This window comes from Pseudoalteromonas sp. TP27 (assembly GCF_056470645.1).
Window position 1 is genome coordinate 57,672 of sequence record NZ_JARDAK010000003.1, and the last position, 115,343, is coordinate 173,014.

Annotated in this window: 100 protein-coding genes and 3 pseudogenes (2 of these 103 cut by a window edge); 67 read left to right on the forward strand and 36 right to left on the reverse strand. The window is 37.8% G+C overall.

Annotation, left to right across the window (positions count from 1 at the left end):
* On the forward strand, positions 1-176 hold the 3' portion of the coding sequence (locus tag PX700_RS04945) for a hypothetical protein (RefSeq protein WP_007580633.1). It extends 154 nt beyond the left edge of the window; 176 of the gene's 330 nt are visible here — the last part of the coding sequence; the start codon falls outside the window, past its left edge; it ends in the stop codon at positions 174-176.
* 95 nt (positions 177-271) lie between these two features.
* Here PX700_RS04945 and PX700_RS04950 read toward each other — a convergent pair whose 3' ends face one another.
* Complete coding sequence (locus tag PX700_RS04950; RefSeq protein ID WP_415636983.1) at positions 272-1,561, reverse strand: alkaline phosphatase; 1,290 nt, start codon at positions 1,559-1,561, stop codon at positions 272-274.
* A 414-nt stretch (positions 1,562-1,975) separates the two neighbouring features.
* Here PX700_RS04950 and PX700_RS04955 point away from each other — a divergent pair, with 414 nt between their 5' ends.
* The 3 genes from PX700_RS04955 to rnd all read left to right on the forward strand — a co-directional run bounded on the left by PX700_RS04955 (position 1,976) and on the right by rnd (position 5,777).
* A complete protein-coding gene (locus PX700_RS04955; RefSeq protein WP_479520028.1) occupies positions 1,976-2,827 on the forward strand; it encodes an alpha/beta fold hydrolase in 852 nt (283 codons plus the stop codon).
* A 115-nt stretch (positions 2,828-2,942) separates the two neighbouring features.
* A complete protein-coding gene (gene fadD / locus PX700_RS04960) occupies positions 2,943-4,595 on the forward strand; it encodes a long-chain-fatty-acid--CoA ligase FadD (RefSeq protein WP_479520029.1) in 1,653 nt (550 codons plus the stop codon).
* A gap of 51 nt (positions 4,596-4,646) precedes the next feature.
* Positions 4,647-5,777: a ribonuclease D gene (rnd, locus tag PX700_RS04965; protein WP_479520030.1), complete on the forward strand. Its 1,131-nt coding sequence runs from the start codon at positions 4,647-4,649 to the stop codon at positions 5,775-5,777.
* Between the two features lie 162 nt (positions 5,778-5,939).
* Here the strand turns inward: rnd and minE are convergent, their stop codons facing one another.
* From minE to minC, 3 genes are read right to left on the reverse strand one after another with little or no spacing between them, the layout of a single operon-like run.
* Positions 5,940-6,203, reverse strand: a complete 264-nt coding sequence (gene minE / locus PX700_RS04970; RefSeq protein WP_007377619.1) for a cell division topological specificity factor MinE — start codon at positions 6,201-6,203, stop codon at positions 5,940-5,942.
* A gap of 1 nt (position 6,204) precedes the next feature.
* Positions 6,205-7,014 carry a septum site-determining protein MinD gene (gene minD / locus PX700_RS04975; RefSeq protein ID WP_415636980.1) on the reverse strand — a complete coding sequence of 270 codons (810 nt, stop codon included), beginning with the start codon at positions 7,012-7,014 and terminating at the stop codon, positions 6,205-6,207.
* A gap of 5 nt (positions 7,015-7,019) precedes the next feature.
* Positions 7,020-7,724, reverse strand: coding sequence for a septum site-determining protein MinC (gene minC, locus PX700_RS04980; protein WP_415636979.1), 705 nt, complete (start codon positions 7,722-7,724; stop codon positions 7,020-7,022).
* 155 nt (positions 7,725-7,879) lie between these two features.
* On the opposite strand from minC, the gene PX700_RS04985 reads away from it, so the two are divergent.
* Positions 7,880-8,167: a YcgL domain-containing protein gene (locus tag PX700_RS04985; RefSeq protein ID WP_415636978.1), complete on the forward strand. Its 288-nt coding sequence runs from the start codon at positions 7,880-7,882 to the stop codon at positions 8,165-8,167.
* Entirely contained in the window at positions 8,160-9,176 is a 1,017-nt protein-coding gene (locus PX700_RS04990) for a lytic murein transglycosylase (RefSeq protein WP_415636977.1), read from the forward strand. Before PX700_RS04985 ends, PX700_RS04990 begins: the two co-directional genes overlap by 8 nt.
* A 40-nt stretch (positions 9,177-9,216) precedes the next feature.
* On the opposite strand, the gene PX700_RS04995 is transcribed toward PX700_RS04990, so the two are convergent.
* On the reverse strand, positions 9,217-9,762 hold the full coding sequence (locus PX700_RS04995; protein ID WP_010552940.1) for a GbsR/MarR family transcriptional regulator: 546 nt from the start codon (positions 9,760-9,762) through the stop codon (positions 9,217-9,219).
* A 206-nt stretch (positions 9,763-9,968) separates the two neighbouring features.
* Here PX700_RS04995 and adhP point away from each other — a divergent pair, with 206 nt between their 5' ends.
* Positions 9,969-10,979, forward strand: coding sequence for an alcohol dehydrogenase AdhP (gene adhP, locus PX700_RS05000; RefSeq protein ID WP_076924691.1), 1,011 nt, complete (start codon positions 9,969-9,971; stop codon positions 10,977-10,979).
* A 69-nt stretch (positions 10,980-11,048) separates the two neighbouring features.
* On the opposite strand, the gene PX700_RS05005 is transcribed toward adhP, so the two are convergent.
* Complete coding sequence (locus PX700_RS05005) at positions 11,049-13,469, reverse strand: TonB-dependent receptor (protein WP_479520031.1); 2,421 nt, start codon at positions 13,467-13,469, stop codon at positions 11,049-11,051.
* 218 nt (positions 13,470-13,687) lie between these two features.
* Complete coding sequence (locus PX700_RS05010; protein WP_479520032.1) at positions 13,688-14,965, reverse strand: Xaa-Pro dipeptidase; 1,278 nt, start codon at positions 14,963-14,965, stop codon at positions 13,688-13,690.
* Between the two features lie 154 nt (positions 14,966-15,119).
* Here PX700_RS05010 and PX700_RS05015 point away from each other — a divergent pair, with 154 nt between their 5' ends.
* The 16 genes from PX700_RS05015 to PX700_RS05090 all read left to right on the forward strand — a co-directional run bounded on the left by PX700_RS05015 (position 15,120) and on the right by PX700_RS05090 (position 35,734).
* Entirely contained in the window at positions 15,120-16,961 is a 1,842-nt protein-coding gene (locus PX700_RS05015; RefSeq protein ID WP_479520033.1) for a DUF885 domain-containing protein, read from the forward strand.
* A 97-nt stretch (positions 16,962-17,058) separates the two neighbouring features.
* Entirely contained in the window at positions 17,059-17,571 is a 513-nt protein-coding gene (locus PX700_RS05020; RefSeq protein WP_165727974.1) for a YcgN family cysteine cluster protein, read from the forward strand.
* Entirely contained in the window at positions 17,571-18,089 is a 519-nt protein-coding gene (locus tag PX700_RS05025; RefSeq protein WP_165727973.1) for an RNA methyltransferase, read from the forward strand. The genes PX700_RS05020 and PX700_RS05025 overlap by 1 nt, the downstream gene beginning before the upstream one ends.
* Before the next feature lie 70 nt (positions 18,090-18,159).
* Positions 18,160-19,053, forward strand: a complete 894-nt coding sequence (locus tag PX700_RS05030) for a substrate-binding periplasmic protein (RefSeq protein WP_479520034.1) — start codon at positions 18,160-18,162, stop codon at positions 19,051-19,053.
* An 84-nt stretch (positions 19,054-19,137) separates the two neighbouring features.
* Positions 19,138-20,394, forward strand: a complete 1,257-nt coding sequence (locus PX700_RS05035; protein ID WP_415636971.1) for a sugar MFS transporter — start codon at positions 19,138-19,140, stop codon at positions 20,392-20,394.
* 253 nt (positions 20,395-20,647) lie between these two features.
* Positions 20,648-22,537 carry a methyl-accepting chemotaxis protein gene (locus tag PX700_RS05040; RefSeq protein WP_415636970.1) on the forward strand — a complete coding sequence of 630 codons (1,890 nt, stop codon included), beginning with the start codon at positions 20,648-20,650 and terminating at the stop codon, positions 22,535-22,537.
* Positions 22,538-22,542: 5 nt separating this feature from the next.
* Complete coding sequence (locus PX700_RS05045; protein ID WP_479520035.1) at positions 22,543-23,637, forward strand: GGDEF domain-containing protein; 1,095 nt, start codon at positions 22,543-22,545, stop codon at positions 23,635-23,637.
* A 9-nt stretch (positions 23,638-23,646) separates the two neighbouring features.
* The gene (locus tag PX700_RS05050; RefSeq protein ID WP_479520036.1) at positions 23,647-24,261 is read left to right on the forward strand and encodes a DsbA family protein; all 615 of its coding nucleotides are present in this window, start codon (positions 23,647-23,649) and stop codon (positions 24,259-24,261) included.
* A gap of 518 nt (positions 24,262-24,779) precedes the next feature.
* Entirely contained in the window at positions 24,780-25,532 is a 753-nt protein-coding gene (locus tag PX700_RS05055; RefSeq protein WP_479520037.1) for a DUF3450 domain-containing protein, read from the forward strand.
* Between the two features lie 10 nt (positions 25,533-25,542).
* Positions 25,543-26,910 (forward strand): MotA/TolQ/ExbB proton channel family protein, encoded by a 1,368-nt coding sequence (locus PX700_RS05060; RefSeq protein ID WP_479520038.1) that lies wholly within the window; start codon positions 25,543-25,545, stop codon positions 26,908-26,910.
* Positions 26,911-26,913: 3 nt separating this feature from the next.
* Complete coding sequence (locus tag PX700_RS05065) at positions 26,914-27,441, forward strand: MotA/TolQ/ExbB proton channel family protein (RefSeq protein ID WP_197238434.1); 528 nt, start codon at positions 26,914-26,916, stop codon at positions 27,439-27,441.
* A gap of 53 nt (positions 27,442-27,494) precedes the next feature.
* Positions 27,495-27,908, forward strand: coding sequence for an ExbD/TolR family protein (locus PX700_RS05070; RefSeq protein ID WP_004334764.1), 414 nt, complete (start codon positions 27,495-27,497; stop codon positions 27,906-27,908).
* Positions 27,909-27,920: 12 nt separating this feature from the next.
* Positions 27,921-28,526: an energy transducer TonB gene (locus PX700_RS05075; RefSeq protein WP_479520248.1), complete on the forward strand. Its 606-nt coding sequence runs from the start codon at positions 27,921-27,923 to the stop codon at positions 28,524-28,526.
* A gap of 69 nt (positions 28,527-28,595) precedes the next feature.
* A complete protein-coding gene (locus tag PX700_RS05080; protein ID WP_479520249.1) occupies positions 28,596-29,924 on the forward strand; it encodes a tetratricopeptide repeat protein in 1,329 nt (442 codons plus the stop codon).
* Between the two features lie 306 nt (positions 29,925-30,230).
* Positions 30,231-33,026, forward strand: a complete 2,796-nt coding sequence (locus PX700_RS05085) for a hypothetical protein (protein WP_479520039.1) — start codon at positions 30,231-30,233, stop codon at positions 33,024-33,026.
* Between the two features lie 74 nt (positions 33,027-33,100).
* Positions 33,101-35,734 (forward strand): TonB-dependent receptor domain-containing protein, encoded by a 2,634-nt coding sequence (locus PX700_RS05090; protein WP_479520040.1) that lies wholly within the window; start codon positions 33,101-33,103, stop codon positions 35,732-35,734.
* 92 nt (positions 35,735-35,826) lie between these two features.
* On the opposite strand, the gene PX700_RS05095 is transcribed toward PX700_RS05090, so the two are convergent.
* Positions 35,827-36,246: a hypothetical protein gene (locus tag PX700_RS05095; protein WP_479520041.1), complete on the reverse strand. Its 420-nt coding sequence runs from the start codon at positions 36,244-36,246 to the stop codon at positions 35,827-35,829.
* A gap of 268 nt (positions 36,247-36,514) precedes the next feature.
* Here PX700_RS05095 and asd point away from each other — a divergent pair, with 268 nt between their 5' ends.
* The 3 genes from asd (at position 36,515) to PX700_RS05110 (ending at position 41,073) form a co-directional block, all read left to right on the forward strand.
* Positions 36,515-37,654, forward strand: coding sequence for an aspartate-semialdehyde dehydrogenase (gene asd, locus PX700_RS05100; RefSeq protein ID WP_479520042.1), 1,140 nt, complete (start codon positions 36,515-36,517; stop codon positions 37,652-37,654).
* Positions 37,655-37,829: 175 nt separating this feature from the next.
* On the forward strand, positions 37,830-39,719 hold the full coding sequence (locus PX700_RS05105) for a putative bifunctional diguanylate cyclase/phosphodiesterase (protein ID WP_415636961.1): 1,890 nt from the start codon (positions 37,830-37,832) through the stop codon (positions 39,717-39,719).
* A 229-nt stretch (positions 39,720-39,948) separates the two neighbouring features.
* Positions 39,949-41,073: a DUF748 domain-containing protein gene (locus tag PX700_RS05110; RefSeq protein WP_479520043.1), complete on the forward strand. Its 1,125-nt coding sequence runs from the start codon at positions 39,949-39,951 to the stop codon at positions 41,071-41,073.
* A gap of 87 nt (positions 41,074-41,160) precedes the next feature.
* Here PX700_RS05110 and PX700_RS05115 read toward each other — a convergent pair whose 3' ends face one another.
* Positions 41,161-41,970 carry an ion transporter gene (locus tag PX700_RS05115; RefSeq protein ID WP_415636959.1) on the reverse strand — a complete coding sequence of 270 codons (810 nt, stop codon included), beginning with the start codon at positions 41,968-41,970 and terminating at the stop codon, positions 41,161-41,163.
* A 100-nt stretch (positions 41,971-42,070) separates the two neighbouring features.
* On the opposite strand from PX700_RS05115, the gene PX700_RS05120 reads away from it, so the two are divergent.
* The 5 genes from PX700_RS05120 (at position 42,071) to PX700_RS05140 (ending at position 44,087) form a co-directional block, all read left to right on the forward strand.
* Entirely contained in the window at positions 42,071-42,283 is a 213-nt protein-coding gene (locus PX700_RS05120) for a hypothetical protein (protein WP_415636958.1), read from the forward strand.
* 15 nt (positions 42,284-42,298) lie between these two features.
* Entirely contained in the window at positions 42,299-42,580 is a 282-nt protein-coding gene (locus PX700_RS05125; protein WP_479520044.1) for a hypothetical protein, read from the forward strand.
* 68 nt (positions 42,581-42,648) lie between these two features.
* Positions 42,649-42,840: a YwbE family protein gene (locus tag PX700_RS05130; RefSeq protein ID WP_007377588.1), complete on the forward strand. Its 192-nt coding sequence runs from the start codon at positions 42,649-42,651 to the stop codon at positions 42,838-42,840.
* Positions 42,840-43,358, forward strand: coding sequence for a DUF4240 domain-containing protein (locus tag PX700_RS05135; RefSeq protein WP_166420847.1), 519 nt, complete (start codon positions 42,840-42,842; stop codon positions 43,356-43,358). The genes PX700_RS05130 and PX700_RS05135 overlap by 1 nt, the downstream gene beginning before the upstream one ends.
* A gap of 267 nt (positions 43,359-43,625) precedes the next feature.
* Positions 43,626-44,087 (forward strand): hypothetical protein, encoded by a 462-nt coding sequence (locus PX700_RS05140; RefSeq protein ID WP_415636956.1) that lies wholly within the window; start codon positions 43,626-43,628, stop codon positions 44,085-44,087.
* A 19-nt stretch (positions 44,088-44,106) separates the two neighbouring features.
* On the opposite strand, the gene PX700_RS05145 is transcribed toward PX700_RS05140, so the two are convergent.
* From PX700_RS05145 to PX700_RS05155, 3 genes are all read right to left on the reverse strand, one after another.
* On the reverse strand, positions 44,107-45,366 hold the full coding sequence (locus PX700_RS05145) for a Y-family DNA polymerase (protein ID WP_479520045.1): 1,260 nt from the start codon (positions 45,364-45,366) through the stop codon (positions 44,107-44,109).
* Between the two features lie 26 nt (positions 45,367-45,392).
* Entirely contained in the window at positions 45,393-45,797 is a 405-nt protein-coding gene (locus PX700_RS05150) for a S24 family peptidase (protein ID WP_479520046.1), read from the reverse strand.
* Positions 45,798-45,878: 81 nt separating this feature from the next.
* On the reverse strand, positions 45,879-46,298 hold the full coding sequence (locus PX700_RS05155) for a MarR family winged helix-turn-helix transcriptional regulator (protein ID WP_479520047.1): 420 nt from the start codon (positions 46,296-46,298) through the stop codon (positions 45,879-45,881).
* 122 nt (positions 46,299-46,420) lie between these two features.
* Between PX700_RS05155 and PX700_RS05160 the strand changes: the two genes are divergently transcribed.
* The 5 genes from PX700_RS05160 to PX700_RS05180 all read left to right on the forward strand — a co-directional run bounded on the left by PX700_RS05160 (position 46,421) and on the right by PX700_RS05180 (position 52,608).
* Positions 46,421-47,164: a siderophore-interacting protein gene (locus PX700_RS05160; protein WP_479520048.1), complete on the forward strand. Its 744-nt coding sequence runs from the start codon at positions 46,421-46,423 to the stop codon at positions 47,162-47,164.
* A 141-nt stretch (positions 47,165-47,305) separates the two neighbouring features.
* Entirely contained in the window at positions 47,306-48,295 is a 990-nt protein-coding gene (locus PX700_RS05165; protein WP_479520049.1) for an LLM class flavin-dependent oxidoreductase, read from the forward strand.
* 283 nt (positions 48,296-48,578) lie between these two features.
* The gene (locus PX700_RS05170) at positions 48,579-49,592 is read left to right on the forward strand and encodes a patatin-like phospholipase family protein (protein ID WP_479520050.1); all 1,014 of its coding nucleotides are present in this window, start codon (positions 48,579-48,581) and stop codon (positions 49,590-49,592) included.
* 433 nt (positions 49,593-50,025) lie between these two features.
* Positions 50,026-51,432: an alanine/glycine:cation symporter family protein gene (locus tag PX700_RS05175; protein WP_479520051.1), complete on the forward strand. Its 1,407-nt coding sequence runs from the start codon at positions 50,026-50,028 to the stop codon at positions 51,430-51,432.
* A 138-nt stretch (positions 51,433-51,570) separates the two neighbouring features.
* Positions 51,571-52,608 carry a patatin-like phospholipase family protein gene (locus PX700_RS05180; RefSeq protein ID WP_479520052.1) on the forward strand — a complete coding sequence of 346 codons (1,038 nt, stop codon included), beginning with the start codon at positions 51,571-51,573 and terminating at the stop codon, positions 52,606-52,608.
* Positions 52,609-52,755: 147 nt separating this feature from the next.
* Here PX700_RS05180 and PX700_RS05185 read toward each other — a convergent pair whose 3' ends face one another.
* Complete coding sequence (locus PX700_RS05185; RefSeq protein ID WP_479520053.1) at positions 52,756-54,372, reverse strand: glycerol-3-phosphate dehydrogenase/oxidase; 1,617 nt, start codon at positions 54,370-54,372, stop codon at positions 52,756-52,758.
* A gap of 590 nt (positions 54,373-54,962) precedes the next feature.
* Positions 54,963-55,724 carry a DeoR/GlpR family transcriptional regulator gene (locus tag PX700_RS05190; protein ID WP_479520054.1) on the reverse strand — a complete coding sequence of 254 codons (762 nt, stop codon included), beginning with the start codon at positions 55,722-55,724 and terminating at the stop codon, positions 54,963-54,965.
* A 167-nt stretch (positions 55,725-55,891) separates the two neighbouring features.
* Between PX700_RS05190 and glpK the strand changes: the two genes are divergently transcribed.
* The 4 genes and pseudogenes from glpK to PX700_RS05210 all read left to right on the forward strand — a co-directional run bounded on the left by glpK (position 55,892) and on the right by PX700_RS05210 (position 59,652).
* Positions 55,892-57,388, forward strand: coding sequence for a glycerol kinase GlpK (gene glpK / locus PX700_RS05195; protein WP_479520055.1), 1,497 nt, complete (start codon positions 55,892-55,894; stop codon positions 57,386-57,388).
* A gap of 179 nt (positions 57,389-57,567) precedes the next feature.
* On the forward strand, positions 57,568-58,299 hold the full coding sequence (locus PX700_RS05200) for an MIP/aquaporin family protein (protein WP_479520056.1): 732 nt from the start codon (positions 57,568-57,570) through the stop codon (positions 58,297-58,299).
* A gap of 317 nt (positions 58,300-58,616) precedes the next feature.
* Positions 58,617-58,927, forward strand: a pseudogene (locus tag PX700_RS05205) (patatin-like phospholipase family protein); the annotation flags it as partial.
* Between the two features lie 11 nt (positions 58,928-58,938).
* Complete coding sequence (locus PX700_RS05210; RefSeq protein WP_479520057.1) at positions 58,939-59,652, forward strand: hypothetical protein; 714 nt, start codon at positions 58,939-58,941, stop codon at positions 59,650-59,652.
* Between the two features lie 125 nt (positions 59,653-59,777).
* On the opposite strand, the gene PX700_RS05215 is transcribed toward PX700_RS05210, so the two are convergent.
* Positions 59,778-60,341, reverse strand: a complete 564-nt coding sequence (locus tag PX700_RS05215; protein WP_197181433.1) for a lipid-binding SYLF domain-containing protein — start codon at positions 60,339-60,341, stop codon at positions 59,778-59,780.
* A gap of 147 nt (positions 60,342-60,488) precedes the next feature.
* Between PX700_RS05215 and PX700_RS05220 the strand changes: the two genes are divergently transcribed.
* Both PX700_RS05220 and PX700_RS05225 read left to right on the forward strand, forming a co-directional pair.
* Positions 60,489-61,700, forward strand: coding sequence for a tyrosine-type recombinase/integrase (locus tag PX700_RS05220; RefSeq protein ID WP_479520058.1), 1,212 nt, complete (start codon positions 60,489-60,491; stop codon positions 61,698-61,700).
* The gene (locus tag PX700_RS05225; protein WP_479520059.1) at positions 61,700-62,893 is read left to right on the forward strand and encodes a cation:proton antiporter; all 1,194 of its coding nucleotides are present in this window, start codon (positions 61,700-61,702) and stop codon (positions 62,891-62,893) included. Before PX700_RS05220 ends, PX700_RS05225 begins: the two co-directional genes overlap by 1 nt.
* A gap of 196 nt (positions 62,894-63,089) precedes the next feature.
* Here PX700_RS05225 and ydiJ read toward each other — a convergent pair whose 3' ends face one another.
* Together ydiJ and ppsA are read right to left on the reverse strand one after the other, a co-directional pair.
* Complete coding sequence (ydiJ, locus tag PX700_RS05230; RefSeq protein ID WP_479520060.1) at positions 63,090-66,137, reverse strand: D-2-hydroxyglutarate dehydrogenase YdiJ; 3,048 nt, start codon at positions 66,135-66,137, stop codon at positions 63,090-63,092.
* Between the two features lie 691 nt (positions 66,138-66,828).
* On the reverse strand, positions 66,829-69,204 hold the full coding sequence (ppsA, locus tag PX700_RS05235; protein WP_479520061.1) for a phosphoenolpyruvate synthase: 2,376 nt from the start codon (positions 69,202-69,204) through the stop codon (positions 66,829-66,831).
* A 157-nt stretch (positions 69,205-69,361) separates the two neighbouring features.
* Here ppsA and ppsR point away from each other — a divergent pair, with 157 nt between their 5' ends.
* On the forward strand, positions 69,362-70,171 hold the full coding sequence (gene ppsR / locus PX700_RS05240) for a posphoenolpyruvate synthetase regulatory kinase/phosphorylase PpsR (RefSeq protein WP_166420827.1): 810 nt from the start codon (positions 69,362-69,364) through the stop codon (positions 70,169-70,171).
* Positions 70,172-70,233: 62 nt separating this feature from the next.
* Here ppsR and PX700_RS05245 read toward each other — a convergent pair whose 3' ends face one another.
* Positions 70,234-71,583: a class II 3-deoxy-7-phosphoheptulonate synthase gene (locus tag PX700_RS05245; RefSeq protein ID WP_197181427.1), complete on the reverse strand. Its 1,350-nt coding sequence runs from the start codon at positions 71,581-71,583 to the stop codon at positions 70,234-70,236.
* Between the two features lie 981 nt (positions 71,584-72,564).
* On the opposite strand from PX700_RS05245, the gene PX700_RS05250 reads away from it, so the two are divergent.
* The gene (locus PX700_RS05250; RefSeq protein ID WP_197181426.1) at positions 72,565-73,440 is read left to right on the forward strand and encodes a DNA replication terminus site-binding protein; all 876 of its coding nucleotides are present in this window, start codon (positions 72,565-72,567) and stop codon (positions 73,438-73,440) included.
* Positions 73,441-73,509: 69 nt separating this feature from the next.
* On the opposite strand, the gene PX700_RS05255 is transcribed toward PX700_RS05250, so the two are convergent.
* Positions 73,510-74,724, reverse strand: coding sequence for a hypothetical protein (locus PX700_RS05255; RefSeq protein ID WP_024591590.1), 1,215 nt, complete (start codon positions 74,722-74,724; stop codon positions 73,510-73,512).
* Between the two features lie 773 nt (positions 74,725-75,497).
* On the opposite strand from PX700_RS05255, the gene PX700_RS05260 reads away from it, so the two are divergent.
* The 5 genes from PX700_RS05260 (at position 75,498) to PX700_RS05280 (ending at position 84,048) form a co-directional block, all read left to right on the forward strand.
* The gene (locus tag PX700_RS05260; protein ID WP_479520062.1) at positions 75,498-76,736 is read left to right on the forward strand and encodes an AAA family ATPase; all 1,239 of its coding nucleotides are present in this window, start codon (positions 75,498-75,500) and stop codon (positions 76,734-76,736) included.
* Positions 76,737-76,751: 15 nt separating this feature from the next.
* Positions 76,752-77,714, forward strand: coding sequence for a transcriptional regulator (locus PX700_RS05265; RefSeq protein ID WP_479520063.1), 963 nt, complete (start codon positions 76,752-76,754; stop codon positions 77,712-77,714).
* Positions 77,715-78,120: 406 nt separating this feature from the next.
* Positions 78,121-81,267, forward strand: coding sequence for a DEAD/DEAH box helicase (locus PX700_RS05270; protein WP_479520064.1), 3,147 nt, complete (start codon positions 78,121-78,123; stop codon positions 81,265-81,267).
* Between the two features lie 1,061 nt (positions 81,268-82,328).
* On the forward strand, positions 82,329-83,795 hold the full coding sequence (locus PX700_RS05275; RefSeq protein ID WP_479520065.1) for a DNA recombination protein RmuC: 1,467 nt from the start codon (positions 82,329-82,331) through the stop codon (positions 83,793-83,795).
* A 61-nt stretch (positions 83,796-83,856) separates the two neighbouring features.
* Positions 83,857-84,048 (forward strand): DUF3185 family protein, encoded by a 192-nt coding sequence (locus tag PX700_RS05280; RefSeq protein WP_007583678.1) that lies wholly within the window; start codon positions 83,857-83,859, stop codon positions 84,046-84,048.
* A gap of 54 nt (positions 84,049-84,102) precedes the next feature.
* Here PX700_RS05280 and PX700_RS05285 read toward each other — a convergent pair whose 3' ends face one another.
* The gene (locus tag PX700_RS05285) at positions 84,103-84,507 is read right to left on the reverse strand and encodes a MerR family transcriptional regulator (RefSeq protein WP_479520066.1); all 405 of its coding nucleotides are present in this window, start codon (positions 84,505-84,507) and stop codon (positions 84,103-84,105) included.
* A 100-nt stretch (positions 84,508-84,607) separates the two neighbouring features.
* Between PX700_RS05285 and PX700_RS05290 the strand changes: the two genes are divergently transcribed.
* On the forward strand, positions 84,608-85,846 hold the full coding sequence (locus PX700_RS05290) for an NADH:flavin oxidoreductase/NADH oxidase family protein (protein ID WP_479520067.1): 1,239 nt from the start codon (positions 84,608-84,610) through the stop codon (positions 85,844-85,846).
* 350 nt (positions 85,847-86,196) lie between these two features.
* A complete protein-coding gene (locus PX700_RS05295; protein ID WP_479520068.1) occupies positions 86,197-87,363 on the forward strand; it encodes an aldo/keto reductase in 1,167 nt (388 codons plus the stop codon).
* 1,464 nt (positions 87,364-88,827) lie between these two features.
* Here PX700_RS05295 and PX700_RS05300 read toward each other — a convergent pair.
* Positions 88,828-89,256: a PACE efflux transporter gene (locus PX700_RS05300; protein ID WP_479520069.1), complete on the reverse strand. Its 429-nt coding sequence runs from the start codon at positions 89,254-89,256 to the stop codon at positions 88,828-88,830.
* Between the two features lie 90 nt (positions 89,257-89,346).
* On the opposite strand from PX700_RS05300, the gene PX700_RS05305 reads away from it, so the two are divergent.
* Both PX700_RS05305 and PX700_RS05310 read left to right on the forward strand, forming a co-directional pair.
* Positions 89,347-90,222 (forward strand): LysR family transcriptional regulator, encoded by an 876-nt coding sequence (locus PX700_RS05305; RefSeq protein WP_479520070.1) that lies wholly within the window; start codon positions 89,347-89,349, stop codon positions 90,220-90,222.
* A gap of 121 nt (positions 90,223-90,343) precedes the next feature.
* A complete protein-coding gene (locus tag PX700_RS05310) occupies positions 90,344-91,351 on the forward strand; it encodes a zinc-binding alcohol dehydrogenase family protein (RefSeq protein ID WP_479520071.1) in 1,008 nt (335 codons plus the stop codon).
* 67 nt (positions 91,352-91,418) lie between these two features.
* Here the strand turns inward: PX700_RS05310 and PX700_RS05315 are convergent, their stop codons facing one another.
* Both PX700_RS05315 and PX700_RS05320 read right to left on the reverse strand, forming a co-directional pair.
* Positions 91,419-92,366, reverse strand: a complete 948-nt coding sequence (locus PX700_RS05315) for a LysR family transcriptional regulator (protein WP_479520072.1) — start codon at positions 92,364-92,366, stop codon at positions 91,419-91,421.
* A 1-nt stretch (position 92,367) separates the two neighbouring features.
* On the reverse strand, positions 92,368-93,273 hold the full coding sequence (locus tag PX700_RS05320; RefSeq protein ID WP_479520073.1) for a LysR family transcriptional regulator: 906 nt from the start codon (positions 93,271-93,273) through the stop codon (positions 92,368-92,370).
* 104 nt (positions 93,274-93,377) lie between these two features.
* Here PX700_RS05320 and PX700_RS05325 point away from each other — a divergent pair, with 104 nt between their 5' ends.
* Positions 93,378-94,169, forward strand: coding sequence for a DODA-type extradiol aromatic ring-opening family dioxygenase (locus PX700_RS05325; protein WP_479520074.1), 792 nt, complete (start codon positions 93,378-93,380; stop codon positions 94,167-94,169).
* A 168-nt stretch (positions 94,170-94,337) separates the two neighbouring features.
* On the opposite strand, the gene PX700_RS05330 is transcribed toward PX700_RS05325, so the two are convergent.
* The gene (locus PX700_RS05330; protein WP_479520075.1) at positions 94,338-94,874 is read right to left on the reverse strand and encodes a redoxin domain-containing protein; all 537 of its coding nucleotides are present in this window, start codon (positions 94,872-94,874) and stop codon (positions 94,338-94,340) included.
* 222 nt (positions 94,875-95,096) lie between these two features.
* Between PX700_RS05330 and PX700_RS05335 the strand changes: the two genes are divergently transcribed.
* Positions 95,097-95,408: an EthD family reductase gene (locus PX700_RS05335; protein ID WP_479520076.1), complete on the forward strand. Its 312-nt coding sequence runs from the start codon at positions 95,097-95,099 to the stop codon at positions 95,406-95,408.
* 27 nt (positions 95,409-95,435) lie between these two features.
* On the forward strand, positions 95,436-96,113 hold the full coding sequence (locus tag PX700_RS05340; protein WP_479520077.1) for a haloacid dehalogenase type II: 678 nt from the start codon (positions 95,436-95,438) through the stop codon (positions 96,111-96,113).
* Between the two features lie 67 nt (positions 96,114-96,180).
* Here PX700_RS05340 and PX700_RS05345 read toward each other — a convergent pair whose 3' ends face one another.
* Positions 96,181-97,056 carry a LysR family transcriptional regulator gene (locus tag PX700_RS05345; protein ID WP_479520078.1) on the reverse strand — a complete coding sequence of 292 codons (876 nt, stop codon included), beginning with the start codon at positions 97,054-97,056 and terminating at the stop codon, positions 96,181-96,183.
* 119 nt (positions 97,057-97,175) lie between these two features.
* Between PX700_RS05345 and PX700_RS05350 the strand changes: the two genes are divergently transcribed.
* A complete protein-coding gene (locus PX700_RS05350; RefSeq protein WP_479520079.1) occupies positions 97,176-97,676 on the forward strand; it encodes a lactoylglutathione lyase family protein in 501 nt (166 codons plus the stop codon).
* A gap of 82 nt (positions 97,677-97,758) precedes the next feature.
* Here PX700_RS05350 and PX700_RS05355 read toward each other — a convergent pair whose 3' ends face one another.
* From PX700_RS05355 to PX700_RS05370, 4 genes are all read right to left on the reverse strand, one after another.
* A complete protein-coding gene (locus PX700_RS05355; protein WP_479520080.1) occupies positions 97,759-98,778 on the reverse strand; it encodes a DUF6843 domain-containing protein in 1,020 nt (339 codons plus the stop codon).
* 10 nt (positions 98,779-98,788) lie between these two features.
* A complete protein-coding gene (locus PX700_RS05360; RefSeq protein WP_479520081.1) occupies positions 98,789-99,619 on the reverse strand; it encodes a hypothetical protein in 831 nt (276 codons plus the stop codon).
* Between the two features lie 161 nt (positions 99,620-99,780).
* A complete protein-coding gene (locus PX700_RS05365; RefSeq protein ID WP_479520082.1) occupies positions 99,781-101,019 on the reverse strand; it encodes an ABC transporter permease in 1,239 nt (412 codons plus the stop codon).
* Positions 101,013-101,723, reverse strand: coding sequence for an ABC transporter ATP-binding protein (locus PX700_RS05370; protein ID WP_479520083.1), 711 nt, complete (start codon positions 101,721-101,723; stop codon positions 101,013-101,015). Before PX700_RS05370 ends, PX700_RS05365 begins: the two co-directional genes overlap by 7 nt.
* 80 nt (positions 101,724-101,803) lie before the next feature.
* On the opposite strand from PX700_RS05370, the gene PX700_RS05375 reads away from it, so the two are divergent.
* Together PX700_RS05375 and PX700_RS05380 are read left to right on the forward strand one after the other, a co-directional pair.
* On the forward strand, positions 101,804-102,382 hold the full coding sequence (locus PX700_RS05375) for a DUF3299 domain-containing protein (RefSeq protein WP_479520084.1): 579 nt from the start codon (positions 101,804-101,806) through the stop codon (positions 102,380-102,382).
* A 1-nt stretch (position 102,383) separates the two neighbouring features.
* Positions 102,384-102,821, forward strand: a complete 438-nt coding sequence (locus tag PX700_RS05380; RefSeq protein ID WP_479520085.1) for a hypothetical protein — start codon at positions 102,384-102,386, stop codon at positions 102,819-102,821.
* An 80-nt stretch (positions 102,822-102,901) separates the two neighbouring features.
* On the opposite strand, the gene PX700_RS05385 is transcribed toward PX700_RS05380, so the two are convergent.
* From PX700_RS05385 to PX700_RS05400, 4 genes are all read right to left on the reverse strand, one after another.
* Positions 102,902-103,069: an SEC-C metal-binding domain-containing protein gene (locus PX700_RS05385; protein ID WP_479520086.1), complete on the reverse strand. Its 168-nt coding sequence runs from the start codon at positions 103,067-103,069 to the stop codon at positions 102,902-102,904.
* 24 nt (positions 103,070-103,093) lie between these two features.
* Positions 103,094-104,722, reverse strand: coding sequence for an HAD family acid phosphatase (locus tag PX700_RS05390; protein ID WP_479520087.1), 1,629 nt, complete (start codon positions 104,720-104,722; stop codon positions 103,094-103,096).
* Between the two features lie 109 nt (positions 104,723-104,831).
* Complete coding sequence (gene folE2, locus PX700_RS05395) at positions 104,832-105,743, reverse strand: GTP cyclohydrolase FolE2 (RefSeq protein ID WP_479520088.1); 912 nt, start codon at positions 105,741-105,743, stop codon at positions 104,832-104,834.
* A 235-nt stretch (positions 105,744-105,978) separates the two neighbouring features.
* Positions 105,979-106,503 carry a ZrgA family zinc uptake protein gene (locus PX700_RS05400; RefSeq protein ID WP_479520089.1) on the reverse strand — a complete coding sequence of 175 codons (525 nt, stop codon included), beginning with the start codon at positions 106,501-106,503 and terminating at the stop codon, positions 105,979-105,981.
* A 243-nt stretch (positions 106,504-106,746) separates the two neighbouring features.
* On the opposite strand from PX700_RS05400, the pseudogene PX700_RS05405 reads away from it, so the two are divergent.
* From PX700_RS05405 to PX700_RS05425, 5 genes and pseudogenes are all read left to right on the forward strand, one after another.
* A pseudogene (locus tag PX700_RS05405) lies at positions 106,747-106,995 on the forward strand (GNAT family N-acetyltransferase); the annotation flags it as partial.
* A 166-nt stretch (positions 106,996-107,161) separates the two neighbouring features.
* Positions 107,162-107,353 (forward strand): annotated as a pseudogene (locus PX700_RS05410) (N-acetyltransferase); the annotation flags it as partial.
* A gap of 467 nt (positions 107,354-107,820) precedes the next feature.
* Positions 107,821-108,144: a thioredoxin family protein gene (locus tag PX700_RS05415; RefSeq protein WP_415636921.1), complete on the forward strand. Its 324-nt coding sequence runs from the start codon at positions 107,821-107,823 to the stop codon at positions 108,142-108,144.
* Positions 108,145-108,163: 19 nt separating this feature from the next.
* A complete protein-coding gene (gene trxB / locus PX700_RS05420) occupies positions 108,164-109,114 on the forward strand; it encodes a thioredoxin-disulfide reductase (protein WP_415636920.1) in 951 nt (316 codons plus the stop codon).
* A gap of 126 nt (positions 109,115-109,240) precedes the next feature.
* A complete protein-coding gene (locus PX700_RS05425; RefSeq protein WP_054982011.1) occupies positions 109,241-109,831 on the forward strand; it encodes a TetR/AcrR family transcriptional regulator in 591 nt (196 codons plus the stop codon).
* A gap of 97 nt (positions 109,832-109,928) precedes the next feature.
* On the opposite strand, the gene PX700_RS05430 is transcribed toward PX700_RS05425, so the two are convergent.
* Both PX700_RS05430 and PX700_RS05435 read right to left on the reverse strand, forming a co-directional pair.
* The gene (locus PX700_RS05430; protein WP_479520090.1) at positions 109,929-110,339 is read right to left on the reverse strand and encodes a hypothetical protein; all 411 of its coding nucleotides are present in this window, start codon (positions 110,337-110,339) and stop codon (positions 109,929-109,931) included.
* A gap of 21 nt (positions 110,340-110,360) precedes the next feature.
* Positions 110,361-110,843: a DUF2938 domain-containing protein gene (locus PX700_RS05435; RefSeq protein WP_479520091.1), complete on the reverse strand. Its 483-nt coding sequence runs from the start codon at positions 110,841-110,843 to the stop codon at positions 110,361-110,363.
* Positions 110,844-111,010: 167 nt separating this feature from the next.
* On the opposite strand from PX700_RS05435, the gene PX700_RS05440 reads away from it, so the two are divergent.
* Together PX700_RS05440 and PX700_RS05445 are read left to right on the forward strand one after the other, a co-directional pair.
* A complete protein-coding gene (locus PX700_RS05440) occupies positions 111,011-111,895 on the forward strand; it encodes a LysR family transcriptional regulator (RefSeq protein ID WP_479520092.1) in 885 nt (294 codons plus the stop codon).
* A 268-nt stretch (positions 111,896-112,163) separates the two neighbouring features.
* Positions 112,164-113,138, forward strand: coding sequence for a transposase (locus tag PX700_RS05445; protein WP_479520093.1), 975 nt, complete (start codon positions 112,164-112,166; stop codon positions 113,136-113,138).
* A 399-nt stretch (positions 113,139-113,537) separates the two neighbouring features.
* On the opposite strand, the gene PX700_RS05450 is transcribed toward PX700_RS05445, so the two are convergent.
* On the reverse strand, positions 113,538-114,170 hold the full coding sequence (locus PX700_RS05450; RefSeq protein ID WP_479520094.1) for a competence protein CoiA: 633 nt from the start codon (positions 114,168-114,170) through the stop codon (positions 113,538-113,540).
* Between the two features lie 365 nt (positions 114,171-114,535).
* Here PX700_RS05450 and PX700_RS05455 point away from each other — a divergent pair, with 365 nt between their 5' ends.
* Positions 114,536-115,343 carry the 5' portion of a ChaN family lipoprotein gene (locus PX700_RS05455; protein WP_479520095.1) on the forward strand. It continues 125 nt past the right edge of the window, so 808 of the gene's 933 nt are visible here — the first part of the coding sequence; the start codon lies at positions 114,536-114,538; its stop codon lies beyond the right edge, outside the window.

Consider the following 115,343-nt stretch of genomic DNA (forward strand, 5'->3'; position numbering starts at 1 on the left):
TCGAACTGGCTAATCAACTGTTTAAAAGCAGTGCTAAAAGCAATGAATACAGCCAAACAATTTACGACCAACCGACAGCTCAAGTAAGCAAAGCGATTTCTACTTATACTGAATTTGCTAATTTAGAACGCAGAGCCGAAGTACAAAATTTAATAGGCGTTGATATATACGCTTAAAGCTCATTCAAACGTTTTAGATAAATACAGCTATAAAATTTAATAAAAAGCCCGAACATGTGTTCGGGCTTTTTGTGTTCAAAACGAGGTAAAGATTACTGTTCAATAAAGCCGATTAGCTTATCGGCAATATCAGTATTATTTTGTGAGCCAATAAATTGCTCACTGCCTTTGCCATAGGCAAATACTTGAACGTCTACAGCGGTGTGTCCGCCGGTTGTCCAGCCAGTAAAGCTCGCATCACTAATAATACTTTTAACAGCTAAATTAAGCGCTTTTTCGCCCATTTTTTTAGCTTGCTCAAGTTTGATTTGGTTTTCAGTAGTAAATTCAATATTGGTGTTAGCAGTCCATACTGGTTTTAAATCTTTAGATTCCATAAGCTTGTCTGTTAACTTACTAGCCGTTGCCTTAACACCCTTAATTACGTCTGTTTCCCATTTAAATTGGCCGTGCGCACCAATAGTTAAGCCGCCCGTCGAGTGATCGGCTGTAACCACAAGTATCGTGTCTTTGTTTTTATCAACGTATGCTTTTGCTTTTTCGATTGATTTAGCAAAATCGTCCATTTCAGCCATTGCACAGGCTATATCGTTAGAGTGACCACACCAATCAATTTGGCTGCCCTCAATCATTACAAAAAAGCCTTCTTCGTTTTGGTTATCTAGTAAACCAAGTGCTTTAGATGTTAACTGAGTAAGGCGAGTTGGGTTCATATCAAGTGCAAATGGCAGGCCTTTTGGTGCATACAAACCTATGGCAGGTATTTGTGTAATTTGGCCGAGGTTATTAATATCGTCGCCATATTGATAACCTGCAGCTTTAAATTCTTCAACTAAATTACGGTCATCACGAATAAAGTACTTAGTACCGCCACCTAGCATTAAATCAACGGGTAATTTACCAGCAATTTTATTATCAATATAATCATTAGCAATATCATCGTAGTTGTAACGAGATTCATTGTGAGCTGTAAAGCTCGCTGGCGTTGCATGGTTTATTTGTGACGTTACAACAAGCGCTGTTGTCATACCGCGCTCTTTTGCTATTTCGAGCATGGTTTTAACTGGTTTTTTGTCTGTATCTACAGCCACTGCACCATTATAACTTTTATGACCGCTACTAAGCGCTGTAGCACCCGCTGCGCTGTCTGTTACATAAGTATGGTCGTCAGGGTAGGTATGCGCCATGCCTTTTAAAATAGTGTCAAAAACCGTGCTTTCTACTTCTTTTGTTGCAGGGTCATCTTTAAAATAGCGATAAGCCGTGGTGTAAGCCGGACCCATGCCGTCACCAATCATATAAATTACATTTTTAGGTGCTGATTCTGCGTAAGCACCAGAAGCGGTGCATAAAAGTGCCAATAAGCTGATCTGTTTTTTCATGGTTGTACCTTATGAGTGTACCTTATTTAATAGCCGCTGATATTGTATACAGATAGGATGATAAATAAATGAATATCTGAGATATTTATAATTTATACTTTGATTTTATATACATAGAATTGTAGTTAACGCTGTTAGTTCTATTTATTTAAATTATACTAGTTATAAGTTAAGTACATGTAGTGCCGATATGTTTTAATTGTTCAAAAGGTGTACAAAACAAAGTTGTTGAAAACGGTTGGTTTGTTGTTTTAAATTTAAGTGTTTGATAGTGTTAAGTTTGATTTCCATTCTTTGCTTTTTTTTGCATCATGAAGATAATTAAATCGTGAATTTCGCACCATTTTCTAAGTTAGTGGTCTGACAACTTGTATGCTATAAATAATGATGCTCTAAATTAATAAAGGACTTACCGTGCAGCCGTTTAATATTGAAACCAATAATTTAAATATTCATGGCTTAAAAGTAGGTTCAGGGAACGAAGTAGTAATAGCGCTACATGGGTGGTTAGACAACTGCCATAGCTTTATGCCAATGTTAAACAACGTTAACCCAAAGCATACTTGGTACTGCATTGACTTTGTTGGGCACGGTTTATCGTCTTGGCGAAGTGATGACGCACATTACTATTTTGTTGATTATATTGATGATGTGTACCAATTCATAAATGCGCTTGGTGTTAAAAAAGTACATTTAGTGGGTCATTCAATGGGGGCTATGGTTGCAGGTCTTTTTGCTAGTTGTTTTGGCGATTATGTTAAGACAGTTACCTTTATTGAGGGAATTGGTTCTGTTACAACCCCTAGTGAAGGTGTATGTGAACAGCTAAAAAGTGCGGTATTAAATAGAGCGCGTTTAAAAAATAAAAAGTCGAGAATTTATAAATCGAAAGAACTTATTTATCAAGCACGCGCTCAAACAACCGATTTAAATAGTGAGCTTATTACGCTCTTAATGCAGCGAAATATAAAACAGACTTCAGATGGTTTTACGTTAACAATAGATCCAAAGCTTAAAAATCACTCAGGTTTTAGGTTTGATGAAGCGCAATGTATTGGTGCAATAAAAGATTTAGCTGCACCATGTCAATTAATTTTAGGTGACGAAGGTTATTCGTTTGTAAAACAAAATTTGGCAAAGTATATTAGTTATTACAATAACTTGAAGGTAATTGAAGTAGAGGGTGGGCATCATTGCCATATGCAAAGTAGTGAGTTATGTTTTGAGCATATTCAAGACTTTATGCTGCAAAATGGTGCATGTTAATTGTAAGTTTACGTAAAATGTGGGATTATTCCTGCATTAGAGTATTTGCTCAATTGTTAAAGCGCCTTACTTAGATTAAGGTTAATAAAAATATAATTATAAACAGGGGCTAAGAGTGGAAAAAATCTGGCTTAAGCGCTACCCAGAGGGTATGCCTGAAACAATCGATCCTGAGCATTACAACTCGTTACTCGAAGTGTTCGAAAAAAGTTTTTCTGATTACAAAGACCTACCTGCATTTACTAATATGGGTAAAACGTTATCGTATGACGAAATTGACACAGCAACCAAAAAAGTTGCGTCGTATATCCAAAACGATTTAGGGCTAAAAAAAGGCGACAAAGTTGCCGTAATGATGCCTAATTTGTTGCAAACGCCAATCACTATTTTAGGTATCTTGCGCGCAGGCTGTGTGGTTGTAAATGTTAACCCACTTTATACTGTACGCGAATTAGAGCATCAGTTAAAAGACTCCGATACTACCGCTATTTTCATTCTAGCAAACTTTGCTGACACGCTCGAAAAGTCACTTGCTCATACCGATGTTAAACACATTGTATTAACGCAAGTAGGCGATATGGTTGGCGGGCTTAAAAAGCATATAGTTAACTTTGTTGTGAAGCACATTAAAAAAATGGTGCCAAAATTCAACTTACCTAACACAATTAAATTTTCAGACGTTTTAGCTGCGGATGCTAGTAAATATACTCGCCCTGAAATGAACCTATCTGATCTCGCTTTTTTACAGTACACCGGTGGCACAACAGGTGTATCTAAAGGGGCAATGCTGAGCCATGGCAACATGGTTGGTAACCTTGAACAAGTTTCAGGTTGTTTAGACAAAGTGTTAAGCCGTGGTAAAGAAGTGGTTGTTACTGCACTGCCGCTTTATCATATATTTGCCTTAACAGCTAACTGTCTAACATTTATGAAGTACGGTGGTTTAAATATATTAATTACAAACCCGCGAGATATGCCTGGGTTTGTTAAAGAGTTGGGTCAACACAATTTCACAGCTATTACCGGTGTTAATACATTATTTAATGGTTTATTAAACACACCAGGTTTTGCTGAACTTGATTTTAGCCACTTAAAAATGTCTTTAGGCGGCGGTATGGCAGTTCAACGTCCTGTTGCCGAAAAATGGCAAAAAGTGACTGGTTCAAAACTAATGGAAGGCTACGGACTTACTGAATGTTCTCCTTTAGTTACTATTAGTCCTTTTGATTTAGAGGCATACAATGGCTCTATTGGTTTACCTGCGCCTAATACTGATATTAAGTTAATGCTTGATAATGGTGAAGAAGCCGCCAAAGGCGAGCCAGGTGAGCTTTGGGTTAAAGGCCCGCAAGTAATGGTTGGTTATTACAAACGACCAGATGCAACCGCTGAATGTTTAAAAGACGGCTGGTTTGCTACAGGTGATATTGCGACTTATGATGAAGAAGGTTTCTTCTTTATTGTAGATCGTAAAAAAGACATGATCATCGTATCTGGCTTTAATGTTTTCCCTAATGAGATTGAAGAAGTAGTGGTTATGCACGAAGGTGTACTAGAAGTAGCCGCCATTGGTATTCCTCATGATGTAAGTGGTGAACAAGTTAAAGTTTTTGTTGTGAAAAAAGACCCTTCTTTAACTGAAAAAGATATAATAAGTCACTGTCGTGATAATTTAACTAATTACAAGGTCCCCAAGCTGGTAGAGTTTAGGGATGAGTTACCTAAAACTAACGTAGGTAAGATACTCCGAAGAGCCTTGAAAGATTAGCAACCTATAAAAAAGCCGACATATGTCGGCTTTTTTATTGTAGGAGATTAAGTGCAATACCAATTGATTGAAACCCAGAATCAACTTAATACATTTGTTGAGCAAATTAAAAATAAACCCGTTTTAGCTATCGATACTGAGTTTATGCGTCGTCGTACTTTGTATCCGGAAGTTGCACTTATCCAAGTTTTTGATGGTGAACACTTAGCACTTATCGATCCATTGGCTGAGCTTTCATTGTTTGATTTTTGGGAAATTTTAAAAGATCCTGCTGTTTTAAAAGTATTACATTCTCCTTCAGAAGATATTGAAGTTTTTCAAAAGTACGCAGGCTTTGTTCCAGCTCCATTATTTGATACACAATTTGCATTGCAATTACTGGGTGAAGGCAACTGTATGGGTTTTGCCCTTATGGTAAAAGAACTGCAAGGTATTGAAATAGATAAAAGTGAGTCACGTACTAACTGGCTACAACGTCCATTAACTAAAAAGCAATTAGATTACGCTGCCGCTGACACGTTTCATTTATTACCGTGTTTTGAGCTGATTATCGATCGTATCAATGCCGCTGGCTTTTTTGATATTGTATTAAACGAGAGTGAGCTGATTGCAAAAAAACGTGCATTTCAAACACCAGACGAGCTTTTATATAAAGATATTAAAAATGCATGGCAACTTAAACCGCACGAATTAGCGGTGTTAAAAGAGCTTGCTGTATGGCGAAGAAACAAAGCCATCAAGAAAAATTTGGCACTTAATTTTGTGTTAAAAGAACATAACATGACTGAAATTGCTAAACGAGGCCCTTCAAGTTTAAACGCCCTTAGGCAAATTCCAGGAGTTGAAGCTATTGAAGTTAATCGCTCTGGTGTAGATATAATAAAGTGTATTGAAGTTGCTAAAGAAGTCCCAGATGCTGAGCATCCAGATGTACTTAAGCGCTTAATTGATTTTCCTACCTATAAAAAAGTAGCCAAAGATATAAAACAAAAAATCACTAAAGTAGCCAAAGAACACAATATACCAGAAGACGTTATGGCTTCTAAAAAACAAATAAACCAATTAATTAGTTGGAACTGGAAGTTAACGCCTGATCAAAAAAAGAGTCATATAAAGCCTGACTTACTTAGCTCTTGGCGATATACCTACGTTAAAGACGCTTTAAAAGAATGGGATACTTAACGCTAAATATATACCTTTAACTGTGTGATAAGGGTCTATTGGTTCATATTACATGGTTAAAAAGTTTTAGTTGAGTGCAGGCATTAAAGCGTAGATATTCACCGTAATTATTACAAAGTAAATACAAATAAAAAGGGCGCTTATAAAGCGCCCTTTCTTCGATTACTTTTTTTCTTCATCAGGTAAAGTTACGTTTAGCTCAAGTACGGCTAAGTCGTCTTCGTTTTGATCAAACTGAACCTGAACTGCATCGCTACTCACGTTTACGTACTTACGGATCACATCTAAAATATCTTGTTTTAATTGTGGTAAGTAATCTGGCGTTCCTCGCTGAGAACGCTCGTGCGCGACAATGATCTGCAATCGCTCTTTTGCTAATGACGCACTGTTTTTCTTTTCTGAGCGGAAGTAGTCAAGTAAAGACACGTTAACCTCCAAAAATCCGTTTAAATAAGCCTTTTTTCTCAACATCTAAGAAGCGAAAATCGACGGTTTCACCTAGTAAGCGATTAATTGCATCCGCATAAGCTTGGCCTGCATCAGATTCCGTATCTAATATTACAGGCTGGCCTGAGTTTGAAGCGCTTAACACCGCTTGCGATTCAGGGATCACACCTAGCAGTGGAATTGATAGAATATCTTGTACGTCTTCTACCGATAGCATTTCACCCTTTTCTACACGTTCTGGGTTATAACGCGTTAATAGTAGGTGTTCTTTAATGTTTTCTAGGCCTTCTTCAGCACGTTTCGATTTACTGTGTAAAATACCTAAAATACGATCAGAGTCTCGAACTGACGACACTTCTGGGTTTGTTGTCACAATTGCTTCGTCAGCAAAGTACATTGCCATCATAGCGCCAGCTTCAATACCTGCTGGTGAATCACATACTATGTAATCAAAGTCTTCTTTTAATTCATTTAGTACGCGCTCAACACCTTCTCGGGTTAATGCATCTTTATCACGAGTTTGTGAAGCGGGTAGTAAAAATAATTTATCTACACGTTTATCTTTAATTAGCGCCTGGTTAAGTTTTGCCTCACCATTTATTACGTTTACAAAGTCATAAACAACACGGCGTTCACAACCCATAATTAAATCTAAGTTACGTAAACCAATATCAAAGTCGATAATAACTGTTTTATAGCCTTTTAACGCTAAGCCTGTGCCAATTGCAGCACTTGATGTTGTTTTACCAACACCGCCTTTACCAGAGGTAACGACAATTACTTTTGCCATGAGATTTATCCTTTAACCAAAGCTGAAATTTCTAATGATTCGTCTTTTTGTTGTATTTGCACTGCATTTCCCCAATGTTCACCTTGTAGCGAATCACTGATCCAGTAGTTACCATCTATGGAAACAAGTTCGGCTTCAAGTTTTTGGCAAAAAATGTGTGCTTTTTTAAAACCTTTTGCGCCTGCAATAGCGCGACCACGCAACGTGCCATATATATGGACATTACCATCGGCAATGACTTCAGCACCGTGACTTACCGCACCAAGTACGATTAAATCGCGGTCTTTTGCGTAAACTTGTTGGCCAGAACGAACGGTACCGCTAATAATTTGCGCCGGCAAATGCACTGTTTTTTCTACAATAGACGTATTAGCCTCTTGTTTAACAGGTTCGCTCTTAACGTCTTGTGAATAATTTAAAACAGATAAGCCAGCCGCTTTAGCTTGGGCATGTTGCTCATCAGAGCCATTACACACACCAACCGCATTAAAGCTCATGCGCTCAATCAACGATTTTAAGTGTACAAAATCGAGTGAACTGTTTTTAACTTCAAGTAAATTAACAACAATAGGGGCACCTTCAAAAAATCTAGGTGCTTGGGCTATTTTTATATACAACTGTTCTGCTAGAAGGGCTATATCAGTACTATAAAGATGCAAAACTGATAACGTAAAAAGATTCCCTTTTAACTCAAAAATTTGGTCCGACATACACGCTCAATTGAATTGTCTGATTAAAAATCAATATTAGATAAACGTAGGCTGAATAAGGCCTTTATTGAAATTTCTAATCTAAATTTTCTAACTTATTATTACTCTCATGTTATAGTGTGCGGCATTGTTAAGCAAGAATTTATAGGGTCATAATGCTCACTGCTGTATATAAAAGTAAGAAAAAAGCGGATACCTTCTTATTTGTTGAAAAAAGAGATGATTTTAGTAAAGTTCCGGAACCTTTAATGGCCATGTTTGGTCAACCTCATTACGTTATGATCATAAACTTAGCAAAACGTGAACATTTAGGTGGAGCCGATTTAGAAACTGTAAAAGCAGCATTATCAAACCCTGATAAAGGCTACTACTTACAAATTCCACCACCAGAGGAAAACTTGCTAAGTCAATTACGAAAAGAAAATGGAGTTGATAGTGATTAAAAAACTGACCGTTTTATTATGTGGAGTTTGCTTAAGCGGCTCTGTAATGGCTAAAACACAAGCCGAGTTTCAAACATATTTAACTGATTTAAAGCAAGAAGCGATATCTAAAGGTTACGAAGCGAAGCTTATTGATGATGCTTTTGCAACAGCAACCTATAAAGAGAAAGTGGTGTCGGCTGATAAAAACCAGCCAGAAGTGAAAGAAACGCTTGAAACGTATTTACCAAAACGTGTACCACAATGGAAAATTGATCGTGCACGCAAGCTCTACGCAGAAAACAAAGATGTGCTTGAACAAGTTGCTAAAGAGTTTGGCGTACAAGCTCGTTTTATAGTGGCACTTTGGGGGCTTGAAAGTAATTTTGGTACCATTCAAGGTGGCCATAACGTTATTTCATCTTTAGTAACACTTGCTTTTGATGGACGCAGAGAAGCGCTTTATAAACGCCAGCTTTGGGCAGCACTGGATATTTTAAAATCGGGTCATATTACCTTAGATAAATTTAAAGGGTCTTGGGCAGGTGCTATGGGGCAAACACAATTTATGCCTACATCGTTCAACGCTTACGCGGTTGATTACAATAACGATGGCCGTAAAGATATTTGGACCACTAAAGAAGATGCTTTTGCTTCAATTGCTAATTATTTAAAGCAAGAAGGGTGGAACGATTCGCTTACTTGGGGACGCCAAGTTCAGTTACCTGAAAACTTTGATAGTAAATACGTTTTAGTACGCGGTACTAAAACACGTAAGCAGTGGTTAGAGTATTGGAATGACTCAGAGCGTTCATTAGCTGATTGGCAAGCACTGGGTGTTCGTAAAGCCGATGGTTCTGATTTACCTAATGTAGACGTACGTGCTGCACTGGTTATGCCTGATGACATAAATGGACGCATGTACTTAGCGTACGATAACTACAAAGTGTTTATGCACTGGAATCGCTCGTATTACTTTGCCACCAGCGTAGGTTATTTGTCAGATAGAATTGGATATCCAAAAATCTAATTATTAAAATATGTATATAAATAAAGCCGCAATTGCGGCTTTATTCTTTCTTAAAAATCTTATCTTTTAGGTCAATAACTTTACCAATACCAGAGCCTAGCTTCATCAGCTTATTGAGTTGTTCTGGCGTTAAGCGCTGCAGCTCCGATGACCATTTTGTTACGGTTTCAAGCAGGTTGTGAATTTCCCCCATTTGTTTTTGCGCGTACAGTTCATCATCGTTACTGGCTTCGTCTAATAAGTTATCGCGCAGCAATGTTAGGGTGGGTTCAATTTCGCGTTTTTTACGTTCTTCAAATACGCGATTAGCCATATCCCAAATATCGCCAGCAGGGGCGTAGTACTCTTTTCGATCGCCTGGAATATGCTGTACTTTAATTAATTGCCACGATTGCAGTTCTTTAATACCCATACTTACATTACCGCGAGAAATACTAAGCGCATCAGCAATCTCGTTGGCTGTCATCGGGTTTTTAGTAATAATCAGCAAACCACACATTTGCCCGATTGTACGATTAAATCCCCAGCGGCTGCCCATCTCACCACAATGCATTACGAAGGCAAAATTCTTTTCGGATAAACTCATTGCTTAATAACTTTCAGTAATTTCAGAAACTAAATGCTAGCACGCTCATTTTGGATAGCAAGTTCTTAGCCACTTTATAAATCAATTTAAACGACTAAAGTATGATTTAGATTAATATTCATACATTTATATTAGGATATGTTGTACATACAACAGTACGTAAATAAATCCTTTTTTTAATTTTTTTCACATACGATGGAATGACTATGAAAGCTGCAATTAATAATGAATACAAAGGTAAATTACAAATAACAGACTTACCAATCCCTGAGGTTGGAATAAATGATGTTTTAGTTAAAATAGCGGCCTGTGGTGTTTGCCATACTGATTTACATGCTTGCCATGGTGATTGGCCAGTAAAACCAAAAATGCCATTAGTACCAGGGCATGAAGGTGTTGGTGTTATTGATAAAGTTGGCAGCAACATTAAGCATTTAAAAGTGGGCGACAGAGTGGGTGTTCCTTGGCTTTATAGTGCATGCGGGCACTGTGAGTTTTGCCTAGATGGCAAAGAAACACTGTGTTTATCGCAGCATAATACCGGCTATTCTATTGATGGTAGTTATGCAGAATATTGTTTGGCTCACGGTGATTACGTTGTAAAAATACCTGAGGGATTAGGCTTTTCTGAAGCTGCTCCATTATTTTGTGCAGGTGTTACAACCTATAAAGCATTAAAAGTATCCGGTGCTAAACCGGGGCAGTGGGTTGCTATTGTTGGTGTAGGCGGGCTTGGTCATTTAGCAGTACAATACGCTAAAGCAATGGGTTTTAATGTAATAGCTGTTGATACAGGAAAAGAAAAGCTCGCACTTGCTAAAGAGCTTGGCGCAGATATAACCCTCGACTTTAAAGAAGTTGTTCCAAGCGAAGCTATTTTTGAACAAGTAGGTGGCGCGCATGGCGTTGTGTGTACTGCGGTATCTAAAGCTGGGTTTGAACAAGCTTATAAAAGTGTACGCCGTGGCGGTAAATGTGTACTAGTGGGGTTACCTCCAGAGGATATGCCGCTTCCTATTTTTGATACTGTGCTTAATGGCGTGTCAGTAGTGGGCTCTATTGTTGGTACACGTAAAGATTTGCAAGAATGCTTGGAATTTGCAGCGCAAGGTAAAGTAAAAGCAATTATTGAAGAAAAACGTTTAGAGGATATTAACGAAATTTTTGATGATATGCTTAAAGGCGAAATTAACGGCCGAATTGTCGTTACTATTTAATTAAATAGCTACAGTAAAAAAGCACGGTTTGTAAAAATACAAAACCGTGCTTTTTAAATACTAAACCAATTAAAGTGTGTAACTAAAACTTAGTTTTGCATTACGCTCTTCCCCTAGCATACCACCTAAAAACATTGCTTTTGAGTAATATTTTTTATCAAACAAGTTGTTTAGGTTTAACTGCATATGCCATTTATCAGTGGTGTACGATACCGCTGTATCGTAAATCGTGTAACTTGGTACATAACCATCTGGAATCGAGAACGAACTCGAATTAGTACTTCTGTTATCTACAAAGGTAATACCACCACTTATATTCACAGCTTCAGGTAAGTTAAACATATCTGCGTAGTAAGTTACCCATGTGCTTGTTGTTACGTAAGGCACACCTTTTTGGCGTGTATCATAACTGCTGCTATTAGGATTACTCTTGTCACGTGCATCTTGATAAATACCGTTTACGTTTACTTTCCATTTATCATTTAAGTAAGCGTTTAAATCAAGTTCAATACCTGTTGTTTCTTCTTTACCATCATAATAGCTTTCAGGTACATTTGAGCCTGATGTTAAAGCGTCATAAAGCGGGTTTGCGTATTCTAAATTAGTACGAGAGCTTTCGAATATAACAACAGAAGCTAGTAGTTGATCATCAAACGCTTTAAATCTAAAACCTAAATCGTTACTCATTGATTCAGAATCTTCTCTGTCTGCTTCATTACCCGCCACAGAGCCTAATACACTATACGCTGTACGGCCTTTTGAATGATTTACAAATACAGATAAATCTTCAGATGGCTGATACGTCGCACCAAGGTTATACGTTAAGCCAGAATCTGATGTACTCGCTTCAGGTGTTGGCTCTGCGCGGCTTGAGCTATAGCGCTCATCTACACCAAAGTGCTCGTAAGTTTGCTCAATTCGGTTATATGCTACACCAATACGCGTTGTAAGCTCTTCAGTAAGATAACCAACATGTTGAATGCCTAAGCCCCATGCTTGTACTTTTTTATTGTAGTCGCTGGTTTTAAGTGGATCGAAGTCATCAAAGCTGCCAGATGGCCAATTTGGTTCTCTTATATCGTAAATATACGGCAATGAACCTTGGTACGTTACATCACCAGCATCGTTTGTGAGTACGTAATCTTGATCCCATATTGAGAATTGTTTAAAACGAATATCTCTATCTTCGTAGTTTGCGTTAACAAGCAATTCGTTATCTACGTCGCCTAACATAAAGTCATAACGTAAATCTAAAAAGTACTGCCATGATTTTTCATCTGCTTCTACTTGGCGGTATTCTTGGCGGCGTGCTGCATACGGGTAAAGTACACCGTCTTCAACTAACGGAGCACGTGGGTCATTATTTATAATTGAATCACGAGTAGAGTAAACGTAGTTATAAGCACCTGTTTGGCGCGCAAAGCTCGATGTGTAGTTGCGGTACTGTAGCTGCTGGTTTAAAAACAAATCGTCAGTAATGTAATAGTTATGCGTTAATTTAAAACGCAGTTCTTCACCTTCGTTAGCATCAGCCATTGGTGAAATAATTCCATTTGTGCCAAAGCTATAAGGTGTTAAGCCATCAGATGCAGATAGCGAATTAGCAAGTTGGTCGCGCTGCGCATCGCTTAACTGTACGCCGCTTCCTGTCGGGTCGTTAACTAAATCGGCACCGGTTACTTCACCCGCGCTTAAACCGTTTGCAGTTTCTGCGTTGTAAATACGAATAGGGTGACCAATAGAATCAACCGCTATTTCATCTTTTATATATGCTGCAGAAAGCATGATGTTTTGTCTGTCGTTTAGTACGTATTTAAGCGAGGTATAAATTTCGTCGCGATCTTCTTTTAAATCGCGAAAGCCGTCACTTGACGCTGTTTTAGCCATTACACGATAGGCCAAGTCATCTGTTATTGCGTTAGTGCTATCAAACGATAATGAATAGCTATCCCACTGGCCAAGCTCAGCCGATACTTTGTGTTTTTCTTCAAATTCTGGCTTTTTCTCAATTAGGTTAATTACGCCACCCGCACTACCAATGCCATATAAACCTGTTGCTGGGCCTTTTAAAACCTCAACAGATTCAACATTTGTAAGTGAGCGAGTTGGATTAAATGTATTACCCAGGCCTGCACCACCATACATACCATCGTAGGTATAGTTTGCATCTAAGCCGCGAATAACTAAGTTATCACCAATACCGTAGTTATTACCTGCTTGTGTTAAACCACTTACGTTTCTAACTAAATCTTGTAGGCTATCTACACCTTGAGATTCAATAAGTTCACGGTCAATAATCACAACCGGTGCAGGTGTTTCCATTAAAGACATGTCTGATTTAGTAGCAAGACCTGAGCTCATCACCACGCGGTTTTGTTTTTCGTATACGCTGATGCGTTCAATATCAGCATCAACTTGTGTATTTTGGGCAAATGCCATATTTGCATTTAAACAAGCAAGAGTAATAAGAGAGTACTTAAACGTTTTCATAGAGTGATAACTATTCGCGTTATTGAATTTGCGCGAATGATAATGGTTATTGTTTTTAAAGTGAATGAAAAGTTCACTTTTTTTGATTAAATAGAACTGTTCGGGTGATTAATAAACAAAGGTAAGCCTAATAAAGGTACGGCGTACCTTTATTAGGATGTTTTAGATGGGTGAGGGGTTTATTAAGGCTAAGTAAGCTCTGCCTTAATAGCGTGTATTTACAATTGGTTTTTATAAACAACACCGGCTTTCATTACAAAGGGTACTGACTCTAAGGTTTTAATGTTTTTAAGAGGGTTTGCTTTTACAGCAATTATATCAGCTGCAAATCCGGTTTTAATTTGTCCTAACTGAGTATCCATTTTTAATAACTTAGCGCTATTAATAGTGGATGCTTGAATGGCTTGTAGTTCTGTCATGCCAAATTCAACCATGCGGCTAAACTGTTTTGCATTATCGCCGTGCGGGTAAATTGCTGCATCCGTTCCAAAGACCATTTTCACACCCGCTTTTACAGCACGGCTAAAGCTATCACGTTGCCTTTTTGATACTTGGCGCTCTTTATTGAGGTTTTCTTCGTCTACGCCATTTTGCTCGCCATAAGTTAGCGTGTATTCGGTGTTATAAATATCCATTGAAAGCCAAGTTCCATGCTCTTTGGCAAGGGCTATGGCTTCGTCATCTAAAAAGCTGGCGTGCTCTACGCTATCAACACCTGCTTTAATGGCTGTTTTAATTCCGCTTGTACCATGTGCATGGGCTGCAACCGGTAAATCTCGCATATGAGCTTCATCAACAATGGCTTTCATTTCTTCAAAAGAATACTGCTGTGCACCTACTTTAGTCCCTTTTGAAAATACGCCACCGGTGGCGCAAAACTTAATTGCGTTTGCCCCATATTTAATGTTTTCGCGTACTTTTATACGCGCAGCCCATGGACCGTCTGCGACGCCACTTGAAGTATATTTTAGCTCAGGAGGTAATCGGTTGTTATCACAGTGCCCGCCGGTAATTCCGAGTGATGGCCCCGCAGCCCAAATACGAGGGCCAACTATGTCACCTGCGTTAATTCCATCACGCACAGCGATAACGCTATAACCGTCTGCGCCCACATTACGTACTGTAGTAAAACCGGCTTCTAGTGTTTTTTTAGCAAAATAAGCCGCTTTAATTGCCATACGCGGAACTGACTGGCCTAAACGTTCACTGCGTGGAACCGTCGGATCGCTTGTTAAATGCACATGCATATCCATTAAACCAGGCATAAGTGTTAGCTCCGGTAACGCGATATGCTCATCATTTTTAGAAAGCTTAGGTTTTTTGTTTTGTTCAATTGATACGATAACCCCGTTATCAATTGCAATTAACGGCGAACGTATTAACGTGCCGTTTTCTACATCTAACATTGCTTTAGCTGATATGTAAGTAACAGCTTGTGCATTGAAGCTGTTTAGGGACAGCAGGGCAATAGAAGCACTGAGCAATTGTTTTTTCATTTTATTCTTCTTTTAGAGTAGTTTGTGTCTTTCTTGACTCTACCAAGGTAAATTTAAAGTGCAAATGAATAGCGATAAACGCAATCTGTCGTAATTTCTTTATTAAGCGCTGTTAAATGCGCATAATTAAAAAACGATATTAAAAAGGATTATCATGAAATCAATTAAATTAGCATTAGTTGCCAGTGGCGTTATGTTTGCTTTAAGTGGCTGTATGAATACTGGGCTTAATACAAGCACTAACACCAGTGCGCAGCTAAACACAGTTAACGCATCGGCAGGTATTGTTTCAGAGCTTTCGGCAGAGCAACAACTCGATGTACATGTTGCACAGTATTACGATGAATCGCTTACATATAGCCCTATAAGCGCAACGTATAGTGGCCGTAACGAGTTTAACGATCAATTTACGCCAGAAATCTCAAAAGAAAATAGAGCAAAAAAAGCGGCTTTTTATAAAAAATATCAACAGCGATTAAACTTTATAGATAAAGCACAGTTAACAGGGCAGTCGCTTTTAAGCTTTGAAATATTAGAGCGCGACCTTGCACTAAAATTAGAGGGCATGCAGTTTCCTGATTATTTATTACCAATTAACCAAATGGCGGGTGCGCATAACACGTTTGCAGGTTTTGGCTCAGGTCAAAGCGCTCAGCCGTTTAATACAGTTGAAGATTACACTGCTTTTATGTCGCGCAGCGAAGGTTTTGTTAAGTGGCTTACTAGTGTAGAGCGCTCAATGGCACAAGGTATTAAACTAGGTATTACCTTGCCAAAGCCTCTGGCTGAAAAACTGCAACCACAATTTGCGGCTCATGTAGTTAAAAAAGCTGAAGACTCACTATTTTGGGGACCAATTAAAAAATTACCAGAATCGTTTAGCGCACAGCAAAAGCAAGAAATTACAGCGCAGTATCGCGAACTGATTATGCAGCACTTAGTACCAGCTTATAAAAGCATGAGTGACTTTTTAGCTAATCAGTATATTCCTAATAGCCGTGAGAGCGTTGGTTATAGTGACTTACCAAACGGTAAAGCATGGTACGAATACCAAATTAAGAAAAACACGACGCTTAGCTTATCTGCAGACGAAATTCATGAAATTGGTTTAAGTGAAGTGTCGCGCATTTTAAGCGAAATGAAAAAAGTAAAAGAAACCGTAGGTTTTAAAGGCGAATTATCTGAATTTTTTGACCACTTACGTAATTCAGACGAGTTTTACTACAATACGCCACAGGAGCTAATTGCGGCATATGAAAACGTTAAGAAAAAAATAGATGCGCGTTTACCTCTGCTTTTTAATATAGCACCAAAAGCACCTTACGTTGTAAAAGCGGTCGAAACTTACCGAGCGCAGTCGGCTGCAGGTGCGTCGTATGCATCTCCTGCACCTGATGGCTCTCGCCCAGGCATTTTTTATATCAATACGTATAACTTAAAAGCACAGCCGAAATTTTTACTCGAAACCTTATCTATACACGAAGCGGCGCCAGGACATCACTTTCAAATAGCACTTCAACAAGAAATAGAGGGCTTACCTGACTTTCGCAAATTTGGTGGTTACACTGTATTTGCAGAAGGTTGGGCACTTTACGCAGAAAGCTTAGGCAAAGAGCTTGGATTATTTACCGACCCCTACATGTGGTACGGGCGTTTATCAGACGAGCAATTACGTGCAATGCGTTTAGTGCTTGATACTGGTTTTCATGCAAAAGGGTGGACACGCCAGCAGGGTATTGATTACATGCTTGCTAACTCATCTATGGCTAAAAGTGATGTAATAGCTGAAGTTGAGCGTTATATTGCATGGCCGGGGCAGGCGCTTTCTTACAAGTTAGGGCAATTTAAAATCCAAGAACTACGTGATTATTCTAAAAAAGAACTCGGCGATAAATTTGATATTAAAGCGTTCCACACGCAAATATTAATTGATGGCGCATTACCAATGCCAATCCTAGAGGAGAAAATTAAGCGTTGGGTTAAATCTCAAAGCTAATTTTTAGCGCAAAGCCAGTACTTTGAAAGGGTATTGGCTTTGCGCCATTTGCAGCAATACGGTAGAATGCGCGCTCTTTAGGGGGCACGAGTAAACTATGTTTGATCAACAATTAGCAAATACACAATTTTGGCTTAAAAAAAGCTTAAGCGACATGAGTCAAAACGAATGGGAGGCCATTTGTGATGGATGCGGAAAATGTTGTTTAAATACGTTTATTGATAGCGAAGATGAAGACGAATTTACCGCCACCGATCAGTTACGTGAAGGTGAGCAGTTAATATTTACTAATATTGTGTGTCAGTATCTTGATAACAACACCTGTGGTTGTAGCGAGTACGAAAACCGCCAAACGCTTGTTCCTTCTTGTGTAAAACTCACAAAAGAAAACCTCAAAGACATCTTTTTTATGCCGCAAAGTTGCAGTTACCGCCGTTTACACGAAGGGCGTGGCTTGGCTTCTTGGCATCCGTTATTAAACAATGGCGATAAAACAAAAATGCACGAGTTAGGGATTTCTGTAAAAGATAAAACAGTAAAAGATTGCGATGTGAAACTAGACGACTTTGATTTGTATATTGCAGAGTGGCCAACAAAGGACGCTGATTAATGAGTAAACAACAAGCCGTAATTGGTTTAATCAATCCTAAAAGCCCGACTAATGTTGGCGGCGTATTGCGTGCAGCAGGGTGTTACGACGCTAAACAGGTTTTTTTTACTGGTAATCGTTACTTAAATGCCAAAAAATTCCATACCGACACAAAAAATGTACTTGAGCGTATCCCGCTTACCGAAACTGATAGTTTAGAAGTAGTAAAGCCAGAGGGTGCAACCGTTGTGGTCATTGAACTTATTGAAGGGGCAACGCCGCTTCCTGAGTTTAAACACCCTGAAAACGCATTTTATATATTTGGTCCTGAAGACGGCTCAATCCCAAAAGATGTTTTAAAGTGGTGCGATGAGGTTGTTTATATTCCGACTATTGGCTGCATGAACTTAGCGGCTACTTGTAATGTGGTTTTGTACGATCGCTTAGCTAAATTAGGCGGCGTTGAGAGCAGCGATACAACAATTATAAGCTCGCGCGATACAAATAATAAAATGAAATGGGAAAAAGCATCTGATTAAGGTTTATCAGTGCAAAAGGTTTAGTTGTAACTAAACTTAAAAACATGATTAATCATCAATAGATTTTTACATGCGCTGGTTTTATTTTATATTATTACTGACAAGTAGTAATTGTTTTGCAGAAACGTCAGTTGAATATTATCAAAATGGTATTCAATATGTTTTAAATGGGCATTATCACAAATCAGGAGTGCTCTATGAAGCGAAAAACCCCAAACAAACACTCCATTTAGCCACACTCGATTGGCCTCCTTATATTGGTAATAATTTATGTAATAAAGGCTGGGTTTATCAATTTTCAATTGCCTTGTTAAATAGTAAGGGCTACAGCGTATATATTGAATTTTTGCCTTGGGCAAGAGCTGTTAGAAATGTAGAGCTAGGCAAAGCTGATATATTAATGCCTGAATACTTTATAGAAGATACAGCCCCCTCTGATTATGTTACTGGTAAAACACGTCGAGAATTGCTCGGTTTATCTAATTCGTTTAAAGGTGGCGAAATTGCATTTTTAAAAAGGAAAGGCGATACAGACCGTTTCACTGGAAACTTAAAATCGCTTAAAGGGCAAAAGATTGGTGTTGTTCGTGGGTATCAAAATACGCCTGAGTTTGATGCCATGATGGATAATACTGAGTTTGAAGTTATCACCTCTGTTGATGATTTACAGCTTGTTCAGCTTCTGGTTGCTAAACGTGTTGATTTGATTATAGGCGATCCTCAAGTTCTTAAATTCTCTGTTACGTACTCTTCTTTAACGAAACCTGAAAAACAATCTTTGCTTTCTTCCATTGAACAAGAAAGCATTCCTCTGCAATACAACCCTTTATATTTTGCTATTAGTAAGCTTACACCTAAATGGCTTTTAGTCTTAGAGGACATAAATGAAGGGCTTTATCAGTTTCATAATAGTGGCGAAATAGACCGTATTATCAATACGACAAATACTCAATGCAAACCATAAATTGGAACGTTCCTTTGTTGCGCCGACTAATTTATATATAAACATGTAGAATCGTTTTCAACTTGTTAATGGAGTGAAAACGACGTGAGTGAAATAAATACAAATCAATCATTCGCGGTCAACGAACAGCCAAATAAAAATTATCTGTTTCCACTGACTGCAATGACGACCCTATTTTTTTTATGGGGTTTTATTACTGTTTTAAACGATGTACTAATACCACGATTAAAAGGCGTATTTGATTTAAGCTTTTTTGAAGCGATGCTAGTACAGTTTTGCTTTTTTGGTGCTTATTTTATTGTTTCTATCCCTGCGGGGATTTTAGTTAAGCAGTTTGGTTACAAAAAAGGGATTTTAACTGGTTTAATTGTGGCTTCAATTGGGTGCATGTTGTTTTATCCTGCTGTTGTAGTACATGAATATTGGCTATTTTTGAGCGCTTTATTTGTACTTGCCGCTGGTGTAACGGTGCTTCAGGTTTCTGCAAATCCTTATGTTGCAGCTCTTGGGAGCGAAAAAACAGCTTCGTCTCGGTTAAATTTAGCACAAGCTCTTAATGCACTCGGCACTACAGTTGGTCCGTACGTTGGTGGCATACTATTTTTTGGAACCGCAGGTACATTAGCGGCTTCTGCAGCAACTGCTGAGTCTGTAAAAGTGCCTTACTTAATGCTGGCTGGTGCCTTATTACTTATCGCTATTATATTTGCCTTTATAAAGCTTCCAGAAATTGAAGCCCATAAAGAAGAAAATAATACAGCAATCGAGTCTCGTTCGTTAACTCAAGCACCTCACTTAACTATGGGTGTACTTGCTATATTTTGTTATGTAGGCGGGGAGGTAGCCATTGGTAGCTTTTTAGTTAATTACTTTGGTGAGGCACACATAGCAGGACTTGAAGAGCACACTGCAGCAGCGCTTATTAGTTATTACTGGGGCGGGGCAATGGTAGGACGCTTTATTGGTTCTGTGTTATTACAAAAAATAGCACCTTCAAAAGCCATCGCGTTTAATGCATTTAGTATTATCGCACTCTTACTGATCACTATTTTTACTCAAGGTGACGTCGCTTTATATTCTGTATTGGCAATTGGTTTATTTAACTCAATTATGTTTCCGACTATATTCTCGGTTGCTATCGAGCGACTAGGATCGTTGACCAGTAAAGGCTCTGGTTGGTTATGCTTAGCTATTGTAGGTGGTGCACTTGTACCATTACTGCAAGGGTTTATAGCGGATACAGTAAATATACAGCAAAGCTTTTTTGTTCCAATGCTATGTTATGTATTTATTGCATGGTACGGATTAAATGTTGTTCGCTTAGCAAATAAGTGGAAATAACAGACTATAAAATAGTGACTGAATACGTATTCAGTCACTTATAAAGCTACATTTCGCAGGAACGTTCCAAAATAAATCAATACTAGTCATAATCTATTTCACTATTAGTCAGTTACCCCCTAAAGCCTTTTTTTTAATCCTTTATCCTTATTTTATCTAATAATCTAGTCGCAAGCCTTATTTATTAAGACATTTAGCTAAATTTTTGCTAAAACTGTATGGATAATAACGAAAAAATAATAAAAGGGCTTATATGCTTAACTCGTTAAAATTTACTTCCAAAGTGACTATTGCAGCCTCTTTAATTTTGGTTTTGGTACTAGGGTTATTTACTTTTAATAACTATATTGCCATGCGTAAGCAAACCGAGCAGCAGTTAAGCCTAGTATTACAACAAAATTCCGAATCTGTGTCGCAAAATATAGCGAGTTGGTTAAATGCAAAGCTGGCGATTGTTATATCAATTGCTAAAACCCATAAAGCTAATGATTCTAAAGCCCTCACCCTTTCACAATTAAATACTGCAGAGCTTGCCGGAAGCTTTAAAAATACTTACATAGGTAAATCCAGCGGCACGTTTATATTAAACGATCAATCAGTCGTTTTACCTGCTGACTTTGATGCGACTTCTCGTCCTTGGTATAAATTAGTTGAAAACAAATCTAATACTGCTTTTACGACTCCTTACATAGATGTAACAACTAATGAGCTTACAATTTCAGCGGTAGTACCTATGTTACAAAATGGGCAGTTTAGCGGCGTTGCAGGTGCCGATATTGATATGCAAACCGTGACTAAAATTATTAACGATATTGATTTTTTAGGGCTTGGCTATGGCTTTTTACTCGATAACAAAGGTCAAGTGTTAAGCCATCCTAATACTAAGTTAAACTTAAAAAATACATCAGATATTTTTGGTACTAATACACCTTTGCAAAGTGAGTTTACCCAATACGAGATAAACGGAGAGTCTAAGCTTATCTCGTTTACTAAAATTAGCGGTATTGAAAACGTAGATTGGTACTTAGGTGTTGTTATAGATAAAAATAAAGCATATGCCAGTGTATCGACTTTTGGTCAAACTGCGGCTGTTTTTATGGTAATAGGGATCATTACTATCATTATTATGATGCAGCTTTTATTACGCTATTTAATGCAGCCTATGAACCGTTTAAACGATGCCATTAAAGATATAGCACAAGGTGAAGGCGATTTAACAAGGCGCTTAACCGTTGAAAATGATGATGAATTTGGCGACTTGAGTCATTCATTTAATATTTTCATCGAAAAGATTCAACACTCAATAGAGCATGTAAAAAGCACTACAGAGCAATTAGATAGTGCTATTGAGAGCTTGGTATCACAAACACATTCATCATTGTCTATGTATGACGACCAAAGTAAACGTACCGATAGTGTTGCAGCGGCGATTAATCAGTTTTCAGCCACATCCATGGATATTTCAAATAATGCAGAGAGTGCATCGCAGCTTGCTAAAAATGCAGATGAGCACTCAACACAAAATCAAGAAGCATTAAGTCACAGTGTTGCAACCATCCACCAGCTCTCGGCTAATATGGAGAAAGCTCAGCAAACTATAAATAGTTTAAATACACACACAGCCAGTATTGGGCAAGTGCTTGAAGTTATTAAAGGTGTAAGCGAGCAAACTAATTTATTGGCACTCAATGCTGCAATAGAAGCTGCTAGAGCAGGAGAAGCTGGACGCGGTTTTGCCGTTGTAGCAGATGAAGTACGCCAGTTAGCACACCGCACTCAACAATCAACGCAAGAAATTGAAGACACCGTGAGCCAACTACAAAAAGGCTCAAATCTTGCTGTAGAGCTTATGAAAACAAGCCTACAAGACAGTGAAAAAAGCGTGCAGCAAGCAGATGCAGTCGGCAATTTAATGAGCCATGTTATACAGGCTATTAAACAAATTAATGATGCTAATCATTCTGTGGCCAGTGCAACCGACGAGCAAAATCAAGTAGTTAAGTTATTAGATACCGATATTCAAACAATTAATGCACTTTCTATACAAGGCAAGGCTAACTTAAATGACACGCTTAACGAATGTACCAAACTAAAACAACAGTTTAGTGCCTTGGAAAATATGGTTCAAAAGTTTAAAGTATAAAATTAATGACTAAAAAAAATGTGAATAAACCAAATTGGCTCAGTCTAATAAATATCGACAGTGTTTATAGCTCAGACAAACAGCGCAAAGCGTTTTCTTTATTTACCATGATTGGGATATCAATTGTGGTGATCGCACTATTAGTGTTTTTGAATTATAAGGTTTACTCACCGATACTCACCACTTCATTAATTATCGTTAACATTACAAATATAAGCTGTTCTATCTACTTTATAAAAACGGGTAACCTGCAAGTTGTGGCATTAATAAGTATGAGCATTGTGTGCATGATGTTTGTTGCACTTGTTTATACCGGTGGTAAAGACAACACCGCGCTATATTGGCTAATGTTTTATCCTGTAGTGACGTTTGCATCTTTAGGGGTCAGATTAGGTGCTTGGTTAGGTTTTACTTTACTGTTTTCTTGTATTGTTATTTTATACGGCCCTAATTTTGGTCAAGTTAGCTATGGCGATATAGAAAAAACACGATTTATAGCGTCCTTTTCTATGGTGTTTTTATTCTCATTTATTGGTGAATACTTTAGATATAAAAGCCATCAGGCTATTGCTGATATTACGCTAGAGCAAAAACAAGATGCTTATACCGACCCCCTCACAGGCATAGCAAATAGACGTTTCATTACCTCTCATTTTTTAAAGCTTGCCCAAACACGTCCAGAGCAGTACTTACCTTTTTCAATTTTATTAATAGATTTAGATAACTTCAAATTTTTAAACGATACGCATGGTCACGACTTTGGTGATACGGTATTGATTGAGTTTACCAAGCTTTTGGAATCTCAGTTTTTGGCAACTGCGTTAAAGGCCCGTTATGGCGGTGAGGAGTTTGTTGTTATTTTACCGCAGGTTACTGTTCCTACAGCCACTGTAATAGCAAACAAATTTCGAGAGGCTGTTGCAGGGCACGTTATATTTACTGATGACAAGCAGCGTATTTCAATCACCTGTAGTATTGGTATTTCACAAGTAAATAAAGTAACTGATTATGATGATTCGTTAAAACAAGCTGATGAAGCTCTTTATAGTGCAAAGGCAGCGGGGCGTAATAGAGTAGTCTCAAGCCCAATTTCTAACTGAAGGATTAATATGTCTCAAAGTAAATTAATATATGTTCATGATCCAATGTGTAGTTGGTGTTGGGGCTTCTCACCAACCTGGCTTAAGCTAAAATCAGAGCTTGCTGGTAAAGTAGCAATTGAATATAAAGTAGGTGGATTAGCACCTGATAGCCAAGAACCAATGCCACAAAATATGAAAGAGATGCTTGAAGGTACTTGGCATAAAATTTCAGCGCAGTTGGGTACGCAGTTTAATTATGACTTTTGGCGTAACTGCCAGCCAAGGCGCTCAACGTATCCTTCATGCAGAGCTGCACTTATAGCGCGCAAAGCGAATAAAGAAGCCGACATGGTCGCTGCAATTCAACATGCTTACTACCTAAACGCGCAAAACCCGTCTGATGAAAGCACATTAATTAGTTTGGCTGAAAATATTGGTTTAGATAAAGGTGAGTTTACTGCGGCGTTAACGTCAAGCGAACTTAATGAGGAGCTCAAAGCAGAGTTATCCTTTGTTCGCACATTACCAATCCAAGGTTTTCCCTCGCTCGTGCTTATTAAAGGTAATAAAGCATACCCAATTGAAATAAATTACACCGATTGGCAATACTCTTTTGATCAAATTAATTCAATTTTAAACTAGGGCGTGTTGATCTTTGGTGGGTGAATTTGCAGCAGTATGTTTGGTTTTTAGGCAAGGCGGAGCCTATTTAGTGTGGTTATTCCCCATGAATAGGCGATAACGCAGCATAAATACCAAACATGCGCTGCCCTTTGGGTTCTTTCTAGGGACGATTAACTCTTTGTTACTCGGTTTTTACTTAGCCCACTAGGTTACAAACCTCGCGCCGCGATTTAATCGCCCCTAGATTGAACAAATTTCAATCCACAAAGATCAACACGCCCTAGTCACCTTCTTTCATCTTCTCAATAAAGGGTATTTGATTAGTAAGTACCCTTATTACCGTTAAAATCCCCTCGTAAGTCTTAATTATTACCACTGTCATAAAAGCGACTTTTTTGCGCAACATCCTTGTCATGTTTCATCTATAAACTTCTGCTCATTGAAATTATTAAGTCATAAATTATTTATATAACTTAATTTATGGCTTTAAAAAACAAACTAGCAAATCCGCTAACTAACGAGTAAAGGTGTATGCGATGAAAGGCGTTAAACCATTAATCTTAGCTGGTATTGTGGCCGCAAGTGCAGCAGTACACGCAAACGATTTAGATAAGGTTATTGATAAAAGCAGTGAAATTAATAAATCAGCTGCGCAATCACAAACAAAAATAGACAAGATTGCAGATTCAATGCAAGGACGTTTACAGCAATTTAAAACCCTCAATAAAGAAATTGACGGTTTAGCTGTTTACAACGCTCAGCTAACTAAACAGTTAAATAATCAAATAGAAGAGATGGAATCTTTAAACCTGTCAATGGATCAGGTTTCTATTATTGAACGTCAAATTACTCCGCTAATGCTGCGCATGATCACAGGCCTTGAGCAGTTTGTATCTTTAGACATTCCATTTTTATCTGATGAGCGCACTAAGCGCGTTACGTCTTTAAATGAAATGATGAATCGTGCAGATATCAACTCAAGCGAAAAGTTTCGCCGTGTGCTTGAAGCCTACCAAGTTGAAGTTGACTACGGACGCACTATCGAAGCTTATACCGCACTTTTAAATGTGGATGATAAAGAGCGTGAAGTCGACTTTTTACGCATTGGCCGTTTAGAGCTTATTTATTTAACACGTGATGGCAAAAAAGCCGGTAGTTGGAATGCAGATACAAAATCGTTTGAAGCATTACCAGATTCTACAATAAGCCAAATAAATAAAGGCTTACGTATTGCACGTAAGCAACTAGCCCCAGATATGTTAACTCTGCCAGTACATGCAGCAGAATAAGAGGTTGAAAATGAAATTGTTTACTCAAATGACAAAAATAGCTCTTTTTGCTGCAAGCCTAAGCATTACTGGTGCAAGTATAGCGGCAGAGCCAATGAACCTAGATTCATTACTTAAAACGCTCGAAAATGGTAAATCAGCACAAAGCGAGCAAAACAAGCAACGTGAACAAGAGTTTGCGGCTCGTCAAAACGAACAAGTACAAATGCTTAAAAATACCCAAGCTAAGCGTAATCAAATGTTGGTGGGATCTGAGCGTTTAGAAACACAGTTTGAAGAAAACGAAGTAAAACTAGCTAACCTAACAGACACGCTTTCTAAACGTATGGGCTCGCTAAAAGAGTTATTTGGTGTGTTACAGCAAGTAGCGGGTGATTCTAGTAATAAATTTGCGACATCGATTGTGTCGGCTCAAATAGACGGGCGCAGTAGGTTTATGGATGAACTTGCTCAAAAAATGGGTTCAACGTCAAAACTTGCTTCAATAGAAGATATTGAAAAAGTATGGTTTGAACTACAACGAGAAATGACCGAGCAAGGCAAGGTAAGCCGCTTTAACGCAAGCGTTATTGTTGAAGGTGGCACTAAAGCACAGCAAGAAGTTGTGCGAGTGGGTGCATTTAACCTTATATCAAACGGTAAATACTTAGAATTTAATCCATCGACTAATTCTTTGAGTGAATTAACACGCCAACCTGTATCGCGCTTTACTGCAACAGCCGAAGAGCTACAAACTACTAAAAGTGGTGTAGTGCGATTTGCACTTGACCCAACAGGCGGCTCAATTCTTGGTTTATTAGTTCAAGCACCCGATACGCAAGAGCGTGTTCATCAAGGTGGGACCGTTGGTTATGTGATTTTAGGCGTGGGTGTTATTGCACTTCTTATATCACTAGAGCGTTTTTTCTCATTATTGATTATGGGCGGTAAAATTCGCCGCCAGCTTAAAGATAGTGTTGCACGTGATGACAATCCGCTTGGACGTGTGATGAAAGTAAAAGATCAATTTCCAAGTGTTTCACACGACACACTTGAGCTTAAATTAAGTGAAGCTATTTTACGTGAAATGCCAAAAGTGACACGTAATTTAACACTTATCAAAATCATCTCTGTTGTTGCACCGCTACTTGGTTTATTGGGTACGGTAACCGGCATGATCAATACATTCCAAGCAATCACCTTGTTTGGAACTGGGGATCCTAAGCTTATGGCGGGTGGTATTTCTCAAGCACTAGTAACAACGGTATTGGGCTTAGTTGTGGCAATTCCGACGGTATTTTTATACACCTTACTTAATACGCGCGCTAAAAATATTTTGTTAACTATTCAAGAGCAGAGCGCCGGTATTATCGCAGAGCGTAGCGAGAAGGGAGCATAAACCATGGTGCTATTGATTGATTCAATCAATGCTATCCGTGATTTTCTCGACACTGGTGGCCAGGTTCTCTTGGTCATCGGGGTGTTAATCTTCGCGATGTGGTTATTGATACTCGAGCGATTTATTTATTTTTTCAACGGTTTTCGAAGCTATAAACAGGGTGTGAAAACCGATTGGATTAACCGCGCAGAACGTAATAGTTGGAACGCCGAGCAAATACGCGAAGCAATAATATCGCGAGCAGGTATGCGCTTAAACACTAACCTCTCTTTGATTAATGTAATGGTTGCTTTATGCCCACTACTTGGTTTGTTAGGGACTGTAACGGGCATGATTGAAGTGTTTGATGTGATGGCAATAACAGGTACAGGCAGTGCGCGCTCAATGGCATCAGGGGTATCTAAAGCAACTATCCCGACAATGGCAGGCATGGTTGGTGCGTTATCGGGGGTATTTGCCTCAACGTATTTACAACGAAAAGCTAAGCGCGAAGTAGAACTACTACAAGACACTATGGTTTTAGACCATTAAGCAAAATTTTGATAAGCGGCTTATATAAAGTCGCTCATCCTAGGAGAATAAAAATGAGAGCCCCGTTAGGAAACCTATTTCAAGAAGACGAAGCTGAGGAAATAAACATGACCCCAATGCTAGACGTTGTATTTATCATGCTTATTTTCTTTATTGTAACTGCCTCTTTTGTTAAAGAAGCCGGTATTGATGTTAACCGCCCTGAAGCCGCAACAGCGGTTAAAAAAGAGCGTGCTAATATCCTGGTAGCGATTTCTGATACAGGTGAAATTTGGATTAATAAACGTCAAATTGATGTACGCGCAGTACAAGCAAATATCGAGCGTTTAAAAGCCGAGAATCCACAAGGTAGCGTTGTTATTCAAGCGGATAAAAAAGCGACTACCGAGATGTTAATTAAGGTAATGGATGCCTCGCGCGCGGCGGGTGCATTTGATGTATCAATTGCCGCACAAGATGCGTCGTAAGGGCTAGTTATGTTGCGATATTTAGTTGCATTAGTGATAGCCGGTGTAGTGACCTTTATGCTGTTTTTAGGCATGCAGGCACTTATTACTGGTGGTGAAGGCGCTATGACAGACCCGGTAAAGGGTAACGTACTTGATTTTGTTCGCTTGAAAAAAGAAGAAACCGTACAAAAAAAAGAGCGTAAACCTCAAAAACCACCAACACCAAAAGAGCCGCCACCGCCTATGGAGTCGCCGCAAATGCAAAGTAGCGATGCGACAGCAAATGCTAATAACTTTGATTTTGCTGCCAATGTAGATGCTGATGTAAATTTAGCGGGCGGTTTAGCACTAGAGACAAGTGATGGTGAATATTTACCGATTGTAAAAGTGGCCCCAGTGTATCCGCGCCGTGCATTATCACGTGGTATCGAAGGCTACGTTATTGTTGAATTTACAGTAACTAAGCAAGGTACAGTGCGCGACCCACAAGTAGTAAAAGCAGAGCCTGAGTCACTCTTTGATAGAGCCGCGATGGATGCAGCACTTAAATTTAAATATAAACCACGTGTAGTAAGCGGTGAAGCCGTTGAAGTAGCGGGTGTTCAGAACAAAATATCTTTCCAAATTAGCGGTTAATTTAGTAATTAACCACGAGTAAACGGACGGAAATGCGAGGCGATTATGAAACCATTTATTAAATCAGTTATGAAATTAAACCCTACGGCTAAACTTTTGAAAGTGACTTTATTTTGTACCGCTGCAGTAAGTACAAGCATTGTAACTCCAAGTGCTTTAAGCCTGATACCAGGGCTAAATGTAGCTACGGCACATGCAGAGTCAGAACAAAAAACTAAACGTGTACCAGCGCTTCGCGAAAAGGTTTACAGCCAGCTTGCACGTGCACAAAAACTGGCTGACGATGGCGATGTTAAAGCAGGCCTTGAGGCGCTTGATAGCATTCAAGAACGTGCATCAAGTATGAACTCGTACGAAATTGCGATGATGCATAACTTTTATGGCTTTATTTATTACAACGAAAACGATTTACCAAAAGCAATAGCTTCGTTTGAAAAGGTCGTAGCAGAGGAGGCTATTCCTGAGTCGCTTCGTTTAAGTACTACATTTAGTTTAGCGCAACTAGCTATGGCTAATAGTGACTATAAGAAGGTAATTGCGTTTTTAGATAACTGGGATGCAATAAATACTAAACCTAAAACAGAAGGTTACTATTTATTAAGAGCACAAACGTATTACCAGTTAAAGGATTACCAAAAAGGGCTTGAGTATATTACTCAGGTTATTTCACTAAGTGACAGTGAAGGTAAAACGCCTAAAGAGAATTGGTTAGTACTTCAGCGTGCCATGTACTACTCACTCAATCAAACTGACAAAGTTGTTGAAGTACTTGAGCGCATGGTAAAGCTTTATAACAAGCCTGAGTATTGGGTGCAGTTATCGGGTATGTATGGTGAAACAGGGCAAGAAAAACAACAGTTAGCCGTAATTGAAGCGGCTTATCAGCAAGAATTTTTAACCTCAAAGTCTGATTTACGCCAATTAGCACAAGTGTATTTATATAACGGCTTAGCATTTAAAGCCGCAGACGTTATGAGCGATGCGATTGAAAAAGGTATCGCAGAGCAAAACGCTAAAAACTATGCCTTTGTAGCTGAGGCGATGATCCAAGCAAAAGAAGACGAAAAATCAATAAAATACTTTGTAAAAGCAGCCGATTTATCACCTAGTGGTAAGTATGACCAACGCTTAGCTGAAGTGTATGTTAACACTGAACAATATGAGGAAGCAGCCGATGCAGCGCGTAAAGCACTTAATAAAGGCTCACTTGATTTTGAATCAAATGCGTTTGTTGCCTTAGGGATGGCGCAATACAATTTACAAAATTTTGATGCATCTATCCTGGCGTTTGAACAAGCCGAAAAACATAAAAAATCACAGCGTTTAGCGCAGCAATGGATTAAATATGTAAAGCGCGAGAAAGTGCATGCAGAAACACTTAGGACAGCGTTACTTTAATTTTTGACTAGCGTGATTATTTGGTAACAGGTATACACGTCAAGCTATTTCATAATCGCACTATGCAAACCGCCTTAAATTTATTTCTGGCGGTTTTTTTATTTTGTTTTAATTAACCATTTGAAATTTATGAAAATAACTTTGTCATCTTATGTTTATTAAAGTGTAACGGCTCTGTCATACAGCTCCCGTAAGGTAGTCGGAGCTAAGAACTCAAGTGACCTTAATGCATTATAAAGTGCTTTAAGGTGACTTGAGTTTAATAAAGCGCTAACAAAATAATTAAATACTTTAACGGAGTGAACAATGAAATTATCTGACTTATTCAAGGTCAGCCTTGTGGCTACTGCAATTACATTAGCCGGCTGTGGCGGTGATATAAATCTAAATGTTGAAGAAACGGTTGAACAACCAACTTCACCTACAAATCCAACACCACCAACAGCTGAAGAGTTACCCGGTACATTTAGCCAAAGTTTATCAACAGAGGTATCTACTGCCTTAGGTCGTTCTGTTACTGTTCAGGTTCTTTCTGGTGTTATAACACAAGATACAACACTTTCAACTGATGCAATTTGGGCACTTGATGGCGCTGTTTTTGTTGGTAAAGATAAAGCAGAAAGTGCAACGCTTACTATTGAACCAGGCGCTGTCGTCTTTGGTAATAATGGAGGCGATTACATTGTTGTTAGTCGTGACTCAAAAATTGAAGCGTCAGGAACTAAAAACGACCCAATTATCTTTACATCTAAGCAAGATGTTTTAGGTGAAACAACTGCTGCAGGTCAATGGGGCGGTATGGTGTTATTAGGCAATGGTATTTCAAATAAATGTCCTGCTGAAGGCGATTGTGCACTTCAAGTAGAAGGTGTTGAGTCTGGTGCTGTGTTTGGCGGTACTGATAACACTGATAGTTCAGGTACTCTTAAATACGTAGTCGTTAAAAATGCGGGTTTTGAGCTTTCTGTTGGTAATGAGTTAAACGGTATTACATTTGGTGCGGTAGGCTCTGGTACAACAGTTGATTACTTACAAGTTCATAATAATGCGGACGATGGCGTTGAATTTTTTGGTGGCGCGGTTAATTTAAAACACGTTGTTTTAACAAGTATCGATGATGATAGCATTGATTGGGATAATGGCTTCCAAGGAAAAATGCAGTTTGTTTACGTCGAGCAAGATAAAAACTCTACTGATGCAAACCGAGGAATTGAAGCTGATAACGACGGTAAAATCCCTTCTAAAGATCCAAAATCGTTGCCTATGATTTCTAATTTAACCATTATTGGTAATAACTTTAATGGTGAAGACGATGCTGAAGGTATTTACTTACGTGAAGGCACCGGTTTACACCTATACAACTCAGTGATCACAGGCTCTGATGAAATGGGTGAGTGTTTAGAGCTTGAAGGTATTGCATTGGCAGATGATGGCACGGCATTATTTTCTGATAGCGAAACAGTAAATAATGCTAACGATGGCACTATATTAATGCAAAACACTTTTATGTCTTGTACTAATGGTGAAAACTTTAAAGACCCTAAAGGTGCAGATGGTTCAGTACTTTTAGCGTTAGAAGGGTGGTTTACGGCGCAATCTGGTAACGTTATTAATGACAAACCTATGCTAGGTGTTAATGGTCAGCCTATTGCCGGCTCTCCTTTGTTAGGTGCTGGTCAGGATGTTGCTAATACCGTTGATGCATTTTTCGACACAGTTGATTTTGCGGGTGCATTGAATGATTCTGATGATTGGCGTGAAGGCTGGGCATTTGGTTATGGTGGCGGAATTGTTACCGCACCTGAAGCCGTTGCAGGTTGCCCTACAGGAACAACTTCAATTTCACCAGGTGATGGCACAACGACAACGTGTGAAATATCGGGTCGTATTACAGCTGATTTAACACTAACCGCTGGTAACCTTTATGCACTTGACGGCGCTGTATTCGTTGGTGGTGATAAAACAGACTCTGCTACTTTGACAATTGAACCTGGTGTTACCGTTTATGGTAGAAACGGTAAAGATTATTTAGTTGTTGGTCGTGATTCTAAAATAGAAGCTAACGGCACAAAAGATAAGCCTATTTCGTTTACATCTAGTCAAGATGTAGCTGGCGAAGCTACAGCCGCAGGACAATGGGGCGGTTTAGTGCTTCTTGGTAATGCGCCGTCTAACAAATGTCCAGATACTGGTGATTGTGCTCTTCAAGTTGAGGGCGTAGAAAGTGGAGCGGTATTTGGTGGTACAGAGACGACTGATAACTCAGGTACTTTGCGTTATGTTCGCGTAATGAATGGTGGCTACTTACTTTCACCAGGTAATGAAATAAACGGTATTACTTTTGGCGGTGTTGGCTCTGGTACAACCGTTGAATACTTACAGGTTCACCAAAATGCAGATGACGGAATAGAGTTTTTTGGTGGTAACGTTCAAGCAAAATACGTTGTGCTTACAAGTATTCAAGATGACAGTATTGACTGGGATAATGGATTCCAAGGTAAATTACAACATGTACTTGTAAAGCAAGCTGCTGATAATTCGGATGCAAACCGTGGTATTGAATCAGATAACGATGGTAAATCACCGTCAAAATTACCTAAATCAAATCCGACTATTGCTAACTTAACTATCATAGGTAATACCTTTGATGGTGAAGATGATAGTGAAGGTATGTATTTCCGTGAAGGCACAGGCGCTCAAATCTATAACACTATTGTTACCGGTCCAGTAGGGATGGGTGAGTGTTTAGAAATTGAAGGTATTGCAAAAGATGACTCTGGAACCCCGTTATTTACTGAAAGCGAAACATTGAATAATGCCAACGACGGAACTTTATTGATTAAGTCTTCGGTTATTGCTTGCTCAGAAAACTTTAAAGACCCAAGTGGCGTTACTTTTGATACGCAAAACTGGTGGACGACAACCTTAGGTAATCTAGTTGCAACAGGGCAACCTGATGTTGTAAATGGTATTTTTACAATAGATACAACAGTTCCAACAGACGTAAAGGCAATCGATAGTTTCTTTGATACTACTGACCATATAGGTGCAGTTTCAAGTACTAATGATTGGACCGCTGGTTGGACTGTAGGTCTGGAATAACACAGTAAGAACAGGTGTTAAATTTGTTTAACACCTTTTTATAACTTTCTGTTTTATATCAGATAGAGGTAAACATGAAACAATTTTCCAAACATTTTAGTTTATCAGCTTTAAGTACCGCTATTTTATGTAGCCTAAGCATGTCAGTTAATGCTGCTGAAGTTGATGATGAAGCTGTACTCGAAGAAGTTGTTGTTAGTGCAAGTCGTTTAAAAGGCACTGCAACGGCTGTACTTGAAGAGCGTAAACAACAAGCATTTGTTGCCGATATAATGGGAGCAGAGCAAATATCCCGTAGTGGTGACAGCGATGCTGCGGGCGCTTTGCGCCGTGTAACGGGTCTTACATTAGTTGACGGTAAGTTTATATATGTACGGGGTTTAGGCGAGCGCTATTCGAGTACGCAATTAAATAGTGCTGCTGTGCCAAGTCCTGATCCAACACGTTCAGTTATCCCTTTGGATTTATTTCCAGCAGGTATAATCGAGAGCTTATCAGTACAAAAATCTTATTCACCATCAATGCCTGCTTCATTTGGTGGTGGTAATGTAGATATAAGATTAAAAAGTATTCCGAATCAGTTTGTTTTTGATGTTACAGGTCAGTTAGGTTACAACAGCAACAATTTTGATGATGGCCTTGAATACAATGGCGGTTCTGATGATTGGTATGGTTTTGATGATGGCACACGTGAAATGCCCGATTCTATTAAAGCTATTTATAAATCAGGTCAATCAATTGATGATGTTACACCTGAGCAAAGTCGTGCATTAGCACTTGATTTAAATAGAGATTATGACCCAACTGAAACAAGTTTAGACCCAAATACTAAATTTACTATAACACTGGGTAATAGCTTTGAGTCAGGTGATTGGCGTTATGGGTTTTTATCTGCTGTAAGTTACGATAATAAATATTTTGTAGGTGAAGAATACCAAGGGCAAGATTTCCGTCTAGGGGAGTCTACTGCTGCGCTTACGCGAGGTTATGACAAAGTGACCTCTAGTGAGCATAACGTAAAGCTTTCTGGGATGTTTAATTTTGGTATTGAGTACGATAAGTCACATCGTATTGATATTAGTTCGCTGATACTTCGCGATACTGAAGACAAAGTTAGAGACCGTTTAGGTATTGATGAGAACAACAATCAATCAGATAACAAACGCATTCGTTCTTACGATATTAGCTACGAAGAGCGTGAGTTAATTGTAAACCAGATTAAAGGCACGCATACGTTTGATTGGTTAAACTTTGCAGGCTTTGATTGGAAATACTCTAATGGTCGTTCAAATCGTTATGCACCTGGTAACTTAACAACGCGATTTATTGTTACTGATGAAAACGAAGATGGTAATTATGATGTTCAAAATGAAATCGCTTTAACTAATGCAACAACGGCAGCACGCTATACGTATCAAAATTTAAATGATGAAGTAGAGAATTACGGGTTTAACTTCACATTCCCTATTATGCTTGATGGCGTTGATATTGAATTAAAATCAGGTGCTGATTTTATATCAAAAGAACGCTCAGCGTCTAATCGTCGTTTTGACATTAATACGCGCGCCTTTAGCGGTGTAGATTTAAATGGCAATAAATTAAACAGCATTTTATCTGATGATGTAATTGCTAATGCTCAGCTTAATTTGCCTATTTTAAATGATACGACTGTTTCCGGTGATGATTATAGGTCGGCTCAAAAAACTGATGCGTATTATTTTGAAGCAGATTTTTTCTTTAATAATAAATGGCGTATAAGTGGAGGTATTCGTTGGGAAGACTTTAGGCAAGTGTCTGTCCCTTTAGATCCATTTACAGGAGGTCTTGACTCATCAATTGAGTACGGGGAGCTTGCAGATTTGGCTTTTCAAGAAGATGATGTTTATGGTGCGTTAGCATTTACATATGTTTATGATGATGAAACCCAATATCGTTTGAGCTACGGTGAAACAGTTGTACGCCCTGATTTACGTGAGATTTCAGAATCAACATATATTGATCCACTTACAGAATATCCAGTAGGGGGAACACCGGGCCTGCGTACAACACAGATCAAAAACTATGATTTCCGTTGGGAAAATTATTACGATACAGGTGATAACTTTTCAGTAGGTTTATTTTATAAAGATATGACTGACCCTATTGAATCAGTGCAATCGCCTTCACAAGATGGTCCTCCATTAGTACGTATAGCGAATGCTGAGGAAGGTTATGTAGCAGGCGTTGAATTTGACTATCTAAAAGATTTTACTTTTTTAGGTGGCATCGGCCAACATATCTTTTTAAGTGGTAACGTTACATTAAGTGATTCTGAAATAAAGTTAGATCGACAAGCAATCGTAGATCAAACAGGGGTTTCAGCTGCTGTAACAAACACAAAGAGACGTTTAACCGGACATTCTAAATACGTGATAAATATGCAGTTAGGCTATGATGCGCCAAGTGGAGAGCATGCTGCGACAATTATTTATAATGTATTTGGTGAACGTATCATTATACCGGGTATTGAAGGTCAAGAGGATTGGATGGAGCAGCCATTTCATTCTGTAGACTTAAACTATACTTACTTCCCAGATTTCAATTCAAGCATTAAGTTTAAAGTGTTGAATATTTTAGGCCAAGATCAAAAAATTGAAGCGGATGGAGTATTAACTCGTTCTAAGGAAAAAGGAACTGAGTTTTCGGTTGAGTATAAGTATCAATTTTAACGCATAGCTTTGCCCAAGGAAGGGGATTATAATAACTATAGTTACCGATTAGCCCCGTTATTTAACGGGGCTTTTTTGTGTCAATATTTTTTCTATTTGCACTTGATAGTTGCATAGAGCTGATAACATTGGTTTTTACTACCAGTACTTTTCATGCCCCATGATTGGTTATACCAATCGAAGTCTCCGTAGGCGCTTTCATCCTCTCCGCAGGTAATTGTGCTTCCAGAAATTTCTTGATTGTGACCACGCTCTTCACAAAATTGATTTCCATTTGTAGAACCCACAAAAAACAGCTTTAAGCGCCCATTTATCCAAACCTTTGGTGCGTAATAGGTTGTTGCAGTATTTACCAATATGCCTTGTTGCTGTTCCATATTTATTTCTGCGCGCTCAAAGGATACCTTTTCATTTTCTTTTAGCGTTACTGTGCTTGCTGAAAGCGTAGTATCTGCAAATACATTAAGTGATACTGAACTTAAAGTAAGTAGAGCAAGAGTGAATGTCTTCATTATCTTTTCCTTTAGTTGAATGTAGAATTACACAAAACATCTTTATTCAATGTGTCTATTAAGCGTGGTAAATATAAGTTTCAACAAGGTTAAGCTTTTATTAAAGTTTAAAATAAGCACAGTCTGTCTTTGCATTTTTTACACTATGAAAAAAATTTGAGTTCTACTTTATTCACTAGTTTTAGCCGTCTACGAGTGTTAGTTTAGCGTTAATGAAAATTAAATCTCACGCAATGAATTTAATTTTTAATGTATTAAGGCATCTTTTATGAATCAAACAGTGGAACAAACAATGAAAAAAGTAGGATTAGTCGGTTGGCGTGGCATGGTTGGCTCTGTGTTATTAGAACGTATGCAGCAGCAAAGTGATTTTGCACTTATCGACACCACCTTTTTCACAACCTCACAAGCGGGTCAATTAGGCCCAGATATAGCAGGTGACGCAAAACCATTACTTGATGCAAGTGACGTATTTGAGCTTGCTAAAATGGATATTATTGTTACTTGCCAAGGCGGTGATTACACCAATGCGGTTTACCCTAAGCTTCGTGAATCGGGTTGGGATGGTTACTGGATTGATGCAGCCTCTGCACTGCGTATGAGTGAGGACAGCATAATAGTGCTTGATCCTGTAAACAAAGATGTAATTGAACAAGGCTTAGAGCAGGGCGTTAAAACCTTTGTGGGCGGTAACTGTACAGTATCGCTAATGTTACTTGCATTAGGCGGTTTATTTGAGCAAGACCTAATTGAATGGGTAAGCCCAATGACTTACCAAGCGGCGTCGGGCGCTGGTGCACGAAATATGAAAGAGCTTATTGCACAAATGGGTGCTATTTATGCAAGTGTTGTAGATAAACTAGATAACCCAAGCTCTGCTATTTTAGAAATTGATAAAATAGTAAGCGAAACGATGGCGTCAAAAAACTTACCACAAGACCAATTTGGTGTGCCATTAGCGGGCAGTTTAATCCCGTGGATTGACGTACCTATGCCAAGCGGTCAGTCTAAAGAAGAATGGAAAGCGCAAGTAGAAGCCAATAAAATATTAGGCTCTTCTAAGCAACCAGTACCTATTGACGGTTTATGTGTGCGTATTGGCGCTATGCGTTGCCACTCTCAAGCGATGACCATTAAATTACGTGAAGATATTAGCGTAGAAAAAATTGAAGAAATTTTAGCGTCTCATAACGAGTGGGTTAAGGTTATTCCTAACGAGCGCGAAATCAGCTCAACAGATTTAACACCCGTTAAAGTAACAGGCACTTTAAGCATTCCTGTTGGCCGTATTCGTAAATTAGCGATGGGGCCAAAATACATAAGCGCATTTACAGTAGGCGATCAGCTTTTATGGGGAGCGGCAGAGCCACTTCGTCGTATGCTACGCATAATTGTTGATGATGAGTAATATATAATCAGTATTAATAAAAGGGGTTGGCAATTTGCCAGCCCCTTTTGGTTTAATGGCTTATAAAACCGCTTAAGAGGCTAAAATAATACTTTTTTATGAATGTTCACTTTTGTTTATTATTGAACTTAAGTAAACTGTCTACATTGTGCAGCAGCCTATTCAAGTAACATTAATGACCTCTCACACAAATAACTTTGCCAATAAGCGATTAGCATTTGTTAGCTCCTATTTTAGTTCTGCAATTGCTATAAACACGGTTGTTTCTTGTTTTCTTATTTTTAGCAGTATTAACCACAGCGCATCGCAAGAAAAACTTTACTGGCTTTTTACGTTATCATTTATTTCATTACTTCGAGTAGCCAGCCATGTATTTGTTAACAACACCCATGCTTTTAAATATCATCTGTATTTTATAGGTTTATTATTAACAGCTTTAACGTGGGCTGCTTTTCCTATTTTGTTTTATGAAAACATGGGAATGCAGGAGAAATTTGTCTCTCTGGTTGTTTTTAGCTCCCTAGCTGGTGGCGGTGTTAATGTTTTAGCTTCTGATATTCGCTCATCACTGTCGTACATAACCTGCTTGTTGGTTCCATTTAGTATTTTATTACTTTTGCAGCCAATAGAAGATGAAAATGTATTGGGTGTTTTAGGACTCGTTTTATGGTTTATATTATGTTTTGTAACGGCTATACGCAGTGCAAAAGATGTAAAGTCATCTATTAATAATGAACTTAAGTTAGATCAATTCATTGAAAACTTAGAAAATGAAGTGCAAGTTCGTACTGAACAAATAATCCTTTTAGAGCAAAAAGACAATCTAACTAAATTGTTTAACAGGGGAAGTTTTGTTTCTAATGTTGAACTTGATTTAGCCAATCAAAATGATGATATTAAAGCTGTTTTATTTTTAGATATGGATGACTTTAAAATCATCAACGATAAATATGGCCATAATTTTGGTGACTTTGTATTAGCCCAAACAGGTAAACGATTAGTTGAAACACAAACCCAAGGCGACTTTATTGCGTGTAGATGGGGAGGGGATGAGTTTATTTTTTATTCTCGTAGTAACACCGAAGATGAACTTTTTGACTGTGTTTTTAGATTAGTTAAAACCTTAACGAAAACAGTAAGCATGGACTGCTATCAAGTAAATCCCTCTTTTAAGGTTGGGCTGTATTTTACGCGCGAGAATTTTGTTCTTGAAGACGCGATTAAATATGCTGATGTGGCTATGTATGAAGGTAAGAAAAACCGTAACGAAATATCGGTATTTGACGAGCGGATGCATGAATCGCTTAAAAGAGAAGAAGTACTTCTTAGCTCTATTAAAGAATGTGTAGAAAAAGGTGATTTTCATCTTTGCTATCAACCTATTGTTGATATAACTACAAACGATATAACCACGTTTGAAGTACTACTTCGTTGGCAATTTAATGATGAATTTATTCCGCCTTCAGAGTTTATAGATATTGCTGAGCGATATGGAAAAATTAATATATTAGGTGAGTTTGTACTTGAGCAAGCTATTGCGAGCCTAAGTAAGTTAAATGCAGTAAATAGTAATATTGGACTGTCTATTAATGTGTCGGTGTTGCAACTAGAAAACCATAACTTTTTAGAATTTTTGGTTGGGCTTTTAAATAGATACGCAGTTAAACCATACAATGTCCATTTAGAAATAACAGAAACAGTCATGATTAAAAATTTACCGTATTTGTCAAAAGTAATTACGGCCATAAAAAACACCGGTGTACGTATCTCAATTGATGACTTTGGTACTGGTTTTTCTTCTATATCGGTTTTAAAAGAACTGTCAGTTGATTATATTAAAATAGATAAATCTTACATTGATAATATTTGTGAATGCTCAAAGGATAAAAGTATCGTATCTGCGGTAACTAATATGTCTCATATGATTGGTTGCCAAGTAATAGCGGAAGGCGTAGAAAACACAGCTCAGTTAACGTTATTACAAAGCTTAAAAATTGATAAATACCAAGGCTTTATATTCAGTAAACCGGTTAGATTTGAGCAAGCTATATCCTTGATATATTAAAGGTACTACCTGTTTTTATTTAATTAAGCATTGCTGCATAAACCCAATTTTTGTAGCAATTTTAAATTGGTATAACCTTTGCTATTAATACTTAAATTAGCCACTTTGACTTCAGTTAGGCTATTAACGATGTATTTTAGATGTTTTATACGTAGTGTTATTACAATTTTGCGTAATTTTTACATGTTTAAAATACTCATTTTTAAGGTATTAGGTAAAGGAAATTATAATGGGCTCGGTTTCTAATGTATTTCATAGCAAATGGTTTAACTCATTTGCGGTTATTTTGTTAGTCCTTATTATTGCCAGAATAGCCGCGCCTTATGTAGTTCAATACTACGTAAATTATCAGTTAAAACATACGCAAGGTGTTACGGGGCATGTTGGTGACGTCGATTTGTTTTTATATCGCGGTGCCTACGCAATTGACGGCGTTGAAATTTACGCTGTTGATGCAACCTCAGCTCCAAAGCCTTTATTGAGCATTCAAACGCTTGATTTTTCACTTGCGTGGTCAGCCCTTTTAAAGGGCAATTTAGTAACAAACATGGCCTTTACGCGTCCTGAAATAGTTATATATGATAAAGATCCCAATGCTTCTGAGCAAAATAAACAAGTAAAAGACGAAACTACCTGGGTAGGGCTCGCTAATAATTTGGTACTGTTCTCAATTGATACCTTAACAATTGAGCAAGGTATGTTAACTTTAGTTAACTCAACGAATAGCGGTGAAAACCCCACCTTTATATCAAATATCAATGCCAGAATTGAAAACATAACGAATGCGCAAAACCTATCAAAAACACTTGTGACTACTTTAAACGTAGAAGGTGCGTTAATGGGGGAGGCTGCATTAAAGCTTAATGGCAAATTAGACCCTTTTAGCAAGCAAGCTAATTTTGATTTTAACGCAGAGGTACAGCGTTTTTCAGTTAAAAATTTAGACACTGTATTTAAAGTGTATACACCATTTGATATTGAAGCGGGAGGCATTGATGGAGCAATGGAGCTTGTAGCTAAAGATAATAACTTAAATGGTTATGTTAAAGCGGGCGTTCAAAACTTGCGTGTGTTTTCGTGGCGCGAAGATATTGAAAAAGATGACGATGGATTATTTACGGCCATATTTGAAGGCAGTGTTGATTTACTCGGCTCTATCCTCGAAAACGATGAATCTAAGCTTGTTGCTGCACGTATTCCCATAGAGGGGCAATTAGATAATGCAGATGTATCTACTTTCCAAGCAGTTATTTCGGTGCTAAAAAATGCTTTTTTTGATGCCTTTAAAATGAAAGTGGATAACGTTATTTCTTTTGAAGATACGGGTGAAAAGTCTGATAACGAGGAAAATTAAAGTACTTTGGTAATTTTAGTTTAATTAGAACTTTAAACTGCACCCACTTTTTAAACTTTAAGTGGGTGCTTTAATACTCTGAGCAGGTTAGTTTTTGCGGTTACTCAATAGCTCTTTAAGCTCAGCAATTTGTGATTGCAGCTCGTTTACTTGCCCTTGCGTTGCGGGTAATGAGCTATCATCTGCGAGCTCTTCTCGCGCTTTACGATGCTCCTCACTCATTACTTCTAAAATAGCACCTACCATCATGTTTAAAAATACAAATGCGGTTAAAAATATAAACGTAAGGTAATAAATCCAGCTTAATTCGTACACTGCCATTGTTTCGTACATTATGTCGGTCCAATCTTCAAACGTTGCTACTCTAAACAAAGTAAGCATTGATATGGATACGTCTTTCCAAAGTACGGGGTTTATTTCAGCAAACATCATGCTGCCCATTGCAGCGTATATATAAAAAATAACAAACATTAATAGGGCTATATAACCCATTTGTGGAATGGCTTTAAGCAATGAGTTAACTAATAAACGCAGCTCAGGGATCATTGATACTAAACGAAGTACTCTAAATATACGCAATAGTCGAGCAATTAACATAGTAGAGCCAGCCGCAGGATATAAACTGCCCAAGACTATGATGGTGTCGAATATGTTCCACCCCTTCGAAAAGAAGTGTTTTATGCCTTTGCTTGCAACAAAGCGGATTACTAGCTCAATTAAAAAGAATGCGGTAATACCAACGTCCATCCAATTTAGAGCAAGCTCTACGGTAGGATGTAGTGAGTAAGTGTGTGCACCTACTGTAAGAGCAGAAACAATAATTACAGCTATAACAAATGATTGAAATATCTTGCTTTTGTCTATACGCTGAAACAACTTTTGTAACTGCGACATCATAGTAATAGATCCTTTGGAGATTAAGATTTTATGGCGCTAATATACAATAATATTGTAATAATTTAACGCTTTTTCGATATAGAAAGTGTAAGGAAATTTAATGTTTATCAATAAACTAAAAAATAGCGCATTACTTATTGTTGGATTATGTGTTTTAGCTGGTTGCAGCTCTGACGCGCGTTTTCATGAATTGCAATCGGCGCGCCTTGATGAGTGTAACTATAAGGCCGACAAAGAATATTACGAATGCCTAGATAAACAAGACTCTAACTACGAAGAGTTTAAAAAACAGCAACAAGCCCAAACTAAGTAAGTAACCTTTATATTTATGACTAAAACTCAAAAACAACGTGATAAACAAATTCGTTTAGCACTTACTAATGCATGCGAAGCTATAAAAGAAACAGTAACAGGATTTGATTATCTAACGCATTCAATTGACTTAAATAACGAGGCCAATACGTTAAAAGTACAGTGCTATTTTAACGATGATATAGCCCTTGAAAGTGCAAAACCGCAACTTAACGAATTAACAAATATAATACTCAAAGAGCTTACGAGTATTAAGTTGAACGCAAAACCAGCACATATTTCATTTTCAGCTAATTAACAGAGCTTTTGTTGGTTTGATAGCACATGGACGTTATAATTAGATAAATTATTTTTAGGGTTTAAATTATGGCTGTTCCTACGCGTTCGCAAATTTCACCAGGTATTACAGTAAATATTGTATTAAAAGAAGATCAACGCAGCGGTACGTTAACCGAAGGTGTTGTTGAGCGTCTTTTAACAAAATCACCTAATCACCCACACGGCATTAAAGTGCGTTTAGAAGATGGTCAGGTTGGCCGAGTAAAAGAGATTTTATAATGGCAGCGTTAACAGAACAGGCTTTTTGGGAATTAGTAACAACGCCTGACTTAGGGCTCGATCCGCAAAGTGTCAGCGATAACCTAAAAACTAAACTTAATGATTTAAGCGATCAGCACCTTATTGATTTTGATAAGCACTTTGGCATACATATGCGTAAATGCTTTACTTGGGATTTGTTTGGCGCCGCCTTTGTTATGGCTGGATGTAACGACGATTACGGTTTTAGCGAATTTAGATGTTGGTTAATTTCGCGCGGTAAAACTGTATTCGAAAATGCCTTAGAAAATGCTGACTCAATTGCACAATGTACACCTGTTTATTACTTAAACGAGCAGCCTTATCCGTACATTGATGAGTATGACTTAATAGCCGGTTTATTATTTGAAGAACGCAGTGAAGACGAATTACCGTTTATCCCATCTGGCAGTGATGAACCTAAAGGTAAACGTTTCAAAGACAAACCTAAGTTTTTAAAGCAAAACTACCCACTATTATTTGCAAAATATTGGCAGTAATGTGTATTTAATCGTTTTGTTGTTTTGGTACGTATTTAACAGCGTACTTTACAACAAAGTGATTATACCAACCTGCATAAATCTTTGATCAATTTAATTCGTTAAATAGACTCTACATAAGCAGATTGGTATTAGTTGTTGTATCTAAGTGCTGTAGCACGACTTCTCTCCTTTTATAGTAAATCTCTGTTATAGTTGTAAAAAGTTAAGTAGATAAGCATTTTTCGCTTATCTAACACATTAACTCTCGAAGGATACACACACGCAATGAAATATATAACATTTGCTCTGTTAGCAATTACATTTACAAGTGCTTATGCCTTTAGTGAGCCAAGTAATAAAACGCGATTTATACCACTTTTAAAGTCAAAATTGGGTGCCTACGACGTTGTGTCGACCAATTCAGGATTATGCGTTAATAGTAACTTAAGCCTAACAGAAGAAAACAACCCAAATAGCGGCTTTAAGTTAGGAGAACAAATTATATTTGGCCCGCTTCATAACGGTACACAAACAGTAAAAAAACCTGGCTTTTGTTTTATTACCAGCTCATTAAAATATAAAAGTGATGGTCTTGAAAATGGTTTACGAATGAGCCGTTGTGAAAATCCCGCAAACGAGAAAACAATTAGCCAAAGCATTAAATTTTTAGCTGATAACACACTAAAATACACATTGAGTGATCCTAGTGTAGAGTGCATATTTAAAAAAGCAGACGAGAGTAAATAAAGTACTTAGTAACATTTAATCATTCGCAGTATATTTTAGGGATATCGCGCCAACGCGTTGTGTACTGCGGCGATAAAAAATCACGGTTCATGTGCCACCGGTCATTTAACTTACTGCTAGCAAGGCTTAGCATCCCTTTTCCGTATCGATTGTTTATTGTGTCTAGGCATTGCATGAGCTTTGGGTTATCAGGGCTTTTACTAAATAAGTCACTTTGTTGAAACTGCACCGACGTTAACTCCACCGCGCCCACACCACACTTATAAAACCGAACTCCCGGTTGATAAATTTGATTAAATACCTCAGATACAGCATTCGCCATCACGCAGGTGTCGTTAGTGGGGCTGGCAAATTTATAAACAAATGACTTTTTATAATATCTGTTTTCGTGCGCGCCGCTGGCTGCAAAAATATAAAGCTGATGAGTGAGTGAACGCTGGGCGCGTAGTTTATTAGCCACTGTAGTTACATGGTTAATAAGCGCTGTTTTAAGCGCGGTTGGCTCATATATTCGCTCACCAAAGCTACGGGTTGAAAATATCTCGCGCTTGTCTTGTCGTACATCGTCCCAATTTAAACACGTTACGCCGTTAAGCTCGCTTACCGTGCGCTCAACAACCACACTAAATGCACGGCGCATAGTTTTAGGATTTTGCTGAGCAAGCTCCCATGCTGTGTTTATATTCATTATTTTAAGTTTTTTAGCTAATCGACGGCCTATTCCCCACACATCTTCGCAGCTCATTCTTTGTAAAATAGCTTGGCGCGTTTGCTCGTTGTTTATTACGGCTACACCATTAAAACCACTGAGTTTTTTAGCAGCGTGATTAGCCGCTTTTGCTAAAGTTGGGGTAGGGCCAAAGCCTACGCCTACGGGCAACTTTGTTTCTCGCCATACTGTACGCCTTATAACATGGCCGTACTCATGCCAGTCTTTAATCAGTGGTGTGTAGCCGTTAAAGTGCAAAAAGGATTCATCAATACTGTATATATGTTGTGTATCGCAAAAGCGACCAATAACATTCATCATCTTGTCGCTTAAATCAGCGTAAAGCTCATAATTGCTAGATCGAATAACTACGTTGTTTTGCTCAAGTAAATGCTTAACTTTAAAGTATGGGCCAAATTTAGGAATATTTAAGCGCCGAGCAATAGGGCAAATAGCGCATACACAGCCATCGTTATTAGTAAGTACAACTACGGGCTTGGAGCGAATAGCCGGGTTGAATACTTTTTCGGCACTGGCATAAAATGACACAGCATCAACTAAAGCGTACATTTAAGTAACTCTCATTTAGGCAAGTTTCATTTAAGTAAGTCAGGGCTTTGCCTGTGCATTCTTATTGATAACGTTACTACGCCTTCTAGCTGAAACTCATCTGCAGAGGTTAGTTGTACCGGCTTATGTAAAGAAGACGCAGAAAGTAGCCGCGCATTGGTTTTATCAAGCAGTTTGCATACAAAAAGGCCATTTAAGTTAGCAACAATAACATCACCGTTTTCGGCAGGCTCTGCACGGTCGATAACTAATAAATCCCCTTGAAAAATTCCGACTTCCTGCATAGAGCACCCCGACGCGATACCAATAAACGTGGCATCTGGGTGCTTTATTAATAGCTCATCAAGAGATACACCTAGCTCGGTGTACTGCGCTGCGGGGGATTCAAAACCACACACGCCAGCTTCTATATAAATGGGAATGACAAACATAACACAACCTAAAACGCACATACTGTATAAGTGTACAGTATATGCGTTTAGTGTAAGTTATGCCAAGGAATGAATAGCAGATCAATCCATATTTTTGATCATTTGTTGTGCGGTATCTAAAAAGTCTTTGATTTGCTGAGAGTTTAAATTTTTACACATTTGATTATTTATTTTTTGCTCTGAGGCTAATAACTTATTAAAAAGAACTTTACCTTCCTCTGTAAGCGACAAAATAAAACAGCGCTTATCATGCTCACTTGCTTGTTTATCAATAAGGTCTAAACCAATAAGATCTTTAATTAGCCGTGCTATTTGTGCTTTGTCGCGCTGCGTTTTAGTAACAATATCGTTAGCCGTACAGTTATTTACGTTCGCGATAATATGTATGCAGCGTACGTGCATAGCATTAATACCCAGTTCGCCTGCGTTAATCGCTTCGCGAATTGTTACACGGTAATTTTGCATTAGTTCAAACAAGGTATTTGATAAAGGTGTATTCATAGAACTCTCAATATGGTTGACAAAGTCAATTAAATTGCTATAGTTGATTTTATCAACCAATGGGGCGTTGTGCAATGACTGCTTTTATAGCAGCCAATTATTAATGTAAAACGAGGTAATACATGGGTAAACAAGTTCGCAAAGCAACAGTATTAAGCACTGAGCAAATTACACCGCACCTACAACGTATTGTAGTAGGCTCTGATGATTTTAAAGACTTAACCCCAGAGTATATTGGTAACTATGTAAAAATACTGTTCCCAAAAAATGGTGAAGTAGATTTTAACTTAAAAACAGCGTGTATGCGATCATACACAATAAGGCATGTAGATGCGCAAACCGGCGCACTAACGCTTGATTTTGTTATAAATATGCACCAAGGCCCCGCGACTAACTGGGCTAAAATTGCAAAAGTAGGCGATGCGCTAGGTATAGCTGGACCAGGCCCTAAAAAATTAGATAATTACACGCACCCTCATTATATATTGCTGGGCGATTTAACCTCAGTAAATGCTATAAAAGGCTATGTGCAGCAGTTACCTGAAGCTGCAATAATTGATGCATTTGTACATGCCCCTACTGAGCAAGACATTATCGATTTAGAAACAAATCGCGATATAAACTGGGTAATTACCGATAGTGCCGATACAGCAATGCTAAGTGCACTTAAAAATTTGCACATTACAGAGCAGCCACCTATTGTGTTTATGGCACTGGAGGCAGGCCTTGTACGTACAGTAAAAACCTTGCTAACTGAGCAACTTAATATACCGCGCGGTAATATTGTATCCTCAGGTTATTGGAAAAAAGGCGTAGACTCAGAAGGCTATAAAAAGCAGCGCCAACGTGATGCACAGCTTGCCTGAATACCTTAGAGCAAAATAACATATACCTATTTTGCTCTAATACCACTGCGTAACTTGAATTGACTTAATAGCAGACCCATTTAAGTGTTTTATGCTAATGATGTAATCCATTATTAGCATGCATTTTTAGGAGCTGCTATTTTGTTAAATTCCATTCCTTTTTCGTTATTAGAACTTGCCCCCATGATCAAAGGGGACAGTGTTGCCAACACTCTTCATAAAAGTACTAAATACGCACAGCGAGCAGATGAGCTTGGCTTTAATCGCTTTTGGCTTGCTGAGCATCATAATATGCCAGGTATTATTTGTGCCGCTACTTCAATTTTGGTTGGCCACATAGCGGGAAATACTAAACGTATTCGTGTTGGCTCTGGCGGTATTATGCTACCAAACCACTCACCATTAGTTGTTGCTGAACAATTTGGTACGCTAGAGAGCTTATATCCTGGGCGAATAGATTTAGGACTAGGACGCGCCCCCGGCAGTGACCCAATAACAAGCCGAGCACTAAACAATGATATGAGCCGCGCAGAAAACTTCCCTGGAGAGGTAACTGAGTTGCAAACGTTATTAGGTCCATACAACGGTACGCACCCAATACGTGCTATACCGGGTGAGAACACAAATGTTCCTATTTGGTTATTAGGCTCGAGTTTATTTAGCGCGCAACTTGCGGCGCAAAAAGGATTACCGTATGTATTTGCAGGGCATTTTGCACCGCGCTTTGTGCACGATGCAATAGCGTTGTATAAACGCGAATTTAAAGCATCAAGCGATCTTGATAAGCCATATGTAATGCTTGCACTGCCTTTAGTTGCCGCCGACACCGACGAAGAAGCGCAATACCTGTCGACTACTTCTAAGCAACGTGTGCTCGAACTTATACGCGGTAACGAGCTGTGGTTAAAACCACCCGTTGAAAGTATGGACGGATTATGGAGCGAACAAGAGCGCGCGCATGTTGAAAACTTTTTAAGCCTAAGCGTAGTAGGCGGACATGTAAGTATTAAACACAAGTTAGAGATGATAGCGAAGCAGCTAGAAGTTGATGAGTTTATATTTACCAACGATGTATTTGATAGTGAAAAACGCCACCGTGCACTCGAAATTTTAATGGAAATAAAACACTAATATATAGTTAGTTAAGCAAGCGTACACTCTGGGCTTGTTAACATACAGACATCATCAAAAGTTAAACTTTTTTAACTCATTTTATTAACTTTAAGTGATGTCTGTATTTGTTATTTAAATGTTTAAAGTAGATAAATTACGCTGTTTGGTGCTTATTTTTGCTTTATTTATCGTTCTGTTTTTTCAATCGAACTGATTTAAATAATCTATTTTAAGATGTTACTTTTATTTTTTATAATGTAGGTATTAAACCAAACATCATTAAATTAAAGGTAGGTACACCGTGAATTCTCTAAACATCGCAACAGCTAATTCAGTTAATCAAACAGCGCAGCCAAAAGTTGCTCTGATTGCTGAAGGTGGCGGGCAGCGAGGGATATTCACAGCCGGTGTACTGGATGCATGGTTGGAGCAAAGCTACGACCCATTCGATTTATTTATCGGCACTTCTGCAGGTTCACAAAACCTGACTAGCTATTTAGCGCGCCAAAAAGGCTATGCTAAACGCCTAATTAGAGGGCTTTCGCGTAATAAGCGTTTTTTTCAGCTTGGTAGAGGGCTAATGGGTAAACACATAGTTGACCTAGATTGGTACTTTGACAAAACCACTGAAGTAAAAAGAGCGATAGACTTTAAAACAGCAAAAACAAGTTTAGGCGAACGTGAGCTACTTATTACAGCTACTAATGCGCGAGACAGAAAGCCATATTACTTATCGCCAACAGGTGAAGATAATCAATGGCGCGATCTTTTAAAAGCATCAAGCGCACTGCCATTTTTGTACAAAGAGGGTGTAAAATTAACACCATGGTCAAGTGCAAAAGCAGCGAGCGAAACCCACTTAGTTGAAGAGCAAACACAAGCTGATTTTTATCTTGATGGCGGCCTAGCAGCACCACTCCCAGTACGTGAAGCTTACAACCGAGGTGCACGTAAAATTGTAGTAATTAGAACGGTTGATGCTAACTTTCAAGCTCAATCTGCTTGGGTTCAAAAGTTGAAATCGCTGGCAACGGTATCGGGTTACTGCCCAAAAACGCTAGACTATTTACTACAGCACGAGCAAGCGTATTTAGATGAGCTGAAATTTATTGCGAATCCACCGGATGATGTAGAAATAATCCAAATTTTTGCTAACGAAAAGCTACACAGTAAATTATTAGGTAGTTCTAATAACGATTTACGCTTTGACCATAAATTAGGTTTAGATGCTGGTCGCTCATATCTAGCAATGCAAAATTTACAGGTTAACAGCAACAACCATTACAGTGCACCTACACAATACAGCTATAACTAAGTAATACAGCGATAGCCAATTAAATATAATTTAAAAAAGCGCATAACTTTATGCGCTATTTTTTTGCCATTCTTAATCCCTCATTACGCCTAAACCTTACTGCATCAAAATAAAAACTATTGCATCCCGCACGCATACGCAAAACAAAATACTGAATCTTAAAAAGATATTATTGATTTTTTAACTAATCAATATAAAGTGTAGGTGTGATTTATTATTCACATTTATAGAAATAAAATTCAATGTTAAATGTGCTTACTTACAGATTATTAAACATCAATACACACTTCACTATAGGGTAAAGCCAAACTTAAACACTATTATGTTTAATGCATAATGAGCTGCCAGATTTTTTAAATTAAGTAGCGCTACATGCAGAGTTTAAAGTCGGTGCTAACATAAAGTAAAAGTATAAAATAAAAAGGGATTAGTAATGTTCGATACCGTCGTCAAAAGTGTAAACAACCTTTTATGGGGAGAAGGGCAAGTCCTTATTTACATACTCCTATTTGCAGGAATATGGTTTTCAGTACGTTTAAAAGCAATTCAAATACTTAAATTTAAACATATGTTTAGCCTATTAAAAGGCAGCAGCAAATGTAAAAAAGACGACATTTCATCATTCCAAGCATTGTGTACAGGGCTTTGCGCACGAGTAGGGACAGGTAATTTAGCCGGTGTAGCGGTTGCAATTTCACTTGGTGGTAGCGGCGCAATATTTTGGATGTGGGTAATAGCCATACTCGGCATGGCAACAGGCTTTGCCGAAAGCGTACTTGGGCAAGTATACAAAGTGCGCGATAGCAGCGGCGACTTTAGAGGCGGCCCAGCGTATTATATTCAACAAGGTTTAGGCAGTCGCGCATTTGCCATTGTGTTCGCTGCGTGTTTGTTTTTAGGTTACGGCTTTACCTTTAGTGCCATGCAAACTAACACGATTACAGACGCGCTAAACTATGCGTTTGAAGTACCTACCTTTTACTCAGGCTTGGTTATTACCGTACTTGCGGGCTCAATTATACTCGGTGGCTTTAAAGCAATTGCCCGATTTGCAGAGCGAGTAGTGCCCATAATGGGCATTGTGTTTGTACTTGCCGCCGTCATTATAACCTTTATAAATTTCACTCAAGTACCTGCTATGCTTAAAGATATATTTTTATCTGCATTTGGATTACAAGAGGCAGGCGCTGGTGCAATGGGCGCCGCTATTAAAAATGGTATTCAACGTGGTTTATATTCTAATGAGGCGGGCGCGGGTAGTGTGCCGCATGCTTCAGCAAGTGCTAGCCCAATTCCTAATCACCCCGTAACGCAAGGTTACATACAAATGCTAGGTGTATTTTTCGATACAATAGTACTGTGTAGCTGTACAGCCGTTATTATTTTATTAGCCGATATAGACATTAGCGGCGAAATGGAAGGGATTCGTTTAACACAAAGCGCGATGACAGCTCATTTAGCACAAGGTGGTGTTTACTTTGTTGCAGCTGCCATTACGCTATTTGCTTTTACATCTGTAGTGGCAAACTACGCCTATGCAGAGAGCAACTTGCACTTATTTAAGCTTGATAACAAAGTAGGGCGCGGCATTTACACTTTGCTTTATTTATCAATGATGCTTTGGGGCGCTTCGGCCACATTAAAAGAAGTGTGGGATCTAGCCGATATTGCCTTAGGGTTAATGACAGTGGTTAACGTTATCGCTATTATACTGTTAACGCCGACTATTTTGTCTGTTACCAGCGATTACCACGCACAAAGAGACAAAGGTTTAGAGCCCGAATTTAAAGTAAAAGATGTAAAAGTACAGGGTAAATGCGAAGACGGCATTTGGGACTGATTAACGAATTTTAAGCACCTTTAACTATAAAAAGCGGTTTTGTGGCAACATAAAATCGTTTTTTATTTTGAATAATTATTCACATTTAGTTTTAAATAAACAACTAAAATAACCAATAATAAAGGCATAGTTTTTTAGATGATCGAGATCCACGCAGGTAAAACAGCAGCAAAAATAATAAACGAACAAGGTTTTAAACCAGAGCTTTTTACCTCATTTTTAGGCGCAAGTGGTGGCCCAAAATGGTTTACCTTATTTGGTTTAGATAAATATATTTTTGGCGAGTTTTTTAAAAACCGCACTCAACCACTTAATTTAATTGGCTCATCGGCTGGCGCTTTTCGCTCTGCGTGTTTTGCACAAAACGATCCTGTTGCAGCCATTGAGCGCTTAGCAAAATCGTATTCGCAAACACGTTATTCTAGTAATAAACCAACACCAAATGAAATAACAATAAAAGCGCGTACATTACTTGAAGATGTTTTTGGCGATAACGGCGTCACCGAAATTATAAATAACCCAATATTTAAAGCGCACTTTATAGTGGCAAAATCGAAAGGCTTTATTGCCAGCGAAAATAAACTTATACAACTTATGGGTTTATCAAAAAGTTATATGTTAAACCGCGTTAACCGAAAATTATTAGGTTCACAGTACGAGCGTTTTATATTTGGCCCAGCAACAAGCGACTTATCAATTACCGACAGCTACAATTTTAAAACACAAAGCATAGCACTCACACAAACAAACTTAAAAGATGCATTACTTGCATCGGGTTCTATACCGCTTGTTATGCAAGGCATAAAAAATATTGCAGGCTCACCACCTGGCATGTATCGCGATGGTGGAATTATTGATTATCACTTTGATTTAAAAATTAATAACCCAGGACTTATTTTATATCCGCACTTTAATAGCGAGCCAAAAGCAGGGTGGTTCGATAAAAACCTAAAACGAAAAGTCTCCCCCGTAAATTATGACAACGTGGTGATGATCACCCCATCAAAAGAATTTGTAGCAAGCTTACCGTACGGAAAAATCCCAGACAGGAACGACTTTACCGATCTCGATGCAGACACACGTATTAAATATTGGAATACAGTTTTTAGTGAAACAGAAAAGCTAGCTGAAGCGCTTGATAAAAAGTTAAAAAATGTTATTAACTTTTCAAACTAGCACCGGCTAAATAATAAAATATAGCTTTATTATTCGAATGTAGCCGTCATTAGAAGTCAACTAACGTAATTAATTATAATCGTGTTAATTGACTCCTAATATAACATCTGAACAGGCCTTTAAAGCCGTAAGAATAGATGTAAAAGATTACTGAGATATTTCTTCAATATACTCTTGGAGTTTATTGTCAGCATTATCTTTACCAAATAGGATTTGGCAGACTTCTTGTAAACCTGGATCTGAGAGAATATCTTCTTTTCTGACAACCAGTGAAATTTTAGAACGTCGGCGTAAAAAGTCACTGAGTTTAGTAATCATTTCCCGTTCAGCAGCATGCTCAATTTCTACACGTAAGTACTCTGAATTCTTAATAAGGAGTTCACCTTTCTCGGGGACTTCACGGATTTTTTCTAGCATATTAATCGCGTTTCTGCCGTAACGTCTCCAAAAGCGCTTACTAAGTGCCTCGGTAGATGTTTTAGGTGTCAAACCATCTAAATTCATTAATTTTGCACGATGCATGAATTCATTCTTAACGGTATCGTCAGGTTCACCGTACCATTTGTAATCTTCATAAGGTAACTTAATACCTAAGCCAGTGACTAAATCAGCCACTTCATCGCCTACATTAATACAATCAGTTAATTTGCCGCCAAAGATAGAAAGATATTTATGATCACTATTTGTATCTATAGCGTGCTTGCGCGATAGCTGCACCCAGTCAGCTTTACCATTACCGTCTTTTTTAATTGCTAATGGCCTAACTCCACATCGCTCGGATATAATATCATTTTTTGTAATTGGCTTTTCTAGCTCCAATAACTTGTTAGCGTTATCAAGCACAAAGGTTCGATCCTCATCAGTCACTTGTGAGTACGGGCTATGAACTTGTGTGTCGGTTGTACCAATACACGTTTTTGGGCCCATGGGGATCACAAAAAACAATCGACCATCGTCTGCAAAGAACGTCAGTACCTTATTGCTGTTAGTTATCTTATCAACAATAAGGTGGATACCTTTTGAAAATACATGGTGATGTGCTGTGGTTTGACTATTTGTATTGTTAATAGGATCAACAAATGGGCCTGCTGCGTTAATAATAACTTTAGAGCGGATTGTAAACTTCTCTTTAGACATCTCGTCTACTGCATTTGTAGTCCAAATATCATTGGCACGAGTAGAGCCCTGCGAACTTACGTAGTTAGCGGCAATACACCCATGGCTCATACTAGAGCGAATAAAATTGAAAACAAAACGAGCATCGTTATCTAATAAAAAACTGTCTGAATATTCAAATCCAGCCTCAACATTTTTCGTGTTAACGACCGGCTCTAATGATTTTATTTTTTTTGCATTGAGGTATTTAGGAGATTTCGTAAAAAAACGCCCCATGAACCAATAGAGAATAGTGCCTAAATAAACAAAAAATGCAGGGAATCTAAAGCCTTTTTGGATACTTGTAAAAAAGCGAATTTCTTTAACGGTAGAAGGGTAGCTACGCATTAAATGGTTTCTACTTTTACAGAGTTTATTAACCAAATTGTATTCATGACTTTCTAAATACTTTATGCCACCCCAAGCTAAATTTGATGAGTTTGAACTAGTGAAACCAGCAAAATCACCTTTATCTATCAAGGCAACTTTAGCACCCTTTGCGGCTAAAGCAGCAGCAGATACAGCACCGTTAATACCTCCTCCGATAATCAAAACATCATAGATATCTTGAGGGAGCTTTTTAATATTGTTATCTCTAAGTTGACTCATCTATTGGATTACCTATTTTAAGAAGCTTAATTAACTATATAAGGCCTAATGGGCTCTAAGGTGTAATTTTTAAATATCTAGGGCATTTTACATGCATTGAAAAACATCAAACCTAGCCTATTTATGAATACTAGCCCAAGACTAAAAATTTTTATCACGGGGTAGGTATTCAACATTTAACATTTAACATTTAACATTTAACATAGGATAGTGGATAAAAACATTCATAGATTGAAAATAAATATTAGTACAAATTTTCTCTTTAATAAAAATAACACTTAATAACGAACATTTGCAAACATTAAAATACATAAATGAAAATCAATCTTTTACGGTGATTGTAATTTGAATTTTGAAAAATTAGTAAGCAGCAGCTTGAGCTATCGTATTTCGAAAAATAAAAAAGAAAGGTATTCTTTACTAATGCCAACGACATAAAAAAGACCGATTATAGCACCTTGAAAATTGCGCTATAGCAGAATAAAAGTTGCAATATAAAGTTATGCTTAATAATTTCTTGTATTGCACTGCCTACTATACCCACGTAAACGAGTATAAAAATAGCTTTAAGCATCCACGTGTTATTTATTTTACTGAGCTATATGCAGTTCTACATCGTGTTCACTGAGTAAACTAAGTATGCTCTCAGGAGGTTGAGCATCGGTAATAAAATTATCTGCCTGCGAGATATTACCTAATCTTACCATCGCATACCGACCGAATTTAGAATGATCAGCAGCAAGTAAAACTTTACGTGAATTTCTAATAATTGCTTGGGCTACGCGCACTTCACGGTAGTCAAAGTCAAGTAATGCACCATTTTCTTCTATACCACTAATACCAATAATGCCAAAATCCATACGAAATTGATTAATGAAGTCTTCTGTTGTTTCACCAATAATGCCGCCGTCTCTGTGTCTAACCTCACCCCCTGCAATAAGCACGGTAAAATCTTTTTTAACGCCTAATATAGCCGCAACATTTAGGTTATTAGTAACCACTTTTAAATTTTCATGATTAAGTAATGCTTTCGCGATAGTTTCTGTTGTGGTGCCTATGTTTATAAAAAGTGAAGAGCCATTGGGTATCATACTAACGATGTGCTCAGCTATTTTTTGCTTAGCTTCTAAGTCCATAATTTTTCGGGTTTGATACGCGGTATTTTCAATGCTTGAAATTGCACTTGCACCGCCATGGTGGCGCCTTAATTTATTTATATTGGCTAAATATGTGAGATCTCGTCTGATAGTTTGCGGCGTAACTTTATAATGACTTACCAATTCTTCAATAGAAATTGAACCTCTTTCTTTTAATAATTTTAGTATGGATTCGTGTCTCTGATTTTGAGTCATGTACTTCACATTTGAGAATAAGCTATCGGCAAATTATAGATTAAAAACAAATGAATGAAAATTACATATAAATAATTATATATTAAGGACGCATTTTAGTTGTATGTACCGATAAATCCATGTAATAGTAAAAAAACGAAAATAATCGAAAGTAGAAGTGAAAAACAATGAATAAATACATTCTTTCAATAGACCAGGGCACAACTAGTTCTAGAAGTGTACTATTCGACTTAAAAGGTAATATTGCTTACTTAGAACAACAAGAATTCGATCAACAATTTCCTAAAGCTGGTTACGTAGAACATAAAACAGATGATATTTGGAATTCTGTTCAACAAACTACTGAAGCAGTGATGAAGCACATTGACCCACAACAAGATAAAGTGATTGCGATTGGTATTACTAACCAACGTGAAACAACCATTGTGTGGGATAAAAAAACAGGCGAACCTGTTTATAATGCGATTGTTTGGCAAGATAGACGTACGTCAGAGTTTTGTAATAGTTTAAAAAAAGCTGACAAAGAAAAAATGGTTAGCAAAAAGACAGGGCTTTTGATAGACCCCTATTTTTCTGCAACAAAAATAAATTGGATTTTAGAAAACTGTCCAGGCGCCAGAGAAAAAGCAGAAAATGGTGATCTAATTTTTGGTACTGTCGATACGTATCTATTGTGGAAATTAACAGGTGGAAAAGAGCATCGTACCGACGCCACAAATGCATCTCGTACTATGTTGTTTAATATTCACACCCAAGAGTGGGATTCAGAATTACTTGAACTTTTCAATATACCAAAACAAATGTTACCCGAGGTTATGGACTCATCTGATGACTTTGGCGTAGCAGAGCAAGCATATTTAGGTTACGAAGTTCCTATTTTAGCTATGGCCGGTGATCAACAGGCTGCACTATTTGGGCAAACATGCTTTCAACCCGGCATGGCAAAAAGTACCTATGGAACAGGGTGCTTTATGATGGTTAACACTGGTGATAAAGTCCTTGAATCTGAAAACAGGCTTTTAAGTACAGTAGCTTACAGACTAAATGGAAAACCAACCTATGCGCTTGAAGGCAGCATTTTTGTTGCAGGTGCGGCAATTCAATGGCTTAGAGACGGTTTACAGCTAATCGAAAAAGCAGATGAAACTGAATCACTTGCATGTAATACCCCTTTAGACCACGGTATATATATGGTTCCTGCCTTCACAGGATTAGGTGCTCCTTATTGGGATTCGAATGCGCGAGGTGCTATTTTTGGCTTAACCCGAGATACCGGTATAAAAGAAATCGTAACCGCTGGATTACAATCAGTTTGTTTTCAGACTAAAGATCTTCAAAAGTCAATGGAAGCAGATGGAGTAAGACCACAGGTACTAAGAGTTGATGGTGGTATGGTAAAAAATAGCTGGCTCATGCAGTTTTTGTCTGATGTTTTAGGAGCCGAAGTTGATCGTTCAAGCATAAGTGAAACAACTGTATTAGGTGTAGCTTATTTAGCAGGTCTTAAAGCGGGTGTATTCCCATCACTCGAGTCATTAGCGAGTAACTGGAATTGCGATAAACGATTCGTACCCGATATGACTAAAATTAAACGAGATGAATTGTATGCTGGTTGGTGTAATTCAGTCAAAAAAGTGCAAAGCGAAGACTGCTCGCAAAAATAAATAGTAAAACTTATCTGATTTAGTTGATTAAGATACGTTATTAAAAGACTAAAACAGATTTAACGTTAAATATAAAAATATGTATGTATGGTGATGTAAACCAAATACTATAAATATTTGGGCTTATCTGATAGATACATAGTGATGGACGGTTTTTATCGCTAATAAGGAATATTAAAATGTCACCTTTCTTAGCTGAAATAGTTGGCACAGCATTACTAATTTTAATTGGTGGTGGGGTTGTTGCTAACGACATACTAAAGAAAACATTAGGCCATGGCGGCGGTTGGATGACGATTACCACGGCTTGGGGACTTGGTGTTTTTATGGGGGTAGTTGTTGCTGGTCCCTATAGTGGAGCACACCTAAACCCTGCGGTAACAATAGGCTTAGCCGTAGCTGGATTATTTCCATGGTCCGAAGTTCTAAGCTATATTTTAGCAGAGTTTATTGGCGCAATGGTTGGCGCTTCGTTAGTTTATGCAATATATAAAGATCATTTCGATGCCACTGACGATCCCATCTTAAAACGAGCTGTTTTTTGTACATCTCCAGCTATACCAAATACGTTTAGAAATATACTTAGTGAAATAATAGGCACCATTGTTTTATTAATTTGTGTTTTTTACTTCTCTTCAGCTGAAATTGACGATGGTTCTGGCGTAAAAATAGGCTTAGGTTCAATAGGTGCTATCCCTGTTGCTTTTGTTGTTTGGGGTATTGGACTTTCTCTTGGTGGGACTACTGGATATGCTATAAATCCAGCGCGAGATTTAGGCCCGAGAATTATGCATTGTTTATTACCAATAAAAGGTAAAATTGATAGTAACTGGAGTTACTCATGGATCCCGGTAGTGGGTCCAATAATAGGGAGTGTTTTGGCTGCTTTACTATATATCATGATTAAATAATTGATATATTTATTTAATTTATTAAGTACTGATTATACACAGACTATTTTTAAACACACAAAATAAACACATAATTTATATAAGTACTATAGTTAAATTAAAAAAGGGCGAGAGCCCTTTTTTTATGAAAAGTTAAAGCTATTACCAATCCAAAAATATAAATAAAAGAGTATAAAAATATTTATATATCGGAAGACGGGATTATTTTTACCACTAAAAACTAAAAACTAAAAACTAAAAACTAAAAACTAAAACTAAAAACTAAAAACTAAAACTAAAAACTAAAAACTAAAAACTAAAACTAAAAACTAAAAACTAAAACTAAAAATCTAAGCTTAATTTTGTATCCGCATTTTAATAGCGAGCTAAAAGCAGGGTGGTTTGATAAAATTTAAAACGCAAAGTGTAACCACTTAATTATGACAACGTAGTGATGATCACCCCATCAAAATAATTTGTAGCAAGCTTACCGTACGGAAAAATTCCAGATAGGAATGACTTTACCGATCTCGATACAGATACACGAATTAAATATTGGAATACAGTTTTTAGTGAAACTGAAAAGTTGGCAGAGGCGTTTGATAATTTATATATGATTAAAAATAATATTAAAATAAAAGCATATTAAGGATTAATAAAATGAAAGATCTCAAGGAAAATTTAAGCACCATCTATTGCTATGTATTATTAACCATTGTATTTGCTATTACATTTATTGTAATACTTGGATTAGTACAATTAATATTTACTGGGACTGCTAATATGGAAACAGTTGCTTCATTAATATCATCTTTTAGCAATTTTACCGTAAGTATTTGTAGCATCTTGTTAGTTTGTTATGCTGTGAAAACATATAAAAAATGGAAAGTTGATAAAACAATCAACGAATACAAGCAGCTTATATCTCTTACATTCTGTATTTACCATACAGCTAGGCAAATTTATAATTCACTAAATATATACCAAGGTAATAGTGACGAAATTACACATGAGTTTGAAGGATCTAGTAAAGATAAACTAAAAGAACATATTTATATCGAGTTTAATGGAATTCAAAAGGCATACTTTAAATTATCTGAAATCATAGATATTTTAGGTGCGATTCATTCTATAGAACGGGAAGAAGAACTTATTCGGCTAAGAGTATATGCTGCTAGTATCATGCTTAAAATACAAAAAGACATTTCAAAGCCTGAAAAAACAATGAAGGAATTTAAAGAAACAGATAAAGATAAAGTCTTTATAGATGAAATTTTAAAAATAAAAATTTTTAACATAAACAGTGAGGAAGATTTTTCATTATCAGATTTTAAAAATTCTATTGATCTAAACGTAAGACATCTTTTAAAGTAGTATTGGTAAGTTTAAGAGATACTTTATATAACTACCCATAAATTACGTTATGTTAAATTGTGTGGGTTATAATAAAGCGAGCGTGATTATACAAACCAGCTCGCTTTTAGGGCAGTATTTAGGGGTTAATTAAGCTCTGAATCTACCCAAAACTTAGTTCCTTTTAATACTGCTTGTAGTGCAAGGCCATTTTCGGTTACAGAATATACAGTAACTTGATCTGCAATAGCTTCGGCAACTACAGCGCCACCTTTATCACCATATTTAGCTGCAGCATCTGCATTTCCGCCAAATGCCCAACCATGTTCAATAAATCTATTTAACGCGGCTTGGGTATGAAAAACCATAACCACGTTAAAATCTTTAACGCCTAAACCAAGGCCTAAACCGGCTTCACCCATATTCATGTAAGTCGATTTACCAGTAAGGTTATTTTTAACAACACCATACCCGCCACCAAAACTGGCTAAAACTACATTTACATTAGCGTTATCAAAAACAGCAAAACCAGCTGAATTAGCAATTTGCTGTTTAACATCAGGCTTTTTTGCGTATAATTTATCAAGTGTATTTGATTTCATACTTTGAACCAAAGAACGTTTTTCACTTGGTGATGCACTGCCTGTAGTAGCACAACCTGTTAATGCTACAGTGAAAGCAAGCACGCTTAGTATAATTAGTTTTTTCATAACTTTTCCTTAATAAGATATAGCAACCAACAACCATAGAATAATCATGGTATTAAATAATTAGAGTTTCACTATGTCCAATACTAGACAGTATCGGACTTTAACGTTATTCTGTAAGTCTATTATTTAATTGAATATTTATACATTATGCTTGTTGCTTTGGTTGATACGTTAAAACAATTAAGATATCAAATTGCCCATCTAGATGACGGTACTTTAGATTCAGAATACCCAGAACTTGCATCCTTTATACAGGAAGTTGGCTTGACTGTAACTGAATCAAAGGCCGATCTGATATTTTTATATCAGTTTTTGTATGTTTATGGCCGAAAATCAGAAGCCACTTATAGTCGTTTTCGAAATGAGCTTGAACGCTTTTATTTATGGTCTTGGTTAATCGCAAAAAAATCAGTATTTGATTTAAAACGCGAAGATATTGAAGCCTACGTTGATTTTATGGTCGAACCCGATAAAACTTGGGCTGCCACTTCAGTGCAATGGCGATATAAAGATGAGCAAGGTATTCGCCGATTAAACCAAAATTGGCGCCCTTTTATGCTCAAAGAATCTATTGCTAGTCAGCAAACTTTATCGTCTATGTTTACTGCTTTAAATGTATTTTATAAGTTTGCCCTACTCGAAGAAAAAACATTTGCTAACTTTGTGCCTGTAGTTAAAAAAAATAGCCCGTACTTAGTCGTGCAATCTCAAATTCAAATTCCTGATACGTTAAGCGATATACAGTGGGAATATGTTTTTGGTGTAACGCGCGATTTATGCGAACAGAACCCAGAGCTAGAGCGAAATCTATTTACGCTCGCGTGTTTAAAAGGTTTATATTTACGAATATCTGAATTGTCAGAGCGCCCGCAATGGTCGCCGGTAATGTCTCATTTTTGGCAGGATAATGATGGTTTTTGGTTTTTACGTATTATGGGTAAGGGAAATAAATTACGTGATGTAACGTTAAGTGATGATTTTGTTGAATATTTAAAACGCTATAGATTATACAGAGGTTTACCCGCCCTTCCCCGTGTTGATGAATCAGATCCGCTGGTGCATAAAATTCGTGGCCAGGGTGGGATGACTGTAAGGCAAATTAGGCGTTTAGTTCAACAAAGTTTTGATTATGCACAGCAATCATTACTTGATGATGGTTTTAAAGATGATGCTGAACAACTTGGTGCGGCAACTGCCCATTGGCTTCGTCATACGGGTGCCACACATGATGCGCAAACTAGACCGCTTAAACATTTATCAGAAGATTTAGGTCATTCTAAAATTGCGACTACCGATCAAATTTATATTCAAACAAATATTAAAGAGCGAGCAAAATCAGGATTAAAGAGGAAAATTTAATGGAGTACTTAGTAATTGCATTTATAGGCGGACTATTTTTAATTTATTCTTTAACACTTCGCCAGTTAGAAAAAACAGAAGTAACGGGGCCAATGTTTTTTGTTATTGGTGGAATATGCTTAGCAATGTTGCTACCCAATGAAGGGCATAAAATAAAAGATGGTGTTGATCTCTTACTCCCTTTTATAGAACTCACGCTGAGTATATTTTTATTTTCAGATGCAGCTAAATCAAAGTTAAGTGTTTTAAGGCACAGTTTTCAGTATCCTAGTTTATTATTGTTTGTTGCCCTGCCCTTAACTTTATTGCTAGGTATTGCCGTAGCTTTATTTTTATTTGCTGAGCTTTCACTTATTCAAGCGGCATTGCTCGCTATTATTTTAACGCCTACCGATGCAGCTTTAAGCAAAGGGCTATTAGCAAGTACACAAGTTCCTGAAAAAATTCGTGAAGGAATAAATACTGAAAGTGGTTTGAATGATGGTTTATGTGTACCTGTATTTTTAATATTTATATTACTCGCTAAAAATCCTGAATCAGCTATTACAGCTACGCAAACATTAAGCGTATTTGGCCGAGAGCTTGGGCTTGCTTTATTAATAGCAATTACAAGTATCGCTATTTTTATACCGTGTTTAAATTTTGCAATGAAACGTCATTACTTTGCACAAAACACCAGCCCTTTTTTATTACTGGGATTTGCGATGGCTGTTTTTTCGGTCACTCAGTATTTTCATGGTAGTGGTTTTATTGCAGTGTTTGTTGCAGGTTTATTGTTTGATAAATTTTCGACTGATGAAGTAAGAACAGAACTAATAGAAGACTCAGAACACATTGCCGACTTTACATCGCTAATGATTTGGTGCTTGTTCGGGTTTGTTTGCGCTTACTTAGTTATCCCTAAATTAAATACTGAAATAATAATTTACGCTTTATTGAGCACAACATTAATTAGAATAATTCCGGTTATGTTGTCACTACAGTTTACAGCGTTGAATATTAAAGAGCGTTTTACGTTTGCGTGGTTTGGTCCAAGAGGATTAGCATCTATTGTTTTTACATTGATGGTGTTAGATACACAAATAGAAAATAAATATCAAATTGCGACTATAGCAATGACGACTATTTTATTTAGTGTGTTTATACATGGCATTAGTACTAAACCTATTGCCGATAGTTTTGTTAAAAAATAATTATTTAAAACAGTTATTTAAAGTGGCTATTTAAATTAGATAATTAAAATAATAGATTTAAAAAAGGCGTAACGGTTATTTCATCACTGATGAAGTTAATCGTTGCGCCTTTTTTGCTTAAGAACTAATTTAATAAAATATTACTTAAATAAAGTTATTTAAGTACTCTTATTTTTAAGTGATCTTATTTATAAAGTTATTTAAGAACGTGTGCTAGTAATTCAATTGGGTGTTTTGGTTTAAACTTCTCAAAACGTTTAACTTGGCTACGACACGAAAAGCCAGTAGATAAAAGTTGCTCTGGTTTATTTTTATCTACAATTGGTTTCCAGCTCATTTCGTAAAGTGCACGTGAGTTATCTTGATTTTGTGCTTCGTGGCCATAAGTTCCCGCCATTCCACAGCAACCAGTATTTGTTGTTTTTAATGTTAACCCAATATCATTAAAAATTGTTTGCCATACATTTGCAGCTTTTGGTAATGCCGTTGTTTCAGTACAGTGACTTAATAATGTAAATTCGGTATCTGTATTTTGGTTAGCAGTTAACCCTTTAAACGATTGCGACTCTAACCATTCATGAGCAAGTTGCACATTAAATTCACCACGGTTATTTTCTAAAATTGTATTGTATTCATCGCGATAACACATAACCAGTGAGGCATCTAAACCAACTAATGGCGCATTAATATCATTTAATTTATTTAAAAACTCTGCGGCATTTTTTGCTGTAACTTTAAACTCATGCAAAAAACCTTTTACGTGCTGAGGTTTACCATTTGGTTTAAAAGGTAATAACATTGGTTTTTTACCAAGCTGGGTTATTAATGTAATAAAACTTTCTACTAGTTCGGCTTCGTAAAAACTCGTAAATGGGTCTTGTACTATTAATACGTATTCGCTTTGTTGTTCTGCATTTAATTTATTTAATAAATCAAAATCAAATTTTTGTGCTTTATTAACACGTTTTGAAAGTGCAGGAATACTTAACTGTGGTGTATCAACATAACCAACTGTTTTTTTAATAACATTGCTGACTAGCGATGTTTTAACAATTGGATTTATTACTTTTGCAAACTTTGCCATTAATGGCGCGCTATTTTCAATATTACCAACAAGGTAGTCTTTTAGCGGACGCGCATAATAACTATGATAATAATTTAAAAAGCGCGAACGAAAAGTAGGCACATCTACTTTTATTGGACAGGCAGTTGTACATGCTTTACATGCTAAACATTCATCCATTGACGCTTTTACTTCGTGAGAAAAGTCGTAAATACCTTTTCGTTTTTCGCGGCTGTGAACAAAACGTTCCCACCAGGTAATTACTTCACCTTTGTTAAGCTGCTTTTCTACTTCGAGTAAATCTACATTTTTTGACTCTTGTAATCGAAGCCATTCACGCATTAAACTTGCTCGCCCTTTTGGTGAATTACGGCGATCGCCAGTCACTTTATACGATGGGCACATGGGTGAGTTTTCGTCGTAATTAAAACATATGCCATTACCATTACAGGTCATTGCATTGTTAAAACTAGTTTTAACGTCTATTGATATTTGCTTATCGAAGTGCGATCTCTTTTGTCCGTCTACACTAACTAGTGAGTCTTCACTATCAATAGGGGTACATATTTTACCGGGATTAATACGATTGTTAGGATCGAAAGCGGTTTTTATTTTACGAAGTTGAGTATATAAATGCTCACCAAAAAACTCAGGGCTGTATTCACTACGATAACCTTTACCGTGTTCGCCCCACATTAAACCGCCGTACTTAGCGGTTAGTTTTACTACTTGATCTGAAATTGTGCGTAGTAGTTTTTCTTGTTCTGGGTCGCACATATCAAGCGCCGGACGGACGTGCAAAACCCCAGCATCAACATGACCAAACATACCATATTGTAAATTGTGGCTGTCGAGTAATGCTCTAAATTCAACAATATAATCAGCTAAATTTTCAGGTGGTACTGCGGTATCTTCTGCAAAAGCGAGTGGTTTTTGACTCCCTTTTACATTACCTAGTAAACCCACTGATTTTTTACGCATTGCGTAAATTTTTAATATATCACTTTTATCGCTGGTTAGCTGATACCCAATAACGCCATTAGTTTGATTAGCTACGCATTCATCTAAAAGTTTACAAAGCGTGTCTACTTTGTCTTTTATATCATCGTTTGATACTGCATTAAATTCGACCATGTTAAGGCCTTGCATATCTTTATTTGGTACGTCGGTTATTAAGTCCGATACTAAATTCCAAATAATATCTTCGCGCGCTAAGTTTAAAACTTTGCTATCAACGGTTTCTACTGATGTTGCGCGTGCATTTACTAAAAATGGTGAATGGCGAAGTGCTGAGTCAAAACTATCGTATTTAATATTAATAAGTGTTTTAAATTCGGCAATAGGCGTTAGGTTTAATTTAGCTTCAGTTACTATACCTAATGACCCTTCTGAACCGGTTATTAGTCGGCTCATGTCAAAAGTAAGTAAGTCATCACTTAGCACATGCTCAAGGTCATACCCAGTTAAAAAGCGGTTTAATCGAGGAAACTTAGCTAAAATAGCAGCACGTTCATTAAGTGAAATATCTAAAACTGTTTTATATAAATTGCCAATGAGTGAGTCTTGGTCGGCTATAATTTTTGCTTTGTCGATGTCGATTGTTGAAGTGCACATAGGGGTGCCGTCAACTAAATAAGTTGTTAACCCTAAAACATGGTCGCTTGTTTTACCGTAAACTAATGAACCTTGCCCCGATGCGTCAGTACTTATCATGCCACCAATAGTTGCCCTGTTACTGGTAGATAAATCGGGTGAGAAGAAAAAACCATAAGGTTTTAAAAAGTCATTAAGTTGATCTTTTATTACGCCGGTTTGAACACGTACCCAGCCTTCTTCTGCATTTATTTCCAGAATTTCGCGCATATAGCGAGACAAATCTACAACAATACCAGGTGTTAGCGATTGACCGTTTGTACCTGTTCCACCGCCACGCGGGCCAAACGTTAATGATAAAAACGGGTCGCGAGATGCTGTTTGCAATGCGAGCTGAATATCTTTTTCATTTTTTGGAAAAATAACACCTTGCGGTATTTCCTGATACACACTGTTATCGGTTGAAGCAGTAATACGCGTTGCGTAACTTGCGTCTGTATCTCCGGTAAAACCTTGATTTTTAATGGTACTTAGGTAATTAGCGACAAGTTCTGTCGCGGCATCTTGCTGTGTAATTGTTGCTATCATGACGGCGATATTTTAGGGCATTTGCCTAATTATATCATGGTGATGGCGAATAGAAATTGAAGATTTTACAGTTTGTAACACTCTTTTAGTCGATTTTAATGCAGCTTAAATTATAATCAAGTTAACAAGTAATGAGGTGTGTTATATGAAAAAATTACTATTACAGATCAGTGGCGTGTTATTTATTTTGCTAGGATTATTTTTTGCGGTTGTAGCTAGGGCGTGTTGACCTTTGGTTGTTGAATTTGCAGCAGTATGTTTGGTTTTTAGGCAAGGCAGAGCCTATGTAGTGTGGTTGCTCCCCATAAATAGGCGATAACGCAGCATAAATACCAAACATGCGCTGCCCAATGGGTTCTTTCTAGGGACGATTAACTCTTTGTTGCTCGGTTTTTACTTAGCCCACTAGGTTACAAACCTCGCGCCGCGATTAAATCGCCCCTAGATTGAACAAATTTCAATCCACAAAGATCAACACGCCCTTAGCCTTCGTTGATTTTTTTTATGGCGGGTTTATTATGTTTTTCGCTTTATTATCCAAAGGCGCGATATTATTTATCGCTGTGTCAAAAGGCATTAACTAAGTCGTGTGCCTATTTAGATAAAAAATTAGCCCGCTAGTTTATTTTTAATTGAGCAAATAAAAATGCCAGCAATAAATTGCTGGCATTTTTTATAGCTTACATACTTGTTACTTTGCTAATTTTTTAGCTAGGTACAACCATGTTTCTATTACTGTATCTGGGTTTAATGAAACAGAATCAATGCCCTGCTCTACTAACCATGCTGCAAAGTCTTCGTGATCAGAAGGACCTTGGCCACAAATACCTACGTACTTTCCTTTTTCTTTAGCTGTTTTAATAGCCATAGAAAGTAGCTTTTTAATTGCTGGATTACGCTCATCAAATAAATGTGCAATTAAACCAGAATCACGGTCCAGACCAAGCGTTAGCTGTGTTAAATCGTTAGAGCCGATAGAAAAACCATCAAACATTTCTAAAAATTCATCAGCAAGTAGTGCATTTGAAGGAAGTTCACACATCATGATTACTTTAAGACCATTTTCACCACGTTTAAGGCCATGCTCTTCTAGTAATTCAATTACGCGTTTGCCTTCTTCAAGGGTACGTACGAATGGGATCATGATTTCTATGTTTTGCATATCCATGTCGTTTCTTACACGTTTTATTGCTTCACACTCTAGTGCAAAACAATCACGGAAGTCTTCAGAGATATAACGTGCAGCACCACGGAAACCAATCATTGGGTTTTCTTCTTCCGGCTCGTATTGCTGGCCGCCAACTAGGTTTGCGTATTCGTTTGATTTAAAATCAGACATACGAACAATTACGCGCTCTGGTGCAAATGCACAGCCTAGAGTAGAAATACCTTCAACCAGTTTTGTGATATAAAACTCTACTGGTGATTCGTAACCGGCAATCATGTCTGTGATTTCTGCTTTTAATGCATCTGTTTGAGCATCAAAATTTAATAACGCTTTTGGATGAACACCAATCATACGGTTGATAATAAATTCAACTCGCGCAAGGCCAACACCTGCATGCGGTAAGCGTGCAAAGTCAAATGCACGATCGGGGTTACCCACGTTCATCATAACTTTCATTGGTAGTTCTGGCATTTTATCAACGCGTGACGTTAGTATTTCAAAATCTAAAATACCTTCGTAAATAAAGCCGGTATCGCCTTCGGCGCACGATACAGTTACTTCTTGGCCCGCTTTAATTAAATCAGTTGCGTTACCACAACCAACTACTGCTGGAATACCTAATTCACGTGCAATGATTGCAGCATGACATGTACGGCCACCACGATTTGTAACAATCGCTGCAGCTCGTTTCATGATTGGTTCCCAATCAGGGTCGGTCATATCGGTAACTAAAATGTCGCCAACTTGTACTTGATCCATTTCTTTGATTGAATCAAGAACACGTACAACACCACTACCAATTTTATGACCAATTGCACGGCCTTCAACAACAACGTTGCTTGTACCATTTAATTGAAAACGTTCCATTACGTTAGAGTCTTCGTTTGAACGAACAGTTTCTGGACGAGCTTGAACTATATATAGCTTGCCGTCGTTACCGTCTTTTGCCCATTCGATGTCCATAGGACGACCGTAATGTTTTTCAATGATTACAGCTTGCTTGGCAAGGTCTTGCACTTCTTCATCTGTAATCGAAAATTTATTTGAAAGCTCAGGGGCAACATCAACGATGTCTACTTGCTTACCATGTGCTTTATCTTCTGAGTAAATCATTTGAATGGCTTTAGAGCCAATATTACGACGTACTACTGAAGGTTTGTTTTTTAGGAGTGTTGGTTTATGAACATAAAACTCATCAGGGTTAACTGCGCCCTGTACAACCATTTCACCTAAGCCGTAGCTTGATGTAATAAATACAACGTCTTCAAAGCCAGACTCTGTATCAATACTAAACATTACGCCAGATGCTGATTTATCTGAACGTACCATGCGTTGAATACCCGCTGATAACGCTACACCACGGTGATCGTAACCTTGGTGAACACGATACGAGATTGCACGGTCGTTAAATAATGAAGCAAATACGTGTTTAATAGCGACCATTACTGAATCGATACCAACTACATTTAGGAAAGTTTCTTGCTGGCCTGCGAATGATGCATCTGGCATATCTTCAGCGGTAGCTGATGAACGTACTGCGAATGAAACATCTGCTGTAGTGTCGCCGTGGAGTTGGCTATATGCGTCGCGAATGGCTTGATCTAGGTTTGGTTGGAATGGTGTGTCGATTATCCATTGGCGGATGTCTGCACCGACTTTAGCGAGTGTATTTACATCATCAACATCAAGTGTATCTAAAATGTCGTGAATTTTTGCTGTGAGTCCTGATTGATCTAAAAACTCATTAAAAGCATCTGCGGTAGTTGCAAAACCACCCGGTACTTGTACACCAGCGTTTGCTAGGTTTGAAATCATTTCGCCAAGTGATGCGTTTTTACCGCCAACTCGAGGAACATCTTGCATACCAAGCTCTTGATACCAGAGAACGTATTCTTGCACGGATCTTTCTCCAAAAAAAACTAATTGTAGGTCTAACTGTGAGAGTTAAGAAAGAAAACCTTTTATAAAGGTCACCTTCATTCTACACTGGCAACAGTCCTCACGTAAACCGTGAGAAACCCATTTTAGGGATTTAAACGCAATAAAAAGGTTAATTATGAGAACTGCTTTTTATATATCAGACGGAACAGCTATTACTTCAGAGGTGTTTGGGCATGCAACTTTGTCGTTGTTTCCTATCGATTTTAATCATAAAACAATTCCATTTGTAGAAACTGAAGAAAAAGCGCACGAAATTAAAGCATTAATTAATGCAACTGCTGCCAGAACAGGCGAAAAACCATTCGTGTTTTTTACTTTTGTAAATCATAGTTTGAGTGAAATTATAAAATCGGCCGATGCGGTTACCTATGATTTTTTAACTACATACAGCGAAAAAATAGAAAAAGAACTCAATGTAGCCCCAGTTCCAAAAATGCACCGTACGCATTCTATTCATGAAAAAAGTTATGATTTTAGAATCGATGCTGTTAACTATGCACTTATGAATGATGATGGCGGCAATATTAAAAACTTTTCTGAGGCTGACATTATTTTAATTGGTGTTAGCCGAAGTGGTAAAACACCAACCAGCTTATATCTAGCGCTGCAATATGGAATAAAAGCGGCTAACTATCCTATTACAGAAGAAGATTTAGATAACGAAGGTTTACCTAAGTGCTTAGTTCCTTATAAACATAAGTTATTTGGGCTTACGATTGACCCTGAAAGACTTGCAGCTATAAGGCATAGACGTATGGCTAATTCTAAGTATGCATCTATTAAACAATGTCGGATTGAAGTGCGTGAAGTAGAAATGCTTTATAAGCGCCATAAAATTGCTTACTTTAACTCTACGCATCATTCGGTAGAAGAGATATCTGCAAAAATCCTGACAGAGACTGACTTAGAACGACGTAAGTACTAACTTACTCATCAAATTAGAAACAAAAAAACCGCAATTAAGCGGTTTTTTAGTATTAATAATTATTATTTACGTGCGTCTTTTAGTAAATCAGCAACTAAAAAACCTAACTCTAATACTTGGTCGGCATTAAGACGTGGGTCACACTGCGTTTTGTAACGCTGTGCTAAGTCATCATCTGATAAACCGTAAGCACCACCAGTACATTCTGTTACGTGTTGGCCTGTCATTTCTAAATGAACACCACCTGCGTATGAACCTTCAGCTTTATGAACTGCAAAGAATTGACTGATTTCGCGCATGATATTGTCGAAGTTACGTGTTTTGTATCCTGACGTCGCTTTTTCAGTATTGCCGTGCATTGGATCAGAGCTCCAAATGACTTTACGGCCTTCTTGCTGAACTCTTCTTACGAGCGCTGGAAGTTTTTCTGGTAGTACGTCTGCACCCATACGTGTAATTAGCGTTAAGCGACCAGGAATATTATCTGGGTTTAATGCATCAATTAAACGAATTAGGTCATCAGGTTCCATACCTGGGCCAACTTTAACACCAATTGGATTTTTAATACCTTTGAAAAACTCAATATGTGCATGGTCAAGTTGACGAGTACGCTCACCAATCCAAACAAAATGAGCAGAACAATCGTACCAGTCACCTGATAGGTGGTCGCGACGAGTAAGTGCTTCTTCGTAACCAAGTAGTAATGCTTCGTGAGATGTATATAAATCGGTTTCTTTTAAGCTTGGCGCTATTGTAGAGTTAATTCCGCACACTTCCATAAACTCGAGTGCGTCTTGAATTTTGTCTGCAAGTTGTTGGTATTTTTCTTTAAGTGGGTTTGCAGCTACAAAGCCCATGTTCCAACGGTTAACCTGATGAAGATCGGCAAGGCCACCTTGTGCAAATGCACGTAATAAGTTTAACGTTGCCGCACTATGGTGATATGCAGTCATTAAACGTTGTGGATCTGGTATACGCGCTTCTTCTGTAAACTCAATATTATTAATGATGTCGCCACGGTAAGATGGTAAAGACACACCATTAATTGTTTCTAAGTCTGCTGAACGTGGTTTAGCATATTGACCGGCCATACGCGCAATTTTAACTACAGGGCATTTACCGCCGTAAGTTAATACAACAGCCATCTGTAAGATAGTTTTGAACGTATCGCGAATGTTAGCGGCATTAAAGTCACTAAATGATTCTGCACAGTCACCACCTTGAAGTAAAAATGCACGACCTTCGCACACGTCTTCAAGTTGTTTAAATAAGCTTCTTGTTTCTTCAGCAAAAACCAAAGGCGGAGCCGTCTTTAATTGGCCTTCAACTGATTTAAGTATCTCTTGATCTGGGTATTGTGGCTGCTGCTGTATTGGCAGCTCTCTCCAGCTATTTGGGTTCCACGATTGCATGTTCTTTCCTCATTCCTACATTACCTGATAAGAAGAAATTACCGTATGCAGGCCCCTATGTTCAAGGACTAAATTCACTATTTACTAATTATTTAGTTATGAGGTAAGTATTTATGAGATTTATAGGCAAATATTGAATTACTGAGACTTGATAAGTTTGTTTTTGAGTAACTTAAAAACATTATAAAACAGTAAGATAAAATACAATTGGTTATATTTTACCTGCTTGGAGATAGAACATAGCATAGTAACCGTAATGAACAGTTTTGATGAGAACACATCATACTTAAACTCAGCCTATTGTAATCTTAACTTTACAGGTAAAATAAACTTTTATTATTGTCAAGTAGGATGTTGTTAAATTGTGTGCTATAGGGTTTACTTAGTTTCATATAATAATGAGGTGAGTCTATTTAAAGTATGCAATTGCTTATGCGCAAGACCTCCTCAATACTGCTCTACTACTCAAGCAAGTATTAAGGGCGAGCAGAGTGTTTCGCTTTCACAGCCTGGCTTAATAGCGATGGTGCACATGTTTTGTTGGTCTGCGGTTTCATCCACTTCCCTACAGTGTTCTTAGCTTTTCTCTTGCCTGATGTCATAGAATAAGCCCTATTATTTCATGGAGTCTATAATTCACAAGCTCTCATTTTTTGAGCTTTTATACAATTGCGTTAAAGGCTTAAATTTAGATATAACGTAATATGCTTTTAATTGTTACCGCCTACCTTTCATTATAGGCTTATTTATTTTCGCTTATTACAATTATTTATTTGCTAAACTACTATTCCTTTAACTCAAGATCATTTATTACTTACACAGTCATTACTTAATTATATTCATTTAGAGCATGCAAAGAACACATCATACTTTTCTTTATTTATATATAAACTTAGCTCTGAGTAGAATTTTATAAAAAATAATCAAATAGCTAAGAAATATGCGATAATCATTTTAAGTAAGATGTGTTCTTGGTGGGTTATGGTAAGTAAAGTTCAAATTAGAAGTCAGTTTGATTTAATGAATGAATTAACGGTGAGGTTAGTTGAAGAGCTTAAAGAATGTGACTATTCAAAAGCTGAATACTATCAACTTCCTGATATTAGTAGTCTTGATGAGAATATTGTTCCTGAGTCAATTATTACCGAAAAAATATCTGGAGACTTAGCACATAGAGCTATTCTTAATTCATTTACCGATATTTATAAAAAAGAAGGCTTAAGTAGCCGCGTATTAAAGCGCCACCCCGGTTTGTTGGTTATAAAAAATGCCAATAAGGAAGCATTAAACAATCGAATAGCTCAAGTAAATAAAGCGAAAGCAGACTTTAAAGCATGCATAGTTGCAATAGATAATAACGATGCTCGTTTTGAAGCAGTTCATAATGCGATGCCTAATTTAATTACACTTGCTGCGTATCGCAAAATTCATTGTGAAAGTGACTCTCCATTTTCTGTTAGATTTACTTGGATGCATAAGCACGCAACAAAAACGCTGACAAAAAAAATGGCTCTCGAAATGCTCGATAAATCGGCCGGTTATCGAAATCCAAGAATGATTGATCAACAAAAATGGCAATCACTTGTAGCTCAAGAACAATTACGGGTTGCTAGTTTAGGTGAAAAGGAAAAACTAAGAATTCGTCGCCCTACTCGTGTAAGCCCACAAGTTAATGTGAGATATACTGCGCAAAACCGCTATCATGTTAGTGCCGCATTGCCCTTTATTTTGATTAATCCAGAACCAGACGTAAAACTAGGCATATTACCTAATTATCAAAAACCCGAAACTCACCCGCGTAAACGCGAGTACGATTTTTTAGTTGATAGGCTATATTTAGAGCAGGTAGACCGATAGTGATTATGTTAAAAAGGCCACAATATGTGGCCTTTTTGGTAATGTGTTTAAGTATTTAAATAATGTTTATTACTTTTCTACTATCTCTTCAATTTTATCTTCATCAATCAACACTGCATTTTCAACAATTCGTTTACCACCTTGAATTTCAATACGTTTATTGTGTTTGTTGAGTGTGAGTATTTCATCACAAAACTGATCTGATGGATGCATTTCGTAAGTGTAATCAATAATATTGCCTGTTTTATCATCTTTTACGTTAGTAATGCTGTATTCTGATATTGCGCCTTTTTCAATCAAGTCTTTCATAGTAGTGGTCATATCACGACGCAGGGCTTTTAATTTATTTTCGGTAATATCATCCGTTGAATAAATAGAGCCGTATTTTTCCATTATAGACAGTAATCTAAAATGATACGTTTTACCTGGCGCAGCATATCGCCAAAGGTGATACAAACGCAGCATCATCCAACGCGATAATCCACGTTTTAATTCTTGAGCACTATTAAAGTAATAACCTTTGTATTCAAGGTTATCAATCATGTTATGAACAAATGCATTTAAACAGGCGACACATTTTACATTGCCCCCCTGACCCTTCTTGCCGCTAAAATGAAGTGACGATAAAAAGTTCATATTTGACTCGTAAAACGAATCATCTATATCAGAATTTTTAGTATCTGTTGCAGAATATTTAAACGAAAGTTTAGAACCTTGCAATGCTTCAAGAGACTCTTTAATTGCAGGGTATGGCATAGATTGCCCTACCGCTTTGAGTTCTTGCGCTAATTCGTTCATAGAAAAAACAACCGCGTATTGAATACCGGACTTAAAATTAATTTTAACTATTTTGCCTTTAGAGGCTAAACGAATAAGTGCACGTTCTACTTTTTCTTCTCTGTCTGATGGCCAAACAAGGTATTCGACGTCTTCGCCATCTTTACGCGTACTTACAACAGCGGGAGTTATTTTTATTTCGCCATCGTATAAAATACCATCTACTTTTTCAGATATTTTACGCGTGATAATTGTTTTTTTAGGTGCTTCTTCAAGTGGTAATTTTTTATAGCCAGAACGTACAAAACGTCCCCACAAATCATAATGATTAAACGTGTTTGAATATGCACGTAATCCATGAGCTGCATTTTCAATAGAAATTCGCACGTCTTTGTTGTCTGTAAATAGTGCTAAACTTTCGTTATCGATTGCACTTTCCACCCCGTGGATTTGGCCCCTAAGTGTATCGGGCAAGTTATCTACCGAGATGTTGACCTTTCGGCTCATTGTTCTTATTTCCATTTTTATTGCGACAGCTCATAACAACACATTAAGCAGCAAAAGTTAAATGTTTAAGTTAGTATAAAAGTGATCTGACTTTAAATAAAAGCCTTAGATCACTATTATACTAAGTGGAGTCTATAACTTCTTATTTCAGATCATAATTATACTAACTGAGCTATTACAAATCTCTTTTTTACTAACTCAGCTGTTATTTTGTCCATTACAATCGCTTTATTTTAAAATTTAGCACGACAAATTCCTGTAAAAATAAATCTCCCTGTGGATAAAGCCTTATCGAGTTAGCATAGATCTGATCTGTACCAAGTACAGATCAGATCTATACTAATCAAACGTCGCTTTTGATGATGACACAAGTGCATAACTTTATAATTTACTTAGTAAAAAACTGATCTACAAGGCTCTTTTTGTTCATAACTTCATGCGCAACCTGTGTATAACTCTATTTTAAAAATAGGCCTTAGTAAAAAGCTGATCTGCAGGTAGATAAAGATCTGATCTTAACCAAGTATAAAGCTGATCTGCTTTTTTAAACATTGTTTATATAAATCATTATGTTATATGCCAATTTAAAGCCCTTAACCTTTATTACCTTATATATTTAACCACCTTTAAACTTCTTTATTTATACTAAGCAATATTAACGGTGTAAAAGTATTTTTGAATGTCTTCTTTTTAAAATGCATGTCGTCTTAAATAGTTGTTTACAGCAAATTGAATGGACATTATACTAACTCCCTAACTTTGAGGAAGAAAGTATGTCTATCAATAATAACGCGTTAAGTACCTACCGGCTTTTAAAAGCAACTGCCGAAGTAGCTGAAAAATCATTAGAAGGTCGTATTCAGCATTATCGTGCTCATCTTAAATCAGAAGAAAAAGAATTAAGAACCTATACGCAAAAAGCAGCTGCCGATTTACTAGGTTGTAATAATCGTACTTTAAAAAGACGTCATGACAATGGCGACTTTGATGATTTAAACATTAAACGCGGTGCTAATGGTCATTATGCTTACACGTTAGTAAACATTTTTGCCATGGCCGATATTATGGATATTAAACCAGATCATCGTACGGGTGATGACAAACTACAAGTTATTGTTATTAATTCTCTCAAAGGCGGCTGTGGTAAAACAACCAGTATGGTTAATATTGCAGCAGCGCTCGCAACAACAAATATTAAGCGCTATCGCATTGGTATTATAGATTTAGATCCTCAAGGTTCTTCTTCAAGCTTTTTTCCTTCAAGTGAACACGATCCAATTACTGTTGGTGATTTAATGCGTGATTGTATAGATTTAGATGAGGGCGAAACATGGCCTGAATTTGTATCTAATTCATTTTTACCAACGCATATCCCAAATATCCGAGTTTTGCCTTCAGGTATGGATGATTTTTACTTTGAGCACGAAACAGCAACATTGCTTAAAGATACCTCAAATTATGAGCAAACTCGTCATTATCATAAATTACTAGAAAAAGTGATTGTTCCTGTTAAAGATGAATTTGATATTATCTTAATTGATACAGCACCTACTCTTAACTTTATGTTTTATAATGCATTAATGGCATCTACTGCTATGTTAATCCCTGTTCACCCAGAAGCTGTAGATTTTGATGCCAACAATAAATACTTAAAACGATTAGGTGAGATTTACCATACTGTAGCGGCATTAGGCCACGAAGGTTGGGACTTTATGCAGTTTTTAGTTACCAACTACGTGAAAGGTAATCACTCACAGCGCGATATCGTTAAAGATGTTCGTAGCGCATTTGGGCGCCAAGTTATGAGCTACCCAATTAATCACAGCTCGGCAATCACAGCAAGCTCATCATCTTTTAACACTATTTTTGATCAAAAAGCGTCAGACAGCTTAGCAAGTCGTGAATCGTTAATGCGCGCCCAAGAAAATATTAAAGATGTCGTCGATGAGCTAGAAATGCTTATTCGTTCAAATTGGCAGTCAACTCAATCAACACTCAATTCTCCTAAGTAAGGATGTTAAATAAAAATGGCTAAAAAACGTAAAAATGACACCCGCTTAGATCCTTTTGCAACCGCTGTAGGTAGCAGTAGCCTTGACGCATTACTAGAACAAGCCAATGCTGGCGATGTAATTAGAATGCCGGCACCGAGCGATCCTGAGCGCCAGATAACGCTTGTTTGTAAAGTGATCTCACACGCTGATATTGAATCTACTACAGGTGTATATGGTAAAAACCGCCGTGTACAGTCACTGCTAAACGAAAAGTCAGTATCAGATATTCTTCCTGCTATTCGTGATGACGGCCGTAATCAGCATCCTGCTCTACTTTGGGATCAAGGTGAAACGAGCTTAGTTTTAGCGGGCTCTCGCCGTCGTATGGCGTGTATTTTAGGTAACGCAGATTATTTAGTGCTTAGTTCAAGCGACTTTACTGAGCAAGATGCTAAAATTTTAGCGGTATCTTCAGATCAGTACATTGCCCCGAGCTTATGGGAGCTAGGACAAGCTTACCAACAAACAAAAAACGAGTTGATTGAACAAGGTAAAAAAGGGTCTTACAGGGAAATAGCCGCCATTGAAGGTGTATCGCACACTGCAATTGCAGATGCCATCAAGGCGTACGAGCAAATACCTGCCGATGTTATTGCGCTTTACCCTACTGCGAACCACGTAGGCCGTGAAGTAGCTAAAAAGCTTGTGAGCGCAAAGGAGCGCGACCAAGAGGCGTTTAATCAACTCGTTTTAGACCTAGCTAGCGATGAAGAGCTAAATGCGATTACAAGCGACGACAAGCGTGCAATGGCAATCACTAAATGCTTAACAGCTGAGCCACAAGTGGCCGTTAAACGTGAAGCTGTACTCGAAAATAAATTTATATCGGTTCAACGTAATTTAAAAAGCGGCGATGTGTCTATTAAAATTGATAATAAAGTGATGACAGACAAACGCTTAGAGCAATTAACTAAGTTATTAACTGCTTTTAATTAGTTAGTTAAATAATGATCTGTCAGGCTTGTTTACTTAGTTAAATAGTGATCTGGCAGATTGTTTTGTTAGTAAAAACCTGATCTTTACTAGCGTAATTCCTCTTCAAACAACCACATTATCTCTTCAAGATCACTTTTTTACTAACTAATCCCCTCTTCTTGGCTGCATTTTCTCGATTTATTATTATTGTTAGTAAAATCGTGATCTGTAATACTTAGATTATTCTTTGCATGTGTATGTAGGGTCTAATATTTTGTGAAATTTTATACGGATTTTTACCTATAAACCGATTTTTTACTAAGCTATCAGCTCCAACCAGTTTATAACTTGTTAATAGTGCTTTAGCTCAGAGCACATAAGGCATATACTGGCAGAATTATTTTTAAAATTTAATGCTTAGAGTGACATGTCTGCTAACTTATCAAAAAATGATTTAATGGCTATTTTTGAAGAAATTAAAAATGAGCAGGCTACCCAGTTTCCTCTGTCTGAACGCTTTATTAAAAAACTTTTCCGTGAAAATGTCCTAGATAAAGGAAAAGAATATTATAAAAAAGGCCAGATCACTTGGTTAGAGCATACGCCTAACTTTTCTGTTGTAGATTCTACTGTTCAAGTGGATAACGGATCATCGTTTAACCAACGTATTGAGATCAGTAAAGTACCCACTGGTTATTCTGTTGATACGCACTGTACATGTAATGCAAAAACCAAATGTCGACACTTAGCCGCTATTTTATTTAAACTTAAAATTGAACATTCTGGTGAGTACGGTGAAGATTACTTTATTAATGATTGGTTTAGTGAATTAAGCGCACTTAAAAGTGGTGAGCAAACCACACCCTCGCAAGTATTATTGTTTGTATTAGATATTGAAAATAACAAAGTATTTTTAACGCCTAAAATAGCGAATGTTGAGACTAAAAAGAATTATACATTAGGTCGAAACCTAACTGAGCAGCAGTTAAATAGTTTTGTAACGCCGAGTGACTTACTCGAAAGTGACTTTAGATTATTTAGTTGGATACGCTCACAAAATGCAGTGGGAAGTATTGAACTAAAAGGCCAATGGGGCTTTAGTGCCCTACAACAACTAATCGCTACAGAACGCCTTTTTTTCCAGCGTTCTCGAGTGCCAATTAAAGCACAATCGGGCCAAACATTAAGTTTTAGTTGGGAGCAAGATAAAGATCTTTCCCAATTAGTTATTAAGCTTGAGCAAACCCAAAACTGGGCTTTATTAAAAACAACACCACCTACTTACCTCGATTTAGATCACTTAAAAGCGGGTCGTCTTCGCACACCATTAAGTGCAGAAGAAATAGCCCATTTACAAACTATGCCTGCTTTGCACGATGCTAATTTTGATCGTATTTACAAACAACTTGCCGATAATTTTGGCGCAGGTGTAATACCTCATCCTACTAACTTGCAGCCAACGTTACCTAAAATCTCTAGTAATGCTGTTTTAAAAGTAACGATGGGCGATCAAGGTTTATCACTTTCGTTATTATTTAAGTATAAAAATAAAAATTATTTAGCGGGTTCTGCACCTGCAAGCACTATTAATAGTGCTTTTGAAAATACAGTAACCAATGAGCTAATAAATCTAGGATTTGAATTTTGTAAAGGGGGTTTACAAAGTGAACTTGTATTTACAAAGCAATCTCCTATCCATTTACATTGGCTTATATACGAAGTATTTCCTGGTTTTAAACAACGTGGTTGGCAGGTAAGTGTAAGTAAAGTAACGAGTCCTAATCCGCAGTGTGAAGTGAGTTTACATGTACACCGCGCTGCAGGGCATCAAATGCACTGTAAAGTACTGCTATGCGATGCAAAAGCAGCGCTTTTATTTACTAATGCAGAACCGCTATATCAGTCGTTAAACCGACAAAGTGAGTTGTTTTACTACTACCCGCTTGGTCGTGAATTTGGAGTTATTAATAAGTCTGCCATAAACTTATTAGATGAATTTAAAGAGCGTTTTGAGTTTGTAAAAACACGGGACGAATTTAATATTCCGCTTTCGTATTTACCAGAGCTTGTAAAGCATACAGCCATAAATGTAGAGTTACATGACGACTCGCTTGAACGATACTTACAAGAGCTAAACAATACCGATACACCAATGCCAAAGGTTTCATTACATGGCTTGAATGAATCGGTAACGCTTCGTGAGTACCAACAGCAAGGTGTTGACTGGCTTAGTTTTTTAAAGCGTCATCAATTAGGTGGTATTTTAGCTGATGACATGGGGCTGGGGAAAACACTCCAAGTTATTGCGTTTTTAGCGAGTACCTTTAACCGTCCGCAAGCAGGCCCTACACTAATTGTATGTCCAACTAGCTTGGTGAGTAACTGGCAAAACGAAATTACTAAGTTTGCTAAAAGTTTAAAAGTGACCACTATTTTTGGATCAAACCGTAACGAACCTTTACAACACTTAGCACAAGCCCAGTGCATACTTACTACATACCCGTTGTTAAAACGTGATATTGCTTATTACTCGCCATTGTATTTTGAAAATATAATTCTAGATGAAGCTCAATACATTAAAAACGATACCGCACAGGTGTCGCGATTAGTGAAACGCTTAAATGCCGACTTTAAACTTTGTTTAAGTGGTACTCCAATCGAGAATAATTTACTTGAGCTTAAATCGTTACTCGATTTTGCTATGCCATCTTTACTTGGTTCTCAAGCGCACTTTAAGCAGCATTTTCAAACGCCCATCGAGCGTGAAGCTGATATGGAAAGAGCTGAGCAGCTAAAAGCGTTAATTATGCCTTTTATAATGCGCCGAACTAAAGCACAAGTAGCGCAAGAGCTTCCCCAAAAAACAGAGCTAACTAAAGAATTTGAGTTTGAACCTAAGCAAAAAGAAATGTATCAAGGCATTACACGTTCATTAGAAGAAAAGCTAATCGACTTATTTGCTGAGCAAGGTGCACAAAAAAGTAAACTTGCATTTTTAGAGGCATTATTAAAACTTAGGCAAATTTGTTGCCACCCTAAATTAATAGATCCAGACACTCAGGCAGGCTCTGCTAAGCTCGAATGGTTAACAACACACTTACCACTTATGTTAAGTCTTGGTCGTAAAATCATTATATTTAGTCAGTTTACATCGGCGCTCGACTTAATAGCCCAACGCCTTGAAGAAATAAATATTAACTTTAGTATGCTTACAGGCCAAACGCGCCACAGAGATAAAGTAATCGACGAGTTTACCACTGGTAAAACATCGGTGTTTTTAATTAGCTTAAAAGCCGGTGGTACAGGCCTTAATTTAACACAAGCCGATACCGTTATTCACTTTGATCCATGGTGGAACCCTGCCGTAGAAAAGCAAGCGACAGATAGAGCTTACCGTATTGGCCAAACTAACCCAGTATTTGTTTATAAGCTCGTAATGAATAATTCAATAGAGCAAAAAGTATTTAAAATGCAGCAAGATAAGCAAGCGCTTGTAGATGCATTATTTACCGATAAATCAATGAGCTTTACTAAATTTGATGAGCAACAAATGTTGTCGCTCATTAAAAATTAAATTGCTCTAAAAAGTTTTCATCTTTTTATGAACTTAATTTAAAAGCGGACGTCTACTATTATGCTTGTTGGTTAATTGCAGTTAGCACAAGCATCATGTTGATTCCCCATTTAGTTACTAATTTTAGTAATGATTAAGCCAGCCCATTTTGAGTTGGCTTTTTTTATGCCTAAAATTTAGTGTTCAATTTTTATTTTATAAATTTTGATCTTTTTATGAACTTAATTCAAAAAGCGGCGTCTACTATTATGCTTGTTGATTAATTGCAGTTAATACAGGTTTTCATGTTGATTCCCCATTTAGTTACTAATTTTAGTAATGATTGAGCCAGCCCATTTTGAGTTGGCTTTTTTTATGCCTAAAATTTAGTGTTCAATTTTTATTTTATAAATTTTGAGCTTTTTATGAACTTAATTCAAAAAGTGGCGTCTACTATTATGCTTGTTGATTAATTGCAGTTAATACAAGTTTTCATGTTGATTCCCCCCATTTAGTTACTAATTTTAGTAATGATTGAGCCAGCCCATTTTGAACTGGCTTTTTTTATGCCCAAAATTTAGCGTTTAATTTTTATTTTAAAAGCTTTGATCTTTTTATGAACTTAATTCAAAAAGTGGCGTCTACTATTATGCTTGTTGATTAATTGCAGTTAATACAGGTTTTATGTTGATTTCCCCTATTTGATTACTAATTTTAGTAATGATTAAGCCAGTTCATTTTGAACTGGCTTTTTTATGCCCAAAATTTGTTTAAATCAGCCCGAATAAAAATAAATGATCTTTCGTAAGTTAATTTGAATTAATTATTTCGTTTCCCGGTCTACTCTAGTGCCCGTTGTTATATAGCTTCACCCAATAATCTTTTTTATTTTGGTGATAATGTATTTAAGTTGCAGCTTGCGCGGGCACATATTGATTTTCCCTTTGATTACTTAATTTAGTAATATTTGACCAGCTTATTTTGAGCTGGTTTTTTTATGTCTGTAATTTCTTTGCTCCCCTACTTCTGTTGCTTGTTATTGGTTATGATGGCATGTCTCTAAATTTTATAAGTTTATTTTTATGCTCACTCAAGTACTCACTAATATTGATTGGCTAAGCGCAGGTGCTGGTGTTGCGTTAGGCGCCCTATTTTACGGTGTTGTATCAACGCAGCTTCGTAAAAAGCTACATCTACAAATAAGCGAACAACAACAGCAGCTATCACTATTACAAAATCAATTTGATAATAAAGAGCTGCAATATAGCGCCTTGCAAGAAGATCACGAACTGCTAGAGCACACTCACCAAGAGCAGCGCGATGAAGCGCAGCATTTTAAAACGCGTTTTAGCGAACAAGAAAAACAAAGTATTCAATACAATCATTTTTGGCGTAAAGCCGAAGGCGAGCTTGCAGCGCTTCGCGAGCAATATAATCAACGTGATGTTGAATATAATAATATGCGCACTACGCTTGAACAAAAGCAGCAAAACTTTACCGAACAACTCGCGCAAATTGAGCAAAGTAAAAATACACTCAAAAAAGAATTTGAAAATCTAGCCAATAAAATTCTAGAAGAAAAATCACAAAGCTTTAAAACCTTAAATCAAGAAAGCATTGAGCAATTATTAAAACCAGTTCAGGGCGAACTAAAAGGCTTTAGAGAAAAAATGGAGTCAATACACGTTGAAGATATAAAACAACGTACTGCGCTCAAAACCGAATTACTGCATTTACAAGCTAAAAGCCAAGCTATAACAGATCAAGCAGACAAGCTCAGTAACGCGCTACAAGGGCAAAAGAAAACCCAAGGTAATTGGGGCGAACTTATGCTCGAAAACGTGTTAGATAGCGCAGGCTTACGTGCAGGTGTTGATTATAAGCGTGAAGTGTCGTTTAACACTGAAGATGGTCGTTTGCGCCCTGATGTAGTTGTTTACTTACCACAAGGTCGCCACTTAGTTATTGATGCTAAAACATCATTAAATGCTTATACACGCTATGTAAACGCTGAAAATGAGCTAGATGCTAATCAAGCAATTAAAGAGCATGTGAACGCTGTTACAGCGCGTATTAATGAGCTCGCGAGTAAATCGTACGACCGTTTACCAGGGCTTAATTCGCCTGAAGTTGTGGTTATGTTTGTACCAATAGAATCAGCCTTTGTTGAAGCACTTAAATATCAAAGTGATATTTACCAACAAGCAATCGAAAAAAATATACTGGTAGCTACACCCACTACCCTGCTTACTAGTTTAAATATTGTTAAACAGCTTTGGCGTTTTGAAGAGCAAACTAAATATTCAAAAGAGCTGGCAAATCGGGCTGAGCGTTTTTATAACAAGCTCAATGGCTTTTTATTAAGTATGGAAGGCGTAGGTAAGCAGCTTGATAAAGCGAAAGAAAGTTATGATAAAGCATTTTCGCAATTATACCGTGGTAAAGGTAATTTAATTAAACAAGCATCCGAATTTAAAGAGCTTGGTGTATCGGTACAAAAAGAGTTACCTAATGAAAGTGTTGAACGCGCGCAGCTAGAGCTTGATTAAATGTGTTAAGTGTTTTCATTTAAGTATGCTAAATAATGTACGTTAGAGATTAGAGGTGTTTATGAATAATAAGATTATAGGTATTGTTTTAATCGTTATAGGTATCGCTTTAATTATGTGGGGATACGACGTATATGATGCAGCAGCTTCGCAGCTAAGCCGAGCATTTAGTGGTGATACACCAATAGAAGCATGGGCGGGTATTATTGGCGGCGCCATCTGTGTGTTAATTGGTATTAAAAAGCTTAAGTAACATAAAATTAGTTACACCCTTAATACAGCTTACTAAATAAGCTGTATTAATTTATTAGTAATCTATCACTTTTAGTAATTCATTCAATTTGCCTTCTGGCAGGCATTCGCCTTTATCCCAATAAGAGTTTAGTAACGTAGTTAAGCTGCCAATACGTTGTGACTTTTTCTGTATTTGCGCTATTAATATGTCAGCTTCTTTTTGTTTTTGCTCTAAACGTTCAATTATTACTGTATGGTTTAGCTCGCCGCTTTCGTTACGTAATAAAGGTATTTCGTCGAGTGAAAAGCCTAAGCTCTGTGAAAACTTAATTAACTGTAGTTTCTCTAAACTTTGTAGAGTGTATCGCCTATAACCATTAGCACTGCGAGTGTTTGGTGTTAGTAACCCTTTGCTTTCGTAAAAGCGAATAGTACTGGCCGGTATATTGGTAAGTTTTGCAAGTTCCCCTATTTTCATAACTAATAATAACTCCACTTTACATAAACTTAGTAGGTTGACCTTCAAGCTAACTTTAAGGTTATAGTTGTTTTAATGTCAATTTAATTAGCCAATAATTATGCGCAATCCTGTGTTTACCTCTTTTACATTACCAAGTGGTTTGGTATTAAAAAATCGTATTGCCAAAGCCGCTATGGAAGAAAACCTAGCACAAGAGGATCAAACGCCCTCCCAAGCACTCAAAAATGTTTATAGCGCATGGGCTAAAGGCGGCGCTGGGCTAATTATTACCGGCAATGTAATGGTTGATCATTTAGCGATGACAGGCCCAGGCGGTCTTGCGCTAGAACAAAGTAGTGATATTACTGCCTTTGCTGAACTTGCTCGTTTATCAAAGCAAAATAACTGCAAAGTGGTGATGCAAATTAATCACCCTGGTAGGCAAGTATTTAAAAAAATGGGTGGAAAAGCCCTATCTGCTTCAAATATTGCACTTAATATGGGTAAACACTCGCACTTGTTTGGCGTACCTAAGGCAATGACGCAAACCGACATTGACGACGTTATTACCCGCTTTACACAAACAGCGCAACAAGCTGAAAAAGCCGGTTTTAATGGCGTACAAATACATGCAGCGCATGGCTACTTACTTGCTCAGTTTTTATCGCCACTTACCAATAAGCGCGATGATAAATGGGGAGGCAATTTAGAAAATAGAGCCCGTTTACTGCTCGAAATAACTCGTAGTATTAAAGCGGTTTGTTCCCCGAGCTTTTCGGTTTCGGTAAAGTTAAACTCTGCTGATTTTCAACTAGGTGGGTTTGAACCCAGTGACGCGCAAGTTGTAGTGGATTTATTGAATGAACTCAATGTTGATTTTGTGGAGTTATCGGGTGGCAGTTACGAAGCGCCTGCAATGCAAGGCAAAACCAGTGATGAGCGCACGCTTGCACGCGAAGCATACTTTTTAGAGTTTGCAAAAGCGATTAGCCAACGCTCATCAATCCCAATAATGACCACAGGCGGCATTAGTCGCTTATCAATTGCTAATACTGTGATTGACAGTGGTGTTGCCTTAGTTGGCGTTGCTACAGCGCTTGCATATCAACCTAATTTAGTAAACAAATGGCAAAATGAACCACTGCAGTTAGCTGTATTACCTAGTGTTACTTGGCAAGATAAAACCCTCGCAGGGCTTGCCACTATGGCACTGGTAAAAAGGCAAATACGACGTGTAGCCGAAGGTAAGCCTATAAAAATAAATGCTTCACCAATATTTACTTTAATTAGCGACCAACTGCGTTCGGTTAAATTAACAAAGCGTTACCGAAAACGTTTTGCTAATGAGCTAAATTAAGCTTTTGGTTCTTACATATGAAATATCATAATTTTGTTTATTTATTTTTACACTATTAATAAATGTAACCATTTTTTGTTGTATAAAAAAGTATTAAACAATGCACCAACTTGGAAGTATGCTTTTTTATCAAGTCATTAAAGTGCACCATTTTGTATATCTTAAATCACTGTACTAACAAAGCTAATAATTGCTTGGAAATGTTAATTAAGTTACCTGTTCAGAGTTTATTAATGTAAGGCATCTATTTGATTATATTAGGCTTTACTTTTATTTCCCCTCTTGAGTTCGGTTAATATTTATACTAGCGTATAGGTAGATATTTAACCTTACTCAAGGAGAATAGTTACATGGTATCTCGCAGAAATTTTATTAAAGCAGGCGCTGCTTTAGGTTTAGGATCTATTTTTAGTGCTTCAGCACTAGCTGAGCAATTAAAGGTAAAAATGTCTCAAGGGCAGCTTATGCCCACTAAAGGGCCAATCGATAAAAGCGCAACCTTGCCCACCAATGATGTTACAAACGCTAAACACTATCGCCCTGAATCAAGAATGGGCCTAGGCGGTCTTGCTGCTGGCAACGGTTTTAATACTATATCAAGCGATGCAGAAATTTTAACAATGCTAAATGCCGCATGGGATTCTGGTATTCGTCATTTTGATACATCCCCTTTTTACGGCTTGAGTTTGAGTGAAAGACGCTTTGGTGATTTGCTGCGTAATAAAAAGCGTGAAGATTATGTTTTATCCTCTAAAGTTGGCCGCTTGCTTACTCCTTCCGCAGAGCCTTTAGAAAATAGCTGGCACTGGGCCGATCACTCTCCTTTTCATTATAAATATGATTACTCTGCCTCAGGTACACGTCGCTCTATAGAAGATACGCTACAGCGTATTGGTGTGGCCTCGCTTGATATTGTTTATATTCACGATTTGTCGCCACAAAATAGCGATATGGGAGACGACTGGCTTAAGTATTTTGATCAAGCAGCTAAAGGGGCGATTCCTGAGCTGACTAAAATGCGTGACGAAGGAATAATTAAAGGCTGGGGCTTTGGGGTAAATACACCTCACGCTATTTATAAAGCGCTTGATATGTCAGATCCCGATATTTGCTTATTAGCGCTGCAGTACTCTATTTTAGATCATAAAGAAGCACTTGATAAAACATTCCCTATGCTTGATAAGCGCGGTATTTCAGCAGTTATTGGTGCGCCGCTCAATGGTGGTTTTTTAACGGGGCGTAATCGCTTTAATTATTCACCTAAAATACCAGCGCCTATGCAGCAAAAGTATAATGCAATTAGTGAAGTTGCTACAAAGCACGGGATAGATATAAAAACGGCTGCACTGCAATTTGCAGAGGCGCCGTCAACGGTGTCCTCAATTATTCCAGGTGCACGAACGGCCGAGCAAATTAACGCAAATGTTGCCTCAATGAAGGTAACAATACCAAGCGCATTTTGGAGTGACTTGAAATCTAAACAGCTTATTGCAGAAAACGCGCCTATACCTGCATAACAAAACAGGTGTGCCATTTGCTTGGCATACCTAGTTATAGCTAGTATGTGGTTGATTTTCAAACAAGGTTTAGTAGTAAGTGTATTGGTTGTTGGGCATTTGTATAAGTCCAATTAACGGACTTTTGCGCTAAAATTCACTTGTAGACGCGCAGCTTGCTGGCGTTTAAAAACGAAGTTTTTAAAATTAGTGATTAGGCAATTAGAAGCTTTGCTTCTCGCGTGAGCAAGCTCTACGCCTACCGAAAAATTTAACGTTATGGTTAAAATTCACTTGTAGATGCGCAGCTTGCTGGCGTTTAAAAACAAAGTTTTTAAAATTAGTGATTAGGTAATTAGAAGCTTTGCTTCTCGCGTGAGCAAGCTCTACGCCTACCGAAAAATTTAACGTTATGGTTAAAATTCACTTGTAGACGCGCAGCTTGCTGGCGTTTAAAAACGAAGTTTTTAAAATTAGTGATTAGGTAATTAGAAGCTTTGCTTCTCGCGTGAGCAAGCTCTACGCCTACCGAAAAGCTTAACGTTGAGGTTAAAATTCACTTGTAGACGCGCAGCTTGCTGGCGTTTAAAAATGAAGTTTTTAAAATTAGTGATTAGGTAATTAGAAGCTTTGCTTCTCGCGTGAGCAAGCTCTACGCCTACCGAAAAGCTTAACGTTGAGGTTAAAATTCACTTGTAGATGCACAGCTTGCTGGCGTTTAAAAACGAAGTTTTTAAAATTAGTGATTAGGTAATTAGAAGCTTTGCTTCTCGCGTGAGCAAGCTCTACGCCTACCGAAAAATTTAACGTTATGGTTAAAATTCACTTGTAGATGCGCAGCTTGCTGGCGTTTAAAAACGAAGTTTTTAAAATTAGTGATTAGGTAATTAGAAGCTTTGCTTCTCGCGTGAGCAAGCTCTACGTCTTCCGAAAAATTTAACGTTGTGGTTAAAATTCACTTGTAGACGCGCAGCTTGCTGGCGTTTAAAAGCAACGCTTTTACAAAATTATTAAACCATACATTCATTAACTCCTGCATTCAAAGTAATGAGAAGATGCGCTTCTAACGTGAGCAAGTTCTATATGCTGTGTCTCGATAAATAATAGACACAAGGCGCAGAACTCATAGATAGAACCTACCGATTACACTCACTCAAGCAGTAAAATATTCTATATAACAGTTCGTAACCTTATAAACCAAATGAACCCCTCAGTGGTGAGTATGTTAAATAGAGGATTGTTTAGTTGTGGTTGGCCAAAAGCCTTATTATGCGTATCGGTATCATGCAGCGCGTCACACTGGCAGCTAAAGTGTGTGGAATAAGTTAAAAGAACTAAATGTATAAAAATACGAACTGTAAACCCCCATTACAGTTCGTGGATAATTTGTGCTCATACCAAATAAATTAGCTCTGAGTTTTAGCCAGAAAGGTTACTAGCACTTATTTTAAATCGTTTTATAAATAGGTGAGTGAGTAAGGTTTATCAAGCACATTGCGATTTATTAACCCACTTTTTGTATGGCTGGTATTTATCGTACAATACATTAAAGATATACGTGTAAATGAGTATAAATACTAAAAAGCCTGCTTCTAATGCTGCAGCAGCCAGCCATGTAATATTTAAATACCAAGCGAGCATTGGCAGCGTTATTACAACCATACCCAGCTCAAAGCCACATGCGTGAGTAACACGAGTTAGTAAGCTGCGATCTTTTCGGTTATGCCCTGCTATTTTATCAAACACTATGTTGTAAATGTAGTTCCACAACATGGCAAAAATTGATAAACCAATACCTACAATTGCCATTTTTCCTGTTGCAAACCCACCAAAATAAACAGATGCAGGAACAATAATAAATAATGCAATCATCTCAAATATTAGAGCCTGAAAAATACGTTCTAATGTGTTCATATATAAATAAGTTCTTTAGTGAATGACGAGACGGTTATTTTCATTCATTATTAAGATACATGTTAGTTAGCTAGTATCGGTAAAAGCGATATGTTTAGTATTGAACAACTTCAGGCATTTGTAGCTACCGTTGAGGCTGGATCGTTTTCGGCCGCAGCGCGTAGTTTAAGTAAAGCGCAGTCGGTAGTAAGTCAGCATATTATTAATTTAGAAATAGACTGTAATGCAACATTATTTGAGCGTACAGGGCGCTATCCACAATTAACGGATGCCGGTAAACAGTTACTACCTCAGGCTAAGGCTGTGCTTAATCAACACCAGCGATTAACAAGCTCTGCATTAGCACTAAACGAAAAAACACCAACCGAAATCACTATTGCACTTGACGAAGGGGTCCCATTTAAAACTATCGCAAGTATTATTAGCAAGCTGCAAACTAAGTATCCTTATGTATCGCTTGAGTTTTTAAGTGCATCGAGCCATGACATAATTGACATGCTAAATAGCGAAAAGCCTATAACGGGTATTATTTTTAGTGAATTAAATATACCGAGTTACTTAGACTATGAATGTATTGGATCGGTAAAATTTGATTTATATGTTGCTAAATCGCACCCTTTAGCGGGGATCAGATGTGAAAATATGGATGGCCTTCGGCTACATCGACAACTTCTTCTTCGCTCGCGCAATACACAAACAAGCAGCTTTCAGCTAAAAATTAGCCCAGAGATTTGGTATGCCGATAATTACTTTGTATTACTCGAGCTAGCAATACAAGGTAACGGGTGGTGCTTATTACCAAACCATGTAGCTCTAGATGCAGTACAAAGTGGTGAGCTGGTTAAACTTCCACTTGAGTTTGAAGAAATGGGTTGGTTGGCTAATGTTGATGTATTACAGCATCAGCGGCATAGTAATCAAAAAGTGTTTAAAGCGCTTCGAAGTGTATTACGAGGGCTGTTATAAAATTTCTATTGTGGAATATTATTTCCATAATGATTGGGCTTTTTACCTCTTTTTTAACTGCGCCGATAGAGCCAAAATAGCGTCATCAACACAGCGTATTAAACGACTAGAGGCAAAACACATGAAAGCAATTGGATATCAACAAAACTTACCTGTTTCAAACGAGCTATCACTTCAAGACATCGAACTTGAAATGCCAACAGCACACGGCCACGATATTTTAGTGGAAGTAAAAGCAGTATCTGTTAATCCTGCTGATTTTAAAATTCGTGAATCAATGCCAGCGCCAGAAGGCGAATACAAAGTACTTGGTTTTGATGCTACAGGCGTTGTTAAATCTGTTGGCGAAAATGTGTCTTTATTTAAACCTGGCGACAAAGTTTGGTATGCCGGCGATGTAACGCGTTCAGGCAGTAATGCACAGTTTCAATTAGTTGATGAGCGTATTGTAGGTAAAATGCCAACGACGTTATCTAACTTTGAAGCCGCAGCGCTTCCTCTTACTAGCCTTACGGCATGGGAGTTGTTGTTTGATAGATTAAACGTAGCAGAAAAAGATGATTCTAAAAGTATTTTAGTGATCGGGGCTGCCGGCGGTGTAGGCTCAATTATGGTGCAGCTATTAAAGCAGCGCACTAAGCTTAAAATTATTGCTACAGCGTCTCGCGCCGAAACCACATCGTGGTTAGAGGATTTAGGCGTCGATACTATTATTAATCACCGTAATTTATTAAGCGAAGAGTTTGCAGCTAAAAATTTAGGTGAAGTAGATTATGTTGTTAGTTTAAATAACACTGCTCAGCACTTGCCTGAAATAGTTAAAGTGATTAAGCCACAAGGTAAGTTTGCACTGATTGACGACCCTGAAACGCTTGATATTGTGCCATTCAAAACAAAATGTGTGTCGGTACATTGGGAACTTATGTTTACTCGTTCATTATTTAAAACAGACGATATGCAAGAGCAACACGTTATTTTAAATAACGTAGCGACGATGATTGATGAAGGCCTTATAAAAACAACGTTTGGTGAGCATTTAGGCACTATTAACGCCGTTAATTTACGTAAAGCGCATCAGCATCTTGAAACGCAAACGGCTAAAGGTAAAGTTGTTTTAGAGGGTTTTTAAATAACCACTTTATAAGTACATTTTGAGTACACAAAGCAAAGCCCCTAACGGGGCTTTTTTATATCTGTTATTTGTATAACTCTTTGTAATTAGGCATATGTTCAACCCAAAATGGCGGTGTACCAATATACTCTTGTACGGTTTTAATAAACTCACTTACCAATGGGGTTTGTTTACGATGAGGGTAAAGCGCGTAAATACCTGTGCCCATAGTTGATAGTTTATAATTAGTTAAAAGCGGCACAAGGCCCATTTTATCAATAGGTTCTTCTAAATTAAATAAATCGAGCATTACATACCCAAGCCCTGCTTTTACTGCATCGACCATAGCGCGTACATCACTCACTTTGTAATTGCCTTTCATTTTATGTATTTTTTGCTCATCACCATGAGGCTCAGTACTTAACTTAACTTGGTCGAGACTTACATCGCCATTGCCATAAATAATAGCGGGTAAAGCTAATAAATCCTCTGGTGTGGTAGGCATTCCGTGCTTTTTTATAAAATCATGTGATGCAACAAGCGCAAAGTGCATATTAGCAATTTTTTTAGCCATTAAATTAGAGTCGTTTAGTTTGCCTATTCTAAAGGCTAAATCGTAATGATCGGCAATAATATCGTTACGCTTATCGTCAAGCATCAAGGTTATTTTTACCTCAGGATACTTTTGCATAAATATATTAATAGCGGGCTGAATATACTGCTGACCAAAAAACATACCCGAGGTAATGCGTAAAATACCTTTTGGCTTTGCCTGATACGAGTCGGCTATGCTATGGATATCAGAAAGTGTATCAATAAGAATATGCGCTTGCGTTAAAATTTCCTCTCCTGCGGAGGTGAGCGAAAATGAGCGCGTTGAGCGATTTAACAGTTGCACACCTAAACTGGTTTCGAGCTTTTTAATTTGTTTAGACAGCGACGAATTATCCATATCATACAGTGCTGCGGCTTTAGCAAATGAGCCTTGTTGCACTACATCTACAAATAACGTTAATTGATTAGTTATCGACATATCACTCTCCTAAATCCCAATAAGGAACATCGCCATAATAGCCACTGGTAAAGTCAACAAAAGCACGCACTTTACTGGGTAAAAACTGCCTATTAGCATATACCATGTAAAGCCCCACTGGCTCGGGTTCATAGTCTTTTAAAATACGTACCACTTTACCTTGAGCCAGTGCCTCGCCTGCTATAAACGTAGGCTGCATGGTAATACCGCCTCCTGCAATGGCTGTGTTTAGTAACAAATCACCATTATTAGCTACTAAGTTACTTTCAAGCTTTAATTCATTTTTTAGCTCATCATAGCCTTTAAGTCTTTTTGTAGGCTCGGCGTGAGCATAGCGTAAATAGTTATGCTCTTGCAGCGCTTCTAATGTGGCTGGCGTGCCGTTTTGCTTTAAATAGGCAGGAGATGCAAATATTGCTAAGCGAATAGGCGCTACTTTCTTCGCTATTAATGTTGAGTTTTTTAACGTACCAATACGCAGTGCTATATCAATACCTTGCTCAACTATATCTACAAATTGATCGGTCAATCGTAAATCTATTTTTAAATTTGGATACTGCTTTTGAAAATCAACCAGTAACGTTGCCAAATGCTTAACCCCAAACGACATAGGCGCACTAATACTTAGCACGCCCGATACATTTTCGCTTAAGTTATTGAGCGAGTTTTCCATATCTTCAATATCAATAACGACCTGTTGGCAACGCTGATAATATTGGTTTCCGGCCTCTGTAACACTTACTTTTCGCGTTGTACGGTGCAATAAACGCGTGTGTAAATTGTCTTCCAACGCAGAAATATACTTGCTGACTAATTGCGGCGAAATATCGAGTTTATCGGCCGCTTTTGAAAACGATCCTTCTTGCACAACGGCTAAAAAGGCCTTCATAGTGGTTAGCTTATCCATTTTTAACAATATCTTGTTTGTAATTTATAAATAAATAGCACATTTATCACCAAATTAAAAAGTAATAAAATTGCTATATCAAAATCGACTAATTAGGTAATACCATGACTCAGCCCGCTTTATTTATATCTCACGGCTCGCCAATGATGGCGGTACAGCAATCGGCTACCTCTGATTTTTTAACATCGCTTGGTCAAACTCTTAAAACACCGAGCGCTATTGTTATTTTTTCGGCGCACTTTGATATTGCTAACGATAAAACAACACACGACATAGTGATCACTGCCGGTAATGCACCGCAGACGATTCATGATTTTTATAATTTTCCTGCGCACATGTATCAAATTCAGTACCCAGCACCAGGTGAGCCCGTACTTGCCAATACCATTGCACAGCGTTTTAGTACTAAAGGTATTAAAGCTGTGCTTGATGCAAAGCAAGGGTGGGATCATGGCGTGTGGATACCACTGCGGTTAATGTATCCAGCGGCAAATATACCTATTGTGCAGGTGTCTATTAATACCCGTTTAGGCGCAAAGGCAATGTACGAATACGGGCAGTTACTTGCACCGCTTCGCGATCAAAACATATTAATTATTAGCTCAGGTGGCATTAGCCATAACCTACCCGAAATATTTAAAAAACCACCTACGCCTAATCGTGTTCAAATGGTTAATGAGTTTACTCAATGGGTTGAACAAACGCTTTTAGCGCACAATACACCCGCGCTGTTAGATTATTTAAACCAAGCGCCCCACGTATTATTTAACCACCCTACCCAAGAGCACTTTTTACCATTATTTGCGGCTATGGGGGCAGGTACAAATGAAGTTGAAAAAATATTTAGTGATATCGAAATGGATGTTTTAGCGCTCGATGCGTATAAATTTACTTAAAAGGTTTGTATATGTGGAAGGGTTATTTAGTTTTTGGATTGGTTTTGCCCAAAGCTGCACGCAGGTTTTGTAACTCATTATAATAGAGCCAAGCGTTGTATAAACGCCCCAAGTTCAAGTGTTTTAGGCTTAAACCTAAACTTGAACTTAGGGTGTTTAAATTAAAATTTAATAGTTTAAAGTACCACGAATTGGGTAATCATTTTTAGGATCGCGGATCCATGTAAGTCCACCTACCAAAGTTTTTAAATTTGGGCGACTAACAGGGTTATTTGCAATATCAATCACATGCAATTTACCGTACTCATTGACTACAAATAGGCCCGGCTCACTAAAGTTATGATCGGTTTCTTTTGCAAAACGCGGTTTAGAAATATATAAACCAAGATCCTGCATCGACTCTTCGGTTAAGCCATATGCAATAGGGTACGAAATATTTAAGCTTGCCATGTGCTCTTCTAGTTGCGCTTTAGAGTCGCCCGATACTGCAATTATATCTATGCCTGCATCAGCCAGTGCCGACTTAACTTCTTCTAGCTCATTTAAAAAAGATGTACAAATAGGGCAATGTTTACCACGATAAACAAAAATAGCTTGCCACGGTAATCCATTTTCCGACTTTCCTAAATTAATTTCGCCGTCATCAATAAGCGTCACTTTTACTTGAGGAAATGTATCGCCAGGATGTAATTTTTGCGTGCTCATAAATAGCCTTAATTAATAATAGAATAAGATATCAACGACAAATATAAATTAATTTGAGCAAGTGTTCAATAATTAATTGAGCAATCGTTCAATTTTGTTTATAGTGAGTTCAGTTACATCTATTTATGATGTTTAATTAAAGCGAACTTATGGCTTACATCAATGTAAAAATTGGTACATTTAAGTGCGCTCTTTACACTCCCTAAAAGTTAGGATTTTATTATGATTAAAGTTTCAGTTCTATACCCAAATAAAGACGATGCCCAATTTGATTTTGATTATTATTGCAATGTACATATACCTTTAATTACAGAGCTATTAGGGGACGCATTAATTAGTGGTTCTGTAGATGCAGGGCTTGCTGGCGGTGCACCAAACGAAGCGCCTGCATATATAGCGATGGGTCATCTTGTATTTGAATCGGTAGAATCATTTCAAAATTCATTTGGTCCACATACCGATAAAATTTTGGCCGACTTAGTCAACTTTACAAACACGCAACCACAAATCCAAATTAGCGAAATTAAGCTATAAATTTATATTCAAAATTAAGAGGGAAATATGGCAACTACACTCGCATTTGACGTATACGGCACGCTCATTAATACCCATGGTGTGCTGTCCTTACTCGACGACATGATTGGCGACAACGCCCAAGCATTTTCAAATACATGGCGCGAAAAACAACTAGAGTATTCGTTTAGACGTGGCTTAATGCAAAATTATATTCCCTTTTCGCTATGTACAAAACACGCACTCGACTATGCGTGTTTAGCGCATAAAACACAGTTGAGTGACGCTCAAAAAACACAATTACTCGACAAATATAAAGTCTTGCCAGCATTCGACGATGTAAAAGCAGGCCTTAAACAATTAAAAGCACAAGACTATCGCTTGTTCGCATTTTCAAATGGTGCTGCCGATGCAGTAAATACTTTGCTAGAAACGGCAGGAATAAGTGAATACTTTGAAGGCGTAGTTAGCGCCGACGACGTTAAAACCTTTAAACCAAACCCTGGGGTTTATAGTCACTTTTTACGCGAAACCAATTCAACCGGCGCAAACACATGGCTTGTATCAAGCAACCCGTTTGATGTAACCGGTGCCATATCGCACGGTATGCGCGCGGCGTGGATTCAACGCTCTGAAGAATCTATTTTCGATCCTTGGGAAATACAGCCAAATACCATCGCAACCGACTTACTCGATTTAAAAGCAAAATTAGAAAGCGTTAACTAATTTAACTACATCCCCTTTTATGCTCGGTATTAAATTTTACATCGTCGGTGTAAAGGGGGTTTACGTTTTAACTATTTATTCCCGCCTTTATTAGCTCAATTACTGTATTCATACGTTTTGCCAACGGCCTATTTCGGTGATGGCACACATAAATAGATTCACTAACCGGACATTCTAAATGATGTGTTTTTATAAGTTGTGGCTTATTGAATGCACCTACAGCATGAGCAGGTAATACCGTAAAACCCAGCCCTAAGCTTACAGGTTCCAGTATTAAACTTATTTGATTACAAAATCCTGTGCGCTTAATTTGGTCAACATGCTCAAACTCACTGTAGTTTTCGCTTAGTAATAGCTGAGCATGGTGCTTTGCATCGGGGTGGCCAATAAAACCAAGCTCACATAAAGCTTCCCACGTTGGGTTTTTAATATTTGTAGGGGTAACTAATAATAATGCTTCTTTACCTATTTTGTGGCTGGTAACTTCGCTAAGCGTGGGTGCTTGAGTTAAAAAACCTATGTCGGCGCTGTGGTTTGCCACAGCTTGCTCTACGCTTGTATTTGGTGCAAAACGATAATCAATATTTAGCTCATTATGCTTAGCCTGTAGCGCTAATAATTGGTTGTAAAACTGCAGCCCGCAACTACCAGGCGATTGTATTTTTACCAAGCCGCTGTAAGGCGAATCATCTTTTAATTGTTGCTCTAAAAATTGCCATTCTTTTAATAATAAGCTGCCTTGTTGATACAAATTTTGCCCATGTACGGTAAGGGTAAATTGTTTGCCGTGGCGCTCTAATAGCGCGCAGTTAACTTGCTGCTCTAGCTTTTTAATATGCTGACTTACGCCAGACTGGGTCATATAAAGGCGCTCAGCTGTTTGGGTAAAGTGATTTACTTCAACCAAAGTGCAAAAGGTATTTAGCCATGTTGGATTTATCATTACAAAATGTACTCAAAATGATGGTTAATGATAATTTTACTTAATATGTGGCGGTTCGTAAACTAACTCCATCAACTAGTCGCAAGACAAAATAAGTCACACGTTAAAGAGGAAGCATTATGAGTCATACATATCCACGTAGTTTTTCGCACATTGGTATTTCAGTACCCGACGTTGAAAAAGCCGTAGAGTTTTACACTAAGGTGATGGGCTGGTACACCATAATGGAACCGACTTTAATAACCGAAGACAAAAGCCCAATTGGTGAAATGTGTACAGAAGTGTTTGGTGAAAAATGGGAAAAATTCAAAATAGCGCACCTTTCAACAGGCGATCGTATTGGTGTCGAAATTTTTGAATTTAAAAACCAAGAAAACCCAAAAGACAATTTTGAATACTGGAAAACAGGCATTTTCCATTTTTGTGTTCAAGATCCAGATGTTGAGGGCTTAGCAGAGCGTATTGTAGCAGCTGGCGGTAAAAAGCGTATGGAAGCCCCTCGTTACTACTACCCGGGTGAAAAGCCGTACCGCATGATCTACATGGAAGACCCGTTTGGTAACATCCTTGAGGTTTACAGCCACAGCTACGAGCTTATATATAGCGCAGGCGCTTATTAAACTTAGCTAGTCTAAAAAAGTTTAGCTAAAAACAAAGGCCGCAGTATTTATTACTGCGGCCTTTTAGTCTATTCAAGTAATTTTAATGTTCAGCGCATACTTTTTCATAGAATGAAGTATCAATATGCTCTTTTAAATCAAATTGAAATTGGCTATCAAAAATATCATTGACATGCCCGACAGCAAATAACTGTGCATCAACACTGCAATTTTTTGAAAGTATAATTCCTTCTATGCTAGCGTGAAAGGTAGTTAGCTGCGAACTGCTGATAAATTCAGGTGTGTTTTCTATATCATCATGCCATCGCTTTTTAATAGGTATTCTGTTGCCCTTATTATTGACATAATAAAAGTGCCAATTGGGTGGGTTTTCTTCCCATACATCACTTCCTTTTGCTTGTGTTATTAAGACTCCAGATGATGGTATTTCAAAAATTGGGACCCCATTTTCATACTTAGATGGTGATCCTTTTGGTACATTATAAATAATATAAAAAGTGCCAGTATAGCTCTCAGGTATAAGATAAATCGCAGGGGAAGGTCTTTTTCGATTTGGGCAAATACTATCAAAAAACTTCCCGTCCCTATCCTCAATTTTTATTGCTTCGTGTATATCGAATAGGTACTTGCTATCCATTTGCTCTGAATTTGTTCCAACAGTAAAGTTTTGAAAAATAAAATCGCACCCATATGTTGGCACTGTATGACCTAACCCTCCACCGTACATAGTCTTTATTTCTTCACCGTTTTCAGTCAAATCCTTATCTTTTACTGAGGAGTCTTCGCTTATAGGCGTTCTTTTACCTGCATCACTTACGTAAAAGTACTGTATTTGGCTAGATTCAGTCCAGCCCTCGTTAGCATCCATTTGTGTAACGAGTACACCCGATGGCGGTATTTTATATACACGAGATTTTCCCTCGTATTTTGGTGGCTCTCCATGTGGGGCGTTAAATATTATGTACAAAGAGCCAACATAGTCTTCAGGTATTAAGTAAATTGCAGGTTCACTTTTTTTTACTTCAGTACAGGCTGAAAGTAAGGCTATTATTAAACTAATAAACATTATTTTTAAAAGGCGGATATTATAAAATGATTTCATCGAGCTGCCTTTACTTGAGTAAGCCATTAAAGCAATGTTCTAAACTCGCTTTTTCGAGCAGCATACAATGGCCGCTGTTTGCTGGAATCGAGATAAACCGGTTATTCCAATCGGCTATTTTATGGAAAGCTAACTTAGGGTATTTATTTGCTTGCCTAAATAGTTCATCGCCGACAGTCCCTTTAAAACTACCATTGTTATTAAGTGGTAAACGCAACGCGCTTGCAATCATTGGGTAATCAGCGTTGAGGGATAAGCTCAGTGGCGGCGCACCCTTTCGAACATGTATACCAAGCGAAATTGCTTGTCCACCTGGGCCTACAATAAATGCTTCACAATTGGGGAAAGCGTCGCCCGTAATATAAGTAACTATATCCATGTAACCATTTACAGTATCAATGTCTATTATAATTTTATATTTAACATTTAAAGTTGGCACGTATGAAAAATCTAATCTTTCTTGCATCTGAGGAGAGCCTGGCATCGCGTGATTAACTCCTCCGTATTGGCCGTCTAAGCGGTACTGGTAAATACTTTTATTAGTTAGAGCTTTGTCTTTGAGGATAACACGCCCTTTTGGTGCTAAATTACCAGAATATATTCTTTGTTTATTTTCCCAAGGTGCTTTTGATGGGTCTGATACTGTTACAGGAGTAACTGTATTTTTCTTTGTGGATAGTGTTAATTTATGCCAAATCCTTGATGTTGTAGGTTTAATACCGCTAGGTTTGAGCGAAAACCCTCGATTATCACCTTCAAACATTAGCCCTGACCAGCCAAAATCTTTTTCAGGATGAAATGACCTTATATTAATTTCGTAGTTTGCTAATTGAATACTCATAAATTAAATTCCATTTGCTATTCTTTAAGTCCGTTTCAATAATAGTAACACTAGCATTTAATGATAACAACAGAGTAACAAATTAGGGGATGAGAAAACTAAGGTCGCAGTGTTCATACCGCGACCTTTTTGTTTACTACATGGTTAAATTTATAAATGCGTTAACTTTTAGAGCCGAGCGAACTGTGCAGCGCGTTTTTATAAGCCTCATACGCGGGGATGGCTGAGGTAATAGTAGCGGCGACAGTAATAACTGCAATCACTTTTAGCGTTTCTAGGTTAAGCATGTTTGCATTTAAAAATAAGCCATAGGTAGCGCCTAGCCAATCACCTAAAAGCCATAAGGTTAAACTCAGCAAAGCTGCCGCTGCTATGCTTGCCAGTATTACTAAAATTAACGCTTCTACCAGTACTAAGCTAAAAATAACACTTGGCCCTGCGCCCAGTACACGTAGCACCGCAATTTCGTTTTTACGCTGCGCCATAGAGGCAAGTAACATGGTTGATAAGCAAAATAACGACGATACCAACACCAAAATACCAATAACGCGTAATAAGTTTTCAACTGTTGCCATCATTTGCCAAAGTTCGCTCATAGCAACGCCGGGTAACACCGCCATTAATCTATCGGCTTTATAGTTGTTTATATCGCGCTGTAATTTAAAGGTTGAAAACTTAGACTTTAAACCTAGCATTACTGCGGTAATGCTCTCGGGCGTGGTGTTTACCGAGTCTACATTGTTAAGTAATTGAGCTTGTTTTACCGGTGATAAATGTATGGCCTCAATAGCGTTTAAGCTTACATGTATGGTTTTATCAACCGGCGTGCCTGTGGGGTTGAGTATGCCTTTTATAATAAAGGGTGTGTTGTCGTGATGGGTAAAGCTTGTGTTACCAATTCCATGGGCAATGACTACGCTGTCGCCAATTTTATAATTGAGTTTTTTAGCTACATCGGCCCCTATTACGGCTTCAAATAATGCGCTAAATGACTGGCCACTTTTAAAAGTAAGTGGTTGTTTAGTGCCGTATTTAAAGTGTTCAAAGTAGCTGTTATTGGTGCCCATTACTCTAAAGCCACGGTGCGAGTCGCCTAGCGAAATGGGAATTGCCCATTTTACTAATGAGCTGCCTTTTAAGGTTTCATAGCTTTTATAACCAATATTGCTGGTCGGGCTGCCCATTCTAAATACCGAATAAAGCAACAGGTTTAATTGCCCACTGGGGGCGCCTACTATCATATCTACATCTGAAATGGTTCTGTTAAAACTCTCTTTGGCTTGCTGGCGAATATGTTCAACGCTTAACAGTACGCTTATACTTATTAGTAATGATAAAAAAGTAAGTATGACCGATTTACGCCTACTGGTTAAGCTGCTCCACGCTAACGATACTAGCATTTACTGCCCTCCTCTTTTAAAAGTGAAGTTACATTTACGCTGCGCTCAAAAAATTGTTGTAAGTGCATATCGTGACTTACAAATACAAGCGTTATGCAGTGCTGCTTACATAAATCAATTAATAGGGTCATAAATGCATCGCGCGATGCGGCGTCTAATGCCGAGGTGGGTTCGTCAACTAATAACAGTTTAGGCTTATTTATTAAAGCGCGGGCAATAGCCACACGCTGCTGCTGGCCAACACTTAATGTATTTGCTGCTTTGTGCAAAATAGTAGTCGGTAGTTTAAGCGCTAAAAGCAGTGCTTTAGTGTCTTGCTCTATTTGCGTATTGCCCGTTTTTGCAAAGTAGTTAGCAAGTTGAATGTTTTTTAAAACACTTAAATACGGTATTAAATTAAATTGCTGAAACACCACACCAATGTTCTGCGCTCTAAATTTATCGCGCTTTTTTGATGAAAGCGTCGAAAATGCTTGCTCAAGCAAGGTTATATCGCCACTTTGCGGTGTGAGTACCCCTGCTAATAAATTAAGTAATGTGGTTTTACCTGAGCCAGATTCGCCGTGTAAAAATATCTGCTCTCCCTGCTTTACTTGCCATTTAGGAATGTAAAACGAGGTTTTATCGGTTTTGTGGTACTTATAGTTAAGTTGATTAATATGTATGGCAAAGGGAGTTGAGGCCGAAGAGGTTGTATTAGGCAAAGATGAGACTCCTATGGTTTGATAAGTGTTGATATGTTATAACGTTTTTTATAAAGCCTTAAGCTAATTGAGATGAAAATATGTCAAAAAATGTAACTAAAATGGTTGCTTGGTTTGTTATAGCCTTGGCCAGTTTAGTATTTACTTGTGAGTCACAGGCTCAAAGTACAAGTTACGAAGAAATAGAGTGGATTCAGTTAATGCCTAAAGATGATTTAGACGCATTGCTTAATCCGCCAGAGTATTTATATGATATTGAAGATGGCTCAGAGCAAGACACATTAAATAGCCTAGACGCTAAACCGTTTGAAAACGAGCAAGACAAGCGCTATCAGCAAGCATTAAGCTCAGTACGAGTGATTGAAAGTTACAACAATAAAAAGCTGCGTATACCTGGCTTTATAGTACCGCTTGAATCAGAAGAAAGTCAGCGCATTACCGAATTTTTTGTAGTGCCTTATTTTGGGGCGTGTTTGCATATGCCAGCTCCTCCGCCTAATCAAATAATTTACGTTAAATTTGAGCAAGGTGTTGATCTTAAAAGCCTGTATGACGCATTTTGGTTTGAAGGCACACTGACTATAAACACCGTTGAAAACGAACTGGGCACATCGGCTTACCAGCTTAAGTTAGACAATGTATTACCGTACGAGGATTAAAGTGAAAAATATAAAACGTAGTTTGTGCGGTTTAGCTTTTTTGAGTTCTTTGGGCGCTGGTGCATGTGAGTTTCACGCGGGAGTGGGTTTAAATCAGTTTCATCCCTTTGCTCGGCAATATTTTCAGCCCCCTATTTTACAAAACTTCTCGTTTGAACACGCTAAACAAGCACAGGTAAAAGTGGGCGATCCCAGCACTGCAAGCTTTAGCTACTTATTGCCCAAACGTTATAGCGAGGTAAGCGTAAAATTTGTTGCACCTAAAAATATTAAATTAACCGGGACTGCTTCTGTGCAACTTGCCAGTACACGCGGTATTCATCGTTTAAAATATGTGGCAAATAAAGCAGGCAATAGTGAAATCGTCATTCAAATTAACGGCATTTTAAATGCAAAGCCCTTCACGCTTGAACAAAAAATAAGCGTGGCGGCCAGTTGATATAACCAACCCTTAGATTAAATACAAAAGGCTAACGTTACGTTAGCCTTTTTTGTATATTTAAAGTGCTTTGCTGCAATTTATTCGTTTTTACCACAGCACTTTTTATATTTACGTCCGTTACCGCATACACACGGATCATTTCTTCCTACTTTAGGTGCTTCTCGTGTTACAGGGCTTTGTGGTGCTGGGCAACAGCTTGTATTAGTACAGCTAGAACCAGTTGGTGCAGGTGATTTATCTGTCATGTTATATTCCTTTTTTAGTCGTGTTTACCACGATCCATACATAGGGTTTGGTAGTAAAAATAAAGACTTACCAAGTTTTGGTTGCAGCGCTTCTATATTGGCCGATTCTTGCCTGATGCTGCTAAAGTCTTCTATGTTATCTCCCACCTGAAATTTTATAACCTGCGGTTGTTGCCAGTTATTTTGCATGCCCTTTGGTGTATAACAATCGGCTGTACCTTGTGTTATTTGTTGGCGGCGAAGGTCTTTATCGTTAATAAAGTGTTTGCCATCTACAGCTGTTTTATCGGCCTCAGAGCGGCCCATTAAACAGGTATTTTCAACCGTTACAGGTAAGCCAACTGCTTTAAGGTTATTCCATGTGTGTACATCGTTTGCTTTATCACGGTTGGTAACCAGTGCTACTTTGCCGCCTTGTTTGTAGAGTGCTTCTATAAACGATTTAGCGCCAGGTACTAGTGTTGCGTTTTCGCTTTTTACCCATGCTTGCCATGTTTGTGGTGTATAACCTTTACCGCTAAGTTCGGTTTGTTTTTGATAGGCAGAGTTATCGAGTACGGTTTCATCTACATCCATCACAGCAACCCAGTTAGTTGCAGAGCGTGGTAATTTCGTAACCGCAGTTTGAGCTTGCTGATACATATAAGTTGTTAATGCCTGATACTCTTTACTAGTTGTTTGCCATAAAACCGAGGCTGATAGCGCATTTGCGTTATCTGTAATTGAAACCGATACCGCACAATGGTCGCTTAGCATGGCTTTATCATCCATATTTTTATATTTATGGACTTGGGCTGATTTTGCGATACTTTTAGCATCCATTTTACCCACAATTATATGATCGATAGGCGCTGGGTAGCGTGCTTGGCAACCAATTAAATGGCTAGTAGTAATGCTCGTTGAGCGCTCATTGCTTAATAAAGTGCGCGTTAATCGGTTATAAGGTGCAGAAATACGGTGGTTAAAATCACCCAGTACAATGTATGGCGTATTTGTAGTTTCTCGTTTTGCTATCCAGCTATCAAGAATAGGTGCTTGTTGGGCGTAGGTTTTACACGCTGGTGAGTCGCTTTTAAGGTAGTCATCTACAAAGCAGCCGCTTTTCATGTGTACGTTAAGTATATCGGTTGGGCCGTTTGGAGTATTAACCGTTATTTGTAAGCCATAGCGTAGCCCTGCTCTTTTTAAGGCTAATTGATCTATGGCAGCAGTATTGAGTACAGGCATTGCTTTTTTTACTGCAAAGGCTACTTTTTGTTGGGTTGATAAAGCACCCGTCTGTCGGCACGTATAGGCTTTGCTGTCTGCTCGGGTAGACATAATAAGTTGCCAGTCGTCTTCAGAAAATATTTGCTGTAACGCCGCTTTAGATCCCACTTCTTGTAGTGCAATAATATCGGCGTCTAAGTTTTTTGCATACGCCTTCATTGCTGCTATTTCGCTTGGCGTTCGTGTTCTACAACCTGTATCGATTGGATAAGCAAGATGCTCTACGTTCCATGTTGCCACTTTTAATGGCTGCGATACACTTTGCAAGGGAGTAACAACCTCACTACTTGGTGAGCTATCCGCTACTTTTGTGGGAATAGTTGATGTACAGCCAATACTTAGCGTGGCTATACAGGTAATAGTTAATAAACTAAACGCATTCATTTTTATGTCCTTTGGATTATTTTTTTTGTTGCTATTACTTGCGACTCATTAAGATTCTTCGTCAAGTATACAATGCCTTATTGTTAAATGTTCGCTGTTAATTAATGTCCTATTGTGGAAATTTTTGGTCGTACACTACGGCGTTGTGCGCGTGTAAGCTTTCTTGGTGTTCAACTTTAAAGCTGTAGTCGTAAATATCTGTTTTTTGTTCAAGGGCGTGCTTTAGCCTGCGGGCAGCATCTTCACAAAACAGCAGGTTTTCGGCGTTAAGTTTAGCAAAGGCTTGCTCGTCTTCTCGTTTTACAGCGGTTTGTACTGGCGTGCCTATAGCCTCTTCCATTTGCTTAATAAGAGTGGGTAAATCGGGGAGTTGTTCACCTTGTAAGCTCATGTTTATATACGCATACGAACGTTGGCTATGCGGCGTTGCTACACTGCCTTGCTGCGATGTTAGCCATTCTAATAAAGCGTTTTTATCAAGCTGCTGCTCTGTAAACTGCTCCGCTACAGCGTCACTTAACGCTTGCCTTGAAAGCGCAGCCGAGCACGGGCAAGTGCTAGAATAAGGAATTGTTAGGCTAAGCTGGGTATTAATAACGCCATCTGTAATGGTTTTGCTAATAGCCACCGGGTAAGCCTGAAACCCAGATTGATTTGATAAAAGCGCCGGCTTGTTTATTACAAGCTCAAAGGCTAAATCTACTTTGGCACTTAAGCTTAAGCCTTGCTGGGAGCTCAGTATGTTTTCAAGTAGTGTTGTTAAAATCTGGCCATTTAGTGGCTTATTAGCCAGTTGTTCATTAAGCAATAAATACAAACGCGACATATGTATACCTTTTGCGTTTGCTTTATTAAGGCTAACAAATATAACAGCCTTGGCGTGAGTATGCATTTGCTCACCTTTGTTATTTAAAATATGTAACGGCAGCGAAACCCCTTCCATACCGACCCATTGTAACGGGCGGGCATTGAGAGAATTAGGCTGCGAAGTAATATCGGGCAAGTGGCTTTTAGCATTCATAAATTTAAATATTCCGGTTAACGATTAAAAACAAGAGGCATGGCAGGTTTGCTAGGTTTAGAGACCGTTTTGCCATCGTAAAGACGCTTAAAAAATTGGTGAGTAATACGTACATCTAAGGTTTTTGTTATACCTTGATTTACTACACTGACATTTCTATAAGTTGGCTTTTCATGCTTATAAGCTCTTTTAATTAGCAGGTTATGTGAGAGTAATACGCATTGGCGGCTAAATATTAGCTTTGCCAGCTTATTACAGGATTATTGCGCGTCACCTCTGTTGAGCCTTGCCCCGTATTACTAATCCATGGCACGTTAAGCGCATTCAGCGAAGGCATTAAGTTAAACAGTGTGACTGAAAAACCCATAACCGGTGTTTTGCAGTTAAAGTTGTAGGTGGCTTCAATATTGTGGTGATCGTGGCTATGAAAGTCTGTGTGTTCATCATGGCTGTGAGCAAGTGAGTTTTCGGTGCTTTGTAAAATACACTGCCCTTCTATATCAATAGCGTGGCTACTATTTTTTAATTGCTGAGCAAGTACATCAATAGCATTTTTATCAGATGGGTTAGCAGCTTGGTGTTCAAACCCCAGCGCATCGGCAGCCGGAATAATAAACTGCATTTGCAGCACATTGCCCTCTTGAGCAATAAGTAACTCACCTTCCCCATGCACATGTTTTTGATCATGAGCTTGGGCATGAGCACTAAAGCCCAACCCTAATAGCAGGGCAACACTCAGCCCTTTTTTAAACGTTTTCATAAGCTAACCCTTATTTAAAATAGAGCTAAATACATCAATTGTTATAATATAACATAGTGGTAGTATCCTAAAAAGATAATAATTAAGGGCGTTTAACTTATAGATTGGCAAGGCTTTATCCTATAAAACGATCTAAGGTTTAAGCTGCCATCCTTTTATTGAATAAAGCCATATGTTGTTTATAGGTACAGATACTGGTAAGTTCAGGTTAGTTATATAAATAATTTATTTTTAAGGAAAAACATGAAACTGTCATTGGAAGACATCACCGCAAATAATTACGAAGCCATATGCGATTTAGAGGTTACTAAAACACAACAAGAATACGTAGCGTGTAATATGTGGTCGTTAGTTGAGGCGCACTACAATAGCGGGTATATCTGTAAAGCTATTTACCTAAATGCTCTGCCAGTAGGTTTTTTTATGTGGGTACAAGAAACCCCTACAAAGGTTTCTATTTGGCGCTTTATGGTTGATCAAACTTATACCAACTCCAATAAATAGCTGATCTATTTTACTTGCTAAAACAACCCATTTCTTTGTTTTAAATTTCGTAAAGGGAACAACCATTTACATCAATTTACGCCTAGAACTGAATTGTTTTTTCGGCGTAAAATTTAGAACACATACTTAATGGAGTTGGTATTATCAAAATAAAGGCATTGGGCGCAAAGCACTATTCATGGCAATTGAAGAGATTAAAACAACTTCTAAGCTTGAACAAATTGAAATTTGTTATAACCCGCAAAACCCAATAGCTAAAGACTTTTATTCAAGTTTTGGGTTTGAAGAAATTGGCCTCGATGAGGACGAAGACGATATGTTAGCGGTTATTAAAATTAGTAGTTAACTCATTTATTTTGCAGCTCCCAATTGTATATTGACCACCTTTCCTGCTCTTTTCTCAAAAAATATAAATTAATTATTTTAAATTCCACTTCCGATCTGTGTTGCTTTCACTTTGTAAGTTATTGTTTTAATTTAAAAATAAAAAATAAAACAGCTTTCAATTAATTGCTTGGTGTGATCTTTTGTGTGTTTATTTTTCTTATTTGTGGATTGAGTGTTCTATAAGTTGTTGACACCATCCGTTCTTACGTGTAAATTTCGGATCAATCGATCCACAAGTGTTCTGGGTAACGTGTTTAAAGTTGATATTTTTAAGAGTTTGTTCCTCTTATTTTAAATAGCATCTCTTTAAAACACGTTTATAACTCTGATATTTATTATGCGTAGTTTGCATATATAAATACCCTGTTAGGCGAAATATAGGTGTGTCACTGTGGGTCGATTTTTACTTTTAACTAGGAGCTAAAAATGACTAACCAAGTAATTAAATTAAATGATGAAAACTTCGAATCGTTAAACAAAAAAGACGCCAAACTAGTTGTAAGATTATGGGCTGAGTGGTGTGCTCCGTGCCAAATGATGTCGCCTATTTACGATCAAGTTGCCGACAACCTAGCCGATGAAAACCTAATTATGGGTGAGCTTAATATTGATGATTTTCCATCAGTTGCTGCCAAATTAGCGGTAAGAAGTATTCCTACTGTTGTTGTATTTCAAAACGGTAAAGAAATAAATCGCTCTGTAGGTATGATTCCTGCGCCAGAGCTACAAGCGCTAATTTTAAAAGATTAGTACGCCAAAGAGGTGGTAAATGAGTACACATCGAAAGTTGATAATTCTTGGTTCAGGGCCTGCTGGTTATACCGCTGCTATTTATGCAGCAAGAGCAAACCTTGAACCATTATTAATTACCGGCCTTGAAGTAGGTGGGCAACTCACAACAACGACTGATGTTGAAAATTGGCCAGGATACCCAACGGGTATTCAAGGGCCTGAGCTGATGATGCAGTTTAAACAACATGCTGAAAATTTTGATACCGAAATAGTGCATGACTACATCACACATGTTGATTTGCAGCAAAGGCCGTTTGTGCTTAAAGGCCAGCAAACTTACACTGCTGATGCGTTAATTATTTCTACGGGTGCATCAGCAAAGTACCTTGGCCTACAAAGCGAGACCGAGTTTAAAGGTAAGGGTGTATCGGCTTGTGCAACTTGCGATGGTTTTTTTTATAAAAACCAAAGCGTAGCTGTGGTTGGCGGTGGTAACACGGCTGTTGAAGAGGCTTTATATTTAGCTAATATTGCGTCGCACGTTACGCTTATTCATCGTCGTGATTCACTCAGTGCTGAAAAGGTTTTGCAACAACGTCTATTTGATAAAGTCGCGCAAGGTAAAGTGACCATTAAATGGAATAACCAGGTTGATGAAATAGTGGGTGACGATAATGGCGTTACGGGAATTACTATTAAATCAACATTACCGGAGCAGGATAGAGAAACACTGAGCGTTAATGGGGTGTTTATTGCCATTGGGCATCAGCCTAATACGCGCATTTTTAAAGACCAACTTGATATGAGCGATGGCTACATTAATGTGTATTCTGGGTTTGAAAATGGTGAAACATTAACGAATATTCCGGGCGTATTTGCCGCAGGGGATGTAAGCGATAACCATTATAGACAGGCAATAACATCTGCCGGTACTGGGTGTAAAGCTGCACTAGATGTAGAGCAGTACTTTACTCGCTTAGGTGCTTAGCACAGCAACAGTATTTAAAACTTATGATATGATCAACTTAATGCCCGACAATACTTTGTATTTCGGGCTGGAGTGTTTTAACTAACAATACACTTATTTTAAATTTACTTATTTGAGGTAATTTATATGGCCCGAACCGGACGCCCACGCCAGTTTAACCGTGAAGATGCAATAAAAAGTGCAATGGATTTATTTTGGCAAAAAGGCTATGAATCCACTTCTTTAGCTGAGCTACGCAAAGTGTTAGGCAATATTTCATCTGCGAGTTTTTACGCAGCATTTGGCTCAAAGCAAGCGCTATACAGTGAATGTTTAGCACTTTATACCAGTACCTGTGGAGAGACCTTTTCGGAGCTAGAAAACGAGTCAGTTCCAGCAAAAGCAGCGATTAAAAATATGGTGTTTAAAACCATTCATATGCAAACCTCAACTAAGCAACCCTCGGGCTGCATGATTGTTTTATCTGGCTTAAACTGTGGCGACGAAAACAAAGAAGTTGAGCAAATGGCACTGTCGGTACGTAACGACATTCGTAAAGCGCTCGTAAAATGCATAGAGCGCGGAACAGCCCAGCAAGAGTGGCAACAAGAAATGCCCGTAGAGCAATTTATGCTAATTTTAGATACCTTTATTAATGGCCTTTCTATTCAATCGAGAGATGGTATTGCACGCGAAAAACTTTTAGAAGCCTGCGAGTTATTTTTAGATAGGTGGTAATAAACAGATTTCGAGTAAGTTAAATACATTAATCAAAAAACAAGGCGCACTTTTAATAAAAAGTGCGCCTTGTTTGTTTTAGTTTCGGTATTTAATTTTAAACTATTTTAGCAGGTAACTTAGCGGCTGTTACTGCTAAATAAGTGAGTCCAATAATACCTGTTAGCGCAAAGGCCGATAAAATAAACGGATCAACTAACAGGTTATCTTTAAATTCAAAGGTGCCTGCTGATATTTTTTTCCATCCCATAAAATGCTGATTAGCGGCAACTGTTGCGCCAAAAAAACCAACCACTAAAGCAAAATATTTGCCTATCCAGTGTGTAACTGCGGGCGTTACTAATAATAAACCTAAAAGGCCAATCACTGAGCGCTGCACTCTACAATAGGGGCACACATAAACAATGCCTAATAAATCTGTGCTCCACGCGGTTATTGAAATAACAATAGCTATTAAGCCCACTATTTTAATATGCGTAGAGTAGGTGCTTAAATTTAAAATGTTCATATGACTCTCACTAGCTCTAGCTTAGACTAATACAAGTGCGGTTAAAAACATACCTAAGCCAAATATGGTGTGGGCTACAAAGCTTTTGATGCGGGTAACTGTTGGGTTAGGTGTTTTTGCACCAGCTATACCCGCTCCCATGCCCGGCATCATAATAAAAAAGGGGGCAACTATGCCAAACCACGCCACAAGTAAAGTGGGTAGTATGGTTGGCAAATCAAGCCATTGGGTGTTTACACACACCATTAATATTAAGCCATACGCTATGCCTATTAGGTAATGTACAACCCAACCAATGGCAAGCTCGCCAGGTATTTTTTCAGCCTTAGGTAGTGCAGGCTGATAAAATTGCCCCGACTTCATGTGGCCTACCCAGCGCCCGACTAATCGCCAATTTGTCGCTGGTAAATCAAAAAACTTAGCGAGTAACCCCGCGTAAATATCTAGCACTATGGTGCCCCCTATACCTATTAATATAAAAGTATAGATAGAGTCGTTGATCATGTGTTGTGTCTCCCGGTAATGCGTTAAATGCTAGGCGTTTTGCTGTTGAGTATACATAGCACAAATAGCAAAGCGCGTAGATTTATTTATGTAATGTGATAATATTACCAAAACACCATTATGAACACTAATGGTAAAAACTGATTTTGGAATGAATTTAAATCATAATGCTTGAACGTAATCATCTACACATCATTAAAGAGGTTAATCGCCTTAAAAGCGTGACCGCCGCGGCCGAAAGTTTAAACTTAAGCCAGTCGGCTGTGAGCCATACTATTGCTAAATTAGAGCGCCGATTTGGGGTAAAACTGTGGCACCGTAAAGGCAATACGCTTGTGTATTCTCAGGCGGGGCTTTATTTACTTTCGCTTGCAGACAAAATGGTCGCAGAGTTTGAATATGCAGAGCGAGTATTGCAAGAGTTTGCCCAAGGCCGCCGAGGAATAATGCGCATAGGAATGGAGTGCCACCCGTGTGAGCAATGGTTAATGGGTAAAATTCAGCAATTTTTAAAAGCATGGCCAGAGGTAGACGTAGAAATAAAAAGTGCCTTTAGATTTGATGGTATAGCAGCGCTAAAAGCTAACGAAATAGATGTGTTAATAACACCCGATCCCGTAAATACCGCAGGTTTAAACTTTAGGTCGGTGTTTAACTACAATTTATGTATTGTAGTGAGCGAGCAAAACCCGCTTTACAATAAGGCGTTTGTTACAGCGCAAGATCTAGAAAACCAAGTACTTTACACCGTGCCCGTAGGCTACAACCGCTTAGATGTATACACCCGATTTTTAGACCCCGCTAACGTGCAACCTAAACGCAGAGTACCCATAGAAACCACCGAAATGATGCTGCAATTAGTGTCTGCGAACCGTGGTGTGGCAGCATTACCAGAGTGGCTAGTGTCGTCGCACGAAAGCCGTTTAGGCATAAAAGGCATCCGCATAGGTAATAAAGGGCTGCAAAAAAGCGTGAATGTAGGCGTGCGCGATGACGACTTACAGCTTGATTATGTAAAAGGGTTTATAGAATCAACGCGCTCTAATGTTTAAAAAGCTTTGTTGTAAAATGTAGGGCGTTAAAGTGCAGTAATAATTTAGGAAAGTATTAACTTGAGCTGTTAGATTTGATCAATAAACTAGACATCCATCCTAAATTTGCACTTTCTAAGGTTAATTACTAAATTTCAATTAGTCTAAAAAGTGAGCAGGTGTTTTATGGCTATTGCAAGGATCAATAAACTAGACATCCATCCTAAATTTGCACTTTCTAAGGTTAATTACTAAATTTCAATTAGTCTAAAAAGTGAGCAGGTGTTTTATGGCTATTGCAAGAAAACGTCAGGTAAGTTTGGTTGATACAAAATATTATCACTGTATTTCACGGTGTGTTCGTCGTGCCTTTCTGTGTGGTGAAGACCACTTTACTGGTAAGTCTTACGAACATCGACGAGGTTGGGTTAAAGATAAGCTACTTGAATTAGCAACGGTATTTTGTATTGATGTATGCGCTTACGCAGTAATGAGTAACCATACCCATTTAGTATTGTATGTTGATGATAAAAAAGCAAATAGGCTGAATGATAAAGCGATTATTATTCGTTGGCATAAACTCTGTAAAGGCACCGTACTGACGCAAAAGTACATACAGGGTGAAAAGCTAAGTAAAGCTGAACTTATCTTTTTTAATCAAACAGTAAAACAATACCGAGAGCGCTTATCAAGCATCAGCTGGTTTATGCGGTTATTAAATGAAAACATTGCGCGCAGAGCGAATAAAGAAGATAGCTGCACAGGACGATTCTGGGAGGGGCGCTTTACGTCTCAAGCATTATTAGATGAAGCCGCACTTGCCGCCTGTATGGCGTATGTAGATTTAAATCCTATTAGAGCTAAAATGGCTAACACCCCAGAAGAGTCAGACCATACCAGTGTCCAAGAACGTTTAACAAATGCAAAGGATGGCAAACAACCAAAAAAACTACTTCGCTTTGCAGGCATGCCACGCCAAATAATGCCAAAAGGACTCCCGTTTGAGCTTAAAGCGTACCTTGAACTTGTTGAATTAACAGGACGTTGTATACGTGAAGATAAGCGAGGGTATATTGAAAGTACACACTTGCCTTTACTAGACAGAGTGAATATCTCCCCAGAAAACTGGTTAAAGCTTACAACCCAATTTACGCGCGTATTTCATGGCGCAGTGGGCAGGCCAGCCTCACAAGAAGGTTATTGTGAAAACTTAAAGCGAAAGCGGCGGGCAAATATCAGTAATTGCGAAAAGCTACTCGCATAAGACTTAAACCTCTTAGTAAGAAATTAAAACTGTAATTATGCAGTTATTCCCATGCGTGTAATTTAGGTTTAAGGGTGCTAATGACTTACTAAATGGATGAAATTAAAATAACCGAGTAGGAAAGGTAAATAATTAACTAAAAAGTAGATTTTATGGCACAGTTTTATTTTTTTAATTAGAGTGGCTGTCTAGTTTAGTTTTTTACTAAATGGATGAAATTAAAATAACCGAGTAGGAAAGGTAAATAATTAACCTAAAAAGTAGATTTTATGGCTCAGTTTTATTTTTTAATTGGAGTGGCTGTCTAGTTTAGTTGGTCTAGTTTAGTTGTGGTCCCGCTGTTAAAATTTGCGGTGGAAAGTGAGCTTTAGCGCTTGCTGTCCACCTCAGGGCGTGTTGTTAGGTGTATTTACCACCTAGCCCGTTTACAAGAGTTTCTTTAGGAATAGCTTTAACTAAACCCTTTTTACTCTTAGGATCGAATTGGAGTAAATGCCAGACTAAATCAGTTCCGAAGTCGATATATACAGGCTTAGGTGATTTACACCATTTAGCAAATATTTTACTTCGACCATGCCACCTCAGCATTCGTAAAGCTGGATCTTCAGTATGTGGTGAATAAACACTCAAACCAAAATTCACTCTATCAAATTCATTCTTACAACCATCTACTATCCAGATCATATTGTTATAAAATGCTTCTCTTAAACGAGCTTCATCTTCTTTTATAGAATAACTTTGTATTTCAATAACAGTTTGATTAATAAAAACATCTGCAATATGTTTTTCATTGGTGATCTGTTGATTAAAAATAATTTCTTGTGATTCCACAGGAAAATAATTTTTCCATTTCCTGTGCCATTCACCTTCATTTTCCCACCAAGGGTCGCAGTTTACTTTAGACTTATGTGCCCAGTGATGAACTTTGAAATTACCACACTTTGCAATTGTTTCACTTCCACAGCAAAAGCAAATACCAGTGCCGCCTTTGAATGGTTCTGCTCTAAAACCGTCAACAAGTGAAAACTTCATGCTAATTCCTTATAAACTAAACAACTTTATCAGAGGACACTTTCCCTATTTTAGCGTGAAAACGTCCTTATTTTGTGAGCTTACATTAATAGCAAATAGTGTAAGTGATTGCCAGTTATAAATATTATGCTTTCTGTAACTAATATAAACTTGTAAAAATGAGGAAAGTGTCCTCTTCTTATGACTAAGCTAACGCCCCCCTGAATGACGCTAGAACGCCCTTAACTGCCTATTAGTTGCACTCTACAACCCGTTATTTAATCTTCATTGCTTATTTATTTTGTACTGTTTTTGGCTGGCTTAATACGTATTATAAATATATGATATTGATTATTATTTGTATTAACAGGTTTTGAAAGGTGAGTATGAAAAAGTCTATGTTAACTCTGGCGTTAGTTATGGGTTTGAGTGGTTGTAGTACAACCACTGTGCTGCCTGATAAAAGCTCATCGCTTTATTACTCAGCACTTTACAATGCACAAACAAAGCCTGTTAGCTCTGTATTATTAGAGCCCACGCTATTAAATGCCGATGTGGTTTTAGTAGGTGAATGGCATACGCACCCGGGTGTGCATTTATTTCAGGCTGAATTATTTGAGCAATTAAGCAAAAGTAATAAACGCACTGCCCTGTCGCTTGAACAATTTAGCCGCGCAGATCAGCCTATTTTAAACCAGTACGTAAAGGGTGAAATTGGTGAGCAGTACTTAATTGATAACACCCAAGCGTGGCCTAATTATAAAAGTGATTACCGTGCGCTGGTAGAGCTGGCAAAAACGAACAATAGCGATGTAATCGCTGCAAATGCGCCAAAAAATATTGTTACGTGTATTGGCAGGCAAGGCATAAGTTACCTAAATAAACTTGATGAAACACAGCAGAGCTTCATTGCAGCCGCTATTGATACTTCACCCAGTGAATATAAACAACGTTTTATGGCGTCAATGCACCACGGCACGCCTAGTCAAAACGAAAACTATTTTGCAGCACAAGTTACCTGGGATGAAACCATGGCTGAGTCTATTGTTAACTATGTAACAGCACATAAAAATACGCAGGTAATGCATATTGCGGGCGATTTTCATGTAAAAAATGGCGAAGGTATAGCGCGTGTTATTAAACGTTTAGCGCCAGAGTTAAATGTTGTTTGGATATCGCCGGTAACAAGTGTGC

Excerpts from the sequence above, each read along its gene's own strand:
- PX700_RS05290 (WP_479520067.1), top strand. The coding sequence starts at position 84,608 with ATGCGCAATCCTGTGTTTACCTCTTTTACATTACCAAGTGGTTTGGTA.
- PX700_RS05265 (WP_479520063.1), top strand. The coding sequence starts at position 76,752 with ATGGCTAAAAAACGTAAAAATGACACCCGCTTAGATCCTTTTGCAACC.
- PX700_RS05325 (WP_479520074.1), top strand. The coding sequence starts at position 93,378 with ATGACTCAGCCCGCTTTATTTATATCTCACGGCTCGCCAATGATGGCG.
- PX700_RS05135 (WP_166420847.1), top strand. The coding sequence starts at position 42,840 with ATGGCAGCGTTAACAGAACAGGCTTTTTGGGAATTAGTAACAACGCCT.
- PX700_RS05310 (WP_479520071.1), top strand. The coding sequence starts at position 90,344 with ATGAAAGCAATTGGATATCAACAAAACTTACCTGTTTCAAACGAGCTA.
- minD (WP_415636980.1), bottom strand. The coding sequence starts at position 7,014 with ATGGCAAAAGTAATTGTCGTTACCTCTGGTAAAGGCGGTGTTGGTAAA.
- PX700_RS05125 (WP_479520044.1), top strand. The coding sequence starts at position 42,299 with ATGACTAAAACTCAAAAACAACGTGATAAACAAATTCGTTTAGCACTT.
- PX700_RS04985 (WP_415636978.1), top strand. The coding sequence starts at position 7,880 with ATGCTCACTGCTGTATATAAAAGTAAGAAAAAAGCGGATACCTTCTTA.
- PX700_RS05145 (WP_479520045.1), bottom strand. The coding sequence starts at position 45,366 with ATGTACGCTTTAGTTGATGCTGTGTCATTTTATGCCAGTGCCGAAAAA.
- PX700_RS05300 (WP_479520069.1), bottom strand. The coding sequence starts at position 89,256 with ATGAACACATTAGAACGTATTTTTCAGGCTCTAATATTTGAGATGATT.
- PX700_RS05110 (WP_479520043.1), top strand. The coding sequence starts at position 39,949 with ATGGGCTCGGTTTCTAATGTATTTCATAGCAAATGGTTTAACTCATTT.
- PX700_RS05080 (WP_479520249.1), top strand. The coding sequence starts at position 28,596 with ATGAAATTAAACCCTACGGCTAAACTTTTGAAAGTGACTTTATTTTGT.
- PX700_RS05070 (WP_004334764.1), top strand. The coding sequence starts at position 27,495 with ATGAGAGCCCCGTTAGGAAACCTATTTCAAGAAGACGAAGCTGAGGAA.
- PX700_RS05090 (WP_479520040.1), top strand. The coding sequence starts at position 33,101 with ATGAAACAATTTTCCAAACATTTTAGTTTATCAGCTTTAAGTACCGCT.
- PX700_RS05345 (WP_479520078.1), bottom strand. The coding sequence starts at position 97,056 with ATGATAAATCCAACATGGCTAAATACCTTTTGCACTTTGGTTGAAGTA.
- PX700_RS05050 (WP_479520036.1), top strand. The coding sequence starts at position 23,647 with ATGTCTCAAAGTAAATTAATATATGTTCATGATCCAATGTGTAGTTGG.
- PX700_RS05415 (WP_415636921.1), top strand. The coding sequence starts at position 107,821 with ATGACTAACCAAGTAATTAAATTAAATGATGAAAACTTCGAATCGTTA.
- PX700_RS05365 (WP_479520082.1), bottom strand. The coding sequence starts at position 101,019 with ATGCTAGTATCGTTAGCGTGGAGCAGCTTAACCAGTAGGCGTAAATCG.
- PX700_RS05040 (WP_415636970.1), top strand. The coding sequence starts at position 20,648 with ATGCTTAACTCGTTAAAATTTACTTCCAAAGTGACTATTGCAGCCTCT.
- folE2 (WP_479520088.1), bottom strand. The coding sequence starts at position 105,743 with ATGAATGCTAAAAGCCACTTGCCCGATATTACTTCGCAGCCTAATTCT.
- PX700_RS05120 (WP_415636958.1), top strand. The coding sequence starts at position 42,071 with ATGTTTATCAATAAACTAAAAAATAGCGCATTACTTATTGTTGGATTA.
- PX700_RS05115 (WP_415636959.1), bottom strand. The coding sequence starts at position 41,970 with ATGATGTCGCAGTTACAAAAGTTGTTTCAGCGTATAGACAAAAGCAAG.
- PX700_RS05275 (WP_479520065.1), top strand. The coding sequence starts at position 82,329 with ATGCTCACTCAAGTACTCACTAATATTGATTGGCTAAGCGCAGGTGCT.
- PX700_RS05400 (WP_479520089.1), bottom strand. The coding sequence starts at position 106,503 with ATGAAAACGTTTAAAAAAGGGCTGAGTGTTGCCCTGCTATTAGGGTTG.
- PX700_RS05030 (WP_479520034.1), top strand. The coding sequence starts at position 18,160 with ATGCGCTGGTTTTATTTTATATTATTACTGACAAGTAGTAATTGTTTT.
- PX700_RS05215 (WP_197181433.1), bottom strand. The coding sequence starts at position 60,341 with ATGAAAAAACTAATTATACTAAGCGTGCTTGCTTTCACTGTAGCATTA.
- PX700_RS05180 (WP_479520052.1), top strand. The coding sequence starts at position 51,571 with ATGATCGAGATCCACGCAGGTAAAACAGCAGCAAAAATAATAAACGAA.
- PX700_RS05425 (WP_054982011.1), top strand. The coding sequence starts at position 109,241 with ATGGCCCGAACCGGACGCCCACGCCAGTTTAACCGTGAAGATGCAATA.
- PX700_RS05385 (WP_479520086.1), bottom strand. The coding sequence starts at position 103,069 with ATGACAGATAAATCACCTGCACCAACTGGTTCTAGCTGTACTAATACA.
- PX700_RS05055 (WP_479520037.1), top strand. The coding sequence starts at position 24,780 with ATGAAAGGCGTTAAACCATTAATCTTAGCTGGTATTGTGGCCGCAAGT.
- PX700_RS05220 (WP_479520058.1), top strand. The coding sequence starts at position 60,489 with ATGCTTGTTGCTTTGGTTGATACGTTAAAACAATTAAGATATCAAATT.
- PX700_RS05150 (WP_479520046.1), bottom strand. The coding sequence starts at position 45,797 with ATGTTTGTCATTCCCATTTATATAGAAGCTGGCGTGTGTGGTTTTGAA.
- trxB (WP_415636920.1), top strand. The coding sequence starts at position 108,164 with ATGAGTACACATCGAAAGTTGATAATTCTTGGTTCAGGGCCTGCTGGT.
- PX700_RS05250 (WP_197181426.1), top strand. The coding sequence starts at position 72,565 with ATGGTAAGTAAAGTTCAAATTAGAAGTCAGTTTGATTTAATGAATGAA.
- PX700_RS05045 (WP_479520035.1), top strand. The coding sequence starts at position 22,543 with ATGACTAAAAAAAATGTGAATAAACCAAATTGGCTCAGTCTAATAAAT.
- PX700_RS05305 (WP_479520070.1), top strand. The coding sequence starts at position 89,347 with ATGTTTAGTATTGAACAACTTCAGGCATTTGTAGCTACCGTTGAGGCT.
- PX700_RS05435 (WP_479520091.1), bottom strand. The coding sequence starts at position 110,843 with ATGATCAACGACTCTATCTATACTTTTATATTAATAGGTATAGGGGGC.
- PX700_RS05255 (WP_024591590.1), bottom strand. The coding sequence starts at position 74,724 with ATGAGCCGAAAGGTCAACATCTCGGTAGATAACTTGCCCGATACACTT.
- PX700_RS05010 (WP_479520032.1), bottom strand. The coding sequence starts at position 14,965 with ATGAAAAAACAATTGCTCAGTGCTTCTATTGCCCTGCTGTCCCTAAAC.
- ydiJ (WP_479520060.1), bottom strand. The coding sequence starts at position 66,137 with ATGATAGCAACAATTACACAGCAAGATGCCGCGACAGAACTTGTCGCT.
- PX700_RS05095 (WP_479520041.1), bottom strand. The coding sequence starts at position 36,246 with ATGAAGACATTCACTCTTGCTCTACTTACTTTAAGTTCAGTATCACTT.
- PX700_RS05390 (WP_479520087.1), bottom strand. The coding sequence starts at position 104,722 with ATGAATGCGTTTAGTTTATTAACTATTACCTGTATAGCCACGCTAAGT.
- PX700_RS04950 (WP_415636983.1), bottom strand. The coding sequence starts at position 1,561 with ATGAAAAAACAGATCAGCTTATTGGCACTTTTATGCACCGCTTCTGGT.
- PX700_RS05025 (WP_165727973.1), top strand. The coding sequence starts at position 17,571 with ATGAGTAAACAACAAGCCGTAATTGGTTTAATCAATCCTAAAAGCCCG.
- PX700_RS05105 (WP_415636961.1), top strand. The coding sequence starts at position 37,830 with ATGACCTCTCACACAAATAACTTTGCCAATAAGCGATTAGCATTTGTT.
- PX700_RS05245 (WP_197181427.1), bottom strand. The coding sequence starts at position 71,583 with ATGCAATCGTGGAACCCAAATAGCTGGAGAGAGCTGCCAATACAGCAG.
- glpK (WP_479520055.1), top strand. The coding sequence starts at position 55,892 with ATGAATAAATACATTCTTTCAATAGACCAGGGCACAACTAGTTCTAGA.
- PX700_RS05005 (WP_479520031.1), bottom strand. The coding sequence starts at position 13,469 with ATGAAAACGTTTAAGTACTCTCTTATTACTCTTGCTTGTTTAAATGCA.
- PX700_RS05430 (WP_479520090.1), bottom strand. The coding sequence starts at position 110,339 with ATGAACATTTTAAATTTAAGCACCTACTCTACGCATATTAAAATAGTG.
- PX700_RS05210 (WP_479520057.1), top strand. The coding sequence starts at position 58,939 with ATGAAAGATCTCAAGGAAAATTTAAGCACCATCTATTGCTATGTATTA.
- adhP (WP_076924691.1), top strand. The coding sequence starts at position 9,969 with ATGAAAGCTGCAATTAATAATGAATACAAAGGTAAATTACAAATAACA.
- PX700_RS05140 (WP_415636956.1), top strand. The coding sequence starts at position 43,626 with ATGAAATATATAACATTTGCTCTGTTAGCAATTACATTTACAAGTGCT.
- PX700_RS05355 (WP_479520080.1), bottom strand. The coding sequence starts at position 98,778 with ATGAAATCATTTTATAATATCCGCCTTTTAAAAATAATGTTTATTAGT.
- PX700_RS05295 (WP_479520068.1), top strand. The coding sequence starts at position 86,197 with ATGGTATCTCGCAGAAATTTTATTAAAGCAGGCGCTGCTTTAGGTTTA.
- PX700_RS05160 (WP_479520048.1), top strand. The coding sequence starts at position 46,421 with ATGGGTAAACAAGTTCGCAAAGCAACAGTATTAAGCACTGAGCAAATT.
- PX700_RS05445 (WP_479520093.1), top strand. The coding sequence starts at position 112,164 with ATGGCTATTGCAAGAAAACGTCAGGTAAGTTTGGTTGATACAAAATAT.
- PX700_RS05315 (WP_479520072.1), bottom strand. The coding sequence starts at position 92,366 with ATGTCGATAACTAATCAATTAACGTTATTTGTAGATGTAGTGCAACAA.
- PX700_RS05270 (WP_479520064.1), top strand. The coding sequence starts at position 78,121 with ATGTCTGCTAACTTATCAAAAAATGATTTAATGGCTATTTTTGAAGAA.
- PX700_RS05020 (WP_165727974.1), top strand. The coding sequence starts at position 17,059 with ATGTTTGATCAACAATTAGCAAATACACAATTTTGGCTTAAAAAAAGC.
- PX700_RS05375 (WP_479520084.1), top strand. The coding sequence starts at position 101,804 with ATGTCAAAAAATGTAACTAAAATGGTTGCTTGGTTTGTTATAGCCTTG.
- ppsR (WP_166420827.1), top strand. The coding sequence starts at position 69,362 with ATGAGAACTGCTTTTTATATATCAGACGGAACAGCTATTACTTCAGAG.
- PX700_RS05450 (WP_479520094.1), bottom strand. The coding sequence starts at position 114,170 with ATGAAGTTTTCACTTGTTGACGGTTTTAGAGCAGAACCATTCAAAGGC.
- PX700_RS05330 (WP_479520075.1), bottom strand. The coding sequence starts at position 94,874 with ATGAGCACGCAAAAATTACATCCTGGCGATACATTTCCTCAAGTAAAA.
- PX700_RS05060 (WP_479520038.1), top strand. The coding sequence starts at position 25,543 with ATGAAATTGTTTACTCAAATGACAAAAATAGCTCTTTTTGCTGCAAGC.
- PX700_RS05440 (WP_479520092.1), top strand. The coding sequence starts at position 111,011 with ATGCTTGAACGTAATCATCTACACATCATTAAAGAGGTTAATCGCCTT.
- PX700_RS05350 (WP_479520079.1), top strand. The coding sequence starts at position 97,176 with ATGAGTCATACATATCCACGTAGTTTTTCGCACATTGGTATTTCAGTA.
- PX700_RS05340 (WP_479520077.1), top strand. The coding sequence starts at position 95,436 with ATGGCAACTACACTCGCATTTGACGTATACGGCACGCTCATTAATACC.
- minC (WP_415636979.1), bottom strand. The coding sequence starts at position 7,724 with ATGTCGGACCAAATTTTTGAGTTAAAAGGGAATCTTTTTACGTTATCA.
- PX700_RS05360 (WP_479520081.1), bottom strand. The coding sequence starts at position 99,619 with ATGAGTATTCAATTAGCAAACTACGAAATTAATATAAGGTCATTTCAT.
- PX700_RS04995 (WP_010552940.1), bottom strand. The coding sequence starts at position 9,762 with ATGAGTTTATCCGAAAAGAATTTTGCCTTCGTAATGCATTGTGGTGAG.
- PX700_RS05085 (WP_479520039.1), top strand. The coding sequence starts at position 30,231 with ATGAAATTATCTGACTTATTCAAGGTCAGCCTTGTGGCTACTGCAATT.
- PX700_RS05320 (WP_479520073.1), bottom strand. The coding sequence starts at position 93,273 with ATGGATAAGCTAACCACTATGAAGGCCTTTTTAGCCGTTGTGCAAGAA.
- PX700_RS05335 (WP_479520076.1), top strand. The coding sequence starts at position 95,097 with ATGATTAAAGTTTCAGTTCTATACCCAAATAAAGACGATGCCCAATTT.
- PX700_RS05285 (WP_479520066.1), bottom strand. The coding sequence starts at position 84,507 with ATGAAAATAGGGGAACTTGCAAAACTTACCAATATACCGGCCAGTACT.
- PX700_RS05260 (WP_479520062.1), top strand. The coding sequence starts at position 75,498 with ATGTCTATCAATAATAACGCGTTAAGTACCTACCGGCTTTTAAAAGCA.
- asd (WP_479520042.1), top strand. The coding sequence starts at position 36,515 with ATGAATCAAACAGTGGAACAAACAATGAAAAAAGTAGGATTAGTCGGT.
- PX700_RS05185 (WP_479520053.1), bottom strand. The coding sequence starts at position 54,372 with ATGAGTCAACTTAGAGATAACAATATTAAAAAGCTCCCTCAAGATATC.
- PX700_RS05200 (WP_479520056.1), top strand. The coding sequence starts at position 57,568 with ATGTCACCTTTCTTAGCTGAAATAGTTGGCACAGCATTACTAATTTTA.
- PX700_RS05225 (WP_479520059.1), top strand. The coding sequence starts at position 61,700 with ATGGAGTACTTAGTAATTGCATTTATAGGCGGACTATTTTTAATTTAT.
- PX700_RS05155 (WP_479520047.1), bottom strand. The coding sequence starts at position 46,298 with ATGAATACACCTTTATCAAATACCTTGTTTGAACTAATGCAAAATTAC.
- PX700_RS05280 (WP_007583678.1), top strand. The coding sequence starts at position 83,857 with ATGAATAATAAGATTATAGGTATTGTTTTAATCGTTATAGGTATCGCT.
- PX700_RS05015 (WP_479520033.1), top strand. The coding sequence starts at position 15,120 with ATGAAATCAATTAAATTAGCATTAGTTGCCAGTGGCGTTATGTTTGCT.
- PX700_RS05065 (WP_197238434.1), top strand. The coding sequence starts at position 26,914 with ATGGTGCTATTGATTGATTCAATCAATGCTATCCGTGATTTTCTCGAC.
- PX700_RS05130 (WP_007377588.1), top strand. The coding sequence starts at position 42,649 with ATGGCTGTTCCTACGCGTTCGCAAATTTCACCAGGTATTACAGTAAAT.
- PX700_RS05190 (WP_479520054.1), bottom strand. The coding sequence starts at position 55,724 with ATGACTCAAAATCAGAGACACGAATCCATACTAAAATTATTAAAAGAA.
- PX700_RS05175 (WP_479520051.1), top strand. The coding sequence starts at position 50,026 with ATGTTCGATACCGTCGTCAAAAGTGTAAACAACCTTTTATGGGGAGAA.